Annotated in this window: 113 protein-coding genes, 5 tRNA genes and 1 pseudogene (2 of these 119 only partly in view); 67 read left to right on the top strand and 52 right to left on the bottom strand. The window is 59.0% G+C overall.

The window, feature by feature from the left end; all coding sequences use genetic code 11:
• A protein-coding gene (gene gltP / locus V6P94_RS12650) for a glutamate/aspartate:proton symporter GltP (protein ID WP_338646743.1) crosses the window boundary here: on the top strand, positions 1-1275 show its 3' portion. It extends 57 nt beyond the left edge of the window; 1275 of the gene's 1332 nt are visible here — the last part of the coding sequence; its start codon lies beyond the left edge, outside the window; its stop codon occupies positions 1273-1275.
• A 158-nt stretch (positions 1276-1433) separates the two neighbouring features.
• On the opposite strand, the gene V6P94_RS12645 is transcribed toward gltP, so the two are convergent.
• The 3 genes from V6P94_RS12645 to V6P94_RS12635 are packed head-to-tail and all read right to left on the bottom strand — an operon-like array spanning position 1434 to position 4515.
• Entirely contained in the window at positions 1434-2816 is a 1383-nt protein-coding gene (locus V6P94_RS12645; protein ID WP_133078182.1) for an LLM class flavin-dependent oxidoreductase, read from the bottom strand.
• Between the two features lie 35 nt (positions 2817-2851).
• The gene (locus V6P94_RS12640) at positions 2852-3697 is read right to left on the bottom strand and encodes an amino acid ABC transporter permease (protein WP_326398230.1); all 846 of its coding nucleotides are present in this window, start codon (positions 3695-3697) and stop codon (positions 2852-2854) included.
• Entirely contained in the window at positions 3694-4515 is an 822-nt protein-coding gene (locus V6P94_RS12635; protein WP_219263260.1) for an ABC transporter substrate-binding protein, read from the bottom strand. The genes V6P94_RS12640 and V6P94_RS12635 overlap by 4 nt, the downstream gene beginning before the upstream one ends.
• Positions 4516-4855: 340 nt before the next feature.
• Between V6P94_RS12635 and V6P94_RS12630 the strand changes: the two genes are divergently transcribed.
• Entirely contained in the window at positions 4856-5137 is a 282-nt protein-coding gene (locus tag V6P94_RS12630; RefSeq protein WP_133077248.1) for a hypothetical protein, read from the top strand.
• Between the two features lie 18 nt (positions 5138-5155).
• Here V6P94_RS12630 and V6P94_RS25070 read toward each other — a convergent pair.
• Positions 5156-5292: pseudogene (locus V6P94_RS25070) on the bottom strand (LysR family transcriptional regulator); the annotation flags it as partial.
• Between the two features lie 76 nt (positions 5293-5368).
• On the opposite strand from V6P94_RS25070, the gene V6P94_RS12625 reads away from it, so the two are divergent.
• The 5 genes from V6P94_RS12625 (at position 5369) to V6P94_RS12605 (ending at position 10937) form a co-directional block, all read left to right on the top strand.
• Positions 5369-5830 carry a GNAT family N-acetyltransferase gene (locus tag V6P94_RS12625; RefSeq protein ID WP_133077247.1) on the top strand — a complete coding sequence of 154 codons (462 nt, stop codon included), beginning with the start codon at positions 5369-5371 and terminating at the stop codon, positions 5828-5830.
• 55 nt (positions 5831-5885) lie between these two features.
• A complete protein-coding gene (locus tag V6P94_RS12620) occupies positions 5886-6821 on the top strand; it encodes a LysR substrate-binding domain-containing protein (protein ID WP_133077246.1) in 936 nt (311 codons plus the stop codon).
• A gap of 168 nt (positions 6822-6989) precedes the next feature.
• Positions 6990-8444 carry an FAD-dependent tricarballylate dehydrogenase TcuA gene (gene tcuA, locus V6P94_RS12615; protein WP_133077245.1) on the top strand — a complete coding sequence of 485 codons (1455 nt, stop codon included), beginning with the start codon at positions 6990-6992 and terminating at the stop codon, positions 8442-8444.
• Positions 8431-9588, top strand: a complete 1158-nt coding sequence (gene tcuB / locus V6P94_RS12610; RefSeq protein ID WP_219261475.1) for a tricarballylate utilization 4Fe-4S protein TcuB — start codon at positions 8431-8433, stop codon at positions 9586-9588. Before tcuA ends, tcuB begins: the two co-directional genes overlap by 14 nt.
• A gap of 47 nt (positions 9589-9635) precedes the next feature.
• Positions 9636-10937, top strand: coding sequence for an MFS transporter (locus tag V6P94_RS12605; RefSeq protein WP_338646735.1), 1302 nt, complete (start codon positions 9636-9638; stop codon positions 10935-10937).
• Positions 10938-10962: 25 nt separating this feature from the next.
• Here V6P94_RS12605 and V6P94_RS12600 read toward each other — a convergent pair whose 3' ends face one another.
• Complete coding sequence (locus V6P94_RS12600; protein WP_133077242.1) at positions 10963-11460, bottom strand: GNAT family N-acetyltransferase; 498 nt, start codon at positions 11458-11460, stop codon at positions 10963-10965.
• Between the two features lie 38 nt (positions 11461-11498).
• The gene (locus V6P94_RS12595) at positions 11499-12272 is read right to left on the bottom strand and encodes a ParA family protein (RefSeq protein ID WP_133077241.1); all 774 of its coding nucleotides are present in this window, start codon (positions 12270-12272) and stop codon (positions 11499-11501) included.
• Between the two features lie 216 nt (positions 12273-12488).
• On the opposite strand from V6P94_RS12595, the gene V6P94_RS12590 reads away from it, so the two are divergent.
• Both V6P94_RS12590 and V6P94_RS12585 read left to right on the top strand, forming a co-directional pair.
• Complete coding sequence (locus tag V6P94_RS12590) at positions 12489-13235, top strand: outer membrane beta-barrel protein (RefSeq protein ID WP_133077240.1); 747 nt, start codon at positions 12489-12491, stop codon at positions 13233-13235.
• A 156-nt stretch (positions 13236-13391) separates the two neighbouring features.
• A complete protein-coding gene (locus tag V6P94_RS12585) occupies positions 13392-14054 on the top strand; it encodes a hypothetical protein (RefSeq protein ID WP_133077239.1) in 663 nt (220 codons plus the stop codon).
• A 173-nt stretch (positions 14055-14227) separates the two neighbouring features.
• Here V6P94_RS12585 and V6P94_RS12580 read toward each other — a convergent pair whose 3' ends face one another.
• The 3 genes from V6P94_RS12580 to V6P94_RS12570 form a co-directional block, all read right to left on the bottom strand.
• Entirely contained in the window at positions 14228-14656 is a 429-nt protein-coding gene (locus V6P94_RS12580) for a MarR family winged helix-turn-helix transcriptional regulator (protein ID WP_133077238.1), read from the bottom strand.
• A complete protein-coding gene (locus V6P94_RS12575; protein WP_133077237.1) occupies positions 14646-15077 on the bottom strand; it encodes an SRPBCC family protein in 432 nt (143 codons plus the stop codon). Before V6P94_RS12575 ends, V6P94_RS12580 begins: the two co-directional genes overlap by 11 nt.
• Positions 15078-15458: 381 nt before the next feature.
• A tRNA-Val gene (locus V6P94_RS12570) sits at positions 15459-15535 on the bottom strand.
• A 184-nt stretch (positions 15536-15719) separates the two neighbouring features.
• Between V6P94_RS12570 and V6P94_RS12565 the strand changes: the two genes are divergently transcribed.
• Positions 15720-17003 carry an FAD-binding oxidoreductase gene (locus V6P94_RS12565; RefSeq protein ID WP_133077231.1) on the top strand — a complete coding sequence of 428 codons (1284 nt, stop codon included), beginning with the start codon at positions 15720-15722 and terminating at the stop codon, positions 17001-17003.
• On the opposite strand, the gene V6P94_RS12560 is transcribed toward V6P94_RS12565, so the two are convergent.
• Positions 17004-17693, bottom strand: coding sequence for a peptidase C39 family protein (locus tag V6P94_RS12560; protein ID WP_405046671.1), 690 nt, complete (start codon positions 17691-17693; stop codon positions 17004-17006).
• 224 nt (positions 17694-17917) lie between these two features.
• Here V6P94_RS12560 and V6P94_RS12555 point away from each other — a divergent pair, with 224 nt between their 5' ends.
• Positions 17918-18085 (top strand): hypothetical protein, encoded by a 168-nt coding sequence (locus V6P94_RS12555; protein ID WP_219261487.1) that lies wholly within the window; start codon positions 17918-17920, stop codon positions 18083-18085.
• A gap of 60 nt (positions 18086-18145) precedes the next feature.
• Here V6P94_RS12555 and V6P94_RS12550 read toward each other — a convergent pair whose 3' ends face one another.
• Entirely contained in the window at positions 18146-18901 is a 756-nt protein-coding gene (locus V6P94_RS12550) for a TerC family protein (RefSeq protein ID WP_133077229.1), read from the bottom strand.
• A 30-nt stretch (positions 18902-18931) separates the two neighbouring features.
• Positions 18932-19171 carry a hypothetical protein gene (locus tag V6P94_RS12545; protein ID WP_133077252.1) on the bottom strand — a complete coding sequence of 80 codons (240 nt, stop codon included), beginning with the start codon at positions 19169-19171 and terminating at the stop codon, positions 18932-18934.
• Positions 19172-19306: 135 nt separating this feature from the next.
• Between V6P94_RS12545 and nhaR the strand changes: the two genes are divergently transcribed.
• The gene (gene nhaR / locus V6P94_RS12540) at positions 19307-20206 is read left to right on the top strand and encodes a transcriptional activator NhaR (RefSeq protein ID WP_133077228.1); all 900 of its coding nucleotides are present in this window, start codon (positions 19307-19309) and stop codon (positions 20204-20206) included.
• Here nhaR and V6P94_RS12535 read toward each other — a convergent pair.
• On the bottom strand, positions 20193-21356 hold the full coding sequence (locus V6P94_RS12535) for an MFS transporter (protein ID WP_133077227.1): 1164 nt from the start codon (positions 21354-21356) through the stop codon (positions 20193-20195). The genes nhaR and V6P94_RS12535 overlap by 14 nt on opposite strands.
• Before the next feature lie 266 nt (positions 21357-21622).
• Here V6P94_RS12535 and sstT point away from each other — a divergent pair, with 266 nt between their 5' ends.
• Positions 21623-22855 (top strand): serine/threonine transporter SstT, encoded by a 1233-nt coding sequence (sstT, locus tag V6P94_RS12530; RefSeq protein ID WP_133077226.1) that lies wholly within the window; start codon positions 21623-21625, stop codon positions 22853-22855.
• A 56-nt stretch (positions 22856-22911) separates the two neighbouring features.
• Here the strand turns inward: sstT and V6P94_RS12525 are convergent, their stop codons facing one another.
• From V6P94_RS12525 to V6P94_RS12515, 3 genes are read right to left on the bottom strand one after another with little or no spacing between them, the layout of a single operon-like run.
• Positions 22912-23421 (bottom strand): DUF1993 family protein, encoded by a 510-nt coding sequence (locus V6P94_RS12525; protein WP_133077225.1) that lies wholly within the window; start codon positions 23419-23421, stop codon positions 22912-22914.
• Positions 23418-24062: an NTP transferase domain-containing protein gene (locus V6P94_RS12520; protein WP_133077224.1), complete on the bottom strand. Its 645-nt coding sequence runs from the start codon at positions 24060-24062 to the stop codon at positions 23418-23420. Before V6P94_RS12520 ends, V6P94_RS12525 begins: the two co-directional genes overlap by 4 nt.
• Positions 24059-25246 (bottom strand): XdhC family protein, encoded by a 1188-nt coding sequence (locus tag V6P94_RS12515; protein WP_133077223.1) that lies wholly within the window; start codon positions 25244-25246, stop codon positions 24059-24061. The genes V6P94_RS12520 and V6P94_RS12515 overlap by 4 nt, the downstream gene beginning before the upstream one ends.
• Positions 25247-25342: 96 nt before the next feature.
• On the opposite strand from V6P94_RS12515, the gene V6P94_RS12510 reads away from it, so the two are divergent.
• Positions 25343-26002 carry a TetR/AcrR family transcriptional regulator gene (locus tag V6P94_RS12510; protein ID WP_338646720.1) on the top strand — a complete coding sequence of 220 codons (660 nt, stop codon included), beginning with the start codon at positions 25343-25345 and terminating at the stop codon, positions 26000-26002.
• Here the strand turns inward: V6P94_RS12510 and V6P94_RS12505 are convergent.
• The 4 genes from V6P94_RS12505 to V6P94_RS12490 form a co-directional block, all read right to left on the bottom strand.
• Entirely contained in the window at positions 25996-29556 is a 3561-nt protein-coding gene (locus V6P94_RS12505) for a molybdopterin cofactor-binding domain-containing protein (protein ID WP_133077221.1), read from the bottom strand. The genes V6P94_RS12510 and V6P94_RS12505 overlap by 7 nt on opposite strands.
• Positions 29557-29570: 14 nt before the next feature.
• Positions 29571-30059, bottom strand: a complete 489-nt coding sequence (locus V6P94_RS12500) for a (2Fe-2S)-binding protein (RefSeq protein ID WP_133077220.1) — start codon at positions 30057-30059, stop codon at positions 29571-29573.
• Between the two features lie 176 nt (positions 30060-30235).
• Entirely contained in the window at positions 30236-30700 is a 465-nt protein-coding gene (locus V6P94_RS12495) for a MarR family winged helix-turn-helix transcriptional regulator (protein ID WP_133077219.1), read from the bottom strand.
• Positions 30701-30864: 164 nt separating this feature from the next.
• Positions 30865-31902, bottom strand: coding sequence for a 2,5-dihydroxypyridine 5,6-dioxygenase (locus V6P94_RS12490; protein ID WP_133077218.1), 1038 nt, complete (start codon positions 31900-31902; stop codon positions 30865-30867).
• Between the two features lie 338 nt (positions 31903-32240).
• Here V6P94_RS12490 and V6P94_RS12485 point away from each other — a divergent pair, with 338 nt between their 5' ends.
• The 6 genes from V6P94_RS12485 to V6P94_RS12460 all read left to right on the top strand — a co-directional run bounded on the left by V6P94_RS12485 (position 32241) and on the right by V6P94_RS12460 (position 37999).
• On the top strand, positions 32241-33389 hold the full coding sequence (locus tag V6P94_RS12485) for an FAD-dependent monooxygenase (protein WP_133077217.1): 1149 nt from the start codon (positions 32241-32243) through the stop codon (positions 33387-33389).
• Positions 33386-34222 (top strand): alpha/beta fold hydrolase, encoded by an 837-nt coding sequence (locus V6P94_RS12480; RefSeq protein ID WP_133077216.1) that lies wholly within the window; start codon positions 33386-33388, stop codon positions 34220-34222. The genes V6P94_RS12485 and V6P94_RS12480 overlap by 4 nt, the downstream gene beginning before the upstream one ends.
• Before the next feature lie 11 nt (positions 34223-34233).
• Positions 34234-34989, top strand: a complete 756-nt coding sequence (locus tag V6P94_RS12475; RefSeq protein WP_133077215.1) for an Asp/Glu racemase — start codon at positions 34234-34236, stop codon at positions 34987-34989.
• A 9-nt stretch (positions 34990-34998) separates the two neighbouring features.
• Positions 34999-35649 (top strand): N-carbamoylsarcosine amidohydrolase, encoded by a 651-nt coding sequence (locus V6P94_RS12470; RefSeq protein WP_133077214.1) that lies wholly within the window; start codon positions 34999-35001, stop codon positions 35647-35649.
• A 190-nt stretch (positions 35650-35839) separates the two neighbouring features.
• Entirely contained in the window at positions 35840-37156 is a 1317-nt protein-coding gene (locus tag V6P94_RS12465; protein WP_133077213.1) for an MFS transporter, read from the top strand.
• A gap of 171 nt (positions 37157-37327) precedes the next feature.
• Entirely contained in the window at positions 37328-37999 is a 672-nt protein-coding gene (locus V6P94_RS12460; protein ID WP_326398235.1) for a DUF480 domain-containing protein, read from the top strand.
• Positions 38000-38037: 38 nt separating this feature from the next.
• On the opposite strand, the gene V6P94_RS12455 is transcribed toward V6P94_RS12460, so the two are convergent.
• Entirely contained in the window at positions 38038-38856 is an 819-nt protein-coding gene (locus V6P94_RS12455; RefSeq protein ID WP_133077211.1) for a shikimate 5-dehydrogenase, read from the bottom strand.
• Between the two features lie 231 nt (positions 38857-39087).
• Between V6P94_RS12455 and V6P94_RS12450 the strand changes: the two genes are divergently transcribed.
• The 3 genes from V6P94_RS12450 to V6P94_RS12440 all read left to right on the top strand — a co-directional run bounded on the left by V6P94_RS12450 (position 39088) and on the right by V6P94_RS12440 (position 40082).
• On the top strand, positions 39088-39438 hold the full coding sequence (locus V6P94_RS12450; RefSeq protein WP_133077210.1) for a hypothetical protein: 351 nt from the start codon (positions 39088-39090) through the stop codon (positions 39436-39438).
• Between the two features lie 159 nt (positions 39439-39597).
• Positions 39598-39792, top strand: a complete 195-nt coding sequence (locus V6P94_RS12445) for a hypothetical protein (protein WP_019826144.1) — start codon at positions 39598-39600, stop codon at positions 39790-39792.
• A 95-nt stretch (positions 39793-39887) separates the two neighbouring features.
• Positions 39888-40082, top strand: coding sequence for a hypothetical protein (locus V6P94_RS12440; protein WP_133077209.1), 195 nt, complete (start codon positions 39888-39890; stop codon positions 40080-40082).
• On the opposite strand, the gene V6P94_RS12435 is transcribed toward V6P94_RS12440, so the two are convergent.
• Both V6P94_RS12435 and V6P94_RS12430 read right to left on the bottom strand, forming a co-directional pair.
• A complete protein-coding gene (locus V6P94_RS12435; protein WP_133077208.1) occupies positions 40030-40341 on the bottom strand; it encodes an AzlD domain-containing protein in 312 nt (103 codons plus the stop codon). The two genes, V6P94_RS12440 and V6P94_RS12435, sit on opposite strands and share 53 nt — an antisense overlap.
• Positions 40338-41033, bottom strand: a complete 696-nt coding sequence (locus V6P94_RS12430; protein WP_133077207.1) for an AzlC family ABC transporter permease — start codon at positions 41031-41033, stop codon at positions 40338-40340. The genes V6P94_RS12435 and V6P94_RS12430 overlap by 4 nt, the downstream gene beginning before the upstream one ends.
• A gap of 203 nt (positions 41034-41236) precedes the next feature.
• On the opposite strand from V6P94_RS12430, the gene V6P94_RS12425 reads away from it, so the two are divergent.
• Positions 41237-41755 (top strand): Dps family protein, encoded by a 519-nt coding sequence (locus V6P94_RS12425; protein ID WP_133077206.1) that lies wholly within the window; start codon positions 41237-41239, stop codon positions 41753-41755.
• A gap of 216 nt (positions 41756-41971) precedes the next feature.
• On the opposite strand, the gene V6P94_RS12420 is transcribed toward V6P94_RS12425, so the two are convergent.
• Complete coding sequence (locus V6P94_RS12420; protein WP_338646708.1) at positions 41972-42913, bottom strand: class I SAM-dependent methyltransferase; 942 nt, start codon at positions 42911-42913, stop codon at positions 41972-41974.
• Between the two features lie 229 nt (positions 42914-43142).
• On the opposite strand from V6P94_RS12420, the gene V6P94_RS12415 reads away from it, so the two are divergent.
• From V6P94_RS12415 to pbpG, 3 genes are all read left to right on the top strand, one after another.
• Positions 43143-43694: a DUF2975 domain-containing protein gene (locus V6P94_RS12415; RefSeq protein ID WP_338646706.1), complete on the top strand. Its 552-nt coding sequence runs from the start codon at positions 43143-43145 to the stop codon at positions 43692-43694.
• Positions 43695-43703: 9 nt separating this feature from the next.
• On the top strand, positions 43704-43913 hold the full coding sequence (locus V6P94_RS12410; protein WP_095036595.1) for a helix-turn-helix transcriptional regulator: 210 nt from the start codon (positions 43704-43706) through the stop codon (positions 43911-43913).
• Positions 43914-44275: 362 nt separating this feature from the next.
• Positions 44276-45214 (top strand): D-alanyl-D-alanine endopeptidase, encoded by a 939-nt coding sequence (gene pbpG, locus V6P94_RS12405; protein ID WP_133077203.1) that lies wholly within the window; start codon positions 44276-44278, stop codon positions 45212-45214.
• A 134-nt stretch (positions 45215-45348) separates the two neighbouring features.
• On the opposite strand, the gene V6P94_RS12400 is transcribed toward pbpG, so the two are convergent.
• The 8 genes from V6P94_RS12400 to gltX form a co-directional block, all read right to left on the bottom strand.
• Entirely contained in the window at positions 45349-45801 is a 453-nt protein-coding gene (locus V6P94_RS12400) for an Hsp20 family protein (RefSeq protein WP_338646703.1), read from the bottom strand.
• Between the two features lie 123 nt (positions 45802-45924).
• Positions 45925-46884 carry a tRNA-dihydrouridine synthase gene (locus V6P94_RS12395; RefSeq protein ID WP_133077201.1) on the bottom strand — a complete coding sequence of 320 codons (960 nt, stop codon included), beginning with the start codon at positions 46882-46884 and terminating at the stop codon, positions 45925-45927.
• Between the two features lie 73 nt (positions 46885-46957).
• Positions 46958-47392 carry a thioesterase family protein gene (locus tag V6P94_RS12390; RefSeq protein WP_133077200.1) on the bottom strand — a complete coding sequence of 145 codons (435 nt, stop codon included), beginning with the start codon at positions 47390-47392 and terminating at the stop codon, positions 46958-46960.
• A 151-nt stretch (positions 47393-47543) separates the two neighbouring features.
• A tRNA-Glu gene (locus V6P94_RS12385) sits at positions 47544-47619 on the bottom strand.
• A gap of 77 nt (positions 47620-47696) precedes the next feature.
• Positions 47697-47772, bottom strand: a tRNA-Ala gene (locus V6P94_RS12380).
• Positions 47773-47822: 50 nt separating this feature from the next.
• Positions 47823-47898, bottom strand: a tRNA-Glu gene (locus V6P94_RS12375).
• 75 nt (positions 47899-47973) lie between these two features.
• Positions 47974-48049 (bottom strand) — tRNA-Ala (locus V6P94_RS12370).
• 283 nt (positions 48050-48332) lie between these two features.
• Positions 48333-49814: a glutamate--tRNA ligase gene (gltX, locus tag V6P94_RS12365; protein WP_326398236.1), complete on the bottom strand. Its 1482-nt coding sequence runs from the start codon at positions 49812-49814 to the stop codon at positions 48333-48335.
• A gap of 202 nt (positions 49815-50016) precedes the next feature.
• On the opposite strand from gltX, the gene V6P94_RS12360 reads away from it, so the two are divergent.
• From V6P94_RS12360 to V6P94_RS12315, 10 genes are all read left to right on the top strand, one after another.
• Entirely contained in the window at positions 50017-50967 is a 951-nt protein-coding gene (locus V6P94_RS12360) for a 2-hydroxyacid dehydrogenase (protein ID WP_133077198.1), read from the top strand.
• 80 nt (positions 50968-51047) lie between these two features.
• Positions 51048-51998: a siderophore-interacting protein gene (locus tag V6P94_RS12355; protein ID WP_133077197.1), complete on the top strand. Its 951-nt coding sequence runs from the start codon at positions 51048-51050 to the stop codon at positions 51996-51998.
• Between the two features lie 178 nt (positions 51999-52176).
• Positions 52177-53388, top strand: a complete 1212-nt coding sequence (locus tag V6P94_RS12350; protein WP_338646693.1) for a PepSY domain-containing protein — start codon at positions 52177-52179, stop codon at positions 53386-53388.
• Positions 53385-53924, top strand: coding sequence for a thiamine pyrophosphate-binding protein (locus tag V6P94_RS12345; protein ID WP_133077195.1), 540 nt, complete (start codon positions 53385-53387; stop codon positions 53922-53924). Before V6P94_RS12350 ends, V6P94_RS12345 begins: the two co-directional genes overlap by 4 nt.
• Positions 53924-54259: a hypothetical protein gene (locus tag V6P94_RS12340; RefSeq protein ID WP_133077194.1), complete on the top strand. Its 336-nt coding sequence runs from the start codon at positions 53924-53926 to the stop codon at positions 54257-54259. The genes V6P94_RS12345 and V6P94_RS12340 overlap by 1 nt, the downstream gene beginning before the upstream one ends.
• The gene (locus V6P94_RS12335) at positions 54256-54810 is read left to right on the top strand and encodes a DUF6162 family protein (RefSeq protein ID WP_133077193.1); all 555 of its coding nucleotides are present in this window, start codon (positions 54256-54258) and stop codon (positions 54808-54810) included. The genes V6P94_RS12340 and V6P94_RS12335 overlap by 4 nt, the downstream gene beginning before the upstream one ends.
• 34 nt (positions 54811-54844) lie before the next feature.
• On the top strand, positions 54845-55783 hold the full coding sequence (locus V6P94_RS12330) for a metal ABC transporter substrate-binding protein (RefSeq protein ID WP_133077192.1): 939 nt from the start codon (positions 54845-54847) through the stop codon (positions 55781-55783).
• The gene (locus V6P94_RS12325) at positions 55780-56535 is read left to right on the top strand and encodes a metal ABC transporter ATP-binding protein (RefSeq protein WP_133077191.1); all 756 of its coding nucleotides are present in this window, start codon (positions 55780-55782) and stop codon (positions 56533-56535) included. The genes V6P94_RS12330 and V6P94_RS12325 overlap by 4 nt, the downstream gene beginning before the upstream one ends.
• Positions 56532-57431 carry a metal ABC transporter permease gene (locus V6P94_RS12320; protein WP_133077190.1) on the top strand — a complete coding sequence of 300 codons (900 nt, stop codon included), beginning with the start codon at positions 56532-56534 and terminating at the stop codon, positions 57429-57431. The genes V6P94_RS12325 and V6P94_RS12320 overlap by 4 nt, the downstream gene beginning before the upstream one ends.
• Positions 57432-58337, top strand: coding sequence for a metal ABC transporter solute-binding protein, Zn/Mn family (locus V6P94_RS12315; protein WP_133077189.1), 906 nt, complete (start codon positions 57432-57434; stop codon positions 58335-58337). It begins immediately after the preceding gene.
• Between the two features lie 118 nt (positions 58338-58455).
• Here the strand turns inward: V6P94_RS12315 and lipA are convergent, their stop codons facing one another.
• From lipA to V6P94_RS12265, 10 genes are all read right to left on the bottom strand, one after another.
• Complete coding sequence (gene lipA, locus V6P94_RS12310; RefSeq protein ID WP_133077188.1) at positions 58456-59424, bottom strand: lipoyl synthase; 969 nt, start codon at positions 59422-59424, stop codon at positions 58456-58458.
• 24 nt (positions 59425-59448) lie between these two features.
• Positions 59449-60570 carry a glycine cleavage system aminomethyltransferase GcvT gene (gcvT, locus tag V6P94_RS12305; protein WP_133077187.1) on the bottom strand — a complete coding sequence of 374 codons (1122 nt, stop codon included), beginning with the start codon at positions 60568-60570 and terminating at the stop codon, positions 59449-59451.
• A gap of 30 nt (positions 60571-60600) precedes the next feature.
• Positions 60601-61977 (bottom strand): L-serine ammonia-lyase, encoded by a 1377-nt coding sequence (locus V6P94_RS12300; protein WP_133077186.1) that lies wholly within the window; start codon positions 61975-61977, stop codon positions 60601-60603.
• Between the two features lie 8 nt (positions 61978-61985).
• Entirely contained in the window at positions 61986-63239 is a 1254-nt protein-coding gene (gene glyA / locus V6P94_RS12295; RefSeq protein WP_133077185.1) for a serine hydroxymethyltransferase, read from the bottom strand.
• Positions 63240-63306: 67 nt separating this feature from the next.
• Entirely contained in the window at positions 63307-66177 is a 2871-nt protein-coding gene (gene gcvP, locus V6P94_RS12290; protein WP_133077184.1) for an aminomethyl-transferring glycine dehydrogenase, read from the bottom strand.
• A 14-nt stretch (positions 66178-66191) separates the two neighbouring features.
• The gene (gene gcvH, locus V6P94_RS12285; RefSeq protein WP_133077183.1) at positions 66192-66569 is read right to left on the bottom strand and encodes a glycine cleavage system protein GcvH; all 378 of its coding nucleotides are present in this window, start codon (positions 66567-66569) and stop codon (positions 66192-66194) included.
• 340 nt (positions 66570-66909) lie between these two features.
• Complete coding sequence (locus V6P94_RS12280; protein ID WP_133077182.1) at positions 66910-68439, bottom strand: sigma-54-dependent transcriptional regulator; 1530 nt, start codon at positions 68437-68439, stop codon at positions 66910-66912.
• 87 nt (positions 68440-68526) lie between these two features.
• Positions 68527-69936, bottom strand: a complete 1410-nt coding sequence (gene cycA / locus V6P94_RS12275; RefSeq protein WP_133077181.1) for a D-serine/D-alanine/glycine transporter — start codon at positions 69934-69936, stop codon at positions 68527-68529.
• Positions 69937-70307: 371 nt separating this feature from the next.
• Positions 70308-71636 (bottom strand): ATP-binding protein, encoded by a 1329-nt coding sequence (locus V6P94_RS12270; protein ID WP_219261509.1) that lies wholly within the window; start codon positions 71634-71636, stop codon positions 70308-70310.
• Positions 71633-72313 carry a response regulator gene (locus tag V6P94_RS12265; protein ID WP_133077180.1) on the bottom strand — a complete coding sequence of 227 codons (681 nt, stop codon included), beginning with the start codon at positions 72311-72313 and terminating at the stop codon, positions 71633-71635. The genes V6P94_RS12270 and V6P94_RS12265 overlap by 4 nt, the downstream gene beginning before the upstream one ends.
• Before the next feature lie 146 nt (positions 72314-72459).
• On the opposite strand from V6P94_RS12265, the gene dsbD reads away from it, so the two are divergent.
• The 4 genes from dsbD (at position 72460) to V6P94_RS12245 (ending at position 76581) form a co-directional block, all read left to right on the top strand.
• Positions 72460-74202: a protein-disulfide reductase DsbD gene (dsbD, locus tag V6P94_RS12260; RefSeq protein ID WP_133077179.1), complete on the top strand. Its 1743-nt coding sequence runs from the start codon at positions 72460-72462 to the stop codon at positions 74200-74202.
• The gene (locus V6P94_RS12255; protein ID WP_133077178.1) at positions 74203-75075 is read left to right on the top strand and encodes a TlpA disulfide reductase family protein; all 873 of its coding nucleotides are present in this window, start codon (positions 74203-74205) and stop codon (positions 75073-75075) included.
• Positions 75054-75827 carry a thiol:disulfide interchange protein DsbG gene (dsbG, locus tag V6P94_RS12250; protein WP_133077177.1) on the top strand — a complete coding sequence of 258 codons (774 nt, stop codon included), beginning with the start codon at positions 75054-75056 and terminating at the stop codon, positions 75825-75827. The genes V6P94_RS12255 and dsbG overlap by 22 nt, the downstream gene beginning before the upstream one ends.
• Before the next feature lie 205 nt (positions 75828-76032).
• The gene (locus tag V6P94_RS12245) at positions 76033-76581 is read left to right on the top strand and encodes an RNA polymerase factor sigma-70 (protein WP_133077176.1); all 549 of its coding nucleotides are present in this window, start codon (positions 76033-76035) and stop codon (positions 76579-76581) included.
• Positions 76582-76646: 65 nt separating this feature from the next.
• On the opposite strand, the gene V6P94_RS12240 is transcribed toward V6P94_RS12245, so the two are convergent.
• Positions 76647-77438, bottom strand: a complete 792-nt coding sequence (locus V6P94_RS12240; RefSeq protein WP_133077175.1) for a transporter substrate-binding domain-containing protein — start codon at positions 77436-77438, stop codon at positions 76647-76649.
• A gap of 189 nt (positions 77439-77627) precedes the next feature.
• Here V6P94_RS12240 and V6P94_RS12235 point away from each other — a divergent pair, with 189 nt between their 5' ends.
• Positions 77628-78170 carry an exonuclease domain-containing protein gene (locus tag V6P94_RS12235; RefSeq protein WP_133077174.1) on the top strand — a complete coding sequence of 181 codons (543 nt, stop codon included), beginning with the start codon at positions 77628-77630 and terminating at the stop codon, positions 78168-78170.
• Between the two features lie 79 nt (positions 78171-78249).
• Positions 78250-78531 carry a pyrimidine/purine nucleoside phosphorylase gene (locus tag V6P94_RS12230; protein ID WP_133077173.1) on the top strand — a complete coding sequence of 94 codons (282 nt, stop codon included), beginning with the start codon at positions 78250-78252 and terminating at the stop codon, positions 78529-78531.
• Between the two features lie 123 nt (positions 78532-78654).
• Here the strand turns inward: V6P94_RS12230 and V6P94_RS12225 are convergent, their stop codons facing one another.
• The gene (locus V6P94_RS12225) at positions 78655-80412 is read right to left on the bottom strand and encodes an ABC transporter transmembrane domain-containing protein (protein ID WP_133077172.1); all 1758 of its coding nucleotides are present in this window, start codon (positions 80410-80412) and stop codon (positions 78655-78657) included.
• Positions 80413-80664: 252 nt separating this feature from the next.
• Between V6P94_RS12225 and V6P94_RS12220 the strand changes: the two genes are divergently transcribed.
• On the top strand, positions 80665-80841 hold the full coding sequence (locus tag V6P94_RS12220; RefSeq protein WP_219261512.1) for a PA1571 family protein: 177 nt from the start codon (positions 80665-80667) through the stop codon (positions 80839-80841).
• Between the two features lie 93 nt (positions 80842-80934).
• Here the strand turns inward: V6P94_RS12220 and pdxB are convergent, their stop codons facing one another.
• Positions 80935-82077, bottom strand: coding sequence for a 4-phosphoerythronate dehydrogenase PdxB (gene pdxB, locus V6P94_RS12215; RefSeq protein ID WP_338649412.1), 1143 nt, complete (start codon positions 82075-82077; stop codon positions 80935-80937).
• A 175-nt stretch (positions 82078-82252) separates the two neighbouring features.
• Here pdxB and V6P94_RS12210 point away from each other — a divergent pair, with 175 nt between their 5' ends.
• A complete protein-coding gene (locus V6P94_RS12210; RefSeq protein WP_133077170.1) occupies positions 82253-83653 on the top strand; it encodes an MATE family efflux transporter in 1401 nt (466 codons plus the stop codon).
• A 103-nt stretch (positions 83654-83756) separates the two neighbouring features.
• Here the strand turns inward: V6P94_RS12210 and tusA are convergent, their stop codons facing one another.
• A complete protein-coding gene (gene tusA / locus V6P94_RS12205; RefSeq protein WP_019826659.1) occupies positions 83757-84005 on the bottom strand; it encodes a sulfurtransferase TusA in 249 nt (82 codons plus the stop codon).
• A 14-nt stretch (positions 84006-84019) separates the two neighbouring features.
• On the bottom strand, positions 84020-85096 hold the full coding sequence (rlmM, locus tag V6P94_RS12200) for a 23S rRNA (cytidine(2498)-2'-O)-methyltransferase RlmM (protein ID WP_133077169.1): 1077 nt from the start codon (positions 85094-85096) through the stop codon (positions 84020-84022).
• A gap of 204 nt (positions 85097-85300) precedes the next feature.
• Here rlmM and acnA point away from each other — a divergent pair, with 204 nt between their 5' ends.
• The 3 genes from acnA (at position 85301) to V6P94_RS12185 (ending at position 90595) form a co-directional block, all read left to right on the top strand.
• Positions 85301-88042, top strand: a complete 2742-nt coding sequence (gene acnA / locus V6P94_RS12195; protein WP_133077168.1) for an aconitate hydratase AcnA — start codon at positions 85301-85303, stop codon at positions 88040-88042.
• A gap of 115 nt (positions 88043-88157) precedes the next feature.
• Positions 88158-88949: a type II CAAX prenyl endopeptidase Rce1 family protein gene (locus V6P94_RS12190; RefSeq protein WP_133077167.1), complete on the top strand. Its 792-nt coding sequence runs from the start codon at positions 88158-88160 to the stop codon at positions 88947-88949.
• 80 nt (positions 88950-89029) lie between these two features.
• Positions 89030-90595, top strand: a complete 1566-nt coding sequence (locus tag V6P94_RS12185) for a PAS domain-containing methyl-accepting chemotaxis protein (RefSeq protein WP_133077166.1) — start codon at positions 89030-89032, stop codon at positions 90593-90595.
• A 48-nt stretch (positions 90596-90643) separates the two neighbouring features.
• On the opposite strand, the gene V6P94_RS12180 is transcribed toward V6P94_RS12185, so the two are convergent.
• Positions 90644-92956, bottom strand: a complete 2313-nt coding sequence (locus V6P94_RS12180) for an autotransporter outer membrane beta-barrel domain-containing protein (protein ID WP_326398238.1) — start codon at positions 92954-92956, stop codon at positions 90644-90646.
• A gap of 3 nt (positions 92957-92959) precedes the next feature.
• Here V6P94_RS12180 and V6P94_RS12175 point away from each other — a divergent pair, with 3 nt between their 5' ends.
• A complete protein-coding gene (locus tag V6P94_RS12175) occupies positions 92960-93094 on the top strand; it encodes a hypothetical protein (protein WP_338649408.1) in 135 nt (44 codons plus the stop codon).
• Positions 93095-93369: 275 nt separating this feature from the next.
• On the opposite strand, the gene V6P94_RS12170 is transcribed toward V6P94_RS12175, so the two are convergent.
• Positions 93370-94053, bottom strand: a complete 684-nt coding sequence (locus tag V6P94_RS12170; RefSeq protein WP_133077164.1) for an alpha/beta fold hydrolase — start codon at positions 94051-94053, stop codon at positions 93370-93372.
• 73 nt (positions 94054-94126) lie between these two features.
• Here V6P94_RS12170 and ccoN (V6P94_RS12165) point away from each other — a divergent pair, with 73 nt between their 5' ends.
• From ccoN (V6P94_RS12165) to V6P94_RS12080, 18 genes are all read left to right on the top strand, one after another.
• Entirely contained in the window at positions 94127-95551 is a 1425-nt protein-coding gene (ccoN, locus tag V6P94_RS12165) for a cytochrome-c oxidase, cbb3-type subunit I (protein ID WP_133077163.1), read from the top strand.
• Between the two features lie 10 nt (positions 95552-95561).
• The gene (ccoO, locus tag V6P94_RS12160; protein ID WP_133077162.1) at positions 95562-96170 is read left to right on the top strand and encodes a cytochrome-c oxidase, cbb3-type subunit II; all 609 of its coding nucleotides are present in this window, start codon (positions 95562-95564) and stop codon (positions 96168-96170) included.
• A gap of 15 nt (positions 96171-96185) precedes the next feature.
• On the top strand, positions 96186-96377 hold the full coding sequence (locus V6P94_RS12155; RefSeq protein WP_019826673.1) for a cbb3-type cytochrome c oxidase subunit 3: 192 nt from the start codon (positions 96186-96188) through the stop codon (positions 96375-96377).
• Positions 96374-97312 (top strand): cytochrome-c oxidase, cbb3-type subunit III, encoded by a 939-nt coding sequence (gene ccoP / locus V6P94_RS12150; RefSeq protein WP_219261518.1) that lies wholly within the window; start codon positions 96374-96376, stop codon positions 97310-97312. Before V6P94_RS12155 ends, ccoP (V6P94_RS12150) begins: the two co-directional genes overlap by 4 nt.
• A gap of 478 nt (positions 97313-97790) precedes the next feature.
• Positions 97791-99233: a cytochrome-c oxidase, cbb3-type subunit I gene (gene ccoN, locus V6P94_RS12145; RefSeq protein ID WP_133077160.1), complete on the top strand. Its 1443-nt coding sequence runs from the start codon at positions 97791-97793 to the stop codon at positions 99231-99233.
• 2 nt (positions 99234-99235) lie between these two features.
• Positions 99236-99844: a cytochrome-c oxidase, cbb3-type subunit II gene (gene ccoO / locus V6P94_RS12140; protein WP_374105696.1), complete on the top strand. Its 609-nt coding sequence runs from the start codon at positions 99236-99238 to the stop codon at positions 99842-99844.
• 5 nt (positions 99845-99849) lie between these two features.
• A complete protein-coding gene (locus V6P94_RS12135; protein WP_003447209.1) occupies positions 99850-100041 on the top strand; it encodes a CcoQ/FixQ family Cbb3-type cytochrome c oxidase assembly chaperone in 192 nt (63 codons plus the stop codon).
• Complete coding sequence (gene ccoP / locus V6P94_RS12130) at positions 100038-101015, top strand: cytochrome-c oxidase, cbb3-type subunit III (protein WP_133077158.1); 978 nt, start codon at positions 100038-100040, stop codon at positions 101013-101015. The genes V6P94_RS12135 and ccoP (V6P94_RS12130) overlap by 4 nt, the downstream gene beginning before the upstream one ends.
• Before the next feature lie 144 nt (positions 101016-101159).
• Complete coding sequence (locus V6P94_RS12125; RefSeq protein ID WP_133077157.1) at positions 101160-101408, top strand: type II toxin-antitoxin system Phd/YefM family antitoxin; 249 nt, start codon at positions 101160-101162, stop codon at positions 101406-101408.
• Entirely contained in the window at positions 101408-101818 is a 411-nt protein-coding gene (locus tag V6P94_RS12120; protein ID WP_133077156.1) for a type II toxin-antitoxin system VapC family toxin, read from the top strand. Before V6P94_RS12125 ends, V6P94_RS12120 begins: the two co-directional genes overlap by 1 nt.
• Positions 101819-102034: 216 nt before the next feature.
• Positions 102035-103450 (top strand): cytochrome c oxidase accessory protein CcoG, encoded by a 1416-nt coding sequence (ccoG, locus tag V6P94_RS12115; RefSeq protein ID WP_133077155.1) that lies wholly within the window; start codon positions 102035-102037, stop codon positions 103448-103450.
• An 11-nt stretch (positions 103451-103461) separates the two neighbouring features.
• On the top strand, positions 103462-104004 hold the full coding sequence (locus tag V6P94_RS12110) for a FixH family protein (RefSeq protein ID WP_133077154.1): 543 nt from the start codon (positions 103462-103464) through the stop codon (positions 104002-104004).
• 93 nt (positions 104005-104097) lie between these two features.
• Positions 104098-106548, top strand: a complete 2451-nt coding sequence (locus tag V6P94_RS12105) for a heavy metal translocating P-type ATPase (protein ID WP_133077153.1) — start codon at positions 104098-104100, stop codon at positions 106546-106548.
• A gap of 19 nt (positions 106549-106567) precedes the next feature.
• Positions 106568-106798, top strand: a complete 231-nt coding sequence (ccoS, locus tag V6P94_RS12100; RefSeq protein WP_133077152.1) for a cbb3-type cytochrome oxidase assembly protein CcoS — start codon at positions 106568-106570, stop codon at positions 106796-106798.
• Positions 106791-107474: a sulfite exporter TauE/SafE family protein gene (locus tag V6P94_RS12095; protein ID WP_133077151.1), complete on the top strand. Its 684-nt coding sequence runs from the start codon at positions 106791-106793 to the stop codon at positions 107472-107474. The genes ccoS and V6P94_RS12095 overlap by 8 nt, the downstream gene beginning before the upstream one ends.
• A gap of 205 nt (positions 107475-107679) precedes the next feature.
• Complete coding sequence (hemN, locus tag V6P94_RS12090) at positions 107680-109062, top strand: oxygen-independent coproporphyrinogen III oxidase (protein ID WP_338649404.1); 1383 nt, start codon at positions 107680-107682, stop codon at positions 109060-109062.
• A 119-nt stretch (positions 109063-109181) separates the two neighbouring features.
• Positions 109182-109916, top strand: a complete 735-nt coding sequence (gene fnr / locus V6P94_RS12085) for a fumarate/nitrate reduction transcriptional regulator Fnr (protein WP_133077149.1) — start codon at positions 109182-109184, stop codon at positions 109914-109916.
• Between the two features lie 52 nt (positions 109917-109968).
• Entirely contained in the window at positions 109969-110514 is a 546-nt protein-coding gene (locus tag V6P94_RS12080) for an adenine phosphoribosyltransferase (RefSeq protein ID WP_133077148.1), read from the top strand.
• Between the two features lie 63 nt (positions 110515-110577).
• Here the strand turns inward: V6P94_RS12080 and recR are convergent, their stop codons facing one another.
• The 3 genes from recR to dnaX form a co-directional block, all read right to left on the bottom strand.
• Positions 110578-111180: a recombination mediator RecR gene (recR, locus tag V6P94_RS12075; protein ID WP_133077147.1), complete on the bottom strand. Its 603-nt coding sequence runs from the start codon at positions 111178-111180 to the stop codon at positions 110578-110580.
• Between the two features lie 118 nt (positions 111181-111298).
• Positions 111299-111637: a YbaB/EbfC family nucleoid-associated protein gene (locus tag V6P94_RS12070; protein WP_019826710.1), complete on the bottom strand. Its 339-nt coding sequence runs from the start codon at positions 111635-111637 to the stop codon at positions 111299-111301.
• A gap of 80 nt (positions 111638-111717) precedes the next feature.
• Positions 111718-112270, bottom strand: partial view of a DNA polymerase III subunit gamma/tau gene (dnaX, locus tag V6P94_RS12065; protein WP_133077146.1) — the 3' end only. It continues 1499 nt past the right edge of the window; 553 of the gene's 2052 nt are visible here — the last part of the coding sequence; its start codon lies beyond the right edge, outside the window; its stop codon occupies positions 111718-111720.

The raw sequence follows: 112270 nt of genomic DNA, 5'->3' as shown, positions 1-112270 counted from the left end.
ATTGCAATCGGCGCGCTGCTCAACCATTTCAGTGCTGAAAAGGCCTGGTGGATCAGTAACGTTCTGCAACCTGCCGGCGATATCTTTATCCGTCTGATCAAGATGATCGTAATCCCAATCGTGATTTCTTCACTGGTTGTCGGGATTGCAGGCGTGGGAGATGCGAAGAAACTCGGTCGTATCGGTTTTAAAACCATCATTTACTTCGAGGTGGTCACCACCATTGCGATTTTGGTCGGCCTGGTGCTGGCCAACGTGTTCCAGCCAGGTGCCGGGATCGACATGAGCACCCTGAGCACAGTCGATATCTCGAAGTATGCGGCCACGGCGGCTGAGGTCACCCATGAACATGCGTTCATCGAGACCATCCTCAACCTGATCCCATCCAACATCTTCGCGGCCATGGCTCGCGGTGAGATGCTGCCGATCATCTTCTTCTCGGTGCTCTTCGGTCTCGGTTTGTCGAGCCTGAACGCCGAACTGCGCGACCCGCTGGTGAAAACCTTCCAGGGCGTGTCCGAGTCGATGTTCAAAGTCACTCACATGATCATGAACTACGCGCCAATCGGTGTGTTTGCCCTGATCGCCGTGACTGTCGCCAACTTCGGCTTCGCCTCCCTGGTGCCACTGGCCAAGCTGGTGGTGCTGGTTTACGCGGCCATCCTGTTCTTCGCCTTTGCGGTACTGGGCCTGATCGCCAAGCTGTTCGGCTTCTCCGTGATCAAGCTGATGCGCATCTTCAAGGACGAACTGGTACTGGCTTACTCCACCGCCAGCTCCGAAACCGTGCTGCCGCGCGTGATCGAGAAGATGGAAGCCTACGGCGCACCGAAAGCGATTTGCAGCTTTGTGGTACCGACCGGCTACTCGTTCAACCTTGACGGTTCGACCCTGTACCAGAGCATCGCGGCAATCTTTATCGCTCAGCTGTATGGCATCGACCTGTCGCTCAGCCAGCAACTGCTGCTGGTATTGACCCTGATGGTCACCTCCAAAGGCATCGCCGGTGTGCCGGGCGTGTCCTTCGTGGTGCTGCTGGCCACGCTGGGCAGCGTGGGTATCCCGCTGGAAGGTCTGGCCTTTATCGCCGGTGTTGACCGTGTGATGGACATGGCCCGTACGGCCCTGAACGTGATCGGTAACGCCCTGGCGGTACTGGTAATTTCCCGTTGGGAAGGCATGTACGACGACGCCAAGGGCGAGCGCTACTGGAACTCGCTGCCGCACTGGCGCAGCAAGGAACAGCTGCCGGCCGGGGAAGTGTCGAACACCTGAAAAAGTGATCCTCAGGTTTTGTGAGCTTCACAAAACCTGAGGGAACTGGCTTGAATGCGCTGGCATCACTTCGACGTACCTGAAAAACCATACCGTCGGCATCGCGAGCAAGCCCGCTCCCACAGGGACTTCGCTCGCGCAAATCAACAACGGCTGACCTAACGCCCTTGATCAAAACGGAACGAAGCTCCATACGCTGACGCCGGTAAATGACTGGCGCCGTCGGCCCGCAGCCGTGAACGGAACGTACCGCGCTGAGGTTCGGTGCGATACAAGCCACGTTTCTGCAACTCGGGAATAATCAGCTCCACAAAGTCTTCAAGGCTGCCAGGGCTGATCAGCGGATTGAGCATGTAGCCGCTGGTACCGCTGATGCGAGCGTGTTCTTCGATCCGGTCTGCCACCTGTTGCGGGGTGCCTACCAGAATCAGGTCACTGCCACGTGTGACGTTGGCAAAGCGCTGTTTGACGTCACCGGCCGTCAGGGGCTTGCCACTCCCATCTGCACGCATCACATAGGACGTCATGCCTTCGGTGTGAGTAGACAGAGCATCACTGTCGGCGTAACGGCTAATGTCGATTCCGGTATCACCCGCATAACTGACCAGTTGCGCCTGCAAGTGATAATTGCTTTGCAGCTCGTCATATTTGCGCTGAGCATCGATTTCCGTTTTGGCGGTCACAATACGCAGCACTGTCAGCGACTTCACATCTTCGGCCGGGCGACCGAGCGCCTGGGCCTGGGCCCAGATTTCCTCCAGCCCCTGACGAATCTCATGGGGGTCGGACTTGGCAACAAAGATCAACTCGGCGTGCTTGGCTGCAAATGCCCGGCCACGGCCTGACCAGCCAGCCTGGATCAGCAGAGGCGTTCGCTGCGGCGACGGGGACGTCAAATGCGGACCCGCCACCCGATAATGTTCGCCTGCATGGTTGATCGGCCGAACCCGATCACCACGGGCATACAGCTGGCGCGTCTTGTCGGCAACCACGGCATCATCGGCCCAACTGCCCTCCCAAAGCTTATAGGCCACATCGAGAAATTCCTCGGCACGCTCATAGCGATCATCGTGCTTGATCATCTGCTCCAGCCCGAAGTTTCGGGCAGCACTGGACAGGTATGAAGTGACGATGTTCCACCCTATCCGGCCATCCGTCAGATGGTCCAATGTGCTGAAGCGCCGGGCATGGGTAAAGGGATGCTCGTAGCTGGTGGTCACCGTGACGCCAAAGGCCAGGTTTTCAGTTACCGCAGCCAGTGCCGGGATGATCATCAGCGGGTCATTTGCCGGCGCTTCCACGGCCCATTTCATGGCCGCCTCGGCATTGCCGCCAAATACATCGTAGAAGCCCAGAACATCTCCGAAAAACAGCATATCCATGTGCGCCTGATCGGCAATACGCGCCAGATTTGACCAATAGCCGAGCGAATTGATGCTCAATCGCTCGTCAGCCGGGTGCGTCCACAGGCTTGGCGCGCCACCACAGCCAACACTCGCTTGCTCGTAGAGCGCAAACAACAGAGGTTTTGGATCGGACATCTTGATACCTGAGAAGAATAATTAAGAGGATGGCGTTACCGCTGACTTATGAACCCTTTGCCGTAGTGGCGCTCGAGGCGGTTCTGCACCAGTTCGAGCCCGATCGACATCAACCAATAGATAACGGCGGCGGTGGTGAGCATTTCGATGTAGCGATACGACGAACGCCCGTAGGACTGCGCCAGGAACATCACTTCCCACACGCCCATCACCGAAATCAGCGAGGAGTCCTTGAGCATTGAAATGAACTGGCTGGTGGTCGGCGGCAAAATCGTGCGCATGGCTTGCGGCAGGATGATGTGCAGGAATGTCGCCGTCGGCGACAGCCCCAGCGCCATCGCTGCCTGGCGTTGCCCGGGGGCCACGGCCATGATCCCGGCGCGAAAAATCTCGCTGAGGTAGGCACCGTAATTGAGCGACAACGCAATGATGCCCGCGCTGATTGCCCCCGGAACAATGCCGATCTGGGGCAGGCCCAGGTAGATCAGCAGGATCTGGATCAGCAGCGGCGTCCCGCGAAAAAATGACGCGTAGAAGCTCGCGATCCCAAAGGCCACGGCGCTGCGTGAAAGGCGCGCAAGCGCCGTCACAAAACCGAGCAGCAAGGACAACCAGATCGAACAAAAGCACAGGAACAACGTCAGCGCCGCGCCTTGCAGAAAGCCGTTGGGGCCCAGGTGCAGGCCCATCAGGTTCGGCAACTTATCCAGGATGATCGACAGCTTCAGGTCGAAGCTCATGAAGAACATGACGCACAAAGCGAACAGCACCGCCCACGTCAGATAGAGCCGGGTGCGAAAGCCAAACAGCTGGCTCAAGCGACGGGGTTCGGTCTTGGCGAGTGAATGTGTCTTGGCGGGGTGTGGATTGTGGGCTGTCATTGGCTGATATCGGAACCGATCCACTTCTGTGAAATCTTGCTCAGGGTTCCGTCGGCCTTCAGCCCGGCAATGGCTTCAGTCACCTTGGCACTCCACTGCGGATCGCCCTTTTCAATCGCCACCACGTTGGGTTCTGCGTACAGCGCGGGGCCAGCGATCTTGAAGCGCGGATCCTGGGCAATCCGCTCACGGGCCGTGATCAGATTGGTGACCATCGCATCCAGACGCACCCCGCTGCCCAAGGCCAGGTCCTGGAACGCCACGGTTTCATTGTCGTACGGGGCAATCTGGACATTCTCGAACGGGTAGCTCAACGGCTTGTCTTCGGCGCCTTCAATCACCAGGTCCTTGTTCAGATAGGCTTCATAGGTGGACGCGCTGATCACGCCCACTTTTTTCCCGGACAAATCCTTGCCTTCAACGATGTGGTTATCCTTAGCGTTCACCACGATCACTGCCGGCGACTGGTAATACTCGACCGGAAAGTCGAACACTTCAGCCCGGGCCTTACTCGGGGTCATCGAGCACACGCAGATATCGTAACGCCCGCTCCAGCGGCCTGCGGCGATGACATCCCAGGACGGTGTTTCCAGCTTGAGCTTGACCCCCAGGCGCTGCGCCACGGCCTTGGCGACGTCAACGTCAAAGCCGTCCAGCTGGTTCTGATCGTTGAGAAAGGAGAATGGCGGATAGCTCTCCATCAGCACGCCCGTCATCTCCCCTTTTTGGGTTACGCGATCCAGGGTGGGGCCCGCAAAAGCCGTTGCACAGGTCGCGAGCAGAGCGAGGCCGAAAGGTAAGAGCGCCGATGTTTTCAAAGACCAATACTCCAATCATTTCAAAGTCATTTGAATAGATTAAAACGTACTATAAATCTCATTTGTACTTGTTTTATGGAATAAAAACCTCGCTTCGAGCTATATCGAATGACACTGAAACCTCACCAGACAGGCTGCTCGCTTCGACGCAGGTTTGAGCGGTTAAACAGGGTTGGCGCTGAGCCCTCCCCTGGCTTGCCAGCGCGATACGTGTCACACGGATTTTATTTCCATGGCCAGGTGCTATTGCATAACCGCCAGAGTCCGGTAGAACCTTGGTGATCAGCGCAAGAATGTGCAGAGACTTGCCATCGATTTCGGCAATTGAAGGAAAAGCATCATGGATACGGAAAAACTCAAGACGTTGTTGAAACCCTGGCTCTCAGCAGAGACATGGCACAGCGGAGATCAAGTGGACGATCAACGCTTTCACCTGGCGTTAAAAAGCGCATTCGATGAATTTGGCGTACACATCAGCTCAGATGACTTTCAGCAGGCCATTGTGCTTTGCCTGCATGAGTACCGACCGAGGGACGTCACGTCATACGAAAACGATGTCGAAGAGTTCGCGCAGCGCGGCGAAGACATCGCCAGCTATCTGACCGACCTCAAGCCACATTGATTCTCCCGCCGCTTCACTGCGCCAGTCGCTCCCGGCCTGGCGAAAGTGCTCATCGAGGGTCTGACGATAGATGTCCTGACCCGCGAGGTTGAGAAGGCCACGCCGCGAAAATCCTCCATGGCCGCCAGCGGGTGGCCCTGGGGCAGGATAACGACCCTGGAAGTAGGCTAACGTGTTGCGACACAGATGCCCGTCGGGAAGTATCAGATTCCGGCAACCAGAGAGACCGCCATGATCCGGCTAGCTGAAGCACACGATGAACCCAACATCCGGGACTGCGCCGAACAGGCTTACGCGCGCTATGTACCAGCGATTGGGCGCAAACCTGCGCCCATGGTTGCTGATTTTGCCGCGCAGATTGCAGCTGGCGCTGTCTACGTCGCGACGGATGAGCACTGCACCTTTCAAGGGTTCGTTGTGTTTCATGCCAGGGAGGAGCATATCCTTCTGGAGAATGTGGCCGTCCTGCCCAGCGCAACCGGACGCGGCGTGGGCAAATCGCTCATTGCCTTTTGTGAAAGCGCCGGCCGCGAGCGCGGCATGCAGGCCGTGCAGCTTTATACCAATGTGATGATGGCCGACAATCTCCTGATCTACCCCAAGCTCGGGTATGTAAACGTTGGGCAACGCACTGAAGACGGATTCAAGCGCGTCTATTTCGAAAAGCTGCTCACGCTTCCAGACTCGATCTGACCTGTGCGCCAGCAAACGATCAGGATTCAAATAACTGTTTCGCGGGACTCTGACATTGGAATTAAGACAGCTGCGCTATTTCGTCAAAATCATCGAGCATGGCAGCCTCGGGCGGGCGGCACTGGAACTGGACGTTGGGGTGTCAGCCCTCAGCCAGCAGATCTCCAAGCTGGAAAGCGAGCTGTGCACCCGCCTTCTGAATCGCACCACCACTGGCGTGACGCCGACAAGCGCCGGCCTCGGGTTTTTACACCACGCCCAACTGACACTGCGCCAAGCGCAAAACGCCATCATGGCCGCCCATCGCGGGCGAATGAGTGGCTACGTGAGCGTGGGCCTGCCGCCCACCACCGCAACCGTTCTTGCCTTGCCGTTGATCAACGCAATGCGTGCCCGGTATCCGGACATACAGCTGCATCTGGTAGAAATGCTATCCGGGCACCTGGCTGCACAGCTCAACGCCAGACAAATCGACCTGGCCATTCTGTTCCAGCTCGAAGGCGGGAAACGCTGGAGTGTGACACCCCTTCTGGACGAAAAGCTGTTCGTCATTGCCTCCCCCACTCTGCCCCAGGCTCCGTGTGGTGACAGCGTGCAGTTGGCAGACCTCGGTAGCTTGCCGCTGGTAATGCCCAGTGCACAGCACGGCTTGCGTTCAGGCTTGGTGAACGCGTTCGAGCGGCTCGGGCTAACACCCAATGTCATCATGGAAGTGGACGGTCTTGCCGTCCTGATGAACGCCGTCCGGGCCGGTCATGCTGCAACCATACAACCGGGCGCCGCCGCCGCATTGAAAGACGAGTCTGGACTCTCACTGGTCAGAATTTCCGATCCCCATGTGGGGCGACGCAACCTTCTGGCCACACTGGCTGAAGACGAATTGTCCCCAGCCGCGCTGGCAACCCGGTTGGTCATCGTCGACGTGGCGCGACAACTGGTGGTCGACAAACAGTGGCCAGGCGCAACGTGGATTGAGGAACAGGACCCTTGATTCCCCGTTCAACCTCGAGCTGAGCGGCATCGTGCACCGGTAAGTCTTTAGAAAAACTGAACACCCCGCGCCAAAAGCAGCCTTTCGGCCCTCCACCCTCGCCTCTATCGTGCCCTCAACTCGCAAGGAGCACCTCGTTCCCGCTTCCTTGCAAATCGAGGAGCGATAATGATCGATGTATTAATCGTGGGGGGTGGTAACGCAGCCTTGTGCGCCGCTCTGATGGCGCGAGAAGCTGGCGCCAGCGTGATGCTGCTGGAAGCCTCGGCGAAAATCTGGCGCGGGGGCAACTCCCAACACACCCGCAACCTGCGCTGCATGCACGACGAGCCTCAGGACGTGCTGATCGATGCCTATCCGGAAGAAGAGTACTGGCAAGATCTTTTGAAGGTCACCGGCGGCATTACGGATGAGAAACTCGCGCGCATCGCTATCCGTGCATCATCCACCTGCCGCGACTGGATGCGCTCCCACGGCGTGCATTTTCAGCCCCCCCTGTCCGGCGCACTGCACGTGGCGCGGACCAATGCTTTTTTCATGGGTGGCGGCAAAGCATTGATCAATGCGTATTACCGCAGCGCCGAACGCCTCGGTGTAAAAATCCGCTACAACGCCCAAGTCACCGACATTGAGCTGGACGACGATAAATTCGTCGCCGCCCACATTGGCGAGCACGAAGTGGATGGCCAGCCTGTGGCGGCTGAACGTATTGAAGCCCGGGCCTGCGTGTTGGCCAGCGGCGGTTTCGAGTCCAACCGTGAGTGGCTCCGCGAAGCGTGGGGGCAGAACGAACGCGGTGAATGGCCGTCCGATAACTTCCTGATCCGCGGGACCCGATTCAATACCGGCATTGTGCTGCGGCGCATGCTTGATCTCGGCGCCGATGTCATCGGTGATCCGACCCAGGCCCACATGGTGGCAATTGATGCCCGCGCGCCCCTGTATGACGGCGGCATCTGCACACGCATCGACTGCGTTTCGCTGGGGGTGGTGGTCAATCGCGAGGGCGAACGCTTCTATGACGAGGGCGAGGATTTCTGGCCCAAGCGCTATGCGATCTGGGGGCGCCTGGTCGCCGGACAACCGGGTCAGCAGGCGTACTCCATCATCGATCAGCAGGCCATCGGACGCTTCATGCCGCCCGTCTTCCCCGGAACCACGGCCAATACCCTGCAGGACCTGGCCCGCCAGCTGAAACTGCCTCAGGATCAATTCGTCAAGACCGTCGAGGACTACAACAACGCCTGTCGCGTCGGCACTTTCGACCACACCGCGCTGGACGACTGTCACACCCAGGGGCTGACACCTGCCAAGACCCATTGGGCCCGGCCGTTGGTCAAACCCCCTTTTTATGCCTACCCGCTGAAACCGGGTGTCACGTTCACCTACCTGGGCCTTGCAACCGACCACACCGCCGCCGTGCATTTCAACGGCAAGGCGAGCCCCAACCTGTTCGTGGCCGGAGAAATGATGGCCGGCAATGTACTGGGCAAGGGATACACCGCCGGCATAGGCATGGCCATTGGCACTGCATTCGGCCGTATAGCCGGTGCACAAGCGGCTGCCTCGGTGGGCTTTGGCGCTTTATCTGCGAACACGGAGTCTCGACATGCAACTGTTTGATCCCACGGCGTCGGGCGGTCTGATCCCGGTCCTGAACCTTGACGAAAGTGAAGTCCAGCGGCAGATGAGCATTTGTAATGCCTGTCGTTATTGCGAGGGCTTCTGCGCGGTTTTCCCGGCAATGACACGCCGCCTGGAGTTCACCCAGGCAGACATCCATTATCTGGCGAACCTGTGCCATAACTGCGGCGCATGCCTGCACGCCTGTCAGTACGCTGCCCCCCATGAATTCGAGGTCAATGTCCCGAAAGCCATGGCCAAGGTACGCCTTGATACCTACGCCGAATACGCGTGGCCACGCGCGATGGGCAAGTTGTATCAGCGCAACGGTCTGACACTGGCACTGGCGTCGGGAGCGGGCCTGGCACTCTTTCTATGCCTGACCCTGATGCTCATGGGCAACCTGTTCACCGCCATTCCTGGAGGTAACTTCTACGGGATTTTCCCGCACAACACCCTGGCGTTGATGTTTGGCGCGGTGTTCGGCTTTGCGGTACTTGCGCTGACCCTGGGTGTAAGGCGCTTCTGGCACAACATCTCACCACCCGCAGCCTCCCTGCCGTTAAAAACCTCTGCGGCGCTGGAGGCGACGGCCAACGTTGCACAACTCAAATACCTGGACGGCGGCCATGGCCAAGGCTGCAACAACGCCGACGATAAATTCACCCTGTGGCGCCGCCGGTTTCACCACCTCACTTTCTACGGCTTCCTGCTGTGCTTCGCAGCAACCGGTGTCGCCACGCTTTATCACTATCTGCTGAAGTGGTCGGCGCCTTATCCGGTGTCCAGCCTGCCCGTGATGCTGGGCATTGCCGGCGGCATAGGTCTGCTGATCGGCCCCGCAGGCCTGCTTTGGTTGAACCTGCGCCGCAATCCGGCCCACGGCGACGTGAATCAAAAACCCATGGACCTGGGCTTCATCGCCCTGCTGTTTCTGGTCAGCGCAAGCGGCCTGGCGCTCCTGGCGTTGCGCGAAACCAGCGCACTGGGCCTGACGCTGGCTATCCATCTCGGACTGGTCATGGCGTTTTTCCTGACCATGCCCTACAGCAAGTTCGCCCATGGAATTTTCCGCAGCGCAGCACTGCTCAAACACGCCATCGAAAAGCGTCAACCCAACCCGATTAACGCCGGCAGCGACTGACGGTCAGGTCACTCATTCCAATAACAATAGTGAGCACAACGGTAGCCATGATGAAAACTACAACGACAACACCCCGCGCCAAGGGGTCCAAACTGGGCGCCATCTTGCGGGTCACCAGCGGCAACTTTCTCGAACAGTTCGACTTCTTCTTGTTCGGGTTTTATGCGACCTACATCTCCCGGACGTTCTTTCCCGCCACCAGCGAATTCGCCTCGCTCATGATGACTTTTGCCGTGTTCGGCTCCGGCTTCCTGATGCGTCCGCTGGGTGCGATTGTGCTGGGGGCTTACATCGACAAGGTTGGCCGGCGCAAAGGGCTCATCGTGACGTTGTCGATCATGGCAGCCGGTACCGTATTGATCGCCCTGGTGCCGGGCTATGCCAGCATTGGCATAGCGGCACCGATTCTGGTGCTGTTGGGCAGGCTGCTGCAGGGCTTCTCCGCCGGTGCGGAAATGGGTGGCGTTTCTGTGTACCTCGCGGAAATTGCCACACCCGGTCACACCGGTTTTTACACCAGTTGGCAATCCGCCAGTCAGCAAGTTCTAATCGTCGTCGCAGCTGCGTTGGGCTACACCATCAACGCCACCATGCAAGCCGCTGAAATCGCCGACTGGGGCTGGCGTATTCCGTTCTTCATTGGCTGCGTGATCATCCCGTTCATTTTCATTATTCGCCGCTCACTGGAAGAAACCGAAGCCTTCACGGCACGCCACCATCGTCCAACGACCCGCGAGGTTTTTCGCTCGATGCGTGATAACTGGCGCACCGTGCTGGCAGGCGGTTTGCTGGCGTCCATGACCACAACCACGTTCTACCTGATCACGGTTTACACCCCTACGTTTGGCAGAACCGTACTGAACCTGAGCACCACTGACAGCCTGGTGGTGACTCTGCTGGTCGGCATCAGCAACTTCTTCTGGCTGCCTATCGGTGGCGCACTGTCTGACCGTATCGGTCGTCGGCCTCTGTTGCTGGCGATTTCCTTACTGTGCATCTTCACAGCCTACCCGGCCATGCACTGGCTGGCAGAAGCCGCCAGCTTCGAACGACTGCTTGCCGTTCTGCTGTACTTCTCATTCTTCTTCGGTATTTACAACGGCGCCATGGTCGCGGCACTGACCGAAGTGATGCCGCAAAATGTGCGTGTGGTGGGGTTCTCCCTGGCCTTCAGTCTGGCGACCGCGGTATTTGGCGGCTTCACCCCGGCAATCTCGACTCTGCTTGTCCAGGCCACCGGGGATAAAGCTTCCCCTGCGTACTGGCTGATGTTCGCGGCAGTGTGCGGATTTACTGCGACAACGATTCTGTATCGTCGGCAAAAAACCCTAGCGGTCAGCGCCGTATAACAGAGGCTCGCTACGTGTCACTCATTCACGGCGTGAGTTGGGTCTGAGTGACACAGGGGCGGTTAGCGCTTTTCGTTTCGGGCAGGCGCTTCTCCATCGGCTGATAGACCAGCCCGGCGAACTCACCCACATCCCCTGCGAGGCTGAATCCGTAGCTTTCGTAGGCGGTTACCGAAGACAGCGATGCACTGACGGTCACGGCTTCACCTCTGGCCTGCTCCAGTGCCGCGCTCATCAGGCGCATGCCGATGCCCCGACGCTGCCATCCCGGCGCGACAAACAGCATCGCCACGTGGCGTCCTTCCTTCAGCTCGATCAGCCCCGCTATCGCTCCATCAGCGACACAGACAAGCATCAGGTTGTCGCCCTCCATGCGGTCGGAAAACGCCTGCACTGCGGCCACCCTGGCGAAGGTTTCAACACCCTGTGCCGACAACGAAGGCGCAACTGCCAACATGAACGCGTCCAGGCACAGGGCGCTGACGCGAGGCAGGTCATCGTGGGTCAGTTTGCGTATCTGCATAGTTGCTCATCCGGGACAGTATCAACCTTGCTCTTGGGTTAACCCGCCCGCTCCAACGCTGAAAAAAGGCTTACATATTCCAGTGACAGTTTATGCCGCGGCGCCAGATGAATCATAGGCACGGACGCCTCATGGGATTCACGCATTTTGATGGTGCTGCTCAAGTAGTTGGGCAACACAGGCATGCCCTCGGCGATCAATTCGTCAATAAGCATCCGGTGCAAGCTGGCGCGCCCTACGAACTGGTTGACCACCACGCCCTCGACGACCAGCGACTCATTATGGTCCGCCTGAAGCTCGGCCACTTGAGCGATGACGCTGTAGAGCGCCTGCCGGGAAAATTTGTCGCAATCGAAAGGAATCAACACCCGGTCGGCGGCGATCAGCGCACTGTATGAATAGAAGTTGAGAGTCGGCGGCGTATCGATATAAATACGCTCGTAATCCTGCGAAAGCTCCACCAACAAGCGGCGCAGTTTGTTGACCTTGAATTTCGACTCGAGTTTTGACTGGAGCTCAGCAAGCTCACTGTTCGCGGTGACCAGATGCAGGTTGTCATAGTGCGTTTCAGTGATGGCGACTCGATTCTTTTTGCTGGCCGGGCCGCTGGAGAGGGTTTGCTTGAAAAAATCAGCGATCCCCACAGGGATATCATCACCTGCCAGCCCCGTCAGATACTGGGTGGCGTTAGCCTGATGATCGAGATCCACCAGAAGTGTGCGATAGCCTTCAGCAGCACTCACAGCGGCTAGATTGCAGGCAATGCTGGATTTCCCAACGCCCCCTTTCAGATTGAATACAGCTCGGCGCATGAGACAGATACCTTGAGAAAATCCTCCCCTGATAATAAGAATGAAATATTTCAGTAATGTTTCTGCGCGACAAAATGTTTCAAGTATAAGACAGGCATCGCCACGACTTCCGACCTCGGGGTTTGGCTTTCTGGTTTGTGTTTTTGAACTTTTTCAGGAGTGCTATACCTAATCGCTCGCTCAATATTTTTATCAACGTCATGGAGACACTCGCTAATGCTTACTGCAAAACTGCTGCGTCACACCTGTGCCCTAGCGCTGTTCAGCGCACCACTGGCAGTGACGGCCGCCCCAAGCACCGACCCTCTCTTCACCATCGGTTTACTGGGTTCCTACAGCACGTTCGAGTTCGAAGGCGGTAGCAAGTCCGACAAGGAACATTTGGCCCAGGGTGGCGTGTTCGCCAACTATGGCAACAAGATGACCGCCGAATCCGGCTTCATTTACCAGCTCGGTGGTGAAGTCAAATACAGCAAGAAAAATGACGACAAGCTCAAGGAAGCCCAGGCCGATCTCGACCTTGGCTGGCGCGCCGCGCTGGATGCGCGCAACTTCGTCGACGTGATTGTCGGCGGCGGTTACAACTGGACCCGTTTCGAGCCCGAAATCAACAATCTCGACACAAAGCTGACCCTTAAATCGCCATTTGCCAAGGTTGCACTGGGTTACAACCACCAGTTCGACACCTCGACCCTGCGCGCAGAAGTGGGTGTCCGCCGCTCGATCGATGGCCGCGCACGCCTGAAAGTCGACAACTTCGGCAGTGACAGCGTCGACATGAAAGACCGTACCAACCCGTACGCAGAAGTGTCGCTGCTGATGAACCAGAACGGTGACATGCCGATCAACGCGGGCGTGTACTACACCCGTACCGAGTACAAGATCGACGAAGATTCGCCGGTTGCCGACAACACCAAACTCAAGCGTGACGAGTTCGGCGTGAAGGTCGGTCTGGCGTTCTGATCCAACCCGGCAGGCCCCGTCGCTGACGGGGCCTGTACCAGCCGCAGCGCCCTCGCCGCTGTGTGCGTGACACCTTTTCGGACCGAGCATTCTTCCTGGTCAATGCGCCCAAAGACTTAACAGCATTCGCCTCGACCGACATAAGTAAGGATCACTATGTTCCGTAACGGTCAGATCATCACCTTCCCTGCCCTGGTCGCAACGGTATTGTTGCTTACCGGTTGCCCGCCTTCAGCCGAGTTCACACAGTGGCAACGCACTTCTACTTCCGTAGACGGCGTTAAAGCGGCCATGGCAGAGTGTGGGAACCCTGTAGGACGCTCATTGGACCGTTTACCGACAAACGAACGGGTGCTTCAATTCCAGTGCATGCAACGCCTGGGTTTTACGCGCAAAGACGGGTTTGAATTTTGTGAAGTCATGAGCGATGTTCCAGCCTGCGTGGAAGAAAGAAATGGTCATCCACTTGGCTTGTCCCAACTTGAAGCATTGCCGTTCGAAGCCGATGAAGGCTTTTATCCAATAAAACCCGATTCTGGCCGGTATGAAGACATGCAAGTCTCCTGGCGAAAAGCCGGCGCGTCACTCCACTTCTCGATGCAACACGCCAATAATCAGGAAGCACTACCCGTTATGTACGCCTGCGGATATCCGAAACCACTCGGGTCGAACCGTGAAGTTGCCAGCATCGGACGCACTGCCAAAGTGCAACGCTGCATGATTGATCACGGATTCGAACCGAAGGACAAAATGATGCTGGTGTGTCGGCCATATCCCACTGTGACGGGTTGTAAAAACAACGTTGAGAACAGTGGCTGATTTTATGATGCCTTCTATCCCGCCCCTTCTGGCTTGATCCGGATTATCCATTGGCGCGCTCAGCACCGGTGTCAGATTCAGTTGTTGCCATGGAGTCGACATATGCGTCCCTTACGAACAGGCCCGCACAAGGCGGGCCCGGGGGCATCACGTGATGATTGTCAAACAGGCATTCAAACGCTGGGTTTTAGAAAAAACTCACTGTCGAAGGCTTCAACAACAGGTATCGCAACACGCAATCGACGATGGCCCTCTTCGCTAAGTGAAACCAGGTTTGCGCGCTGGTCGTGCGGGTTTGTTTGCTTTTCAATAAGCCCGTCCTTTTCCAGACGAGAAATGATTTGCGAAATATGCATGCGATCCATGCCGGTAAAACTGGCAATGCCATGTTGAGTAATCGGCTCGCCCTCTCTTGTCAGCCAGCCACTTACAGCCAGGATGGCGAACTGTGGCTGGGTAAGACCCAAAGGTTTCAAGCGAGCGTTGAGTTGACGCTGCCAGTCTAAAAAGTCACGCCAAAGCCGGAATCCAGGGCTGTCGTTTGGTCCTGCAAAGACGGAACCACTCCAGCGCCCCTCGACACCATCCTGATTAGCACTCACGGGAACGTGCCTGGGCTTCACAAGACTTCTTGAGCCCCTGCATCGTGTTGGGCATCGATGCCTGGATTGATCTACCGACCAGGTATCGAAACAGAAAACTCAGCGGCCCGCAGAATTCAACCCAGTGGGTTGCGACAGTGCCCCCCTCCACTTCGGTAAGCAGGTGCCCGAATTCCATGCGGCATAAAGGCAAACGGCTTTGCACCGAAAACGACTTGCCCTCGGTCATTTCGACAATCTGAATGTTGGCCTTGGGTCCCACCTTTGGCTTAAGCCAGCCTTTGGCGCCCAACTCAAGACCGCCGGGCAAGCTTGCATTGCTCACCTCTGGGTCCCAATCGGCCCAGCCCGCCGCATCTTTATACAAACGGAACACTTGCGCGGGGGTCGATCTAATCTCAATAGACTCTTTGATTTCCATGGCCTTTGCCTTGCGTCAGTCACATTAGAATAATTGTAAATGCATTTACAATCAAACACCATAGGCCTTGATCTGGCATAGAGAACGCTGTCGAAATTCTCAAAGTTCAGTACAAAGCTGGACTGCATGCTCATCGCTGACCCGAGTACGATCAGCACACCCTTGCGGTACGAATAAGGCTCGACCAAAGAACAATGGGTCACGCGGACGCGAAGATGACCAAACACTATCAGGACGGGCACACAGGGAAAGGTATCGAGTACCTGGAGGTGGGAGCTGATTTGGCGTTCTGAGGTGGGGGGTTTTGCAAATCGAAGACAACAAAAAAGGGCCCACCTTTCGGTGAGCCCTTCTAGACCGCCCAGCAGAGCGGATTTTGTTTGGTAGGCGCGATTGGACTCGAACCAACGACCCCCACCATGTCAAGGTGGTGCTCTAACCAACTGAGCTACGTGCCTGCTGTGGGGTCGCATTCTATAGATTTGCGGAGGGGTGTCAACACCTTTTTTGCAGCTAACCCTATGAATAGTCGAATTTTTTATTTTTCCCGCAAAAAAGCTCATTCGCCAGTGGCTGGCGGGGGGATTTCAACTCAGGTAGCATCGGTTTCACTCGTAAAAAATATAAAACAGAGGCTGCAGAATGTCGAACACTCACTATCCCCAGTCCTACTATGCGGCTTCAGCTAATCCGACTCCTGAGCGCCCTGCCCTGCAGGGCGAGGTTGAGGTGGACGTCTGTGTAATCGGCGCCGGCTACACCGGGCTGTCGAGTGCGCTGTTTTTGCTGGAGGCCGGTTTCTCGGTCGCCGTGCTGGAGGCCGCGAAGGTGGGGTTCGGTGCCTCGGGGCGCAATGGCGGCCAGATCGTTAACAGCTACAGCCGCGATATCGATGTGATCGAGCGCACGGTGGGAGCCAAGCAGGCACAACTGCTGGGGAATATGGCCTTCGAAGGCAGCAAGATTATTCGTGAACGCGTGGCCAAGTATCAGATCCAGTGCGATTTGAAAGACGGCGGTGTGTTTGCTGCGATTACTGGCAAGCAGATGGGTCATCTGGAAGCTCAAAAGAAGCTCTGGGAACGCTATGGCAATACGTCCCTGGAACTGCTGGATCAGCGCCGGATTCGTGAAGTGGTTGCCTGCGACCAGTATCAGGGCGGGCTGCTGGACATGAGCGGCGGGCATATCCACCCGCTCAACCTGGCGCTGGGTGAAGCGGCCGCGGTCGAGTCCCTGGGCGGCAAGATTTACGAGCAGTCACCTGCGATTCGCATAGAGCGCGGCGCCAATCCTGTGGTGCATACGCCCCAAGGCAAGGTCCGGGCCAAGTTCATCATCGTTGCGGGCAATGCCTACCTGGGCAATCTGGTGCCCGAACTGGCGTCCAAATCCATGCCCTGCGGCACGCAGGTAATCACGACCGAGCCGCTGAGCGAAGAGCTGGCAAAAACGCTGCTGCCCCAGGACTACTGCGTCGAAGACTGCAATTACCTGCTCGACTACTATCGCCTGTCCGGTGACAAGCGCCTGATCTTTGGTGGTGGCGTGGTGTATGGCGCGCGGGACCCCGCCAATATCGAGGCGATTATCCGGCCAAAAATGCTCAAGGCCTTCCCGCAACTCAAGGACGTGAAAATTGATTACGCCTGGACGGGTAACTTCCTGCTGACGCTGTCGCGCCTGCCTCAGGTCGGCCGCATCGGTGACAACATTTATTACTCGCAAGGTTGCAGTGGCCACGGAGTGACGTATACCCACCTGGCCGGCAAGGTACTGGCCGAAGCCCTGCGCGGCCAGGCCGAGCGCTTTGACGCTTTTGCCGACTTGCCTCACTACCCGTTCCCCGGCGGGCAACTGCTGCGTACGCCGCTGACCGCTTTGGGTGCGTGGTACTACAGCCTGCGGGACAAGTTCGGCTTCTAACTAGTTGTGCGACCCCAGAGTCTTGATGGCCGTGGCCCCTGCCTGCTCCTGACCGGAGCGGGACAGGTCATTGGCCACTTTCAACCAGCGCGCCTTGTCTACATTGGCTGGCAATTGTGTCGGCGACAGGATCAACACTGCCCAGCCCCCGGCATCCTTCCAGGCTGACTCGAATGCCTTGAAGTCCATCACGCGTCGACGCTCCATGCCTGCCCGCAACAACACCGTACCCTTGGCGCGGTTGTAACCCACCAGCATTGCATAGCGCGGCTCTGACCAGAGCATTCCGTCGCTGAAGCGCACCATGACCGGATAACCGGCCGCTACTTGGGCCAATAACGCCGACAGGGATGTATCCAGCGGGTACACCATCAACCCGTAGCCAGCGGCCAGTTGTTCTATGTTGCCTTGCAACGACGCCTCGCCGCCCGGCAGTTTCAGCGGCTTGACCAAAAGGCCCGGGGTGATTCTGATCCGTTGCTCACCGAGCATCCCGGCCAGTGTCTGCGGAGCGCCTTGATTGGCGTTACCGCGAAAAAAGGGAACGCCATTGAGCTCGACGCGTTCCGGCAAACGCCGAAACTCGGGCGACTCGACACTGGCACACCCCGCCATCGCCAACACAAACACAAACACAAACAACGCTGCCAGCCACATTCGTGCTGATCTCAATCCAGTCACAGCCTGCATATTCCCTCGCCTTGAATGAACGCCAGACCGCAAGGCCTGCCACGGCCGTCGATCATAGGGCGCCAATAAGGCAAGGTATAGCCTTAAGCCACAGCCCAATCGACGTGATAGAGCAAATCGGTTAGTCCAGCACGACCTTCGGTCAATAGACTGCAACACTGCACAGACTAGACTGTCCCTTGCTTAGTGTGTGTTTGAGCCCGTAGGGGACAAAGGAGGCACTGATGAGCCCGATAATCACTATTTTCCTGCTGATCACAGGCTGGCTGGCCGTTGCCGGCGCCATGCTATGGGGCCTGATGCGCATCAGCCGCCATCACCATCCGCAGGTGCAGGCCAAACCGCAAGACACCCCTGAAAAACCGGTAACTGGCGCAGCAAGCGCACATTGACTCCACAAAAAAGCCGTCCACCCCATACAGGGTGGACGGCTTTTTAACAGCAATGTGCGTTTATTTCACCAGGGCTGCCTGACGTTTTTCCCGTACCCGCCGCGCCAGAATGTTAAGTGTCTCAACAGTGGCCGAGAACGCCATCGCCGCATACACGTAACCCTTGGGCACATGAGCACCGAAGCCTTCGGCGATCAGGGTCATGCCGATCATGATAAGGAAGGCCAGCGCCAGCATTACCACAGTCGGGTTGTCATTGATGAACTTGGCCAGGGGCTCCGAAGCCAGCAACATCACCATCACCGCCACCACCACTGCAATCACCATGATCGGCAAGTGCTCGGTCATGCCTACTGCGGTAATGATGCTGTCGATGGAGAACACCAGGTCCAGCATCAAAATCTGACCGATAGCCGCGGCAAAACCCAAGGTCACTTTCGATGACACGCTCTCGGTTTTTTCTTCCTCCTGCGGGGTCATGCTGTGATGGATTTCGCTGGTGGCTTTCCACACCAGGAACAGACCACCGGCAATCAGGATCATGTCCTTCCACGAGAAGGCCTTGCCCAACACTTCAAACACCGGCGTAGTCAGTTGAACGATGTAGGCAATGGTACCCAGCAAGCCCAGACGCAGAATCAACGCCATGCCGATACCGATACGACGGGCCTTGGTGCGGTACTGCTCAGGCAGTTTGTTGGTCAAAATCGAGATAAAGATCAGGTTATCGATGCCCAGCACGATTTCCATCACGATCAACGTGGCTAAAGCGACCCAGGCTGCGGGGCTGGCAGCCAGTTGTAAAAGATATTCCATAGGTGTGCTCGGACTCTGCAGTAAGACTGGTTAGATAGCTTTGGACGATTTTTCGTTTTCTTGCTCAGGCTTTTCTTTTTCAATCAGTCCACCCGTGGCATCGCTGAGCGCTTGCTCAGCAGCCTTGTGGGTGTCATCAATGGCCTGCTTGGCGGATTCAGCCGTTTTGCTCAACATCTGTTGCGCCGCTTTTTCTGCCTGATCGCAACCGGTCATGAGCAACAAGCCTGCCGACAACAGTAGTGCAACACCTGATTGTTTAATGTTCATGATCATTTTCCTCTCTAAATCGGCGGCCACCTGAGTGGCTTGCGCATGACGCGGGATTCTAGAGGGTTGAACACTTCAGGAAAATTCGTATTTATAAGCGCTATACTTCGATTTTTACGAAGTGTTGCAGCGCTGATGCTAAATTACCGTCAACTTCATTACTTCTGGGTCGTCGCCAAAACCGGCAGCATTGTTCGCGCCTGTGAGCAACTGAACCTCACCCCGCAGACCATCAGCGGGCAAATCAGCCTGCTGGAGGACACCTATGGCCTGCCATTGTTTCGACGGGTCGGGCGCCAACTGGAGCTGACCGAGACCGGCCGCCAGGTATTGCCCTATGCAGAACAGATCTTTCAGCTCGGCAGCGAACTGGAAAGCATGCTGCGCATGGCGCCTAAAGAGCAGCAGATTCTGTTTCGGGTAGGCGTGGCCGATGTGGTGCCCAAATCGATCGTGTATCGCCTGATCGCGCCGACCATGGAACTGGATGAGCCGATCCGTATCACCTGCCGCGAAGACAAACTTGATCGGCTGCTGGCAGACCTGGCCATTCAACGTCTCGATCTGGTTATTTCAGACAGCCCGATGCCCTCCCACCTGGACATCAAGGGTTTTAGCCAGAAACTGGGGGAATGCGGTATCAGCTTTTTTGCCACCCCGGCCCTTGCCAGAGATTACTCAGAGAACTTTCCCCATTGCCTGCAAGGCGCTCCGCTGCTGATTCCAGGACCCGAAACCGTGTTGCGAAGCCGCTTGTTGCGCTGGCTGGCCGAGCAGCAGATACAGCCGCGGATTGTCGGTGAATTCGATGACAGCGCGTTGATGCAGGCCTTTGGCCAGTCCGGAATTGGCGTATTTATTGCGCCGAGCGTGATTGCCCAGGAAGTGATACGCCAGTTTGACGTCGAGTTGATCGGCCACACCGAAGCCGTGACCGAATCGTTTTACGCCATCACCGTCGAGCGAAAAATCCGTCATCCTGGCATCGTTGCAATCACCGAGGGGGCCCGACGCGAATTGTTTACCCCGCGCTAGCGCACACGGGGCGCACCTTGGCGGTCATCAGCAACATGGCCAGCAGAATCGAGATCAAGATAAACCCGGCAGCCGCATACCCCAGGCTGCCCAGGCCATAGTTATCGATGACCCGCCCACCTACCATCGCGCCCAGGCCGATCCCCAGATTGGCCCCCGCAATATTCAGCGACGCGGCAAATGCCGGCGCATGGGGTGCAACTTTCATCAGGCGCACATGGCTGACCAAGAACATGGCCGCCTGCGTCACACCCCAGATACCCATCGCCGCCGCAAGGCCCAGGGTTGAATGAATGCTCGGCACCAGCGCCACCAGCCCGCCGATCATGAAGGCACAAAACACCATCGAGGCAATCAGCGGGTGGCGATCCACCATCCGTCCGCCCAACGAGTTGCCGAGCAGGCCTACGGCGCCAAAGCCCATCAGGCACCAGCCCACCAGCGTGCCGTCGAAACCTGCCAGACGCTCAAGGATATCGGCCAGATAGGTGTAGGCCGTGAACATGCCGCTGAACACCAGCACTGAGAGCACGATGTGACCCATCATGAGCGGGCTGCGCAGCAGGGCAAATTGCGATCGCAGGGTGACGCTTTCTTTTACGCCATGGGTAGCCGGCAAATACATCCACAGCAACAGCGCCTTGGCCAGTGCGACAACGGCCAGAATGCCGAAGGCACTGCGCCAGCCCCAGGCATCCGAGATCAGGGTGCCTACCGGGATGCCAAACACTGTCGCACAGACGATTCCGAACCCGATTTTGGCAATCGCCCGCCCGGCGTAATCCGGGCCTACGATGTCCACTGCCGTTTCGCTGGCCAGGGCCCAGAACACCGGCAAACCCAGTGCCGGTAACAGTCGCGCAAATGCCATCACCCAAATATTCGGCGCCAGTGCCGCCACGGTGTTGGCGAAGGCGAACATCAGCAAAATCGAGATAAACAGGCGTTTGCGCTCAAAGCGCGCGCAGTAAGCAGTCAAAAACGGGCCAAAGGCCGCAACCGTAAAGGCAAACAGGGTCACCAGCAAACCGGCCTGAGGCACGGTGACCTCAAGGTCGCGGGCAATCGAAGGCAGCAGGCCGACGATGACAAACTCGGTAGTAAGCACAGTAAAGCCGGCCGCAGACAGCAGCAGGATGGGCAACAGCATGAATAACTCCAGAGACAACGAGACCAGCGAAAGCCCGAAAGGCCCGCTGATTTGAAGAAAAGTGTGGGGATGCACAATGTTAACAGAATGATTCAACGTGAAGCCATGCTACTCCGGACACGTTCTATCTCTGATGTGGCAGATCGCCCCTACGTAGGAAAGCACCTACATCTCTATGATAAAGTTCGCCCCCCGCCGACTGCGTCGATCAGCCTGCCCGTTTGCCGCTGATCGCCCCACAGTTTTCAATGACTAGAGAACCCCTTATGACTGCCGCTCCACCCACCCTGCTGCAAAAGCTCAAGAGCACCAGCCTGGTCACTCAGATTGTCATCGGGCTGATTGCCGGTATTTTGCTGGCCTGGCTTGCGCCTTCCGCAGCCCTTTCGGTGGCCTTCATCGGCAAGGTGTTCGTCAGTGCCTTGAAAGCCGTGGCGCCTATCCTGGTGTTTGTGCTGGTCATGGCCTCGATTGCCAACCACAAGCACGGCCAGGAAACCCATATTCGCCCGATCCTTGTTTTGTACCTGTTCGGCACGTTTGCTGCCGCAGTCGTGGCCGTTATCGCCAGCATGATGTTCCCGTCGACTCTGGTTCTGGCCACTGAAAACATCGCCATTGCCGCCCCGGGCGGTATCAGCGAAGTGCTGCAAAGCCTGCTGTTGAGCGTGGTCGACAACCCGGTCAACGCGCTGGTCAATGCCAACTTTATCGGCATCCTGGCGTGGGCCATCGGCATGGGCATAGCCATTCGTCATGCTGGCGACACTACCCGCACCGTGCTTAACGACCTGTCCAACGGCGTCACCCTGATCGTGCGCGTGGTTATCCGTTTTGCACCGCTGGGGATTTTCGGCCTGGTGTCTGCCACCCTCGCCTCTTCAGGCTTCGGCGCATTGCTGGGCTACCTGCACCTGCTCACGGTACTGATGGGTTGCATGCTGTTTGTGGCGCTGGTGGTCAACCCGCTGATCGTGTTCTGGAAGCTGCGTCGCAATCCCTATCCGCTGGTGTTCCTGTGCCTGCGCGAAAGCGGGATTACCGCGTTTTTCACCCGCAGTTCGGCGGCCAACATTCCAGTGAACATGGCATTGAGTGAGCGCCTGGGCCTGCACGAAGACACCTATTCGGTATCGATCCCGCTGGGTGCCACCATCAATATGGCGGGCGCAGCGATCACCATCACCGTGTTGAGTCTGGCAGCCGTGCATACGCTGGGGATTGCGGTGGATATTCCGACAGCCATCCTGCTGAGCGTGGTGGCCGCCATTTGCGCCTGCGGCGCGTCGGGTGTGGCGGGAGGCTCGCTGCTGTTGATTCCGTTGGCGTGCAGCCTGTTCGGCATTCCGAGCGAGATTGCGATGCAAGTCGTGGCGGTGGGCTTCATCATCGGCATCCTGCAGGATTCGGCAGAAACCGCGCTCAACTCGTCCACTGACGTACTGTTTACGGCTGCGGCCTGCATGGCCAAGGAAGACTCAACCCTGCAGCAGGGCTGAGTCAATCAGCAAAACCTGTGGGAGCCGGGTTTGCCCCGCCTCCACAGGAGATTTGCTTAGAACGCGCCCATGTAATCGCGCTTGCCGATTTCAACGCCGTTGTGGCGCAGGATCGCGTAAGCAGTGGTCACATGGAAGAAGAACTGCGGCAGGCCGTAGGTCAGCAGATAAGCCTGGCCGGTGAAGCGTTTTTCTTTCGGCGTGCCCTGACGGGTGATGATTTCGATGCCTTCCTTGCCGTCGATTTGCTCGGGCTTGATCCCGTCAACAAAGGCCAGCACTTTGCTGATCAGCGCCTGCAGGTCAGCAAAGGTCACTTCGCTGTCGTCGTACTTCGGCAATTCGATTTCAGCCAGACGGCCCGAAACACCCTTGGTGAAATCAACGGCGATTTGAACCTGACGCACCAGCGGGAACATGTCCGGTGCAAGGCGCGCCTGCAAGAATACGCTCGGGTCGATGTTCTTGGCCGTTGCGTGAGCTTCAGCCTTGGTCAGAACACCGCTCAGGGCGTTGAGCATTTGTTTGAACACGGGAACGGAAGCGGCGTACAGAGAGATAGTCATGAAAGTCTCGACAGTCTGTGGGCGGGATTGGATGTGCGGCGATTATAGACACGCCAGAAGTCATCTGGTGTATCAAGATCAACCATCACCCACTCACTGGCGACTTCTACCGCCATGACCCTGTCACGGTACTGACGCAAGAGCCCCCACGCCCCTTCATCGCCTGCAGCTTCCCTGAGCCGCGACACACAGCCCGGCACCCAGAGCACGGGATTGCCGCGCTTTCCGTTGAAAACCGGCGCAAAACCCATAAACCCCCGGTTTGTCTCAAAGGCGTCAACCAACCGATCGATCACCCTGGCGCTGACTCCTGGCATGTCGGCCAGGCAAAAAAGCACGGCCTGCTGGCGGCTGACTGCCTGCGCCCCCGCACGCACCGACGCGCCAATCCCTTCAGCAAAGGCTGGATTGAGCACAAACTCCACAGGCAGGTCGCACAGCACCTGCCGAACGCATTCGGCTTCATGACCCACAACCACCAGCACCTTGTGGCAGCGGGACGCCAGTGCGGCCAGCACAACATGCCTGACCATTGGTTGACCCTCGATTGTCAGGAGCAATTTGTTCTGGGCACCCATCCTCCGACTCATGCCTGCCGCCAGTATCACCGCCACCACCGGAGTGCTCGTCAACCCGATCATTTGCGGCCGCCTCCTGCGACCTGCAACGACTCAGGCAACACAGTGAGATGAACCTGTGTGGCCTCATGAATCGTGGTCTTGCGGTGTTTCAACATCCCTCCCTGGCGCCGGTTCAGGCAGGCGCTGATTTCACTGACAATGGCCAGGGCAACACTCTCTGGTGTATCGCCGCCCAGATCCAGCCCCATGGGGTAATGAACGTTCGCCCCTGCGGACCCGGCCCCCATCTCGTGAAGCAGGCGCTCAGTGCGATCTTTAGGCCCCAACTGGCCGACATAAGCCGGCGCACAGGCCAGGACGTTTTTGAGCCAGTGCCTGTCCTGTCGATAGCTGTGGGTCATGATCACCACCGCCGCGCCGTCCACCACTGCCTGTAAATCGAACGCCTGATCGATGGGCGCGACCAGAACGTGCCTGGCACCGGGGAAACGCTCGGCGCGGGCGAAATTCGCCCGCCCGTCCACCACATGCACCTGCCAGTTCAACTCACTGGCAAAGCGCACCAACGGCTGGGCGTCGTTGCCTGCGCCAAAAATCACCAGCCGGCGCTGGGGCGCGATGTACTCAAGCAACACCTCAATGGCGCCCGTACCGCTGTCATAGATCATCCGCGACGACTTCTTGCACCCAAGGGTCGCGAGCAAATCCGCCTGAACCTTGCTTGCGAGGACCTCACAATGAAACCCCTCGCGAAGTTGCGACTGGGCGCTCAGCCCCAACCGGGCACCCATTTTGACCCGACGCCTGTCTTCTGCCGACAACACGGTCGCCAGCGCGGCGGGCTGACCGCTTGTGCGTACACCGTGCAGCAGTTGGTGCAACAACGATGGCTTGCCCGCTTCACAGCGTTCAAGCAGTACATGCACCGTGCCGTTGCAGCCCAGGCCAAATGTCAGCTCCGCGCCCTCTTCATCGAGGTCATCATCGTCCTGCGCCGCCGTGCTGTAGCAGCGAATCACCGGCTCCCCAGACTCGGTCAACCACCAGGCCTTCCTGACCAGCTCCTGCTCAAGGCACCCCCCGCTGACCGTACCCACGGCCTGGCCGAAACGCGGTATGAGCATCCTTGCACCGGGCCGCCGATAAGCCGAACCTTCTACCTTGACCACCGTGGCCAGCACCACATCGACATTGCCTCTGTCGGCCTCATCCAGCGCATCAAGCAAGCAATTCAAATCAGACATCACCGCCGCCCCCAGCCTTAATCAGTTAATTGCCGTACCATCGCCGCAGTTTCTTCGTTAAAAACAGCGCCACACGTCATCGTGGAGGACAACAGCGTGAACAAAAAAACCGGTGTCCGGGCCCACCAGGCCGACCAGACCAAAGCGCGCATTCTCAAGGCCGCCATTACCGTGTTCGCCCGAGACGGCTATGCCGGTGGGCGCATTGAGCAGATATCCAAAGAAGCCGAGTCCAACGACCGGATGATTTATTACTACTTTTCCAGCAAGGAAAATCTGTTTGTCCAGGTGCTGGAGCACACCTACGAGGCCTTCAACCAGGCCGAAAGCCTGCACCGCCCCGACGCATCCAGTCCGGTCGAGGCCTTGCGCCAACAGGTGGCGTTTTTCTGGAACTATTACGTTGCACACCCTGAATTCGTAGCCATCCTGACCATCGAAAACCTGCACAAAGGCAAACACGCCAGGCAATCCCACGAGATGGGGCGCCTGTCGGCGACCACTGTCGGCGTGATCCGGCCAATCATCGAGGAAGGCCAGCGCCAAGGGCTTTTTCGCAAGGACGTCGACATCAACCACGTTTATTTGATGATCGCCTCGCTGTGCTATTTCTATAATTCGAACCAACACACGCTCACCTCCTTCCTGGGTCAGGACCTCGCCGATAAAGGCCAGCAGCAAGACTGGCTGACGTTTATCAGCGATCTGGTCATACGCGGTGTCATGACCCTGCCGGGCGCTGCAACCGATCAATGAGTACCCGGGTTTGCCCGCACGTGCGCCACCTTCTGCTGCAACCCCTGCCAAGCAGGTTCGGCCGGGGCAAAGCGGTGGCGCAGGTACGCCGCCAACTCGCTGATCTGACGATTCGACAGGCTGTCCTTGAAGCCGGGCATGTAGCCAAGGTCTGCCGTGGCGGGCGTTGGGATGCCCTGCAAAATCACTTTCAGCAGGTTGTCAGGCAGCGCGCTGTGCACGTTGCTGTTACTGGCCAATGACGGGCTGACGCCAAACAGTTTTGGTCCCAGGCCGTCGGCATGGCAGGCCTGGCAAGCACCCTCGAAGACTCGCTGGCCATTGCTCAACGCCTGCGCGTCAATACGAGCTTCGACTTTTGGCTGCGGCTCGGGAGCGGCTTGCGCATCCGCACTCAGTGAGGCCAGGTACACCGCCATTGCCCGGCGGTCGGCATCAGGCAGCTTTGCCAACTCACTGACCACCGGCCCCATGGGCCCGGCCGCGACCCCATGGGCATCGGAGTAACCGGTACTCAGGTAGGTGAACAGCTGATTTTCGGTCCATGGCGTCGGCGCCTTGGACAAGCCATTGAGCGCCGGAGCCTCCCAGCCATCTACCATGCCCCCAGCCAGAAAGGACGCGCCGCCCTTCTGCGCGCCCATCAAGTTGCGCGGCGAATGGCAGGCAGCACAGTGTCCCAGGCCATTGACCAGATAAGAGCCGCGATTCCATTGAGCGCTGCGCTGCGGTTGCGCCTCGACTTCACCCGAGCGCAAAAAAATCGCATTCCAGCCCGCCATCAACGGCCGCATATTGAACGGGAACTGCATGTCGTTGGCTTTGGCCGGCTGGCTGACTGGCGCCTGCGACATCAGATAGGCATACAGCGCCTGCATGTCGGCATCGTCAATATTGCGAAAAGAGGTGTAAGGAAAGGCCGGGTACAGATGCTTGCCGTCACGGCTGATACCTTCGCGCATGGCACGCTCGAACGCCGTGTAAGACCACTTGCCGATACCGGTCTCGGGATCGGGAGTGATGTTGGTGCTGTACAGCGTGCCAAATGGCGTCTGCATCTCGAGCCCGCCCGCATTGGTCACGCCGCCCGGAGCTGTATGGCAGACCGCACAATCACCCACCGCCGCCAGCAACCGCCCGCGCTCCAGGGTAGCCGCCGACCAGGTACCCAATGCAGGAGGTGCGATAGGGGCGATTTCGGCACGCCATGGCAATGCCGTGGCGGCCATGCCGACCAATGCACCGAACCCGGCAACCAACGGCGCAAACCACCACTTTGAACGCTTGGGTTTTATCTCTTCGGGGGCTGGCCCCGCCGCCTCCTGTGAATGCTTGAGCGCCGCCAGCACCCGCTCCGGGGTAATCGGCAGTTCCCGGAATCGAATGCCGGTGGCATCAAAAATGGCATTGGCGATGGCAGCCGCACTGGGCACACCCGCCGACTCACCGGCCCCCATGGGGGGCTCGTGCTGACGCGGCATCATCAGCACATCAATTTTCGGCACCTGCTTGAACGTCAGAATTGGATACGCGCCCCACTCCTTGCTGCTCACGGTGGACTCTTCGAACGTGACGCGCTCCTTGAGTACGCGGCTGGTGGCCTGAATCACATTGCCGTGGATCTGATGCTGCACCCCGGCCGGGTTGACCATCATCCCTGCATCATGGCCGATCACCACCCGTGTTACCGAGACTTCACCACTGAGCCGATCCACCGCCACATCCGCGACCCACGCCGCCCATGCCGCCCCAAAGCCTGGGAACTTGCTATGGATATAGCGGGCGTAGGCAAAACCGCGGCCGCGCAGGATATTGTCCTGTTCCGGGGTTTGCATGGGCTCGGTACGCGCCACCCAATCGGCACGTGCGGCCGTAGCCCTGACCAGCTCCGAAGCCCGATCATCGTGCAAATAGCGCAAGCGGTATTCGACAGGATCCACCTTTGCGGCGAAAGCCAACTCATCGATATACGACTCGTGGGCAAAGGTATTGGGCAACGCCGACACACCGCGCATCCACGACGCTCGCACGATCGGCGACATGTCGTTGATCGTGACGCGCATGTGCTCGAAATCATAAGGCGGGATCGAAGTCCGATCTCCCATCTCGAACATCGCCGCCACAGGTTCAACACGCCCCGTCAGGAGCAAGGCAAGGGTCGGCGCACCGTTCGAGGGGTAACTGGTTTGAAAGTCATAACCGGCCACACCGCCGTCGGCATTGATCCCGCCGTCCACTTCCATCAACTGCGCCGAGCCCTTGGGCTCCCACACGTGCTCCTGCTCGCGGGTCAGTTGCACGCGTACCGGCAGGCCCACGGCCCGGGACAACAGCAACGCATCGGCGCACACATCATCCGCGCAATTGCGCCCATAACACCCCGCCGCCTCCATCCGAATAATCTCAATGCGCTCTTCGGGATACTCCAGTAACCAGGCCAGGTCCGCGCGCAGCAAATGAGGGTTTTGCGTGCCAGACCACACCCGTATCTGCTCTGGCTGATAATCCGCCAGACCACAGGAGGGACCAATGGAGCCGTGGATCTGATAGGGCCACAGATAGGTGCGAGGCATGCGTTCACTGGCCTGCGCCAATGCCTGTTCGACATTGCCCTTGTCCAGCACCACACGCTGCACCCGAGGATTGTCGCGGATCGCCTGCTCTACATCATCCATGTCGGGGAGCTTTTGATTCCAGGCTTTCCAGGTGACTTTCAGCATCTGGGCAGCCTTCACGGCCTGCTCTTCACGCAGGGCGACCACGCCCACGAAGTCGCGGATCACCACCACTTTGACGATGCCCGGAATATGCGCGATGGACGACTCGTCCACCTCCAGCAGGCTGTTGCCGACAAACTCGCCACTGTCCAGCCCGGCATAGGGCGGGCGGATCACCCGGCCATGCAGCATGTCCGGCAGGCGCATGTCATGCACATAGATCAGCTCGCCCGTGGCTTTGGCGGGGATATCCACCCGGGCCGAGGCCTTGCCTACCAGTCGATAGTCTTGCACCGCCTTGAGAGGCGCATCACCGGAAATACTCAGCACATGACGCTCGCTCCCGACCAGACTGGCAAATGAAAGCTGGCGTCCGTCGGCACTTTTGACCATGCCACGTTCGGTTTGCAAAGCCGCCGCCTCAACCCCCAGTTGCTGTGCGGCCCGGGCCAGTAAAAAACGCCGTGCTTCAGCGGCTGCGTTGCGCAAAGGGATTGCCGTGATCTGAATGGTGGCACTGGCAATGGTTGCGCCCTGATTCGGTGCACTGTCGGTATCCCCCAGCACCATGCACACCTGCTCCAGTGCCAGATCCAGCTCTTCGGCCACGATCTGCGCCAATGAGGTACGAATCCCCGTGCCCAAGTCCACATGGCCGTTAAACCCATATACCTGGCCGTCATCGTTTACCGCAATAAACAGACCCAGCTCCTTGGGCTTGACCACCGGCACACCGCCCTTGGCCACCGGACCCGAGGGGGGCTGGATCTGATCGACGATCAGCAAAACGCCAGACTTGGCCAACAACTGATCACGGGTGAGCGTGGTAAGGGTCATAGTCATCAATCCGTTCAGGGCTTTGGACGGGCGGCAAGCATGACCGCACGCATAATTTCGATATGGGTGCCGCAGCGACAGAGGTTGGCTGACAGTTCGTTTCGAATCTGTTCTTCGCTGGGGTGCGGGTTGCGATCAAGCAATGCCTTGGCAGTCATGATCATGCCGTTCATGCAGTAACCGCATTGCGCCGCCTGCTCATCAATGAACGCCTGCTGGACCCGGTGCGGATGCTCAAGGGTGCCGATACCCTCAAGGGTGGTGATGCTGCGCCCCTGCGCGCCAGCCAGTGGGAAAACACAGGAGCGGGCAGCTACCCCGTCAATGATCACCGTGCACGCCCCGCACTCGCCCAGGCCACAGCCGTACTTCGGGCCGTTCAGCTGCAAATCGTTGCGCAGTACCAGCAGCAAGGGCGTATCGGCCATTGCAGTGACCTCAACCCGCTGCCCGTTGACTTCAAGTGTTACCGTTTTGACAGGCGCGAGGGTTTGATCGCTCATGCAAGGCTTCCCCAGGTAGCAACGTCCGCACTGTTTGAGCGGATCTTATTAAGTGTTTACTTCATGAAAAGCGCGTCCCAAAGGCCTGCATATCCAGAGCCTCTGTTACCGCGAATTTGATGAAGTAACTACTTCACCAAATAAAGGCAAGAACAATGCCAAAGGGCATAAATGGTTTAATCGGCTCTCTCATCGACCATTTTGTGCAGTAGATACAGCATCGCTACCCGTTCGGCCGGATTGAGCCTGCTCATGGTCAACTCGCTCACTTGAGCAGCATGGGGCTGGGTTTCGCGCACCAGTTGCTCACCCGCCTCGGTGAGGCTGACGATGACCTTGCGCTTGTCCTGTTGCGCAGGCTTGAGAGCAATCAGGTCGCGAGCCTGAAGGCGCTCGACAATCCCGCGAATGGTCGCCTGATCCACTGCCGTGGCCTTGATCAGCTCGCTCAAGGAGCTGGGCCCATGATCATGCACCGCGCACAGGGTAATGAACTGTACGGCGGTCAATTGCGAGTTGCCGATGTTCTGCTGAAAAATAGCCATGTTGCGCTGGTAAGCCTTGCGCAACAAATGACCTACCTGCTGGGAAAAGTCATAAGTCACAGGATTGCCTGATTGCTTGTCTGTCGTATCCGGCACAGCGGCCTCTATCAAGTGAAGGGTGAGTGGTGAGTGGTGAGTGGTGAGATGACCTTAACCTGCGCGAGCCACTCTGTCGCCAACCCCTGTGGGGGCTGGCCTGCTAGCGAAGGGCATTAACGATCACCCGTGGTTTGGATAATCGCGGCGCGCTTGTGCGGCTTCTACTGGGGTGCAACCACCACCCCGCCCGTGACCACCGCCAGGTCATCCAGATAAATATCACAATGGCGCAGCGGGATATCCAGGTGACATGGCGTCTTGCGCGTGCCCCCGACCTCGGTGTTGGGCCCGGTGGAAAACAGGAAGTTACCCTCGAACGCCCGGGCATCCATGCACATTCCGTCGTTTTTGTCGTGCAGGCCCATGGCAGTCCATTGGGCACGCGGCTGCAGCCCCCAACCAATATGGGAAATGCCGTACACCTCAGGATCGTTGAAGTACTTCAGGTAATCGCGCAGGTATGCGGCCTCAAAGCCGCCATGAATCGAGGTAATGAAGCCCTGATCGATTTCCAGGGTGATCTGTTCGCGCGAGTAGTTCTTGAATGGCAGGACGATATCACCCACATCGATCACCAATACACCCTGCGCCGTCTCTTCATTGGGCCACGAGAACAGAAAACCGCTTGGCCAATGATCCCAACGCCCCGGCTCATCGGCAAACCCATACTCGGTTACCGCCGGATACTGCCCCAGCTGCGCCTTGAAATCACTGCCGGCTCTGGATTTGACATGAATGGAGCGCGCCTGTTTAAGCAGTTTTTCTGCCGCCATCACCCGCTCTTTGTCCGCCAGAGTGGGCAGCATGCGCGCCAGCACCTCAGGCGGCTCAACCGCCAGCAGAATGCGCGTGCCGGTCTTGAGGATCTGCTCCTGCTCGGGGGAATGCAGCAACATCATGGTGTCGACCACCAGATCTGCAGCCTCCAGCGCCCGTTGCGCCGCGATATTGCCCGTGAGCGCGGTGTCCCCGCAGTAAGCCGTCATGTCATTGCCCATCGCCATCGGATGGTTGAACGAGGGCAACTCCACTGCATACACCTTCGCACCCAGGCGCTGAGCCGCTTCCATCGCCGCCCTCACCGTGCGCGGGTTGGAGTAGTGACTTTTCAACACTGCGACGCTTTGGGTCGCATCCACTTTTGACAGTTTCAACACGTGCTCAAACATCTGAGTCAGTTCGCAGTCGCTTACCGGCATTTGGGGTTCCTCTCAATTGACTCGCTGAATGTGTTGAGTGCATCACCCCCTGCCCTTGCAGTCAGCGTTGCATCCCACGGCTCAATTTAAAGCGTACACACTATTTAGAGCTGATAGCTCATTATTTTCACACTTGATTCGAAAAAATAAATCGCCGTTACATACTCACACAACCCAAGCAAACAGTAGTTACCAGCCGTTACACCAACTCCATTCAGGCTGTTTTTATTTTCAGAGGGCTCTATGCAAATCAAAAATAAATAGCGTATACACTGTAAATGACTGGCAATCACAAACCCGACTCTTGCCAGCAACACCCTAAAAAAAGGAAGCCTTGCATGCCCATAAAACAAAAAATCGCCATTGTCGGTGCAGGTCTGGGAGGTGCTGCGGCAGCAACGCTGCTGCAAAAAGCCGGATTCCAGGTCGATATTTATGAGCAGGCCCCCGCGTTTTCCCGCATTGGCGCGGGCATCCACATGGGGCCGAACATCATGAAAATCTTCCGCCGCATGGGCATCGAACAGAAGTTAAGCGACATGGGCTCGCACCCTGACTTCTGGTTCAGCCGTGATGGCGCCAGCGGTGACTATCTTTCTCGCATCCCCCTCGGTGAATTTGCCCGCAAGGAATACGGCGCCGCCTACATCACGGTTCACCGTGGCGACTTGCATGCACTGCAAATGTCGACCATCGCGCCGGGCACCACCCACTTCAACAAATGCCTGACTCGCCTTGAAGAAACCGACAACCTGGTGCGCCTGCACTTCAGCGACGGCACCAGCACCGAGGCCGATATCGTCATTGGCGCCGATGGCATCAACTCAAAAATCCGTGAAGAATTGCTTGGCGCAGAAAAGCCGCTATACAGCGGCTGGGTGGCCCACCGCGCGCTGATCCGCAGCGAAACACTGGCCAAATACAACCTGAACTTCGAGAACTGCGTGAAGTGGTGGAGCGAAGATCGCCACATGATGGTCTACCACACCACTGCCAAGCGCGATGAGTACTACTACGTCACAGGCGTGCCGCATGCGGCCTGGGATTTTCAGGGCAGTTTTGTCGACAGCAGCCGCGAAGAAATGCGTGAAGCGTTCGCCGACTACAACCCGACTGTCCAGGCACTGATCGAGTCCAGTGAAAGCGTCAGTAAATGGCCCCTGCTCAATCGCAACCCGCTCCCTCTCTGGAGCCGTGGCCGCCTGGTATTGCTCGGCGACGCCTGCCACCCCATGAAACCGCACATGGCCCAAGGCGCCGGCATGGCAATTGAAGACGCTGCCATGCTGACCCGCTGCCTGCAAGAAACCGGTCTGAGCGATTACCGCACCGCTTTCGAACTGTACGAAGCCAATCGCAAGGATCGCGCCTCACGGGTACAGGCGGTGTCCAATGCCAACACCTGGCTGCGTACCCAGGAAGATCCGGCCTGGGTTTATGGCTACGACATCTACAGCCACTCACTTGAATCGGAAGCCCTGGCATGAGCACCTTTATCCACGGCGCCAATGTCCAGGCCAACGGCATACGCCAGCATTACCTGCGCTACGGCGGGCAGGACAACGGTACAAAACCGGTTCTCTTGCTGATTCCCGGCATCACCAGCCCGGCCATTACCTGGGGCTTCGTGGCCGAACGGCTGGGTGAACATTTCGACACGTACGTACTCGATGCCCGGGGGCGCGGCCTTTCTTCCAGCGGCACCGGCCTGGACTACGGCACCGACGCCTGCGCTGATGACATCGCCGCCTTTGCCCGGGCAATGGGCTTTACCCACTACCACCTCGCCGGCCACTCCATGGGTGCGCGCTTTGCCGTACGCAGCGCGGCACGCAACCCGGCCGGGCTGCTAAGCCTGGTACTGATCGACCCGCCTGTCTCCGGCCCCGGTCGACGCGAATACCCAAGCAAGCTGGCGTGGTACGTGGACTCGATCCGCCAGGCCGTGACCGGGATGGATGCACAGGCCATGCGTGCCTTTTGCCCGACCTGGACCCTGGAGCAACTGCAACTGCGCGCCGAGTGGCTGCACACCTGTCATGAGCCCGCCATCGTTCGCGCTTTTAACGACTTCCATGACGTCGACTTCCATCAGGACCTGCCGAAACTGGCGGTGCCCACCCTGCTGATGGTCGCCGGACGAGGTGGCGTGATCCTGGATGAGGACGAAGCAGAAATCCTCGACCTCAACCCTGCCATCAACATTGCTCGTGTCGAGAACGCTGGCCACATGATCCCGTGGGACGACCTTGAGGGTTTCCTCGCCACCTTTGGCGAGTTTTATGACCACCCCCCGACCCGCACTCAGCGCACCGTTTAAGGAGACATCCCGTGATCAAGCCTTACCGTATCGGCCAGATTGTGCCGAGTTCCAACACCACCATGGAAACCGAGATCCCGGCGATGCTGACCGCACGCCAGTTGATCCGCCCGGAACGCTTTACCTTTCACTCCAGCCGCATGCGCATGAAACAGGTGCGCAAAGAAGAACTGGCAGCCATGGACGGCGAATCCGACCGCTGCGCGATCGAACTGTCCGACGCCAGGGTCGACGTTCTGGGTTACGCCTGCCTGGTGGCAATCATGGCCATGGGACTGGGCTACCACCGAAAATCCGAGCAACGCCTGACCCTGGCTACTGCCGAGAATGACGGAAACGCCCCGGTCATTACCAGCGCCGGCGCCTTGATCGACGGCCTCAAGGTAATGGGTGCGAAAAAAATCGCTATCGTCGCGCCTTACATGAAACCACTGACCGAACTCGTGGTGGATTACATCCGCGCAGAAGGCTTTGAGGTGGTGGACTGGCGCGCCCTGGAAATCCCCGACAACCTGGAAGTGGCCCGCCACGACCCGGCCAACTTGCCCGCCATTGTCAGCAGCATGAACCTTGAAGGCGTGGACGTGATCGTGCTGTCGGCCTGCGTGCAGATGCAATCACTGCCCGTGGTTGCCCAGGTTGAAGCGCAAACCGGCAAGCCGGTGCTCACCGCCGCCATTGCCACCACCTACGCCATGCTCAAGGCCCTCAACCTTGAGCCCATCGTGCCGGGTGCCGGGGCTCTGCTGTCCGGCGCATACAAATAGGAGCGGGTCATGACCGAGCACCACAATGAACAGCAAAGCGCAGACGCCAACTATCAAGGTGTATGGGGCCATCGCATAGGCTTTGGTAAAAAGCCTGCGCTGCTGATGATCGACTTCATGCAAGGCTACACACAAAAAGATGCGCCGCTGTTCGCACCCGGCGTCGTCAGCGCTGTGGCCGAAAGCGTCGAACTGCTAACCTGCGCGCGCAAAAATGCAGTGCTGGTGGTGCATACCAATATTCGCTACCACCCCGGTCACTTTCTTGACGGCGGCATCTGGGTAAAAAAGGCCCCGGTCATGCAGGACATGGTGGAGGGCAACCCGCTGGCCGCCTTCTGCGAAGAGGTGCTGCCAACCCCGGATGAAGTCGTCATCAGCAAGCAGTACGCCAGCTCGTTTTTCGGCACCAGCCTTGCATCACTGTTGCGTGCCCAGGGCATCGACACTGTGGTTCTGGCAGGTTGTTCGACCAGCGGGTGTATCCGGGCAACGGCGGTGGATGCAGTGCAGCACGGCTTTCGAACCATCGTGGTGCGCGAATGTGTCGGTGATCGCCACAGCGCCCCCCACGAGGCCAACCTGTTTGATATCGACAGTAAATATGGCGACGTCGTCAGCAAGCAGGAGGCCATGAATCACTTCACCAAAACTGTTTAGGCAACAACTGGCAGACAGGGATATCTGCCATAGAACCAGGCCGTAGAGCACTGGTCACCATTACTGAGCAAGGGCCCTCACCAGGCCTGCCCAGTCTTCTGACACTGCCTTTGGAAGCCGCTTCACGAGCCTGCCAAAGCACTGATCGCGGCTACACAACAACCATAAAGTCACCGCCAGGAAGACACACATGCCCTCTGCAAATGCTGGTACTACCACCGCGACCGTTATCGCGGACCCGGTCCAGGTGCTCTATCGCAAGATCACCTGGAAACTCATCCCCTTCCTCTGCTTCTGTTATCTGGCGTCCTACCTGGACCGGATCAATATTGGCTTCGCCAAGCTGCAAATGCTGGGTGACCTGCAGTTCAGCGAAACAGCGTTCGGCCTTGGCGCCGGGCTGTTTTTCGTCGGCTATATCATTTTCGAGGTGCCGAGCAACCTGGCCCTGGAGAAAGTCGGTGCCAAGATCTGGATTGCCCGGATCATGATCACTTGGGGCCTGCTCTCGGCCTGCACCATGCTGGTCACCACCCCCACCCAGTTCTATGTTGTGCGCTTCTTGCTGGGCGCGGCCGAGGCCGGCTTTCTGCCGGGCGTGCTGTACTACCTGACCACCTGGTTTCCAACCCACCGCAGGGGACGCATCATCGCCCTGTTCATGATCGGCATGCCGCTTTCAAGCGTGATCGGCGGACCACTTTCGGGCTGGATCATGGGCGCGTTCGACAACACGGCAGGGCTCAAGGGGTGGCAGTGGCTGTTTATCATCGAGGCGATTCCCAGCGTCTTGCTGGGCATTCTGACGTTCTGGGCCCTGCCCAACAGCCATCACACCGCCAAATGGCTTAACAACGAAGAAAAAGCACTGCTTGAAAACGAGCTGCGCAAGGACGACGTCGAAGGCAAAAACAGCAAGCACAGCTTTCGCGACGGTTTTTTCAACCTCAAGGTCTGGATGCTCGGCGGTATCGACTTTTCCATCCTGCTCAGCGCCTACGCCATGGCTTTCTGGATGCCCACCTTCATTCGCAATGCGGGCGTGGCCGACAACTTCCATATTGGTGTACTGACCGCCCTGCCCAGCGCCGCCGCCCTGATTGGCATGCTGTTGATTGGCGCCAGTTCAGACCGTCATCGCGAACGCCGCTGGCACATCATCGTGCCCTTCCTGATCGGTGCGGCCGCCATGGCCGGTACAACTTTCTACAGCCATAACGTCTTTGCCACCGTTTTACTGTTCGCCATTGCCTCGGCCGCCATCATCGGTGCCGTGCCGGTGTTTTTCAGCTTGCCGGCAACCTTTCTCAAAGGGCGGGCAGCGGCTACGGGGTTTGCCCTGGCGTGCTCGCTGGCCAATATCGCCGGACTGGTGAGCAACTCGCTGATGGGTATCGCCATTGACGTAACCGGCAGCGGCTCAGGGGCGCTGTGGTTCTTCGCAGGCTGCCTGCTCCTGAGCAGCCTGCTGGTGATCGCATTGCCAGCCAAACTGGTCAACCGCTGACAGCCCCGGGAGCGGGCTTGCTCGCGATACCTGCATCGCGACGAGCCCGGCTCACCGCACTATGACTGTCACGAGCAAGCCCGCTCCCGCAGATTTGACGCGGCAGTCGCCCTATTGTGCAAAAGACTCCACAATGACCGCTGGCAACGGTTACTCAATTTGGAGAAGAAAATGGAAGTTCCCGCTAGTCAGCTTTCAGAAAACACACAGATCGAATCTGACTCCGGACCTCTGCTCAACAGCATCGAGATCCGGATTCTCGGCTCCCTGATCGAGAAACAGGCCACCAACCCTGAAACCTACCCCCTGACGCTCAACGCGCTGGTTCTGGCGTGCAACCAGAAAACCAGCCGTGAACCCGTGCTCAATCTCACTCAAGGACAAGTCGGACAAAGCTTGCGCGCACTCGAAGGTCGCGGCTTTACCCGGCTGGTGATGGGCAGCCGTGCTGACCGCTGGGAGCATAAGGTCGACAAGGCGCTGGAACTGGTGCCTGCCCAGGTGGTGCTGCTGGGCCTGCTGTTTCTGCGGGGCCCGCAAACCTTGAACGAGCTCTTGACCCGCAGCTCGCGCATGCACGATTTCGAAGACACTGAACAGGTTCAGCATCAACTGGAGCGCCTGATTGCCCGTGATCTTGCGCTGCTGGTGCCTCGCCAGAGCGGCCAGCGCGAAGACCGCTACATGCATGCACTGGGCGACCCGGCTGACATCGAGACAATCATGGCCAGCCGTCAACAACCTGCAGAGCGCAGCAGTGGCTCCATGGTATCGCTGGAGCGCTTCGAAGCACTTGAAGCGCGCATCGCAGCGCTAGAGGCTCGCCTGGCAGAGCTGGAGTAACGCGAGTGTCGGGCGAGGTCACTCGCCCGACCCTGCAATCAGCTGCGGGCAAACGCCACCGCAGCCTGGAACTGCTCGGCGGACGGTCGAACACCGGTGTACAGCACAAACTGCTCCAATGCCTGAATTGCAATGACCTCAAGGCCCGTAATCACCTGCTTGCCCTGGGCACGACCACGCACGATCAATGGCGTTTCAACCGGGATCGCCACCACATCAAAAACGATATCGGCCTGATCGATGGCATCTGCCTCAAAGGCCAGGTCGTCGGCTTCAGCCCCGCCCGCCATGCCCACCGGCGTGACATTGATCAGCATCCGGGGCCTGTGCGCAGCCAACTCCGGCTGCCACTCGTAGCCACAACTTGCCGCCAGCGCCCCTCCTGTCGCTTCGTTTCGCGCCACGATCACACCCTTGCGATAGCCACCGTCGCGCAACGCCGAAGCCACGGCCTTGGCCATGCCGCCACTGCCACGCAATGCAAAAGTGGTGTCCGTGGGCACCTTGTGACTGTCGAGCAATTGCGCGATGGCGATGTAATCCGTGTTGTAGGCCTTGAGGTGCCCGTCAGTGTTGACGATGGTATTGATCGACGCGATGGCACGGGCCGATGCGTCCAACTCGTCCACCAGCTCAATGCACGCTTCCTTGAAAGGCATGGACACACCGCAACCACGAATCCCCAGGGCGCGAATACCGGTCACTGCCCCCTTGAGGTCTTTGCTGCTGAAAGCCTTGTAGTAAAAGTTCAGGCCCAGCTGTTCGTATAGATGATTATGAAAACGCAGTCCGAAGTTCCCCGGTCGGCCCGACAGCGATATGCACAGTTGGGTGTCTTTATTCGGATTCATTTGCATGCTCATCTCCTTGCTGAATGCTTTTAGATGGACGGCACAAGCCGTACCGGAAATTTTGTTAGATCATATTGCAGCTGCAAGCGCTGAAACGTCTCAGCGCCCGCAGACCTTACACAAAATTTACCAAAGCGCTTCGCAGTTTTTTAATAAAACACGGTCTTAACGTTATCCCCGCGATTATCCGTGGCCTGGTGCAGGCCAAAAGTCGGGGCTGAAATTCGAGGAATCGTCATGATGCGTACCATCCCCAAAGTCGCTTTGCTTATCGGCGCTCTGGCTGTCGCAGGCCAGGCATCTGCTCATGGCGGTTGGGGGCCCGGACCTGCCATTTTTGGCGCGGTAGTCGGCGCCGCAGTTGTAGGTTCAATCATTGCTGGCCCCGAGCCACGCCCGGTTTACGTTCAGCAACCGGTCTATGTCCAGCCGCAACCTGTTTACGTTCAGGCCCCACCGGTCTACTACCAGCCACAACCGGTGTATGTCCAGCCGCCTCAGCCCGTTTATTACCAGGGCTACTACGGTCGGCCACACCCGGCGTACTACGGCCCGCCACGGGGCTATTACGGCCCGCCGCGCTGGTAACACCGGCGCAGGCAAACCGGCAGGCTTTTGCAGCTGCCGGCAGGGCCCAATTGACACTGTGAATGTCGCGGATGAGACACCCTAGTGGCCCGGACTGCGGCATTATGGAGCGCCACTGGCGCAATCATCGGCACACTCATAAAAACAAGGACGACCTTTATGCCTACACAAAACCCGCACCACATCGTCGGGCTCTGCACTTCAAGCAAGGTTTACAACACCCTGACCGAGCTCAAGCAGCTCGAGGGCCATCGCACCGCCAAGCTGGTGTCACTGCTGGCCCAGCACCTCGTACGCGAGGGATTGCTGAGCGATCAGGAAGTCATGCACATGCTCGACCAGGTGGTTGACTGACACCTCATCGACATCAATGACGACTATCACGCGCAATGATTTTTTGCGCAGCGGCCCAGCCCGTAAGGTAGCGACATTGTTTGAAGGAGGTGTTTATGCCCAAGATTCATGTCATGTCGGTCATCGGCAGTGCAGTCCCCGCTCCGCTTCGTGCGGACGGCCTGCTGGCGTGCTGGTACGTGGTCAGTGACGGCGTTGCCCTGAGCGGCCCCTTTACTTCCCGCGCCGCAGCGCAAATCAAAGCCACCAGCGAAACAGATAGAACAACCCCACACTCAACGCGACACTGAGCAGTACGTTGCGACTCCAGAGCATAAGCCCTATGGCGCACAGCCCGGCCAGCAGGTACGGGTTGCCCAGGCTCAGGTCGACCTCATGATTCTTGACGAAGATGATCGGCCCGCAAATCGCCGTGAGCATCCCCGGTACCGCGAATCCCAAAAACTCCCTCACCCCACGATTCAAGCGAATCGGCAGCCGCGGCTCCAAAAACAGGTAGCGGTTGAAAAACAGAATCAGCGTCATCCCGGCAATAATGATCCAAATCATGCCCAGTACCCTCCCAGCCGCTTGCACAGATAACCCGCGACCATACCCGCCAGCCCTGCCAGCACAATGGCCGACTCCCACTGCCAGTAACTGAACAGCACCACGCTCAACAATGAGACCGCCACGCACACAATGGTTGGAACATTGCGCACGATGGGCGTAATCAACGCTATGAAGGTTGCGGCAATCGAGAACTCAAGCCCGAGTTGGTCCAGCCCCGGGATGCTCTTGCCCAGCACCACGCCCAGAAGGGTGAAAATATTCCAGCCCACGTACATGCACAGCCCCACGCCCAGCGCGTACCAGCGATTGAACGTCTTCTGGTCAAACGGGCTGACCAGGGCAAAGAACTCATCGGTCAGCAGAAAGCCCAGCCCCAGACGCCATCTCGGTTCGAGTGGCGCCACCACCGGTCGCAAATGCATGGCATAGAGCAAATGTTGTGACGTCAGCAGCAAGGTGGTCACCAGGATCGAAATCGCACTGGCCCCTCCTTTGATCATGCCGATCGCCACCAATTGCGCCGCACCGGCAAACACAAAAAGCGAGAGCCCCTGGCTTTGCGCCGGGGTCAATTGGGCATCAATCGCAGTGGATCCCGCCAGCAACCCCCAAGGGGCACACGCCAGCGTGAGCGGAAGACAGGCCATTGTGCCGCGCACAAACGCGGATCGAGCAAGGGAATCAGACATTACAAACATTCCGGCAGTAAGCAGCGGCAAAGGGTCGCAACCTGACAGAAGAAAGTCTTGAACGATCTTGCTCAGAGGCCCTCAAAACTTTACGCGGGCTGTTTGAGACGCCCCGACGCGTTTGACGAGAGGCTGATCCTGGTCTTTAGTCAGCCGCACTCAAGTGACGTTATTCCGATCAACCGCTGCCACGAGGAACCACCATGACAGACCTGAAATCCGCGAAGGAAAGCAGAAAGGCCGATCTGCGGACACCTTCGGCACTAAGCGAAAAAGCCTGTATCAACATTGCGGCCGAAGTGAATGCGCTGCTGGCTGATACATTCGCCATTTACATGAAAACCAAGAACTTCCACTGGCACATGTCCGGCCCGCATTTCCGTGACTTTCATCTGCTGCTGGACGAACAGGCCGATCAGATCTATGCGACCACCGACGCCATTGCCGAACGCGTACGCAAGCTGGGGCGCACGACCATTCGCTCGATTGGCCATATCAAAAAGCTCCAGCGCCTGCTGGATAACGATGCCGACTTCGTAACCCCGGAAGACATGCTGGCAGAGCTGCGCGAAGACAACATCCAGCTGGCCGCGTACATGCGTGAAACCCACGACATGTGCTCCGAACTCGGAGACGTGGCCACCACCAGCCTGCTGGAAAACTGGATCGATGAAGCCGAGCGCCGCGTGTGGTTCCTGTTCGAGTCGTCGCGCACCAAGTAACCGGCAAATTTTGTAGGAGCGGCCTGCTCGCGATACAGGCGACGCGGTTCGGCCAGGGCACCTGGTCGATGCCATCGCGAACAAGCCCGCTCCCACAAGAAAGATGAATTTTGTTTCACAGTCTTTGAGCGCAGCGGGCGGTATATTCGCTGCGCTCATTGCTCATTCAATGAACCCCTTGGCCCGCAACTCCCCCAGCGGGCCTTTTTTTGCCCGTCAAACGCCCTGTTTGAACACCAGCGCTTTCAAACCGCATTCTGCGTCGGCATCAGGAAACTCCGGCGGGTTATCCAGGCGCTGGACAAAACGCAGGCTCGGCGCATCAAGGGTAACGCCATCGATCAGGAAGTCCGAACCCAGTGCCGGGTCGTTCATGCAGGCCAGTACCGTGCCGTTTTCGCTCAGCAACTCAGGCAACCGGCGCACTACCCGCTGGTAATCCTTGGTCAGCAGAAAGCTGCCCTTCTGAAACGACGGCGGGTCGATGATCACCAGATCATAAGGGCCGGTGCTTTTCACCTTGCCCCAGGACTTGAACAGGTCATGCCCCAGGAACGTCACCTTGCTCATGTCATGCCCGTTCAACCGATGGTTGTCGCGCCCACGGCTCAGCGCCGCACGGGACATGTCGAGGTTGACCACATGCTGCGCACCGCCTTCGATCGCGGCCACTGAAAAGCCGCAGGTATAGGCAAACAGATTCAAGACCCGTTTGCCCTCGGCGTTGGCCCGCACCCAGTCCCGACCGTAACGCATGTCCAGAAACAGGCCGTTGTTCTGCTTGCGGCCCAGGTCCACTCGATAGCGCAACCCGCCTTCGGTCAGCGTCCACTCATCAACCGCCTCACCCACCAGCCATTCAGTGTCGCTCTGCAGCGTATAGCGATGTTGCAGCACCAGCGTGTGGGCCCCGCTGGCTCGCCATGAAGGGGACTGCACGAGCGTCATCAACAGCTGCTTCAAGGCGTTCAGATGCCCGGCATCGGGCTCCTTGAACAACGAGATCAGTACCACGCCTTGCAGCCAGTCGACTGTCAACTGCTCAAGCCCCGGCCAGCACCGCCCGCGCCCATGAAACAAACGCCGGGTTTCTTCGGGCGCAGCGTCCAGAGCAGTCAATAGGTGCAAATGCAGAGTGGTTAACGCTTCAGGAGTCATCAGGCCGGCCGGTCAATTTCAAGGGCCGGCATTTTACACAATTGCACAGCCCTGCCTAATCAACACCGCGCGCATCTGCATCCGCCAAAGTCATTTCTACATCCATGAAATTATCGTTTTACAATCATTTATTATCGAATTACGATATCAAGGCCTTAAAACATCGCCTACCGTTTCTGCGCAGAATCCGGGCACTTAATCATCATCAGTACTACAGAAGGACTTTCAGATGAAAACCGATCACCTGGCCGATCGCAGCAGAACCCTGGCAACCGCCACCCTGGCGCTCGTGGTGGGCATGCTCCTGGCCAATATCGCTTACTGGATCTTCCCCAACGTCATTGGCACCTACGTCGGCGGATTCAGCCTGAGCGCCATGACCAAAACATTGAACGCAGACATTCTGCAGATGCCCTGGTGGCAAGTCGCAGGGGCCATTGTGCTGTCCAGCATCCCCCTGCCGATACTGGCCAAGGGTTTGCTGGCGCTGCGCAGCCTGTTTCTGGCCTACAGCAACGGGGAATACTTCTCGGCGGAGTCGGCTGAACTGCTGGGGAAAGTAGGCAAGAGTGTCGCTTCATGGGTGCTGGCCTGCCTCTTGCTGACACCGGTCATGAGCGTCTGGATCACATTTTTGCGCCCTGACGGCGAGCGTTTGTTCACCATCAGCTTTGAACCGTCGCATCTTGTTGCCTTATTCCTCTCCGCTTCTCTTATGATCATCGCCCGCAGCCTATACAACGCCTGTTCGATGGCACGGGAAAATCAGCAGTTTGTTTAAGAGGCCAAGATGCCGATCGAAATTAAGCTGGACGTCATGCTGGCCATGCGCAAGGTCAAATCCAAGGACCTCGCGCAAATGGTCGGCATTACCGAGCAGAACCTGTCACTGCTCAAGCAAGGGAAGGTCAAAGGTATAAGGCTCGCCACCCTGGAAGCCATTTGCATCGCACTCGATTGCCAGCCGGGGGACTTGCTGCACTATCGAGCTGAATCCTGAAGCACCCGTTCACGCCTGTGGGGCCACAGCCTCACAGGCGTCGAACCTGATAAATCCCCGCCTCCTGCGTTACTGACTTTTCGCGGCCTCCAGAGCCAGGGTCGAACGCTCAAGTCGTTCAGCCAGCCAACAGCATTGCACTGCTAGGCTCGCCCGAGCACGAATCCTTGATTCGCCAGCACCTCCCGTTGAGGCCTGCCAGCTGCACTGGCACCTCGAAGCCCCGGCCATGAATATTCTCTGATAAACCCTGCGAAATCAGGCATTTCTGCCGCTATTGATCCATACTGACAAAATGTAACGTTATGTGTGTAACAGCCGTTGCAGCCCGGTACTTCCCAACCATCCTTGAGTCATTCTGCGTGAAAATTCATCTTTCTATTTTGAGCCTGTGTTTAGTTCTGGCAGGCACCAGCGCCTCTTCAATCGCCGCAGCGGCTGAAAGCATTTCGGCCCCAAGGGATACCTCACAGCTGCATATCGCCTCAGGCAGCGCGATGCTGATCGACCTGCAGACCAACAAGGTCATTTTTGCCAGCAACCCTGACGCCATCGTCCCCATCGCCTCCGTGACCAAACTGATGACCGCCATGGTGGTGCTGGACGCCAAACAGTCGATGGATGAATACATTTCGGTCAACATCAGCGACACGCCAGAAATGAAAGGCGTGTTTTCCCGGGTCAAGATTGGCAGCGAACTCTCGCGTCGCGAAATGATGCTGATCACCCTGATGTCATCGGAAAACCGTGCGGCTGCCAGCCTTGCCCATCACTTCCCGGGCGGCTATGTGGCGTTTATCGCAGCCATGAACGCCAAGGCCAAAAGCCTGGGCATGATGAGCACCCACTACGTTGAGCCGACCGGCCTGTCGATTCACAACGTGTCCACCGCGCGCGATTTGAGCAAGCTGCTGGCAACGGCACGGCACTACCCGATGCTCAGCCAGCTGAGCACCACCAAAGAAAAAACCGTGGCATTCCGCAAACCCAACTACACACTGGGCTTTCATAACACCGATCATCTGGTCAAAAAGGACAAGTGGAATATCAAGATCACCAAGACCGGATTTACCAATCAGGCTGGCCACTGCCTGGTGCTGGTAACCGAGATGGGCAATCGCCCGGTATCGCTGGTGATTCTGGATGCCTTTGGCAAATACACCCACTTCGCCGATGCAGGGCGGATTCGCAACTGGGTTGAAACCGGTAAAAGCGGCAGCGTGCCCGACGTAGCCTTGCGCTACAAAGCCGACAAGAACCTGCAAAAACACCAGTTGACCGCAGGTCAGGCTGGAAAGTGACGTTCTGGACATGAAAAGCAGGCACTTGCCCCGGGGAGAGGTCGGGGACAAATGCCTGCGTGCTGCTCTTGATATTCATCCGGATAAAAAGAACCCCGCCTGAAGACGGGGTTCTTTTTCAGCACGTGCTCAGATCAGTTTTGCAGAGCAGGCTGCGAATTCCCATTGATCGGGATGCGTTTGGCTTTTGCCTCTTCCGGCACCACCCGCTGCAGGTCGATGCTCAGCAAACCATTGCTCAGGTTTGCGCCTTTGATCTCGATATGGTCGTCGAGACGGAAGGACAATTTAAATGCCCGCTGTGCAATGCCTTGATGCAAGAAGGTCACGCCTTCTTCGCTGGTGCTTTCACGTTTGCTGCCGCTCACGGTCAGCACGCCTTTCTCAACTTGCAGGTCCAGATCATCCTGCTGGAAGCCTGCAGCCGCAACCACAATGCGATAGCTGTCTTCACCACGTTTTTCAACGTTGTAAGGTGGGTAGCCGCCGCTCGAATCGTTGCGTAAAGCGGTTTCAAACAAATCACTAAAACGGTCAAAGCCGACAGAATTACGGAACAGTGGCGCCATTGAAAATGCGTTGCTCATAATTTCATCCTCCTGATTTCAGCGAGATTTTGTTACGCGACCCGGTTTCGGCATCGCGTACCCCTTAGATAGGGACCGTCAAAACCGTTTCAAGGGTTTTTCTGAAAATTTTTTTCAGCCGTTTCAGGCAGCGTCAGCAGGCGGGTTGTTGACCATATGCCGGACCTTCTCACAGTCGGTTTCACGGCGCATGGCATTGAACAGCACCACGGCTTCAGGGTAGTTGCGGGTCAGCATGGCCAACCACTGCTTCAGGCGCCCGGGGGCTGAACGTGGCGTCAGCTGGGCTTCGGCCTGCGCCCAGAAATCGCGGATCATGGGCTGCAAATCAGCCCAGGTCATCGGCACCACTTCAACACCGGCACGGGCTGCGGCAATTTGCCGGGCCAGATCGGGCCGCGACACCAGGCCGCGACCCAGCATGATGTCTTCAGCACCGCTGATTTCGCGGCAACGGCGCCAATCTTCAACCGACCAGATATCGCCATTGGCAAACACCGGCACCTTCACCGCTTCCTGTACCTGGGCGATGTACTCCCAATGGGCAGGCGGCTTGTAGCCATCCATCTTGGTCCGCGCGTGCACCACGATCTGGCTTGCGCCCCCTTCGGCCAGGGCAATCGCGCACTCATTGGCGCTGTCTGGCGTATCAAAGCCCAGGCGCATCTTGGCGGTCACCGGGATATGCGCAGGCACAGTGCGTCGCACCTGCAGCAGGATCGCATGCAGCAGTTCGGGCTCCTTGAGCAGCACCGCACCACCACGGGACTTGTTCACGGTCTTGGCCGGGCAGCCAAAATTGAGGTCAATCACCCCGGAACCCAACTCAACGGCCAGCGCCGCGTTGTCGGCCAGACAGGCCGGATCAGAACCCAGTAACTGTACGCGCAACGGCACGCCGGAACGCGTCTGCGCACCGTGCTGCAATTCGGGGGCGAATTTATGGAAGTAGGCTTCCGGTAACAACCGCTCGGTGACCCGAATAAATTCGGTCACACACCAATCAATACCGCCGGTGCGGGTCAGGACATCACGCAGGATGTTGTCGACCAACCCCTCCATCGGCGCCAAAGCAATTTGCATGGGTGACTCTCATGAAAAACGTGCGGCAGTTTACGCCGTTATGTGGGCAATCGGTATGAGCAGGCGCTGCTGATCAGGCCGTGACGACAGCCGGACCATAACCTTCAAGGAACTCGGGCGGCAGGCGCTTGGCCTTGCCCGTGGACAGCTCGATGCAGACAAACGTGGTTTGCGCACGCAACAGGGTCACGCCATCGCTGGGGCGTACAAGCTGAAAGTGGCGGGTCATGCGCAAGCGCTGGTCACAATCGACAATCCAGGTTGCCAATTGCAGCTCATCGTCTTCATAGGCACTGGCCAGATAATCGATTTCATGGCGGGACACCGCCATGGCGCGATCAAGGCGACGGTACTCGGTGAGATCCAGCCCCAGACGCTGCGAGTGGCGCCAGGCACAACGTTCCAGCCAGACTACATAGGCCGCGTTATTGGCATGACCGAACCCGTCGATGTCTTCGGCCTGAACGGTCAGGTCAATGATGAACGGTGCTGCCAAATCCCAACTCATGCCTTGTCTCCCCCTAAAAAAATAAGGAGCGCAGTGTAACGCAGAGGGGGCGGCTGCAAGCTTCGAGGCGAGGAATATAAAAACTGCAGACAAACAAAAGGGCCATTCAATAATCGAATGACCCTTATAAATCCCGCATAGCGGGTAATCGTGGCGTCCCCTAGGGGACTCGAACCCCTGTTACCGCCGTGAAAGGGCGGTGTCCTAGGCCACTAGACGAAGGGGACACAAACCCTTCTAACAGTGATCAGCAGCAAGTGCTGATCGATTCAATGCCAGTGTGGCCCGACATTGAACTGTAAATTGGTGGAGCTAAACGGGATCGAACCGTTGACCTCTTGCATGCCATGCAAGCGCTCTCCCAGCTGAGCTATAGCCCCGATTTATCGCCTGGCGGCGGAGCATCACCGAAGTGCTGCTTCTGTAAAACTGGCGTCCCCTAGGGGACTCGAACCCCTGTTACCGCCGTGAAAGGGCGGTGTCCTAGGCCACTAGACGAAGGGGACACAAACCTTCTAACTGATCAGCGCTGAGTGCTGATCGATTCAATGCCGGTGTGGCCAGACATTGAACTGTAAATTTGGTGGAGCTAAACGGGATCGAACCGTTGACCTCTTGCATGCCATGCAAGCGCTCTCCCAGCTGAGCTATAGCCCCAGACAGTCACCGCAGCGTGTTGTTGCTGCTTGTTTCGTGTTGCTGTGTGGACGGGGCGCATATTAAGACTGGATGGATAGGCTGTCAAACTTATTTTTAAACTTTTTAAAAAAAATTTGCCGTGAGAACAACCACTTACCTTCCCTGCCCCGTAAATACTGGCCCAAACCCACAAAACCTGTAGTCGCTGCCAAAGGCTGCGAAGGGTTGCGGAGCAACCCGTTTTCCTGGAAACGCCACTGAACCCCTCGCAGCCTGCGGCAGCGACTACAAAGAAAAACCGTTAACCCATGGCGTTAAACAGCTTTTCCCACTCTTTGTTTTCTTTCTTCGACACACCGCCCAGCAGGTCGAGTGCCTGGCGCAGACGGAAACGGGTCAGGTCCGGCCCCAGAATCTCCATCGCGTCCAGCACCGACACCGAGCTTGCCTGGCCGGTGATCGAAGCGAACATCAGCGGCATGGCATCACGCAGCTTCAGCTCCAGGGACTCGACCACGGTCTGGATGCAGCCGGTGATCGCGTCCTTTTCCCACTGACGCAGGCTCTCCAGCTTCCACAGAATCAGCTGCATCAACTGACGCACCTGTTCGTTGGACAGCTTCTTGTGCTCGAACAGCTTGGCATCGAGCTGCAAGCCGCCCGAGAAGAAGAACCCGGCCAATGGCGCGATCTGGCTGAAGGTTTCAACCCGGCCCTGAACCAGCGGAGCGATTTTCATCATGTACTCAGGGTTCAACGCCCATTGCTGCACGCGGCTGGCGAACTCTTCCAGCGGCAGGTCACGCAACCATTGACCGTTGAGCCACGACAGCTTCTCTACGTCGAAAATCGGGCCGCCCAGCGAGACGCGGGACAGGTCAAAGTTATCGACCATTTCCTGCAGCGAGAACTTCTCGCGCTCGTCCGGCATCGACCAGCCCATGCGGCCCAGATAGTTGAGCATCGCTTCAGGCATGAAGCCCATGCGCTCGTAGAACGTCACCGACGTCGGGTTCTTGCGCTTGGACAGCTTGCTCTTGTCCGGGTTACGCAGCAGCGGCATGTAGCACAGCTGCGGTTGTTCCCAGCCGAAATACTCGTACAGCAGGATCAGCTTGGGCGCTGATGGCAGCCACTCTTCGCCACGCAGCACGTGGGTGATGCCCATCAGGTGATCGTCGACCACGTTGGCCAGGAAGTAGGTCGGCAGGCCATCGGTCTTCATCAACACTTGCATGTCCATGCGATCCCACGGGATCTCGACATCGCCGCGCAGCAGGTCCGGCACAACGCACACGCCTTCGGTCGGCACTTTCATGCGGATCACGTGGGGTTCGCCAGCTGCCAGACGGACCGCTACTTCTTCTTTGGACAACAGCAGCGCACGACCGTCGTAGCGCGGGGTTTCGCCCTTGGCCATTTGCTCGGCACGCATCTGGTCCAGCTCCTCGCTCGTGCAGAAGCACGGGAAGGCATGACCCATGTCGACCAGTTGCTGGGTGTATTTCTGGTAGATCTCGCTGCGTTCGCTTTGACGGTACGGGCCGTGCGGGCCGCCAACGTCCGGGCCTTCGCTCCAGGTAATACCCAACCAGCGCAAGGCGTCGTAGATCTGCTGCTCGGACTCGCGGGTCGAACGCAATTGGTCGGTATCTTCGATCCGCAGGATAAATTCGCCGCCATGCTGCTTGGCAAAGCAGTAGTTGAACAAAGCGATGTAAGCGGTGCCGACGTGGGGGTCGCCGGTAGGCGATGGCGCAATGCGCGTGCGAACGGTGGTCATGGGCGGTCTCGAAGTGGAGATAAAACAAAGGGCGAATGGTAACAGGCCGACCCGGCTTGGCTCCAGCGCAGGACTCGGCCCATCCGCCACACGGCTGAAAAAAGCCTGAATAGAGCGCCCGGATCGAATGGGTGCCGCGAAAAACAGCACCGACCGGTGTTAATCTCGGTCCATTCTTGACATCCCTTGGCTGGAGATACTCATGTCCCGAGTTGTGCTGGTGCTGGTAGAGAGCGTTAACGATTATCTGCACATGCTTGAAACCCAAGGCTACGAACTGATCCTGGCGCCCACCCCCGTCAGCCGCGCCCAGGCCATAGCCCAGCACGGCGCCCGTATCGACGCCGTGCTGACCCGCGGCCCGCTGGGCCTGCATGCCGAAGAAATGGCTGCCCTGCCCTTGCTCAAGATCATCTGCGTGATCGGCGCCGGCTTCGAGCAGGTCGACCTGCAAGCCGCCAGCAACCTTGGCATTACCGTGACCTTCGGCGCCGGGGCCAACGCCTCGTCAGTGGCCGACCACGCGATGGCGCTGTTGCTGAGCGCGGTGCGCGGCATCCCCCAGGCCGACGCCAGCATCCGCCGCAACGAGTGGGTCAAGGTGCGCCAGCCCTCACTGTCGGGCAAACGCATGGGCATCATCGGCCTGGGCGCGATCGGCCAGGCCATCGCCAAGCGTGCGGCCTGCGGCTTTGACATGAGCATCAGCTACCACAGCCGCCAGCCGCGTCCCGACTCGCCCTACACCTACTGCGCCAGCGTGCTTGAACTGGCCGCAGCAGTGGACTTCCTGATGATCGCCACGCCCGGCGGCAGCGCCACCCACCACCTGATTGACGCTCCCGTGCTCGATGCTCTGGGCGCAGACGGCTACCTGATCAATATTGCCCGTGGCAGCGTAGTCGACACCGATGCCCTGATCAGCGCCCTGGCCACAGGCAAAATCGCCGGGGCCGGGCTCGACGTGTTTGAAGACGAACCCCTGGTGCCGGACCCGCTCAAAACCCTCGGCAACGTGGTCATGACTCCCCATGTGGCTGGCCAGTCACCCGATGCGGTCGAAGCCACGGTGCAATTGGTGGTCGATAACCTGCAGGCTTTTTTTGCCGGCAAGCCCGTCCTCACTCCGGTGCCAATGCCCCACCCCGCCTGACCCAGGACTGCGACAGCACCTTAAATTCCTCACTCAATGGATCGTTATACAAAACGACTCCTGCTTATTGAGGTGCTGTTATGTCCGCCGCTGCCGCCCTGGTGCAGAACCTGCGCAATCGACTCAGTAAACCCGCTGCCTACCGACTGTTCGATATCCAGCTCAAGCGCCGCATCACCTTGAGCCCGTCACTGACGCGCTTTGTGTTCGGCGGCAACGATGTGGCGCTGATGCGTACCCTGGCACCGGATCAGCGGGTCAAATTGCTGTTCCCCACCGCCAACGGCGAGGCCTCCAACCTGCCCAAACGGGGAGACTGGCGAGCGACCCTGCGTGACTTGAGCCCCGAGCAGGTACCGCCCATGCGCTCTTACACCCTTCGCAACCTGCGCGTGGAGTCAGGCGAACTGGATATCGACTTTGTCCTGCATGGCGTCACCGGCCCCGCCACACGCTGGGCAACCCAGGCCAAAGCGGGTGATCTCCTGCAAATTGCGGCCCCCAATGGCGCCTACCCGGACGACCCGGGGGGCTATGAGTGGCAACCCCCACAGGGCATGCGAAAAGTACTGCTGATCGGCGACGAAACTGCGCTCCCGGCCATCGCCGGTATCCTGGAAGAGCTGGCACATCACCCCGACACACCCCAGGTACAAGCCTTTATCGAAGTGCCCGAAGAGTCCGACTGCCATGCCCTGGTCTGTGGCCCGAATACCAAAGTCCATTGGCTGCCCCGCGCCAGTCTGGGCAAACAGCATGGTGACGGCATGATCATCGCGGCCCGCGAACTGGCCAGCCTGCCGCCCCGGCGCCTGCAAGCCAAGGCCTGTGCTGTCCTGCAAGAACTTGATCTGGACAACCAGCGGCTCTGGGAGCGGGCCAGCGCCAGGCACAACGAGTTTTATGCCTGGGTGGCCGGGGAATCGATGGCGGTGATGGCGATCAGAAAGTTTTTCGTCCATGAATGCGGCATGGACCGCAAGGCACTGACCTTGATGGGGTACTGGAAGCTGGGGCGGTCATTGGGCTAGCAATAGCGACCGCACCGCCAGGGTCCAGAATGTGGGAGCACCCGGACCTGGCAACACTGGAAACATTTTCTTACAAGTCCAGCTTCGGGTTTTGCTCATCTCATTCGTCCTACATGGATAAGCAATCGCTTCTCAATGGCGATTACACACCCGCCCTGCTGCGAGCTTGCCGTTTCCCATGTCCAAAAAGTCCCGTTCCAAACTCTGGTTTCTGGTTCACAGCTGGTTGACCCTACCTATCTGGTTCTTCGTCCTGATCGTCTGCGTGACCGGCACACTGGCCGTGGTCAGCCAGGAGATCGTTTGGCTTGCCACCCCCGAGGCCCGCGCCACTCAGCCGGATGATGATGCACCGCTGATGACTTACGAACAGGTGCTGACCGCCATTAAAAAGGCCGAACCGAACCTGGCCGTACAGTCGATCAGCCGCCCGGACGAGTCGCATTTTGCCCTGGTGGCCCGTGTGGTCTATCCCGACGGCCGCTCGCCATCGCTCTACATCAACCCGTATTCCGGAGCGATTCAGGGTGAGAGCCCCAGCTTCAACTTCCAGGCCTTTACCCGCGCCCTGCACGGCTGGTGGCTGGTGCCATTTACCAATGGCTATAGCTGGGGCTGGTACCTGGTGTCGTTCCTCGGCCTTCCGCTGCTGGGGTCGCTGATTACCGGGCTGGTGGTCTACAAAAAATTCTGGAAAGGCTTTTTCAAACCCAACCTGCGTTTTAATCACGGAGCGCGCATTTTCTGGGGCGATTTCCACCGCCTGTGCGGCATCTGGTCGATCTGGTTTATTGCCGTGATTTCCATCACCGGCCTGTGGTTCTTGATCGAAGCCTTTATGTTCGATAACCAGATTTCGATTTCAACCACTGGCAACCCGCCCGTTGTGGCGCGCCAGGATGTACCGATCATGCCGGACGGCCAGCCCGCACCGCAGATCAACCTCGACCAGGCAGTAAAAATTGCCGCCGAAAAAATCCCCGGGCTGGACGCGAGTTTTGTCAGCCTGCCAAGCAATGCCTACGGACATATCGAAGTCGGCGGCCCGGGCTGGTACCCGCTGCTGTTCCAGACCGCAGACATCAACCCGTACAACGGCGCGATCGAAGGCTCGCGAATGATTGCCGACCGGTCCGGGCTGGAGCTGGTAACCGAATCCATGCGCCCGCTGCACACCGGCGATTTTGGCGGACTGTGGGTCAAGCTGATCTGGTTCTTCTTCGGCCTGATCCTCAGCATGATGATTCTGAGCGGCCTGCTGATCTGGACCAAACGCACGGCGCTGGCCACCGCCAACGCCCTCAAGCGCAGCGAGAAATCCCAGCGTAAACCTGCCGCAACCCAGACCGTCACGGCGCACAGCCAACAGCCCGAAGAGGCCAATGTATGAGCAAGGCAGTGGCTGTACAGCCCTCGTCCACCCTTGGCCGGTTGTGGCACAAATGGCGCTTTCACATAAACATTCTGCTGCTGTTGGTGCCGCTGGGCTTTATGCCCAAGTACTTCGCCGATGCCTCGCTGTTTCGCGGGGACAGCGGCCTGGGCGAGCGTGAAATCGGCACCGTGCAGGTCGGTCCCTGGAGCCTGAAACTGGCCGAATTGCGCAACGAAGCCCCGCGCCCGGACGGCCCGGCGGGCTACATGAAGAGCTTTAACGCTGCCCTGTGCGACACCTGCATCAATCAGGTCAAGGCTGCCTATCTGCGAATCGGCAAACCTCGCAGCCTGCGGGCCGCCGGGGTGATTTTCTTCGGCACGCCATACCGCATGGGCGCCACCATGCCGATCCCTGATCGCACCAAGCCCGACGCCGAGCTATGGATCACCCTTGAGGGGTGGGACGGCTCCATGCATCAGGCCTCCATTCCCCTGAGTCAGGCCTCACCGGCAACGGTCGCCTGGCTGGCCCAACGAGGAGCCAAATAATGCATTCGCGCCTGTTTAAAAAACCTGCCCTGGCGGCAGGATTGATTGCGTTGCTCGGTGTTTGCAGCCAGGCACTGGCCCACAACCCGATGTGTGAGTGCAAGGCCGTGGAAGACGGACAGATCCGTTGTACCGGCGGGTTTTCCGACGGCAGCGGCGCACCGGGAGTGACCCTGGATGTCATCGGCTACGACGAAACCATCCTGGTGCCCGGCAAGCTGGGCGCGGATTCAACCCTGACGTTCAAGCGCCCCGATTCCGAATTTTATGTGCTGTTCGACGCAGGTCCGGGTCACATCGTCGAAATCGACCAAGCCGATATCGAGGCCCCATGAGTACTCACGTAGTGCGCCCGGCCGGTGCCGGTCATGAAACCCTGTATGTGTTGCTGCTGTGCCTGTTGATTCTGACCGTGGCCGGCTCCGTGGTGGCCTGGCGTCACGAATCCCAGGAAGTGACTTCCGTGGCCGCCCATCAACTGGATGCACGACGGGACCTGAGCGCTGCCGAACAAGGCATCTACGCCGACCTGCGGGTCACGCTGGACGAAATCCAGTTGCTGCGCGAAGCGTCCAGCGCCCTGCCCCAACCCGTCCAACTGGCCGAAGAAGGCTTTGCCCCCTTTGCCAGCGATGCCAGCTCCGTCAGCCGTGGCAACCATGTCTGGCAGCTGCTCGGTGAACAGGCCTACCTGGGCCTGAGCCCCACCCCTGAGGTGGCGGGGTCGTTCTTGATGCGAATCAGCACCCAGCCGGATATATGGCTCAACCGCAATCCCGACGCAAAAGCCCCCGCCGACTTCAGCGATGCCGCCCTTAATCAAAGTGGCTGGCAGCAAGTGATCGCGCAATTCGATGCCGGGGTCACACGCCAGCATCGGCACTGAACCCACCGCTTGACCTGAGAGAAGACTGCTCGCCATGTCGATTTCATCTGTTGTGCGTCGCCGCACCGTGCTGCTGGCCGCCCTGTTTGCCTTTTGTCTGTCACCCCAGGCATTTGCCGATGCCCCGACCCCGCTGGCCAAGCCGCTGCGCATCGGTATCACCCTGCACCCTTACTACAGCTACGTGGCCAATATCGTCGGTGACAAGGCCGAAGTGGTGCCGTTGATTCCCGCAGGCTTTAACCCCCACGCCTATGAGCCCCGCGCTGAAGACATCAAGCGCATCGGTACACTGGATGTAATCGTGCTCAATGGCGTGGGCCATGATGACTTTGCCGACCGCATGATCGAGGCCAGCGAAAAACCCGACATCCCGGTGATCGAGGCCAACCAGAATGTCCCCTTGCTGGCCGCCACCGGCAACGCAGCGCGTGGTGCGGGCAAGGTGGTCAACCCCCACACCTTTCTGTCGATCAGCGCCTCGATTGCCCAGGTCAACAACATTGCCCGTGAACTGGGCAAACTCGATCCGGCCAACGCCAGGACCTACACCGCCAATGCCCGCGCCTATGGCAAGCGCCTGCGTCAAATGCGGGCCGATGCCCTGGCCAGGTTGACCCAGGCTCCGAACGCCGACCTGCGCGTGGCCACGGTGCACGCGGCTTACGACTACCTGCTGCGCGAGTTCGGCCTGGAGGTCACTGCCGTGGTCGAGCCGGCCCACGGCATTGAGCCAAGCCCCAGCCAGTTGAAGAAAACCATCGATCAACTGCGCGAGCTGGATGTGAAGGTGATCTTCTCCGAGATGGACTTCCCGTCCACTTATGTCGAGACCATTCAGCGCGAGTCCGGGGTCAAACTGTACCCGCTCTCCCATATTTCCTATGGCGACTACAGCGCTGACAAGTACGAAAAAGAAATGACCGGCAACCTCAATACCGTGGTCAGGGCCATTCAGGAGGCCGGAGCATGACTGCCGTTGAACACTTGCCGGTAGCGGCCTGCGGGCCGGGAGTGACGTTTGATCAGGTGTCGCTGACCCTGGGTCGAACGCCCATTCTGGATCACGTCAGTTTCAGCATTCGCCCCGGCAGTGTCCATGCGCTGGTGGGGCCAAACGGCGGGGGCAAAAGCTCGCTGATCAAGACGCTGCTGGGGCAAATGCCCCATCAGGGTCGCCTGTGCCTTGACTGGCCCGGTGAACCGGGCTTGATCGGCTATGTTCCCCAGGCACTGGAGTTCGATCGCGGACTGCCCATGACCGTGGATGATTTCATGGCCGCCATGTGCCAGCGCCGCCCGGCGTTTATGGGGTTGTCGCGCAAGGTGGCTCCGGCCATCGGCGACGCGCTGGAGCGTGTGGGCATGCAGGACAAGCGCAAGCGGCGCATGGGTGCGCTGTCCGGCGGTGAACGCCAGCGCGTGTTGCTGGCACAGGGCCTGATCCCCGCACCGCAACTGCTGGTGCTGGATGAACCCATGTCGGCGCTGGACGAGGCCGGTGCCCGAGTGTTTGAGCGCTTGCTGACTGAATGGCGTCAGGCCGGAGTTACCGTGGTGTGGATCGAGCACGATCTGGCCGCCGTGAAACGACTGGCAGAACGGGTGACCGGGCTCAATCGCCAGGTCCTGTTCGACGGCCCGCCTGAACAGACCCTGAGCCCCGAACGCTTGCTCAACCTGTTTTCAACCCATCCCAAGGCTCACGGGAGCGCCCTTTCATGAGTTACGAAGCGTTCCGTCTGATGGTTCAGGGCTGGGCATCTGCAGGCTATTTGCCCGAAGTGCTGGCTTACGGTTTTGTGGTCAATGCATTGCTTGCCGGTTTGCTGATTGGCCCGGTACTCGGCGGCCTGGGCACGCTGGTGGTGGTCAAGCGTTTCGCGTTTTTTTCCGAAGCCGTGGGCCATGCCGCGCTGACCGGCGTGGCCATCGGCATCCTGCTGGGTGAGCCCTACACCGGACCTTATGGCAGCCTGTTCGGCTACTGCCTGTTGTTCGGCATCTCGCTCAATTACCTGCGCAATCGCACCGGGCTGGCACCGGATACCCTGATCGGCGTGTTCCTGTCGGTGTCATTGGCACTGGGCGCCAGCCTGCTGCTGATTCTGGCGGGCAAGATCAACGTGCATATCCTGGAAAACGTGCTGTTCGGTTCAGTGTTGACGGTCAACGGCAATGATCTGCTGGTACTGGCGATTGTCGGCGCGCTGGTGCTGGGCCTCAGCCTGCCGCTGTACAACCGCATCATGCTCGCCAGTTTCAACCCGCAACTGGCCGCTGTACGCGGGGTGGCAGTGAAGTCCCTGGACTATCTGTTTGTGATCCTGGTGACGCTGATTACCGTCGCGGCCGTTAAAGTCATTGGCGCGATTCTGGTGGGCGCCCTGCTGGTGATTCCGGCAGCGGCGGCGCGTTTGCTCAGCCAGTCGCTGAAGGGTTTTTTCTGGATTTCAGTACTGATCGCCACCGTCAGCACCCTGTGCGGCATCCTGCTGCCCATCGTGTTTGACCTGCCGATCCCGTCCGGCGCCGCAATTATTTTGATGGCCGGTATCGCCTTCGCCCTCGCCGCCATCGCCCGGGGCGTGGTGCCCAGCCTGAAAGGGAATATTGGATAAATGTTCACTCTGCGCAAACTCTCACTGGCCCTGGCCATTACCGGCCTGCTCAGCACGCCTCTGCTGGCAGCCGACACAGCGACGCAACCGGTGCGCGTCCTCGCCAGTCTGCCGATCACCTACGGGCTGGGCGAGTTGCTGCTCAAGGACAGTAACGTGACCCTGGAACGGGCCGCAGCGGCCAACCTGCCCGGAAGCCGACAGAACGCCTACTTCAGCGGGCGCGGCGCCCCTGCCCTGCACACGCTGGCCACACAGGCCGATGCCGTGATCGGCCTGCGCTCATTGTGGAGCGATGACCCGCTGTATCCGATGGCACGACGCAGCAATATCCGCATTGTTGAAGTTGACGCGGCGCGGCCAGTGGACGGCAGCCTGCCGGGCATAGCCGTACAGCCGGGAGCTCACAGCGATGGCCTGAACAGCCAGCCGTGGCTGACCAGCAACAACATGGGACGCATGGCGGATGTGATCGCGGCCGACCTGGTGCGGTTGGCGCCTGCTGCCAAGCCGAAGATCGAAGCCAACCTGGCGAGTCTGAAACAGCGTTTGCTCAAGCTCAGCGCCGACAGCGAGGCACAGCTGGCCAAGGCCGACAATCTGGCCGTGGTGAGCCTGTCGGATCGGCTGGACTACTTGATTGGCGGGTTGAATCTGGAACGGGTCGAAGTCGATCACAAAGGGGATGAGACCTGGACGCCCGAGTCGCTGCAAGCGCTGACCCACACCCTGAAAGACAATGATGTGGCGCTGGTGCTGGATCACCGCCAGCCTTCGGCTGCAGTCATCGCTGCAATTGCCGAGGGTGGCAGTGAACTGGTGGTGGTGACGGCAGACGGCACCGATCCTGTGGCCGAGTTGCAGGGCAATATTGACGCCATCGTCAAGGTACTGAGCACCGATTAAGCTTCGTCACCTGACCCATTACGACGCTTTCAATGGGGCCCGCCCGTTCGTGGCAACGGCCGAAGGCTGCGCCCGTGGACGCAGCCTCATTCCTTCGCCAGCGGCTACGGCTCTTGTATCAAACCCCCTTCATCTGCTCATCAGCGTGGTAAGAGGAGCGCACCAGCGGCCCCGACGCGACGTTTTTGAAACCCATGCGCTGCCCCTCCTCTGCAAACCAGGCGAAGGTGTCCGGGTGCACGAAACGCTGAACCGGCAGGTGGCTGCGCGAGGGCTGCAGGTACTGTCCCAGCGTCAGCATGTCGACATCATGCTCGCGCATGCGCTGCATCACCTGGATCACTTCCTCGTCCGTCTCCCCCAAACCCAGCATCAAGCCGGACTTGGTCGGCACATGGGGCACCTTGTGCTTGAAGTTCTGCAGCAAGTCCAGTGACCACTCGAAATCCGATCCGGGGCGCGCCGCCTTGTACAGCCGCGGCACTGTTTCCAGATTGTGGTTGAACACATCAGGCGGCTCTTGCGCTGTGATCGCCAGTGCCACGTCCATGCGACCGCGATAGTCGGGCACCAGGGTTTCCAGCTGTACGCCCGGTGACAGCTTGCGAATTTCGCGCAGGCAGTCGACAAAGTGTCCGGCACCGCCGTCTCGCAAGTCGTCACGGTCCACCGAGGTGATGACCACGTATTTGAGTCGAAGGTCGGCGATGGCAATCGCCAGGTTCTTCGGTTCATCTGCATCCAGCGGCCTCGGGCGGCCGTGTCCCACGTCACAGAACGGGCAGCGACGGGTACAGATATCACCCATGATCATGAACGTCGCGGTACCGCCCGAGAAACACTCGCCCAGATTCGGGCAAGAAGCCTCTTCACACACGCTGTGCAGTTTGTGTTTGCGCAGCAGCGCCTTGACCCGCGCCACCTCCGGCGAGGTGGATATCGGCACGCGGATCCAGTCAGGCTTACGCGGTACATCTTCGGTCGGCAGGATCTTCACCGGGATACGGGCAACCTTGTCGGCTCCGCGCAATTTGATCCCCGCCTGCAACGGTTGCGGGCGGGTGGCGACAGACAGGTGTTCACTCATGCTAGTGCTCCTCGCATCGCGGCCTCAGCCCCGGTAGTAACGCTGAGGGACGAAAGGCGTTTTAACCACCCGCATCGGCACCCACTTGCCCCGCACCACGGCGAAGACTTCGCTGTCGAGTGCAGCATGGGCGTTTTGCACATAGCCGATCGCAAGCGGACCGCCGAGGCTGGGACCAAAACCACCGCTGGTGACATGGCCGATCACCTGCTCCTGGGCATTGACGATTGGTGTGCCTTCACGCACCGGCACACGCTCCAGAGGCAACAAGCCAACGCGTTTGCTGGCCACGCCTTCGCGCTGCTGCCCGAGGATGCGCCCGGCTCCGGGGAAGCCACCGGCACGCTCGCCGTCGGTGCGCCGCACCTTTGAAATAGCCCAGCCCAGGCTGGCCTCAACCGGTGTCGTGGTGACGTCCATGTCATGGCCGTACAGGCACAGGCCCGCTTCCAGGCGCAGCGAATCCCGGGCACCCAGACCGACAGGCTTGACCTCGGGCTCGGCCAGAAGCGCACGGGCCAGCCGTATTGCCTGTTCGACCGGAACGGAAATTTCGTAGCCATCTTCGCCGGTGTAACCGGAGCGACTGACGTAACAATCGACACCGAGCAAACGCACGCTGGCAAATTGCATAAAGGTCATGGCCTGTACCTCCGGGGCCAGGCGCCCCAGCACTTGAGCAGCCTTCGGCCCCTGCAGGGCAAGCAAGGCGCGGCTGTCGAACAGCGACTCCACTTCGCAGGCAGCGCCCAGGTTCCGGATCAAATGCGCCAGGTCCTGTTGCTTGCAACCGGCGTTGACCACCAGAAACAAGTACTCCCCGGCATTGGCCACCATCAGGTCGTCGAGGATGCCACCGTTCTCATCGGTGAACATGGCATAGCGCTGCATACCCACGGGCAGGTCGATGATGTCCACCGGCACCAGTGCTTCCAGGGCCCTTGCCGCACCCGCACCGTGCAGGCGGATCTGGCCCATGTGCGATACGTCGAACAGGCCCGCCTGTTCGCGGGTGTGCTGATGCTCTTTCATCACGCCCAACGGATATTGCACCGGCATTTCGTAACCGGCAAAAGGCACCAGGCGGGCGCCAAGCTCCAGGTGCAAAACGTGCAACGGGGTTTTCAGCAGTTGTTCGTCAGACATGGGTGAATCCTTGAATGAGTTGAAAAGATGTCAGCATTCGATGATGTTCACGGCCAGGCCACCGCGTGCGGTTTCCTTGTACTTGCTCTTCATGTCGGCGCCTGTCTGACGCATGGTGCGGATCACTTTGTCGAGGGAGACAAAGTGCTTGCCGTCGCCCCTCAAGGCCATGCGCGCAGCATTGATCGCCTTGACCGAGCCCATCGCGTTGCGCTCGATGCAGGGCACTTGCACCAGACCGCCAATCGGGTCGCAGGTCAGGCCCAGATTGTGTTCCATACCGATTTCGGCAGCGTTTTCCACTTGCTCCACCGTGCCGCCCAGCACCTCGCAGAGCGCCCCGGCAGCCATCGAGCAGGCAACACCCACCTCGCCCTGGCAGCCGACTTCGGCACCGGAAATCGAGGCGTTTTCCTTGTACAGAATGCCGATGGCCGCCGCCGTCAACAGAAAGCGCTGCACCCCGTTTTCATCCGCTCCCGGCACAAATCGTACGTAGTAGTGCAATACCGCAGGCACGATCCCCGCCGCGCCATTGGTGGGTGCCGTCACGACCCTGCCACCGCTGGCGTTTTCTTCATTGACGGCCAGCGCGTACAGGTTGACCCAGTCGAGCACCGAGAGGCTGTCCTTGAGTGCCGCTTCCGGATTGCTGCTCAACTGGCGGTAGAGCTGCGCCGCACGGCGCCTGACCTTGAGTCCGCCAGGCATGATTCCCTCATTGCGGCATCCGGCGAGCACGCAGTCCTGCATCACTTGCCAGATATGCAGCAACCCCTCGCGAAGCTGCTGCGGGGTGTGCCAGGCCGCCTCGTTCCGGGCCATCAACGCACTGATCGAAAGACCGCTGCGGGTACATTGCTCCAGCAGTTCACGGCCCGACAAAAACGGATAGCGCAACGGGGTTCGATCAGCAACGATGCGATTGACCCCGATGGCTTGCTCATCGACCACAAAGCCGCCACCCACCGAATAATATTCACGGCTGCACATTTGCAATCCGGCCTGGTCGAACGCTCGCAGGATCATGCCGTTGGGGTGGTAAGGCAGGGGCTTGCGAATCATCGCCAGGTGCTCTTTCTCGACGAAGCGGATCGCTTTTTCACCGAGCAACGACAGACTGGCCGAACTGCGAATCGCGCTAACCCGCGCATCCGCCGTGGTGGTGTCCAGGGTATCCGGGTAATCCCCTTCCAGCCCCAGCATGACGGCCTTGTCGCTGCCATGACCCTTGCCGGTAGCACCGAGCGAGCCATACAACTCGGCACGCACACTTTCTGTCTGTTCCAGCAGCCCTTGCGCCTTGAGCCCCTGGGCAAACGCCACGGCAGCTTTCATCGGCCCTACCGTATGCGAACTGGAAGGACCGATCCCCACTTTGAACAGATCAAACACACTTAGCGACATGCTCGCCTCTACTTCGAATACACCGGAAACAAAGCGCACATCTCGCTGACCTGCCGCGCAACCCGGGCCTCGATGGCGGCATCACCCGGATGGTCGAGGATGTCGCAGATCCAGGTCGCCAGCGCACGGCACTCGGGGATCTGCAAACCACGGGTGGTCACCGCGGGTGTACCGATGCGCAAACCCGATGTCACGAACGGCGACTGCGGGTCATTGGGCACGGCGTTTTTGTTGACGGTGATATGGGCCCGGCCCAATGCGGCATCGGCGTCCTTGCCGGTGATGCCCTGGCGTATCAGGCTGACCAGAAACAGGTGGTTATCGGTGCCGTCGGAGACCACGTCATACCCGCGCTGCTTGAAGACTTCTGCCATGGCCTGAGCGTTCTTGATGACCTGGAACTGGTAATCCTTGAAGCCCGGCTCCAGCGCCTCCTTGAAGCACACGGCCTTGGCCGCGATCACATGCATCAGGGGCCCGCCCTGGCCACCCGGAAACACCGCCGAGTTGAGTTTTTTCTCCAGGTCCGCATCGGCCTTGGCCAGAATCAGTCCGCCGCGTGGGCCGCGCAGGGTCTTGTGGGTTGTGGTGGTAACCACATCGGCATACGGCAGCGGGTTGGGGTACAGACCAACGGCAACCAGACCCGCAACATGGGCCATGTCCACAAACAGATAAGCCCCGACCTTGTCGGCAATCGCACGAAAACGCGGGAAGTCCAGGGTCTTGGAGTAAGCCGAAAAACCGGCAACGATCATTTTTGGCCGATGTTCCAGGGCCAGACGCTCGACTTCGTCATAGTCGATCAGGCCATTGCCGTCGATACCGTATTGCACGGCGTTGTACAGCTTGCCCGAGGAACTGACCTTTGCACCGTGGGTCAGGTGGCCGCCGTGGGCCAGGCTCATGCCCAGAATGGTATCGCCCGCCTGCAGCAACGCCAGGTACACCGCCGAGTTGGCCTGGGAGCCCGAGTGCGGCTGCACGTTGGCATACCCGGCGCCAAACAGCTCCTTGGCGCGATCGATTGCCAACTGCTCCACCACATCGACATATTCGCAGCCACCGTAATAGCGCTTGCCCGGGTAGCCCTCGGCGTACTTGTTGGTCAGCTCGGTGCCCTGGGCCTGCATCACTTGCGGGCTGGTGTAGTTCTCGGAAGCAATGAGCTCGATATGGTCTTCCTGACGTTGCGCCTCGCGAGTGATGGCGTCGAACAGAGCTGGGTCGAAATCAGACAGGGTCAGGCTTTTATGGAACATGAGATTTTCCTTTTTATTAGAGATTCACGTTTCAGGCTCTGCCCGGATCGTAATCCGGGCAGAGCGATCAGGCGTCCTGATACAGGGCTATCGGTGGGCAGGCGCAGGCCAGGTTGCGATCGCCGTAGACGTTGTCGACACGTCCCACCGGCGGCCAGTATTTACCGTCACGCAATGACTCCAGCGGGAATACCGCCAGCTCGCGGCTGTAGGGGTGCGTCCACTTGCCAACCAGCTCTGCAGCCGTGTGCGGCGCGTTTTTGAGCGGGTTGTCATCCTTGTCCAGCGTGCCGTTGTGCACGGCGTGGATCTCTTCACGAATGCTGATCATCGCGTCGCAGAAGCGGTCCAGCTCGGCAAGGGACTCACTCTCCGTGGGCTCTACCATCAATGTGCCGGCCACCGGAAAGGACATGGTTGGCGCGTGGAAGCCGTAGTCGATCAGGCGCTTGGCAACGTCATCGACACTGATCCCGCTGGTTTCCTTGAGCGGGCGCAGGTCGAGGATGCATTCGTGGGCCACCAGGCCGTTGTCGCCGGTATAGAGCACCGGGTAGTGCTCTTCCAGACGCCGGGCGATGTAGTTGGCATTCAAAATTGCAAGCTGCGAGGCGCGCTTGAGGCCCTGCCCGCCCATCATGCGCATGTACATCCAGGTGATCGGCAAAATGCTCGCGCTGCCATAGGGCGCCGCACTCACTGCGCCCTGCTTGCGGGCCAGGGTCTGATGCCCCGGCAGGAACGGTGCCAGATGCGCCTTGACCCCGATCGGGCCAACACCGGGGCCGCCGCCGCCGTGGGGAATGCAGAAGGTTTTGTGCAGGTTGAGGTGGGACACGTCGCCACCAAACTTGCCCGGCGCACACAGGCCCACCATTGCATTCATGTTCGCGCCGTCCAGATACACCTGCCCGCCGTGCTCATGGATGATCGAGCAGATTTCGCGGATGCCTTCTTCGAACACGCCATGGGTCGAGGGATAGGTGATCATCAGTGCAGCCAGGCGATCACGGTGCTCGATGGCCTTGGCACGCAGGTCTTCAAGGTCGACGTTGCCCCGCGCATCGCAGGCCGTGACTACCACGCGCATTCCGACCATGTGTGCGGTGGCGGGGTTGGTGCCGTGGGCTGAAGATGGAATCAGGCACACATCGCGACCGGCCTCGCCACGGCTGGCGTGGTAAGCGCGAATCGCCAGCAGACCGGCGTATTCACCCTGGGAACCGGCATTGGGCTGCAACGACATGGCGTCGTAGCCTGTGGCCGCGCAAAGCATGGCTTCCAGCTCCCGGGTCAGTTGCTGATAACCCAGGGTCTGCTCGCTCGGGGCAAAGGGATGCAAGGCGCCGAACTCAGGCCAGGTGATCGGGATCATCTCGCTGGCGGCATTGAGCTTCATGGTGCAGGAGCCCAATGGAATCATGGTGCGGTCCAGCGCCAGATCCTTGTCGGCCAGCTTGCGCAGGTAACGCATCAACTCGGTTTCACTGTGGTAGCGGTTAAACACCGGGTGTTGCAGAATCGGCGTCTCACGCAACAGCGCCAGCGGCAGGCAATCACCCGTCGCTGCCGCCAGTGCGGCGAAGTCCGGCAATGCCTGACCCTGTGTTGCAAACACCGACCACAGGGCTTCGACGCTGGCCTGCTCGCAGGTTTCGTCCAGCGACAGGCCGACACGCAACGGGTCGATCCGGCGCAGGTTGATCTGCGCTGCGGTTGCAGCGTCAATCACGTCTTGAACCGATGTGGCAGGCACCACGCTGACCGTGTCGAAGAAGTGCTGCTGCTCGACCTTGTGCCCGAGCTGTTGCAGCCCTTGAACCACAATAGAGGTCAGGCGATGGACCCGTCGGGCAATGTCCGCAAGGCCCCGAGGGCCGTGGTAGACGGCGAACATGCTGGCGATATTGGCCAGAAGCACCTGTGCCGTGCAGATGTTGCTCGTGGCCTTTTCGCGGCGGATATGTTGCTCGCGGGTCTGCATGGCCAGGCGCATGGCCGGTTTGCCGTGGCGGTCGATTGAAATGCCTACCAGACGCCCCGGCATATCGCGCTTGAATCCGTCGCGGGTTGCAAAATAAGCCGCATGAGGTCCGCCAAAACCCAACGGCACACCAAAGCGCTGGGCACTGCCCAGTACCACGTCGGCACCGAATTCACCGGGCGGCGTCAGCAGGGTCAGTGCCAGCAGGTCCGCCGCCACAGCCACCAGGGCACCGGCCCCGTGGGCGCCCTGCACCAGTGCCCGGTGATCCACGATAGCCCCGGTGCTGGCGGGATATTGCAGCAGCAGGCCGAAATAACCCTCGAAATCTTCCTGCACCAACTCGCACTCATCACCCACCACCACTTCAATTCCCAGCGGCTGGGCACGAGTGCGCAGCACGTCGAGGGTTTGCGGGTGGCAATGATGGGAGGCGAAAAAGGCCGGGGCCCGGTTTTTTGCCAGGCGTTTGCAGAAGGTCATTGCCTCGGCCGCCGCTGTCGCCTCGTCCAGCAATGAGGCATTGGCGATTTCCATGCCGGTCAGGTCGCTGACCATCGTCTGGAAGTTGAGCAAGGCTTCAAGCCGCCCCTGGGAGATCTCTGGCTGGTAAGGGGTATAGGCGGTGTACCAGGCCGGATTTTCCAGCAGGTTGCGCAAGATGGGAGGCGGTGTATGGCACGGGTAATAGCCCTGGCCGATGTGATTGCGAAACAACAGGTTTTTGCCAGCAATCGTCTTGATTGCAGCCAGCGCCCGGGCTTCGCCCTCACCGGCAGTCAGTTCGAGCACGCTGGTGTCTTTGATGCTGTGCGGCACCACGCTTTCAATCAGCGCTTCAAGAGAGTCGTGGCCAACCCGCGCAAGCATCGCGCGTATGTCATCGTCATCGGGGCCGATGTGGCGGGCAATAAACTCGTTGTCAGTGCTCAGAGGCAAATGTGCTTGGGTCATGGGGATGCTCCGGCTCAGGCGTTTTCGGCCACAAAGGCGTCGTAGGCCTGCTGGTCCAGCAGGTCGTTGAAAGCCGCCATGTTGTCGATGCGAATCCGGAAGAACCAGCCGTCGCCCATGGGCGAAGCGTTGACCTGCTCAGGGTCATCCGCCAACGCCTGGTTCACCTCCACGATCTCCCCCGTCAGCGGCATGGTGATATTGCTGGCTGCTTTCACCGACTCCAGCACTGCAACCTCATGACCTGCACTGAACACCCCCAGATCGGGCAACTGCACAAACACCACATCACCCAGCGCTTGCTGGGCAAAATCGGTAATGCCGACGGTCAACTCGCCCGACGCTTCCAGACGCAGCCATTCATGTTCAGGAGTAAAACGCAGAGTGCTCATGGACTTTTCTCTTGTTATCAATGTGTCCTGGTGCAGGACGGACAGGCCACCGCAGGTACGGTGCTACTGACTGAACAAGAGCAAGTGTGATGCCAACTCAATAAAGTACTTTAAAAACAGTTACTTACATTAGTTTAAGCGTATTGCGAGCGGGTCTTTGGAGCGATACCGCTCCAGCCGTGACAGGGTGATGGGGGGTTAGTCCTGCACAGGCGGGGTTCAGGCGGGAGCGGAGTGAAATCACTCCGGTGGAGCATTTTCAAACCACTGGCATATTGCCTGCCATTGCCGTTGCAGCTGCCAAGGGAACGAGGCAGCTGCAACGGGATCCGCGCCGTGGTCAATTGCGCGAGGTTATCCCGTATTTACGCAGCCTTTGCCCAATGGCCGTGTGCGAGGTTTGCAGGCGCGAAGCCAACTGACGGGTAGATGGGTAGGCCACGTAAAAACGTTCCAGCAAGGTTTTTTCGAAACCCTGCATTGCCGCTTCCAGGCTGACGACTTCTTCGGCATCCGCCTTCTGGCTGGTCAGTTCAGTCCCGGCCAGCTCCAGGCTGTCGCAATCAATCACATCGCCCTCGCTGGTCGCTGCAGCGCGGAAGATGACGTTTTGCAATTGGCGCACGTTGCCCGCCCAGCGATTACCCAGCAACAGCGGATGGGTCGCCGCCGCCAGCCGGCAGGGCGGCCGGTGGATCTGCTCGCACGCCTGTCGCAGGAAGTGCTCGGCCAGCAGGAGGATGTCCATGCCACGCTCACGCAACGGCGGCACCAGCAAGTTAAGGACGTTGAGCCGGTAGTAGAGATCCTCGCGAAAGGTGCCCTCCCTCACCATGCGTTCCAGGTCGCGGTGGGTTGCACAGAGCACCCGCACGTTGACCCGCACCTCGCGCTCGCCACCGATGCGCCGAAAGCAGCCGTCGCTGAGGAACCGCAGCAGCTTGGCCTGCAGGTACGGCGACATCTCTCCTACCTCATCGAGAAACACCGTGCCACGGTCCGCCAACTCCAGCAGGCCCGGCTTGCCGCCACGCTGGGCGCCGGTGAAGGCTCCGGCGGAGTAGCCGAACAGCTCGCTCTCGGCCAGGCTCTCGGGCAACGCTGCGCAGTTGAGGGCCAAAAACGATGCATCACGCCGGGCACTCATGGCATGACAGGCGTGAGCCACCAGTTCCTTGCCGGTGCCGGTTTCGCCCTGGATCAGCAGCGGCGCATCCAGGCTCGCCACTTTGTGCAAGCGCGACTTGAGGTCTTCAAGCACCGCAGACTTGCCCAGCAAGGCCTCCAGCCCTTCAGCCGGGTCGCGCAGCAACGACGCCAATCGCTCACCAATGCGGCTGGGCGGGTAAAGCGTCAGCAGACCGCCCACCAGCACCTCTGTACCGCCGCTGATGGGCGTGGCATCAAGGAGCAGGTCGCAGCCCTTGAAACTCACTTCACACATGGGCAGGCGAAAGCCTTTATTGATCAGGGTACGGGCCAGATCCGGTGCAGCGAACAGATTCGACAGCGGCTCACCCGTGGGATCGCGACCGTAAAGGTCAGTCAGCCTGGGATTGGCCAGCAGCACGCAACCGTCGGGGTCTACGGCCATCACCGGATCGCTCATGGCGGCGAGCAAGGCTTCCAGCTGCAGGCTCCGACGCTCGCCCGGCAGGATGTCAACCAGCTTCACGGCCTGCACGCCTGCTACCCGCATCAGCGCATGGTCAAGCTCTTCAAGCACGCTTCGGGACAGGGTAGGTGCATCGATATAGACATTCGGCGGGCTCATTTCCACCGCGTCGAGATTGAGGTTACGCGCGCCCAGCAGCATCAGGATTTCCTGGGTGATGCCGACGCGGTCTTTGAACGTGACGTGAATTCGCATGACCAACCGCTCCCTGACAGCAAACAACGAAGGGGCGGCACCTCATGTGCCGCCCCCCGGGCAAAACCTGTGTCGTGAAAACCGCGATTACTCTGCCTGGCAGGCCAGGTTCTCGATCTCCTGTTTATTGCGCCGAACCGAGCGATAACCCAAAGCCAGCAGCACAAACCAGACGGGCACCATGTAGAGCGCCTGGCGGGTGTCGGTTTCCAGAGCCAGCAGTACCAGAATAAACACGAAGAACGTCAGGCAGACCCAAACCATGACCTTGCCACCGGGCATCTTGTATTTCGATGCGCGGTGCAGGTGATCACGTTTTTTGCGATAGGCCAGGTAGGACAGCAGGATCATGGTCCAGACAAACATGAACAGGGTGGCCGATACCGTGGTGATCAGGGTGAACGCCTCCATCAGGTTGGGCACCACATAGATCACCAGCGCCCCCGCCAGCAGGCAGATACAGGAGAAGATCAGGCCGTTGGAAGGCACCGATCGCCGGGACAGGTTCTTGAATTTGCTCGGAGCATCGCCATCCATTGCCAGGCCAAACAGCATGCGACTGGTTGAGAACACGCCACTGTTGGCCGAAGAGGCCGCAGAGGTCAGAACCACGAAGTTGATGATGCCAGCCGCAGCAGGCAGACCGGCGAGCATGAAGAGTTCAACGAAGGGACTCTTGTTGGCCACGACATCACGCCACGGGGTAACGGCCAGGATCGCGATCAGCGCAAACACGTAGAACATGATGATGCGCAGCGGAATCGAATTGATCGCACGGGGGAGATTGCGCTCCGGATTTTTGGTTTCTGCGGCGGTGGTACCCACCAGCTCGATACCGACAAAGGCAAACACGGCAATCTGGAAACCGGCAAAGAAGCCCATCACGCCGTGGGGGAACATTCCGCCGTCATTCCACAGATTGGTCAGGGATGCGGAGTTGCCCGTCGGCGACTGGAACGCAGTGGTCACCATATAGAGCCCGGTGCAGACCAGCGCGCAAATGGCCACAATCTTGATCATGGCAAACCAGAATTCCAGCTCACCGAACATTTTCACCGTGATCAGATTCAGCGACAGCAGCAGCGCGACGCAGCCGATTGCAGGCAGCCACAGGGGGATGTCCGGGAACCAGAAGTGCGTATAGCCAGAGATCGCGATCACGTCGGCGATGCCGGTCACGATCCAGCAGAACCAGTAGGTCCAACCGGTGAAGTAACCCGCCATAGGGCCCAGCAGGTCCGATGCAAAATCGATGAACGACTTGTACTTGAGGTTGGATAACAGCAACTCGCCCATGGCGCGCATCACGAAAAACAGCATGAAGCCGATGATCATGTAGACGAAGATGATCGAGGGGCCTGCGAGGCTGATGGTCTTGCCGGAGCCCATGAACAGGCCGGTACCGATGGCACCGCCGATGGCGATCAGCTGGATATGACGATTGGACAGGCTGCGCTGCAGTTCTGGTTCTTCTGTGGCAGGTCGGTGATTTTGCATGAATCATCCTCTTATTGTTCTTGTACGGGGTCCTCTCACCAGACAAACATCATGTTCACCCGGTGTGGACGAAAGGACATGAGCACGTTCTGTGCCATCCCCGTAGAAGCGGTCAAGCGGGCCGTTTATGCGCCGTGGGGGTCTGTTTATCCGGAATGGAATCACTCCACAAAAATGCCGTCTGTGGGTGGTTCAGTAGAGCGCGGGTACTGTAAACCATGGTCCAACTGAAGTTGTAACGAAATCAGTACATTGGAGCGCATTCGAACCGACATGACCATTGTGGGAACGGACTTGCTCGCGATGGCATCACTGCGGCCGACCTGCCAGACCGCGTCGCCTGCATCGCGAGCCAGCCCGCTCCCACCCCCTTAAACAGTGCTTTTCAATGGCATCCGCAATTCAACCCGCAAGCCATCGGACTGGCTGTCGAAAGTCAGTTCGCAACGGCAACGCTCGACAATCGCCTGCACGATCGCCAGGCCCAGCCCGCAACCGTTGCTGTTGCCGTTGCGCCAGAAGCGCTGGGTCATGTGTTGCAGTGTTTCGGGGGCTATGCCGGGGCCGTGGTCACGGACCACGAAGCTGACGTGCGGGCCATCCACGGCAACCGTCAACTCCACCTGAGTGTCTGGCGGGGTATGGCGCAAGGCGTTGTCCAGCAAGTTGCGCAACGCCGCGATGGCCAATACCGAAGGGACTTCAAGTGCCGTGGCCGGGAGGTCTGGCGGTAAATGCAAACGTATGTGCTCACCACCGGCACTGGCGGCATCATGGATCGCCAGACGCGCCACTTGCTCGGCCGAACAATTGACCCCGTCATCAAACGACAGGCTGCCTTCAACCCGCGCCAGCAGCAGCAATTGCTCAAGGGTGCGGTGCAAGCGGTCGGCACCCGCTTCGGCATGGGCCAGTGACTGTTCACGGGCCTCGCCATCGGTCATGCGCGCCACTTGCAGGTGGGTTTTGATCGCGGTCAGCGGGCTGCGCAGTTCATGGGCAGCATCACCGGTCAGGCGCCGCTCCCGTTCGATGGTCTTGGCAATGCGCGCAAAGAGCTGGTTCTGGGAGTCGAGCAGCGGTTTCAGCTCACTGGGCAATGGCGTGATCTGCAGCGGTTGCAATGAATCGGCATCGCGGCGCATCAAGGCATCGCGCATCCGGTTGAGCGGCGCCAGCCCCTGGCCGATCCCCAGCCATAGCAGCAATAAACAGACCATCAGTGCCATGCCCACCGGCACCGATGCCGCCAGCAGCACCGACAGGTTCAGTGCCTCGCGCTCGACCTGGCGATCAGCCGTGGTGATGCGCAGATCTCCTCGATCCAGGGTAAAGGTGCGCCAGGCGGCGCCGTCGATGACCTGGTCATGAAAACCTGCCGCTTGCGACTGCATCGGCTGGTCCGGATTGTTGTGGCTGCGGGCCAGGATCTCGCCGCGCAACGAGCTGACCTGACAGGCCATGCCGCCTGGAACGGTCAGTTGCTCGGCACTGAAATGGGTACCCTCGCCTTTTACTGGCAATTGCGGCAACTGCTCCAGCAACCCCGCGACCATACGCGCCGAGGCCACCAGCCGCTGATCGAGGGAAAACATCATTTGCTGACGCAGATCGCTGAGCATCCAGGCCGCTGCCAGGGCCCAGACCAGAACAAACGCCGAACCGATCGTCAGGCTCAAGCGCAGGCGCAGGCTCATCATGCCTGTGACTCTGCGCCATCGGCATGCCCCAGGCGATAGCCCAGGCCGCGTACGGTTTCAACGATACCGTTGCCCAATTTACGCCGCAGGTGATGGATATGAACGTTCAGGGCGTTGCTCTCCAGTTCGTCACCAAAGCCGTAGATGCTGTCCTTGAGTTGCTCACTGGACAGCACACGCCCCCGGTTGTGCAGCAAGGCTTGCAACAACGCCTGTTCACGACGGGACAAGTCCACCGGCTGACCCGCCAGCAAGGTCACGCGACTGCTGGGATCGTAAGTGAGGCTGCCGTGCTCGATCAGGTTGACGCTGCGCCCGGCCACCCGGCGCAGCAACGTATGCAGTCGCGCTGCGAGTTCACGCAGATCGAAGGGTTTGAGCAGGTAATCATCGGCACCGGCCTGCAGACCGTCGACACGATCGGTCACCGAGTCACGGGCCGTCAGAATCAGCACGGGCAACTCCAGCCCCTGCTGGCGCAACTGTTGCAGCAGCTTGAGACCGTCTTCGTCGGGCAGGCCCAGGTCGAGCACCATCACATCGAACTCGGCAGCCTTCAACATGGCCCGCGCGGCACTGGCCGTGCCGACGTGCTCAACTGTCAGCCCCTGGGCAGTCAGCCCGGCCTTGATGCCGCTGGCGATCAGTTCGTCGTCTTCGCAAACCAGTACATGCATGCTGATACCCGCTTAAATGAGCCGATTAAAAGGTCATGGGATTAAGGGCCGATTATGCCGTGTACACCGCAGTGTGCATCGGTTAATGATCGGTTAATCGCAGGAACACACTGTAGCTGGACTTGAACTTGCCCAAGGCTTTACCCATGCGTTTGCTGCTGTCCTTTCTATTGATGTGTTTGGTCGGTGTGGCCCAGGCCCAGACCGCGAACAATCCGTTTGCACAGCCTGACTTTCTGCCGGTCAACAAGGCCTTTACCTTCAGTGCCGAGCCATTGCCCTCAGGCGAAACCCGCCTGCAGTGGAAAATAGCCGATACGTACTATTTGTATCAAAAGCGCTTCAAGTTCGACGGGCTGGACCCGGCAAAAACCCCGGTACTGCCTCAGGGGCTGGAACACAGCGATGAATTCTTTGGCGCCACCCAGGTGTATCGCGACAGTGTTTCGATACTGATCCCGGCAGGCGCCAGCGGTCAGGTCAAGGTCAGCTGGCAAGGCTGCGCCGATGCAGGCCTGTGCTATCCGCCACAAAGCCAGACGGTCGATCTGGGCGGCGCGCAGCCTGTGAAAGCCCAAGGCCAGGCGCAAGACCAGTCACTGGCGGCAAGCTTGCAGCAGCGCTCGCTGGGCTGGAGTTTACTGCTGTTCTTCGGCCTGGGCCTGCTGCTGGCCTTCACTCCGTGCTCACTGCCGATGCTGCCGATTCTGGCCGGTCTGGTCGTGGGCAGTGGTGCCACAGCCGGACGCGGTTTTGCCGTGGCCGGCAGTTATGTGATCAGCATGGCGCTGGTGTATGCCGGACTGGGCGTGCTGGCTGCCCTGCTGGGCGCCAACTTGCAGGCCCTGCTGCAACAGCCGTGGCTGCTGGGCAGCTTTGCCGCGCTGTTCGTGGTGCTGGCGCTGCCCATGTTCGGCTTTTTTGAACTGCAATTGCCTGCCGCCCTGCGGGACCGCCTCGAAACTGCCGGGCGTGGGCGCAAGGGCGGCAGCCTGATCGGCGCAGGTATTCTCGGCGCCCTGTCCGGCTTGCTCGTTGGCCCCTGCATGACCGCCCCCCTGGCCGGTGCCTTGCTGTATATCGCGCAAAGTGGCAATGCCGTCGAAGGTGGCCTGGTGCTGTTTGTGATGGGCCTGGGAATCGGCGTACCGCTGTTGCTGCTGGTGACCGTAGGCAGCCGCTTCCTGCCCAAGCCCGGCGCCTGGATGAACCTGATGAAAGGCCTGTTTGGCTTCCTGTTCCTGGGTACGGCGCTGTTGCTGGTGCGCCCGGTACTCGATGAGTCCCTGTGGGTCGGCCTGTGGGGCGTCCTGCTGGTCATTCTGGCGTGCAGCCTGTGGCAGCAGGCGCAGACATTCCTGCGGGCCAAAGCGCTGTTCACTCCGTTAAGTCTGCTGGCAGGCCTGTGGGGCAGCCTGTTGCTGGTGGGTGCTGCCGGTGGCGGTACCGATCTGTGGCAACCCTTGCAGGTCTACACCGCCGGGACAGTGGCGGGCGCCAGCTCTGCAAGCACGGCCCACGACGCTTTCATCACCATCAAGGACCCCGCAGGCCTGGACCGAGAACTGGCCAGCGCCAAGGCCGATGGCCAGTGGGTCATGCTCGATTACTACGCCGACTGGTGTGTGTCGTGCAAGGTCATGGAGAAGCAGGTGTTCGGCAAACCCCAGGTCATGGATGCACTGCAAGGGGTGCGCCTGTTGCGTCTTGACGTGACCGCCGATAATGTCGCCAGCCGCGAGCTGCTCAGCCGCTATCAGGTACCGGGCCCGCCCAGCTTTGTCTGGATCGGCCCCAACGGAATCGAGCGTCGCGGGCAACGCATCACTGGCGAAGTCAACGCCCAGACCTTCTTGAATAACTGGAACGCCACTCGGGAACTCCTCTAAATGCTCACCCTGACCATCGGTTCGTTTGCGCTGGCCATCAACCATTTGCTGCTGATTCTGGCCCTTGCCCTGGCGACACTGGTGGGGTGGCGGGTGGCCAAGCGCGGTGGCGAAAACCCCGAGTCAGTGCTGTTCAGCCTTTTTTTACTGGGCTTGCTGGTGGCGCGCATCGGTTTTGTCATCAGCTATTGGCGCTACTTCAAGGACGACCCGCTGCAAGTCCTGGACTTGCGCGATGGCGGCTTCTTGCTGTGGCCGGGGCTGATCGCAGTGGTGGCCGGTGCAGTCATCTGGGGCTGGCGCAGGGCCGGCCTGCGGCGGCCACTGGGCTGGGGGCTGGGCAGTGGCCTGGCGTTCTGGCTACTTGCCAGTCTCTCGTCCAGCCTTTACGAACAAGGCACGCGGCTGCCGGAGATGGTGTTGCGCAACGCCAACGGCGAGTCCGTGGAGTTGAGCAGCTATCAGGGTGGCCCTCTGGTGATCAACCTGTGGGCCACCTGGTGCCCGCCGTGCCGACGGGAAATGCCGGTCCTGCAGAACGCCCAGCTTCAGCACCAGAACGTGACGTTCCTCTTCGTCAATCAGGGCGAGAGCATGCAGAGCGTCAGTACCTTCCTTGAAACCCAGGGCCTGAACCTCAGTAACGTGCTGTTCGACAGTGGCGGCCAACTGGCACAAAAAGTCGGTTCAATGGCCCTGCCGACTACGCTGTTCTATAGCGCTGAAGGCAGGCTGCTGGGCAGTCATCTGGGCGAACTGTCCCAAGCCAGTCTGGCCCGGGCCATGGAGCCCTTAAATCTGAACAATTCAATGTCGGCCCAACAGGCCGACCCTGCAAGGAATGAGCAAAAATGTTTAACCGCAAACTGCTGACCCTGAGCATGACCGCCCTGCTGGGCGCTGCACTTTTGCAGTCCCCTGCACTGCAGGCCGAGGAACTGCCGCCAGCGATCAAGAAGATTGAAGCCAAAGGCGCAAAAATCATTGGCAGTTTCGATGCACCCGGCGGTTTGCGTGGCTATGCCGCCCAGTACCAGAACCGTGGCATGGCGCTGTACCTGACCCAGGACGGCAACGTGCTGGTGGGCAATTTGTATGATGCCCAAGGCAATGACTTGAGCCTGGCACCGCTGCAAAAACTGGTTTACGAACCTATGGCCAAGCAAGTCTGGGCCGAGATGGAAAAGAGCAACTGGATCGCCGACGGCAAAAAGGATGCACCGCGGGTTGTTTACCTGTTCAGCGACCCGAACTGCCCGTACTGCAACATGTTCTGGGAACAGGCCCGTCCGTGGGTTGACTCGGGCAAGGTGCAATTGCGCCACATCATGGTGGGTATCATCCGCGAAGACAGCCCTGCCAAATCTGCCGCCTTGCTGGCCGCCAAAAATCCCCAGCAGGCCCTGCACGACCACGAGAAAGCCGGCAAGGCCAGCACGCTCAAGCCTTTGGCCAAAATCCCGGCTGACGTTCAGGCCAAGCTGGATGCCAACGCCCAGCTGATGGAGGAGCTGGATGTAGCTGCAACCCCGGCGATTTTCTATCTGGATGAACAAGGCAACCTGCAACAGCAGCAAGGCGCACCGTCGCCGGAAAAACTGGTGCAGATTCTCGGGCCCAAGTAAAAACCGCAGGCTGCGTTCTTGCCCACACAAGATCGCAGCCAGTTGCCGACACCGTCGTGAAGCATGTCTCAGTCCGCCTCCTCAAGCGCTATTAGTTCTATTTCTCAATTGACAATCATTATCATTCAGCCTAGCTTGTGAACAGCTGTGTAGGACGCTTCCCACGAAGAGCTCCTCACTCACACTTTCGCAACAGGTGATCTCCATGACGGAACAAATGTCCACAGGCAAGTGCGACTCACCCTTACTTCAAGCCTTTGTTGATAACCGACTGGTCCTGGTCAAAATCGCAGCACGCATCACCGGTTGTCGATACAGGGCCGAGGATGTTGTGCAGGATGCTTTCTTCCGTTTGCAGTCCGCGCCGCAGATCACCTCTTCATTCAAGGCACAGCTCAGCTACCTGTTCCAGATCGTGCGCAACCTTGCGATTGACCACTACCGCAAGCAGGCGCTGGAGCAAAAATACTCGGGCACCGAAGAGGAAGGCCTGAACGTAGTCATCCACGGCGCCTCCCCCGAAACCTCGCTGATCAATTTCTCGACCCTGGAACACATCGCGCTTGCACTGACCGAACTGCCGAGCCGCACGCGCTATGCGTTCGAGATGTACCGCCTGCACGGCGTGCAGCAAAAAGACATCGCCAAGGAGCTGGGCGTGTCGCCAACGCTGGTCAATTTCATGATTCGCGATGCCCTGATTCACTGCCGCGAGGTCTCGGGAACGCACCCCGATACCTACGCCCGTCGCTAACGCCGTGGCAGTTGCCTCGTTGCTTCGGTAGTTGCTGCAAAGAGTGCCGCTTGACTGACCTTCCCCTACATCTCGACCACGTCAATCTGGTAGGGAGCAAAAATGGCACTCAACTGCCCATTGTCTCGAAGACGGCTCATCATTTGCGCGAATTGCTGACTCTTGATCGGTGCATCGAGCCGCAGCAACGCGTAGTGCCGATAGATCTGATCGACACGCTCGGACATCATGATCTGTGACTTGACCTTAGGGTCGTAGCGCTGAATGTCGATCAGGTTGGAGCGTGTCATCAATGCAATGTCTGCCCGCCCGCGCAGGACCATCAACAGGTTGCTTTCGTGGGAATAGGTCAGGGTTGCGCTGAAGGTGTCGGCAAGGAATTTCGGGGTCGAATTGAACCCGGCAAAGGCGTAGTGATAGCCGCTAAAGAGCGCAAGCCGCTTGCCGCTCAACTCATCAAAATAACGTTGGACCCGATCAGGTTGGTACCTGGCGACAAATACTTCGGCGTCTTCAAGGCCCATGTCGACGGCCGTATACGAGAACGCCTGCCAACCCCAGGCCGGGTTTTCGAACATCATCATGTCCACCCGCCCCCGCTCAAAATCACGCACGCGCCTTGGGATCGAACTGGGCACCAGGACAAAGCGGTAGTCGCTCTGTAACTGGTTGAGGGCGTTGAGCAATTGTGACAACAGACCGGTGTCGGCACCGCGCTCGGGGCGTACGGTATACGGCGGAAAATGCGCAGCTCCAACCCTGATTTCCTGGGCGGCCGAAACCGGCGTTAGCCAGATCATGCCGAGGGCCAGCAACACACAATGAGCCAACTGTATCGGCGAACACTTCAAAACCATATACATCCCGCGCCGCCCATGGCTGGAACTTATTGATCGACACACGACCTGAGATCGAGCACGCACACCATTAAACCGCCTATAGACTAGCAAGCAAGCGGTCGACTGGCCCACTACAAAATACGCCCCCGGGTCCGTGTTTTAGCTACGCTCCCACTTCAACGCCGATGCTGTTAAAGGAAGCTGCACATGCCTCACTGGCTGGTAATTGACCTGGAAGCCACAACCGATGATGGCGGCTGGCCCCTGGAAGAAATGGAAGTGATTGAAATCGGTGCCAGCGTGGTCACTCGCGCCGGCCGGGAGGTGGATCATTTTCAGCGTTTTATTCGCCCGCAACGTCGTCCCCTCTTGACGCCCTTTTGCCGTCAACTGACTCGCATCACCCAGGCCAACATTGACTCCGGGGCTCCGATGACGGTGGTGTGGGAGCAGTTCGAGCGCTGGCTCGGCCAGCATCTGCCCAAGCTTGAAGGCTGGGCCAGTTGGGGCGACTACGATCGCAAACAGCTGGAGCAGGAATGGCGCCAGAAGCAACTGGACAGTGCCCTGCTGCAATTGCCGCACATGAACCTCAAGCAGCAATTTGCCCAGGCCCGCCAGCTCAAGCGTGCACTTGGACTTAACAGCGCCCTGCAACTGGCCGGAATGCAGTTCAATGGCCAGCAGCATCGTGCCCTGGAAGATGCGCGAAATACTGCACGTTTATTGCCACTGGTACTCAAGGGCTGACGGCCACAAAAGGGCGTGACGGGATAAAACGGCTTCTGCATACTGGCCAGCCTTTTTTAGCCCATTCCGAGGAATCGCCATGTTTAAAGTCAACGAATACTTCGACGGCACCGTCAAGTCGATTGCCTTCGCACAAACCGAAGGCAAGGCCACCATTGGCGTCATGGCTGCGGGCGAATACGAGTTCGGCACGGCCGAGCGTGAAATCATGCACGTGGTCTCGGGTGAACTGAGCGTCAAGCTGCCGGGCAGCAGCGAGTATGAAACCTTCAAGAGCGGCAGCCAGTTCAACGTGCCGGCCAACAGCAAGTTCCAGCTCAAGGTTGCAGTGGACACCGCTTACCTGTGTGAGTACCGCTAAATCCCCCTCTGGCAGCAACTGTCTTGATGCTGCCATGTGGGAGCGGGCTTGCTCGCGATACAGACGACCCGGTCTGTCCGTTGAATCGCGTTGATGCCATCGCGAGCAAGCCCGCTCCCACCGCTACACCCCTACGTTGAACTGCAACGCCGCCAACCGCGCATACAGCGGGTTGCTGGCGATCAACTGTGCGTGGGTGCCGATGGCAACCAGCTTGCCCTGATCCATGACCGCAATGCGGTCGGCGTTCTGCACTGTGGCCAGGCGGTGAGCAATCACCAGCGTCGTGCGGCCTTGCATCAGGCTGGGCAGTGCCTGCTGGATCAAGTGTTCGCTCTGGGCATCCAGGGCACTGGTGGCTTCGTCCAGCAACAGGATCGGGGCATCCACCAGCAGCGCCCGGGCGATAGCCAGACGCTGGCGCTGACCGCCGGACAACCCCAGACCGCCGTCGCCCAAGTGGGTTTTGTAGCCCTCGGGCATTTGCAGGATGAAGTCATGGGCATGGGCAATCCGTGCGGCGGCTTCAACTTGCCCATCGCTGGCACCCGCATTGCCGTAGCGGATGTTGTCTTCAATGGTGCCGAAAAACAGTGCCGGGGTTTGCGACACCAGGGCAAAGCAACGGCGCAGGTCTTGCGGGTCAAGTTGGGTGATCGGCTGCCCCTCAAGCAGGATCTGGCCCTGCTGGGGATCGTAGAAGCGCAGCAGCAGGTCAAACAACGTGGACTTGCCTGCCCCCGAAGGCCCCACCAACGCCAGGGTTTCCCCCGCGTTGACCGACAGGCTTAGCCCGTCAATCGCGTAGCTTTCTGGCCGTGACGGGTAGGAAAACCGCAGGTTTTCGAGTTGCAGATTACCGTCCACCCGCTCGGGTAAAACGCGCAGGTCCGTGCTCGGTGGCAAGATCAGGCTTTTTGCCTGCAGCAGCTCGGCAATTCGCTCGGCCGCACCCGCCGCCTGTTGCAGTTCGCCAATGACTTCACTCAGGGTGCCAAACGCGCTGCCCACCACCAGGCTGTAGAACACAAAGGCTGCCAGCTCGCCACCGGTGATGCGCCCCGCGATCACGTCCATGCCACCGACCCACAGCATCACCCCGACTGCGCCCAATACCAGCAAAATCACCAACGTGATCAGCCATGCCCGTTGCAGGATACGTTTGCGTGCGGTGGCAAACGCATGCTCAACGGTGCTGGCGAAGCGCTGCTGGTCTTGCTGTTGATGGTTATAGGCCTGGACCGTCTTGATCTGGCCCAGGGCCTCGGCGACATAGCTGCCGACATCGGCAATCCGGTCCTGACTCTGGCGCGACAGGCTGCGCACCCGGCGACCAAAAAACAGAATGGGCACCAGCACCAGTGGCAAGGCGACCACCACGATACTGGTGAGCTTGGGGTTGGTGACAAACAACAGCACCACGCCGCCGATCACCATGAGGCTGTTGCGCAAGAACAGGGACAGCGAAGAACCGATCACTGATTGCAACAAGGTGGTGTCGGTGGTCAGTCGTGACTGGATTTCCGAACTGCGATTGTTCTCGTAGAACCCCGGGTGCAAATCGATCAGGTGATTGAACACCTGGCGCCGAATGTCCGCGACCACCCGCTCACCGATCCACGACACCAGATAAAAACGCACAAAGGTGCCCACGGACAATCCCAGCACCAGCATCAGAAAAAAACCGATGGACTGGTTAAGCAGGTGCGGGGACTGGGTCATAAAACCCTTGTCCACCAGCAAGCGAATGCCCTGCCCCATCGACAAGGTAATACCCGCTGTCACAATCAGGGCCAACAGTGCGCCACCTGCCTGCCAACGATAGGGCGCAATGAAATGGGTGGCCAGGCGGATGGCACGACGATGACGGGACGAAAGCATGGGAGGGTATCCAGAATGAGGATCAGCGTAAAAAGCCTTACACAGCCTACAACGAAGTTCGGCTTACGCTGGTAAACCTTTCTCACTTGCTTTGATTATGACCCGCAACAACAACCCCTAGGCAGTAATGTTCTAAAGTCGGGCTGGAAGTTTCAGGATATTTCTGTTGGACTGGGCTGGTGGCCAAGTTTGTAACCGCTTGGTCATTAATCGGATCTACAGTAGCGCTACACCCTGATGAGGAGACAGGCCATGGATTTGCAACAGAACGCTCAAGCCGTACCGGTGATTCGCACCCAACCACAGCAATCCCTGGGGTGCGCGTTTATCGACGAGAATGGACAGGAGATCCTGATCACTGAAGCCATGATCCAGGACGCTTGCCACGAACTGGAGCAACGCCTGGTCAAGCCGTCTCGCAAGGACTGATCCTTGCCTGCAAGACCTTGTTCATGATCAAACTGCATTCGCGACACTGACCGGCCCTACTGCGTAGGGCCGGTTTTTTTGTGCCCTGGACTTTTAGACCGGTACCGCACCCAACGCTTTGACCAGTTGGGTCAAGGCGACTGATTCGCCCTCGATATGTACGGGCAAACCTTCGATCTCGCGGCGAATCGGGTAGTGCTTGCGCAAAGCATCAAACGCCAGCTTCTGCTCCTGGACACTGCCGATCAGGCTACGGCGAAAATCCGCATCGTCACGGCGCGGGTCGTACACGCCGCGACAGATCATGGCCATTGCCCAGCCAGGATCGGTGTTGGCACTCAGCTCGACCTTCGCCAGCCAAGGGGCAGGCAACAGATCGGCAAGTTTTACCTGCGGGGTATGGCCCAGGAAATCGCACAACGCCTGATAAATCTGTGCGGTGCCCCGCTGCTTGCCATCCAGGCTGTGACCGGCGATGTGCGGGGTCGCCAGTACGCACAAGTCAGCCAGTTCGACGTCAACTTGCGGCTCGTCCTCCCACACATCCAGTACCGCCTGGAGGTCTTCGCGCCGGGTGAGCACTGTGCGCAATACGGCATTATCAATCACCGGGCCCCGGCTGGCGTTGATCAACCAGGTGCCCGGCTTCAGTTGCTCCAGACGCTGCTGGTCGAGCAAGTGCCAGGTCGGGTAGTCGCCCGTTTTATCCAGCGGAGTGTGCAAGCTGAGCACATCGCAATGCTCAATGATGTGTTCGAGGCTGACGTAATCGCCACCCTCGACTGCCTGTCGCACCGGATCACACACCAGCACGTTGAGGCCCAGGGCACGCAGCACATTGACCAGACGCCCGCCCACTTCACCGGCGCCAATCACGCCATAGGTGCGTTGCGTCAGATCGACACCCTCGATCTCGGCCAGGGTCAACAAACTGCCGAGCACGTAGTCGACCACGCCCCGGGCATTGCAACCGGGGGCGCTGGACCACTGAATTCCGGCTTGCTGAAAGTAGTCGAGGGCCAGGTGATCGGTGCCGATGGTGCATGTTCCGACAAACCGCACCGCGCTGCCTTCGAGCAGGTCGCGGTCGACTTTCGTCACGGAGCGCACCAGCAGGATATCGGCGTCATGCACGTCGGCACGGCTGATCTGGCGCCCCGGAAAACGGCGTATTTCACCGAGGTCAGCAAAAAATTCTTCGATCAGCGGAATATTTTCGTCAGCAACAATCAACATGGCAGGCTCCTTTCGCGGAGTGGCAGTGTAGGCGTTGTTGCGATGAATGGGCCAGCCGGGTGTGGAAGGTACTCACAGTCACGCTTACAAAGCTCCTACAACTCCATGTTTTCTGACCATTTGGTCAAGGGTACAATCGCCAGCTTTGCGCGTTAAACACTGTGGATGCACGCTTGTGAACTCTGTCACTCATACTCCCCCTTCTACCGCTGTCAGCCGCCCGGCCCGGGTTCGTACAGAAGTGCGCGCACTCCTGGCACTGGCGTTTCCGATCATCATTTCGCAAATCGCCACCACCGCAATGGGGTTTGTCGATGCGGTGATGGCCGGGCGCGTCGGCCCGCGGGATCTGGCGGCCGTGGCGCTGGGCAACTCCATCTGGGTCCCGGTGTTTTTGCTGATGTCGGGCATTTTGTTAGCCACCACACCCAAAGTGGCTCAACGTTTTGGCGCGGATGCCCACAGCGACATCGGCCCGATCGTGCGCCAGGCGCTGTGGCTGGCACTGATTACCGGCCTGTGTGCGGCCCTCATTCTGATCGGTGCCGAACCCCTGCTGCATGGGATGAAGGTCGACCCTGACTTGATCGAGCCGAGCATGGGTTATTTGTACGGGATCGCCAGTGGCATGCCCGCTGTCGGGCTGTATTGCGTATTGCGCAATTTCAGCGATGGCCTGGGCAAAACCCGACCAAGCATGGTGCTGGGGCTGAGTGCCCTGGCACTCAATATTCCGATCAACTACATCTTTATTTATGGTCACTTTGGCGTCCCCGCCATGGGCGGTGTGGGCTGTGGTTGGGCCACGGCCATTGTGATGTGGTTCATGGCCATCGGCATGGTGGTCTGCACCTGGCGAGGGGCTGTCTACCAGTCGAGCAAGGTGTACAGCCATTTTGAATGGCCACAGTGGGCGATCCTCAAGCGCTTGCTCAGCGTGGGCCTGCCAATTGGTATCGCGGTATTTGCCGAGTCGAGCATTTTTGCGGTGATTGCGCTGCTGATCGGCAGTCTCGGTGCAACCGTGGTGGCGGGCCATCAGATCGCCCTCAACTTCAGTTCGCTGGTATTCATGATTCCGTATTCGCTGGGCATGGCCATCACCGTGCGTGTTGGCCAGGCCCTGGGCCGTCAACAGCCTCGCGAAGCGCGATTTGTCGCTGGCGTGGGCATGGGCACAGCGCTGGTATGGGCGGCGATTTCCGCCAGCCTGATCCTCCTGCTGCGTGAGCAGATTGCGACCGTCTACACCGCCGACCCGCTGGTGATCGAGGTGGCAACCATGCTGCTGATGTTTGCTGCGCTGTATCAGTTTTCGGACGTGATCCAGGTCACCGCAGCCGGTGCCCTGCGGGGCTATCAAGACACGCGGGTGACGATGGTTCTGACGCTGTTCGCGTATTGGGGCATTGGTTTGCCGGTGGGCTACGCGCTGGGGCTGACCGACTGGTTTGGCGAGGCCAATGGCCCGAGCGGGCTATGGCAAGGTTTGATCGTCGGCCTGACCTGCGCCGCGCTGATGCTCGGCGTGCGGCTGGCGCGCAGTGCGAAGAAACACATTCGCCGCGCCGCATAACACGTGGTCGCTGCCGAAGGCTGCGGGAAGGACTGCGGGGCCTTCAATATAACGGGTTGCTCCGCAACCCTTCGCAGCCTTCGGCAGCGACTACGGGTCCAGCTCAATCCTGCTTCTTGCGGATCCAGTACAGGTACTTGCCCGCCTCTTCCTGTTGCCCCACCAGTTCATGGTCAAGAAACACGCAGAACTTGGGAATGTCGCGCCGGGTCGAGGGATCGGTGGCAATGACTTTCAACAAGCCACCCGGCGCCAGGTCGCGAATGTGTTGGTGCAGCATCATCACCGGCTCAGGGCAGTTAAGGCCGGTGGCGTCCAGGGTGCCGTCAACCGGCAGGTCAGTAAAACTCATCAGTTACTCCCGAATCAGCGTGATTTAGGTTTTTTAACGTCCAGTCGACGCAAATGACAGGTCACTTCTTCACGGTCGTGATACAGCTGCTTGCAGCCGATTTCGACCTGAATACCCCGCGCCTTGAAGCCATCTGCAATACGGTCCAGCAAGCGGCGCACTTCGGCATAACGCTGCTTCATCGGCAGTTTCAGGTTGACCACCGCTTCACGGCAATGACCTTCGCCGATCCACTCTTCAAGCATCGCGGCATTGCGCGCCGGCTTCTCAACGATGTCACAGACCATCCAGTCCACCGGTTGCTTGGGCTTGAAGGTAAAGCCATCGGCCATCAAGTGCTGGACCAGGCCGGTATCCATCAGGCTTTCAGCCATCGGGCCGTTGTCGATGGCGGTCACGATCATGCCGCGATTGACCAACTGCCAGGTCCAGCCACCTGGCGCCGCGCCGAGGTCCACGCCGGTCATGTCACTGTGCAAGCGCTCATCCCATTGATCACGAGGGATAAAGTGATGCCAGGCTTCTTCCAGCTTGAGTGTTGAGCGGCTCGGCGCTTCACGGGGGAACTTGAGACGCGGAATGCCCATGGGCCACATGGCTGAGTTATCGGCTTCGGCCAACCCGAGAAACACTTCGCGCCCGCTTTTAAAGGTCAGCAGCAGACGCGGCTTGTGGGCATCGTCTTCAACCAGTTTGCCGGCCTTGATCAACGCCTTGCGCAGATGGGCGTCAAACTTTTTGCAGAAGTTGGACAGCTCTTTACCGTCATTGGTGTCGACTATTTCCAGCCACAGGCTGCCGCACACCGGAAAGTCCGCCATGTGCTCAAGAATAACGCTGATCCGGTCGGTTTCCGGGAGATCGACAAAGCCGCCACGGGCCCATTGCCGCGGGAAAATCAGCTCGGCAAAACGCAGACCTTTCATCAGGCGTTCAGCGCCGCCTTCTTCGGTACACACAAATTCGGCGCAGGCAGTGCTCGGCTTGGCCTTGGCATAGCCAGACACATTGAGGCGGGCGGCGTGTTCGGCGATTTCCGAGCAGACTTCGCCTTCAAACCCGGGCCGGCAGTGCATAAAAACGGTGTTCATTGAATTACTCCTGGGCAGCTGGCAGGAATTGGCCAGCTGCGCATCCTTGATTTGGCGCAAGGACTGTCACGAAAAGGTCGGCATGATAGCCGAGTTCGGAACCTTGAACCCCCATAGACAGTCCAGTTATTAGCCAGAGCCCGGAATCAGAGCTAGGTTAGAAGCTCTGTTTGTGCCACGTGATCCGTCTAAAGGAGTCATTTCATGTCCTCCCTCGATAGCCTGAACACCCTAGCCACACTAAAAGTCGACGATAAGACTTATCACTACTTCAGCCTTGAACTCGCCGCCCAATCACTGGGCGACCTGAACAGGCTGCCCATGTCGCTCAAGGTGTTGCTGGAAAACCTGCTGCGCTGGGAGGACGGCAAAACCGTTACCGAGCCTGACCTCAAGGCGCTGGCGGCCTGGCTCAAGGAGCGGCGCAGCGACCGGGAAATCCAGTACCGCCCTGCCCGTGTGCTGATGCAAGACTTTACCGGCGTACCGGCAGTGGTCGATCTGGCCGCCATGCGCGCCGCAATGGCCAAGGCGGGTGGCGATCCGCAGCGAATCAACCCGCTGTCTCCCGTTGACCTGGTGATCGACCACTCGGTGATGGTTGACCGGTTCGCCAGCGCCAGCGCCTTTGAGCAAAACGTCGACATCGAGATGGAACGCAACGGCGAACGGTATGCGTTTTTGCGCTGGGGGCAGAATGCCTTCGATAACTTCAGCGTTGTCCCGCCCGGCACCGGAATTTGCCATCAGGTCAACCTGGAGTATCTGGGTCGTACGGTCTGGACCAAAGACGAAGACGGTCGCACGTATGCCTTCCCGGATACGCTGGTGGGTACCGATTCCCACACAACCATGATCAATGGCCTCGGCGTACTGGGCTGGGGTGTGGGCGGGATCGAAGCCGAAGCCGCCATGCTCGGCCAGCCCGTGTCGATGCTGATCCCGGAAGTGGTGGGGTTCAAGCTCAGCGGCAAACTCAAAGAAGGCATCACCGCGACGGATCTGGTGCTGACAGTTACGCAAATGCTGCGCAGCAAGGGCGTTGTCGGCAAGTTCGTCGAATTTTATGGCGATGGCCTTGCCGATCTGCCTCTGGCCGACCGTGCCACCATTGCCAACATGGCCCCGGAATATGGCGCAACCTGCGGCTTTTTCCCGGTGGATGAAATCACTCTGGACTACTTGCGTTTGTCCGGACGCCCTGCCGCCACCGTCAAACTGGTCGAGGCTTATTGCAAGGCCCAGGGTTTGTGGCGGATAGCGGGCCAGGAACCGGTTTTCACGGAAACCCTGGCACTGGACATGGGCACCGTCGAAGCCAGTCTGGCCGGGCCAAAACGCCCGCAAGACCGGGTGTCGCTGCCCAATGTCGGCCAGGCCTTCGATGAGTTTCTCAGCCTGCAATTCAAACCCACCCCTAAAGAAGTAGGCCGTCTGGAAAGCGAAGGCGGCGGCGGTGTGGCCGTGGGCAATGCTGACTTGATCGGCGAGGCGGATTACAGCGTTGATGGCCATACCTATCGCCTGAAAAACGGCGCCGTGGTGATTGCAGCCATCACCTCATGCACCAACACTTCGAACCCGAGTGTGATGATGGCTGCCGGGCTGGTGGCCAGGAAAGCCGTCGAAAAAGGCCTGAAGAGCCAGCCCTGGGTCAAGACGTCCCTGGCACCAGGCTCCAAGGTCGTGACCGATTACTACAAGGCCGCCGGCCTGACCCACTACCTCGACCAACTGGGTTTCGCCCTGGTGGGCTACGGCTGCACGACCTGCATCGGCAACTCCGGGCCATTGCCTGAGCCGATTGAAAAGGCAATTACCCAATCCGATCTGACCGTGGCCTCGGTACTGTCGGGCAACCGCAACTTTGAAGGGCGCGTCCACCCGCTGGTGAAAACCAACTGGCTGGCCTCACCGCCGCTGGTGGTGGCCTATGCCTTGGCGGGCACCGTGCGGATTGATATCAGCCGTGACCCGCTGGGCACCGGCAAAGACGGCCAACCGGTGTACCTGCGTGATATCTGGCCCAGCCAGAAAGAGATCGCCGACGCCGTGGCCCAGGTCACCACCGGTATGTTCCACAAGGAATACGCCGAAGTGTTTGCCGGTGATGCCCAGTGGCAGGCCATTGAAGTCCCCCAAGCCGCGACTTATGTCTGGCAGGCCGATTCGACCTACATCCAGCACCCGCCGTTTTTCGACAACATCAGCGGGCCGTTGCCGGTGATTGCTGACGTCAAGGCGGCGAATATCCTGGCACTGCTGGGCGATTCGGTCACCACCGACCACATCTCCCCCGCGGGCAACATCAAGGCGGACAGCCCCGCCGGACGCTATCTGCGTGAGAAAGGCGTCGAGCCACGGGATTTCAACTCCTATGGCTCACGACGCGGCAACCACGAAGTCATGATGCGCGGCACCTTTGCCAATATCCGCATTCGCAACGAAATGCTCGGGGGCGAAGAAGGCGGCAATACGATCTACATTCCCACCGGCGAGAAACTGCCGATCTACGATGCAGCCATGGCCTATCAGGCATCCGGTACACCGCTGGTGGTGATTGCCGGTCAGGAATACGGCACCGGCTCAAGCCGTGACTGGGCAGCCAAAGGCACTAACCTGCTGGGGGTCAAAGCGGTCATTGCCGAGAGCTTTGAGCGTATCCACCGCTCGAACCTGGTGGGCATGGGCGTTCTGCCATTGCAGTTCAAGCTCGACCAGAACCGCAAGAGCCTGAACCTCACAGGCAAGGAGACGCTGGATATCCTGGGGCTTACCGGCGCGCAACTACAACCACGGATGAACTTGACGCTGGTGATCACCCGCGAGGATGGCAGCCAGGATAAAGTCGAGGTGCTGTGCAGGATCGATACGCTCAACGAGGTGGAATACTTCAAAGCGGGAGGGATTTTGCACTATGTGTTGCGTCAGCTGATTGCCTCTTAGCCACACCTGAACACTGTGGGAGCGGGCTTGCCCGCATGCTCAGCCTTTTGAGTCGTTATACTGGCGCGCCCCGGACTGGATCCGGGGTGCTTTTTTAACGATTCCAAGGATTTTCATGATTGTTCTGCCATGGCCTTATCTGGCACTTCTGACCCTCGGCTACGGCCTTGCCCTGAGCTTTGGGCAATTGGGTGTTCAAACCCTTATCGCACTTGGCCTGCTGACCCTCAGTGGGCTCGCCGTTCTACAAAGCAAAAACCATTACCTGCGCTATGCCGGGCACGCACTGTTTGTTCTGCTGGCTGTCGCGCTGGCCCTGCACTGGCTACCCGGTTTCCACAACGGAAAAGCCATCGGCCCCATGCGACTGACGCCTGATGCAGTGCCGTTTTCGATGTACTTCAATCTGGACAAACCACTGATTGGTTTCTGGCTGCTGTTGGTGTGCCCGTGGATCGCGCCACGCTTTGCCTGGCGCGTGTCTTTGGGCGCCACTTTAATGGGCCTGGCGCTGGCGGCGAGCATGGCGCTGGGCGGTGCGATGCTGCTGGGCATGATTGCATGGGCACCGAAATGGCCGCCCCAGGGCACTCTCTGGCTGCTGAACAACCTGCTGCTGGTAACACTGGTGGAGGAGGCGCTGTTTCGCGGCTACATCCAGGGCGGGCTGAGCCGAAAACTCAAAATGCTGCCTTATGGCCAGACTTTAGCGCTGATCGCGGCCTCGACGCTGTTTGGCCTGGCGCATGCCGCCGCTGGCTGGCAATGGATGTTGCTGGCGGGGCTGGCCGGGGTCGGCTATGGCCTGGCTTACCGCTTTGGCGGGTTGGGCGCAGCAATTGCCACCCACTTTGGGCTCAACGTGCTGCATTTCGTGTTTTTCACCTACCCGATGCTGACCCCCTGACGCGCCGGCGCCTGAAATATAAATTAAACAATTTCTTACTCATGCCGACAGCCTGTCAAAGTCTTGCGGATTGAAACGACATGCGTAACAACCAGCCCATCACTCAACGCGAACGCACATTCCCCGCGCAACAACGGTTGATCTCCACGACCGATGCCAAAGGCGTGATTTCCTATTGCAACGATGACTTTATGGAAATCAGCGGGTTTTCGCGTGAGGAGCTGATACGCGCACCGCACAATCTTGTGCGCCATCCCGACGTGCCGCCTGCCGTGTTCGAGCATATGTGGAGCACCCTGAAAAAGGGTGCGCCGTGGATGGGTATCGTCAAGAACCGCTGCAAAAATGGCGACCATTACTGGGTCAATGCGTATGTCACCCCGATCTTCGAGAACGAACGCGTGGTGGGCTACGAGTCGGTACGGATCAAACCGACCGCCGAACAGATCCGCCGTGCCGAAGGCCTGTACTCTCGCCTCAACCGGGGCAAATCGGCAGTGCCGCAGCGTGACAAGTGGCTACCGGTGCTGCAGGACTGGCTGCCCTTTATTCTGGTCAGTCAATTGAGCTTCACGATTGGTGCCCTGCTCAACTCCAGCTGGGGTTTTGCCCTGGCAGCCCTGCTGTCGATTCCGCTGGGACTGCTGGGCCTGACCTGGCAACAGCGCGGGATCAAGCGACTGCTGCGCCTGGCAGAACAAACCACGTCTGACCCGCTGATTGCACAGATGTACACCGACAGCCGCGGCCCGCAAGCACGCCTGGAGATGTCCATCCTGAGCCAGGAGGCACGCCTGAAAACCTGCCTGACACGCCTGCAGGACACCGCCGAGCATCTGAGCGGGCAAGCCCGTCAATCCGACATTCTGGCCCACAAGAGCTCTGTCGGGCTGGAGCGCCAGCGGGTCGAGACTGAACAAGTGGCAACGGCGGTCAATCAGATGGCCGCGACCACACAAGAAGTGGCCAGCCACGTACAACGCACGGCTGACGCCACGCAAGAAGCCAACCGCCTGACCAGTCGCGGCCGCGATATTGCCGGTGAAACCCGCGAAGCCATTCAGCGCCTGTCAGTGGTGGTAGGCGAAACCGGTGCCACCGTCACGCAACTGGCCAAGGACAGTGACGAAATCGGCGGCGTGGTTGACGTGATCAAAGGCATTGCCGACCAGACCAACCTGCTGGCCCTGAACGCAGCCATCGAAGCGGCGCGAGCCGGTGAAATGGGCCGTGGCTTTGCCGTGGTGGCGGACGAAGTGCGCCAACTGGCGCAACGCACCAGCGCTTCCACCGGGCAAATTCACAGCCTGATTGCAAAGCTGCAACAGACCGCAGCCACTGCCGTCCAAACCATGGACGCCGGTCACCGTCAGGCTGAAGAAGGCGTGGCTCGGGTGCTGGAAGCCGACAAGGCGCTGGTGGGCATCAGCGAAGCGGTGGCCAATATCACCGACATGACTGCCCAGATCGCAGCGGCTACCGAGGAGCAAAGTGCGGTAGCTGAAGAAGTCAGCCGTAACATCAGCACCATTGCCGACCTGGCAGACCAGACCTCTGAACAGGCGCAGCATTCAGCGCTGTTGAGCGAAGAACTGAGCCAGACCGTAAACAGCCAGTACTCGCTGGTGGAACGGTTTAACCGCTGACACAAAAAAGCCAGCGAATCACTCGCTGGCTTTTCCTTTCACCCGGCATCAAAACGCGTATCGAAGACCGACGCTCCCACCCCAGGGCTGCTTGATTTTCGTACCGTTCATGTATTCGAAATTCGCATGCAATTGCAGATCCTTGGCCACTGACAGAGACAAGCCTGCACCCAACTCAGCCCGAGTGCCCTGCAGGTCATTCCTGAAGCTGTTGCCATTGACCTTGACTTCATTGTCACGGGCAAACTCGTGAGCCAGTGCCACCTTGACGTAAGGGCTCACCCATTGATTACGATGCTCGACCGTAGCCCCCACTTTACCGAGCAGTGAACGGGTCGTGGCACTGCGCGCCTGCAATCCGCTATCCAGGTTGAGAGACTTACCCTGCACGGCGACCGCTGAAACCTGAACAAAGGGCTCGACGAACAGGCGCTCTGTCAGTTGAACCTCGCGACCGGCCTCCAGCGAAGCCCCGACACCATAATTGCGATACGTTCCTTTGGCTTTGGTTGAGTTACTCATCACGACGTCAGCGCGGTTCTGAAACTGATTGAGCTTGAGCAATCCGTCGACGTAGTAACCATCACTGCCCATCCAGGTACCGTACCCACCCACATAGAAGCTCTGGACAGTACCCGCAGAACCGCGAGCCTGCGACAGGCCGGACTTGCTGTGCCCCGCCAGCAGGCCGACCATCAGTACCCCGTCGCTACTGTCCAGCGGAGTGTCAGCACCCAGGGAAAACCCGGCCTGGTTTTGCTTGTATCTCAGCCCATCGCTGCCAGCGACCTGATGCTTGTTGCCGTAGCCGAGCATCCAGCCACCCCCCTGCCCACTGCTTCGCACCTCATTCATACGACTGCGCAAGGCGCTCATCTCGCCATACCAGACAGTTGGGGCACTATTGAACAATGCCTGGACGCTTCGGGTTGCAGGGCTCACCTCACGACCGCCGCTGACCAGAAACCAGTCGTCGCCCAGGCGCTCTATACCGTAGGAGTAAGCACCAAGGTCAACACGCTCGCCGACCACATTGAACACGGCGTCACCGCCTTCGGTGTGGACGACTTGCACAGGATCAAAGCCGGCGGGTGGCTCGATGCCGCTGTTATGAATATTCAACCGATGGCGGCCGCTGGCTTGACCGTCCACCGCAAGAAAGTCAGCTCGGCGGTTGTTTATATCCAGCTTCAGCCCAAAGTCACCATTGCCCGACAACTCGCCGACGGTTAACTGGTGAAAGCCTTCGAACCCTGCGAAATTAACCGCCCCGCCGCCAAGCACCAGCGACTCGACGTTGCTGTCACCCGTAATGTTCCAGCTGACGCCCGCATCAAGTTGCAGGCTCCGGACATCGGCCATTTGACCGGTTAAGCGCGTCCCGTTCTGCAAGCGGACATTGACCAGAGAGCCTTCAGGAATGGTCATGTTGCCGTGTAAAAAACTGCCATCCACTACGAGATCCAGCACACTGCCAAGCTTCACGCCGAGCAACTCACCCGTGCCATTGTTGGCCGACAAGGTGGAGCCATTCCTCACCGTCACCAGGGCCTCTGATGCCCCTTCAACCTGTATCACAAGGCCATCGGTGCTGCTCAGGTACGCACCTGCAACATCGACCGTATTGCCTTGGCCTCTGATGTTAATCACCGCCCCATTTTGCGACTGGATTGAACCGCCATTGACTGCCAGGCTACCCCCACTGAGTTGCGCCCCGACAGCCCCGGCGCCATTGGCCTTGACATGAGCATTATTGAGTTCGACCCGGCCGCCGTCTTCAACCTGGATACCCGCCGAACCTTCACCAAAGGTTTCGACATGACTGTCGCTCAGCTTCACCAGACTATTGGCACCGCTGGCGAACGCACCATGGGACTCGGTTCCATACGTGGTGATCGAAGCGCCTGTGCTTAGATCAATCGAGGAGCCACCACCCGCGAAAACCCCAGCGGACTGGTCCCCGAAAGTGCTGATTGAACTACCGCGCAAGTTTACAGAGGCCTCGGTCAGTGCCCTGACCCCAAAGGCACGATTACCCTCTGTGTTAATGACAAGGTTGGCACCCTTGAACTCGCCTCTCTGCCAGCCCCTGATCCCGATACTGTCATCCCCCCTGGTCGTAATGGAGCCCGAGCCAAGGTTGAGTTGGGCGTTACTGGCGACAAAGAGCCCAAAGGCACTTTCGCCGACAGTTACCACATCGATTTTTTCTACATCAGCCTTGGCGTAATTACCGACCAACAGTCCGGCAGAGTTTTCACCCGACGTGGTAATTGCCAGATCACCCGTGGCGTTGAGTTTGCTGTCGTAACCGTTAATAAAGGCACCGAACGAGAACCCCCCGGAGGTCCCTAGACTCATGTTGTGCGCGTTAACTATTGCGCCGCTCTCGGCCACAAGGCCATACACGGCATCGCCTGTCGTTTCAATGTCCATATCACTGACACTGACGTGGGTGCCATTCTGAGCAACGACACGATCATCATCGGCTGCCTGTAGCTGCACACTTGAGAACAACAGTGGCTGACTGACAGCCAGCATAAGAAGGGATTGACGGGTTAGAGGAAATTGAGGCATCTGATTGAATTCTCTTGTTGTTGAGCCTTGTACGCAGCCCAACAACAATGCCGAGCCACCTTACGCAATGGCTCCACAGCATGAAAATAATCAGCAATCCGACATATAAGTCTTATCTTTAAAGCCTGTAGGAATAAACGCCATGTTTTTAACCACCGTTGACACCTTACAGTCCGAGCGCCTGCAAGGCATTGGCGTCAATGGGCACTCAACCAATGCGCAATCTTGTCTGCCGCCCCATCCAGATGCTGCTCATGGGTAAACCCCGAGGCCTTTAACGGCTTGAGGTCGTGATCTCCCGACACCAGCCACAGCACTTCAATGCCAGGCGCCAGCGTGTAGGCCTCCACCGCCTCTCGATTGCCCAAGGCATCACGCTCACCTTGCACGATCAAGGCGGGCATCTTGAGCTCAGCCAGGTGTGCCACACGGGGTTTTTCCGGTTTGCCGCTCGCGTAGAACGGATAACCCAGGCACACCAACCCATCCGCTTGCAATTCATCCGCCAGCATACTGGCCATACGCCCGCCCATTGACTTGCCGCCAATGACCAATGGCCCAGCGACATGCCGTCGCACCTCGCTAAACACTTCACGCCAGCATTCGAGCAATTTGGCCTGCTGATTTGGAGGCCTTTTGCCACCATCGAGACGCCGTTGTGCCATGTATGGGAACTCGAAGCGCAACACGCTCACCCCGCGTGCAGCAAGGCGCTCAGCCATACCGTCCATCCAGATGCTGTCCATCGGCGCACCCGCACCGTGAGCCAGGATCAGGGTCGCGGATGAGGCTCCACAGGCGCCATTCCACAACCAGCCCCGCTGTTCCACGCACTGCAGCCATTGATCCCCGTCAATACCGACCTTGCCTGCTACACCCATGCTTGCCTCGCTTTTAGTCTGCCTATAACTCCAGGCGTGCCTTTGTATTCGCCTGAACCGTGGATGGGGAACCATGAACACTTCTACAAGTACCGCCTACAACTACAAGGTGGTCCGCCAATTTGCCATTATGACGGTGGTTTGGGGCATCGTCGGTATGGGGCTCGGCGTTTTTCTCGCCGCGCAGTTGGTCTGGCCAGAACTCAACTTCAATTTGCCTTGGACCAGTTTCGGGCGCCTGCGCCCTTTGCACACGAACGCCGTCATTTTTGCCTTCGGCGGCTGCGCCTTGTTCGCCGCCTCGTTCTACTCGGTGCAACGCACCTGCCAGGCCACGCTGTTCTCGCCCAAGATTGCGGCGTTTACCTTCTGGGGCTGGCAACTGGTGATTGTGCTCGCGGCCATCAGCCTGCCGCTGGGCTACACCAGTTCCAAGGAATACGCCGAGCTGGAATGGCCGATCGACATTTTGATCACCATCGTCTGGGTCGCATACGCCATCGTGTTCTTCGGCACGATCATGAAGCGCAAGACCAAGCACATTTACGTGGGCAACTGGTTCTTCGGCGCCTTCATCGTGACCGTGGCCATTTTGCACATCGTCAATAACCTGGAAATCCCGGTCAGCTTCACCAAGTCCTACTCGCTCTACGGTGGCGCCACTGACGCCATGGTGCAGTGGTGGTACGGGCATAACGCTGTGGGCTTTTTCCTGACCGCGGGCTTTTTGGGGATGATGTACTACTTCGTGCCTAAACAGGCCGAACGTCCGATCTACTCCTATCGCCTGTCCATCGTGCACTTCTGGGCGCTGATCACCCTGTACATCTGGGCCGGCCCTCACCACTTGCACTACACCGCGCTGCCGGACTGGGCCCAGTCGCTGGGCATGGTGATGTCGCTGATTCTGCTGGCACCGAGCTGGGGCGGCATGATCAACGGCATGATGACCCTCTCGGGCGCCTGGCATAAGTTGCGCAGCGACCCGATCCTGCGCTTCCTCGTTGTGTCACTGGCGTTCTACGGCATGTCGACCTTTGAAGGCCCGATGATGGCGATCAAGACCGTCAACGCCCTCTCCCACTACACCGACTGGACCATCGGCCACGTACACGCCGGTGCGTTGGGCTGGGTAGCGATGATCTCGATCGGCGCGCTGTATCACATGATCCCGAAAATCTTCGGTCGCCCGCAGATGTACAGCATGGGCCTGATCAACGCGCACTTCTGGCTGGCCACTATCGGCACCGTGCTCTACATCGCTTCGATGTGGGTCAACGGCATTGCTCAAGGCCTGATGTGGCGCGCAGTCAACGAAGACGGAACGCTGACCTACTCCTTCGTCGAAACCCTGGTGGCCAGCCATCCGGGCTATGTCGTACGACTGGTCGGTGGTGCGATCTTCTTCAGCGGCATGTTGCTGATGGCTTACAACACTTGGCGCACCGTGCGTAACGCCGAGCCCGCTGAAGTCGTAGCCGCCGCGCAGATGGCCTGAGGAGTTGGCAATGAAACACGAAGTCATTGAAAAAAATATCGGCCTGATGCTGTTGCTGATGATCCTGTGCGTGAGCGTGGGTGGCCTGACGCAAATCGTCCCTTTGTTCTTTGAGGACGTGACCAACACCCCGGTGGAGGGCATGAAGCCTTACACCGCGCTGCAACTGGAAGGTCGCGACATTTATATCCGCGAAGGCTGCGTGCAGTGTCACTCGCAGATGATCCGCCCGTTCCGCGCCGAGACCGAGCGTTACGGTCACTACTCGGTCGCCGGTGAAAGCGTGTGGGATCACCCGTTCCTGTGGGGCTCCAAGCGCACCGGGCCGGACCTGGCCCGTGTCGGCGGCCGTTACTCCGATGACTGGCACCGCGCGCATTTGTACAACCCGCGCAACGTAGTGCCCGAGTCGAAGATGCCAGCGTACCCGTGGCTGGTGGAGGCCCCGGTAGACAGCAGCCACACCGAAAAGAAACTTGAAGTGATGCGCACCCTGGGCGTGCCGTACACCGACGAAGACATCGCCAACGCCAAGCAGTCGGTGCAAGGCAAAACCGAAATGGACGCGTTGGTGGCCTATCTGCAAGTGCTCGGCACTGCCATCAAGAGCAAGAGGTAAGTCATGGTCTTCGAGATGAGTAGTGGAATGATTCGCGGCCTGGGCACCGTGGTGGTGGCCGTGGCGTTTATCGGTCTGGCGTTGTGGGTGTTCAGCCCGCGACGCAAATCGGAGTTTGAAGACGCGACCTTACTGCCATTCAAGGACGATCCAGAGGCGATTCAACACGTCGAGCAAGAACAAGCGTCTAGGAGTAACAAAGCATGACCACCTTCTGGAGTCTTTATATATGCGTGCTGACCATTGGCACGTTGATCGGCCTGACCTGGCTGCTGGTCAGTACGCGCAAGGGTGAAACCAAGAGCGATACCGTCGAGACCATGGGCCACAGCTTCGATGGCATCGAGGAGTACGACAACCCGCTGCCGCAATGGTGGTTCATGTTGTTCGTCGGCACGCTGGTGTTTGCGGTGGGGTACTTGATCCTTTACCCGGGCCTGGGCAACTGGAAAGGCCTGCTGCCCGGTTATGAAAATGGCTGGACCGGCGCCAATGAATGGCAGAAGGAAATGGACAAGGCGGATGCCAGGTTCGGGCCGATCTTCGCCAAATACGCTGCCATGCCGGTGGAGCAAGTCGCGCAGGATCCGGCCGCACTGAAAATGGGGGGGCGCCTGTTTGCCTCCAACTGCTCGGTGTGTCACGGCTCGGACGCCAAAGGCGCTTTCGGCTTCCCGAATCTGGCCGACAACACCTGGCGCTGGGGCGGCGATGCCGACACCATCAAGGCCACCATCATGGGCGGACGTATTGCCGCGATGCCGGCCTGGGGTGAAGTATTGGGCGAAGCCGGGGTTAAGAACGTTGCCGCCTACGTGCGTCACGACCTGGCGGGCCTGCCTTTGCCGCAAGACACTTCGGTGGATCTGGCGGCGGGCAAGCAAGCCTATGACACCACTTGCGTGGCTTGCCACGGGGCAAACGGCAAGGGCATGCAGCTGATGGGGGCGCCGGACCTGACCCAACCTGCGGGCTTTATCTACGGCACCAGCCTGGCGCAATTGCAGCAAACCATTCGCCACGGTCGCCAGGGTCACATGCCTGCGCAAAACGAGTTGCTGGGCAACGACAAGGTGCAGTTACTGGCGGCATACGTGTTCAGCTTGTCACATGGTAATCAAGAGGAAAAAACAGCCGAATAATTACCAGACATTTCCTGCCGCATCATTTTGGTGCGGCAGTTCCCGCCTCAAAGCGCGACCAAGTGTCGCACCTCTTTCTAGTCCGTTATTGCTCTCCCGCCATTCAGGACTAAGCTCTTGTCTTGCGTGATCGGGATTTTCCCGGCTCTACGTCAAGTGAAATTAATCGGTAAGTTGAAGGGCACTGTTACGGGCCACACTAGTGGGTTTACAACGGCTGTCGTCCATTGCGAAGTTCGCCATGCTCTCGCCATGCCTTACCCCCACTTGAACCTGCCCGCTTCTCCCCCTTCGGTTTTGCCCTCCGCGCGGCATTTTAGAGAGGTCCGTTTGACCTTACTCCCCGCATGGAAAGGCCGCAGAATAAGCCTTGGAAAGCATTGACCGGGGTCATGCTTCGTTGCAATACCCCTACGCTTTATACATACTTGCGACCGATTTTTATCCTAATAAAACACCTAAACCGTGGAACCTTAGAATGAGCACAGCAATCAGTCCGACTGCTTATAACTATAAGGTAGTCCGCCAGTTCGCCATCATGACGGTGGTCTGGGGGATCCTTGGCATGGGGCTCGGGGTTTTCATCGCGTCACAGCTTGTGTGGCCTGAATTGAACCTTGGCCTTGAATGGACGACCTTCGGCCGTCTTCGCCCCCTGCATACCAACCTTGTGATCTTTGCCTTTGGTGGCTGTGCATTGTTTGGCACCTCTTACTACGTCGTGCAGCGCACCTGCCAAACGCGACTGATCTCCGACACGCTCGCCTCGTTTACCTTCTGGGGTTGGCAGGCGGTGATCATCGGCGCGATCATCACGTTGCCGATGGGTTACACCACGAGCAAAGAATACGCAGAGCTGGAATTGCCTTTGGCAGTCCTGCTGGCGATCGTCTGGGTGGTCTACGCCATTGTGTTCTTCGGAACCATTACCAAGCGTAAAACCAAGCATATCTATGTCGGCAACTGGTTCTACGGCGCCTTCATTCTCGTGACGGCAATGCTGCACATCGTCAACCACGCCTCCCTGCCAGTGAGCTTCTTCAAGTCTTACTCGGCATACGCCGGTGCGACAGACGCCATGATCCAGTGGTGGTATGGCCACAACGCGGTAGGTTTCTTCCTGACGACTGGCTTCCTGGGCATGATGTACTACTTCGTGCCGAAACAGGCCGAGCGCCCGATCTACTCGTATCGCCTGTCCATCGTGCACTTCTGGGCGCTGATCACCCTCTATATCTGGGCAGGTCCGCACCACTTGCACTACACCGCTCTGCCGGACTGGGCCCAGTCGCTGGGCATGGCAATGTCGATCATCCTGCTGGCTCCAAGCTGGGGCGGCATGATCAACGGCATGATGACCCTCTCTGGCGCATGGCATAAGTTGCGCACGGACCCGATCCTGCGCTTCCTCGTTGTGTCCCTGGCCTTCTACGGCATGTCGACCTTCGAAGGCCCGATGATGGCAATCAAGACCGTCAACGCGCTGTCGCACTACACCGACTGGACCATCGGCCACGTACATGCCGGTGCACTGGGCTGGGTTGCGATGATTTCGATCGGCGCCATGTACCACATGATCCCGAAAGTCTATGGCCAAAAGCAGATGTACAGCACCGGCCTGATCAACGTGCACTTCTGGCTGGCAACAATCGGTACCGTGCTTTACATCGCTTCGATGTGGGTCAACGGCATCACACAGGGCCTGATGTGGCGTGCAATCAACGACGACGGGACGCTGACCTACTCGTTCGTGGAAGCACTGCAAGCCAGTCACCCCGGCTTTATCGTTCGCGCCCTGGGCGGTGCCATTTTCGCCAGCGGCATGCTGTTCATGGCCTACAACGTGTTCCGCACCGTGCGTGCCTCGAACCCGGCAGAAGCTGAAGCGGCGAGCAAGATTGCTGTAGTTGGAGCTCACTGATGATCAAGCACGATACAATCGAGAAGAATATTGGCCTGATGGCTTTCTTCATGGTCATCGCCGTGAGCATTGGCGGCCTGACCCAAATCGTTCCGCTGTTCTTCCAGGACGTGACCAACACTCCGGTCGAGGGCATGAAGCCACGCACCGCGCTGGAACTGGAAGGCCGTGATATCTATATCGCCAACGGCTGTGTCGGCTGCCACTCGCAGATGATCCGTCCGTTCCGTGCCGAAACCGAACGTTACGGTCACTACTCGGTTGCCGGTGAAAGCGTCTGGGACCACCCGTTCCTGTGGGGCTCCAAGCGTACCGGTCCGGACCTGGCCCGCGTTGGCGGCCGCTACTCCGATGACTGGCAGCGTGCGCATTTGTACAACCCGCGCAACGTTGTGCCCGAGTCGATCATGCCGGCGTACCCGTTCCTCGTAGAGCGCAAGCTGGACGGCAAGGACACCGCGAAAAAAATGGAAGTCTTGCGCGAGCTCGGCGTTCCTTACACCGACGAAGACATCGCCGGTGCCAAGGATGCTGTGAAGGGCAAAACTGAAATGGACGCACTGGTGGCTTACCTCCAGGGCTTGGGCACCATCATCAAAAGCAAACGGTGATCTGAATGGATATCGGGATGATTCGTGGCCTGGGCACTGTCGTTGTGATGGTGGCTTTTATCGGTTTGGCCTTGTGGGTATTCAGCCCGCGACGCAAGTCAGAATTTGACGACGCTACCTTGCTGCCGTTCAAGGATGATCCCGAAGCCATCAAGCACGTCGAGCAAGAGCAAGCTTCTAGGAGTAACAAAGAATGACTACGTTCTGGAGTCTGTACGTTACAGTCCTCACTCTGGGTACCATCTTCGCCTTGACCTGGCTGTTGCTGGCCACCCGCAAGGGCCAGCGCAGCGAGCAGACCGACGAGAAAGTCGGGCACGCTTACGACGGGATCGAAGAGTACGACAACCCAATGCCTAAATGGTGGTTCATGCTGTTTGTCGGCACCGTCATTTTCGCCCTCGGATACCTCGTTCTGTACCCGGGCCTGGGTAACTGGAAAGGCCTGCTGCCGGGCTACCAGTACCTGGACACCAAAGAGCAAACCCAGTTTGCCAATGGTCAGACCGGCTGGACCGGCGTTCACGAGTGGGAAAAGGAAATGGCCAAATCGGACGCCAAGTTTGGCCCGATCTTCGCCAAGTTCGCTGCCATGCCCATTGAAGAAGTCGCTAAGGATCCGCAAGCACTGAAAATGGGCGGCCGTCTGTTCGCGTCCAACTGCTCGGTGTGCCACGGCTCCGACGCCAAGGGCGCCTACGGCTTCCCGAACCTGACCGACGCCGACTGGCGCTGGGGCGGTACGCCTGCCGACATCAAGACCACCATCATGGCCGGCCGTCACGCCGTCATGCCGGGATGGTCCGAAGTGATTGGCGAGCAAGGCGTCAGCGACGTAGCTGCCTACGTACTGACCAGTCTGGATGGCCGTAAATTGCCGGAAGGTGCGAAAGCCGACCCTGCCAAGGGCAAGGAGCTTTTCGCTACCAACTGTGCGGTGTGCCACGGTCCGGAAGGTAAAGGTAACCCGCTGATGGGTGCACCGAACCTGACTCACCCCGGGGCGTTCATCTACGGTTCGAGCTTCGCTCAACTGCAGCAGACCATCCGTTACGGCCGTCAGGGCCAGATGCCTGCACAGGCTGATCTGCAAGGGAACGACAAGGTTCACTTGCTGGCCGCCTACGTTTACAGCCTGTCCCATGGCGATGAAGCCAAGACAGACGAATAACGCAGACGTCTGAATGCAGCAAAAAATGGCCCCGCCAACGAGAGTTGGCGGGGCCATTTTGTTTCAGGATCCGGCAAGCTGTTGCAGCCCCCGCCCAAAAGGTAGTAACGTTTCTACATTGTATTTTCAAGGGAGGAACAGCCCATGTCCGTCACGACCATTTCAAGCCGCGATTTCAACCAGGACACAAGTGGTGCCAAAAAAGCAGCCCAGAATGGGCCGGTTTACATCACCGATCGTGGTCGTCCCGCCCATGTACTGCTATGCATGGAAGAGTACCAACGACTGACCGGACTGAACGCCAGCATTGTCGACCTGCTCGTCATGCCGGAGCCAGCGGTTGAATTCGAACCCGAACGCGCAATCATCACGCCGCGCCCAGTGGACTTCTAATGTTCCTGCTCGATACCAACGTCATCTCTGAACTGCGCAAACCCCAGGCCAATCCCGCCGTGGTGGCCTGGGCCAGCACTGTCCCGGCCTACAGGCTGTACATCTCGGCGATTAGCCTGCTTGAAATCGAAACCGGCATCCTGCGCCTGGAGCGGCGCGACCCTGCGCAAGCCGTACCGTTGCGCAACTGGCTGGACAACCATGTCATCCCTGCCTTTGCCGGACGCGTTCTGTCAGTGGATGGCAGCGTTGCCCGACGATGCGCCCGCCTCCACGTCCCTGACCGCAGCAATGAGAGTGATGCCCTGATCGCTGCCACGGCATTGGTTCACGACATGACCGTCGTCACCCGCAACACGAAGGATTTCGCTTTCAGCGGTGCCTCCCTGCTCAACCCTTGGGAACCCTGATTCAAGGCTGCGCGCAACTCACCCGCTGCCTTAAGTCAATTGATCCATGTCATGACTTGTTACAACTCCTATACCAACTTCTTCTTTTCCGGAACGCGACCAAAGGTCGCACCCTTGAGCTAGAGTCACAGGCGTATCATTACGTTACTGCAACACCTTCTGACCGCGGTCGGCATGTACTGACCGAGGCATTTTCCACTGCCGTGGGACGCACTAATGAGCAATCAGATTCCTGTACACGACGTCACTCCGCCTGGCAAAAAAACCACTGAAAGCACCGATCTGTACGCAGCCCGGGAAAAAATCTACACCCGTGCCTTCACCGGCCTTTTCCGCAACCTGCGCATTGGTGGCGGCGCCCTCCTGTTTCTGCTGTATTTCGGCACGGTGTGGCTCAACTGGGGCGGCCACCAGGCTGTCTGGTGGAACCTTCCCGAGCGTAAATTCTTTATTTTTGGTGCCACTTTCTGGCCACAGGATTTCATCCTCCTGTCCGGACTGCTGATCGTCGCCGCCTTTGGCCTGTTTTTTATTACCGTTTACGCCGGGCGTGTGTGGTGCGGCTACACCTGCCCGCAAAGCGTCTGGACCTGGGTATTCATGTGGTGCGAAAAGGTCACCGAAGGCGACCGTAACCAACGCATCAAGCTCGACAAGGCGCCGATGAGCGCCAACAAGTTCCTGCGCAAGCTGAGCAAGCACAGCCTGTGGCTGTTGATCGGCTTTGTCACCGGCATGACCTTTGTCGGTTACTTCTCGCCGATTCGTGAACTGGTCATCGACTTCTTTACCGGCCAGGCCGATGGCTGGGCGTACTTCTGGGTCGGCTTCTTCACCCTCGCGACCTACGGAAACGCGGGCTGGCTGCGTGAGCAGGTGTGCATTTACATGTGCCCGTACGCTCGCTTCCAGAGCGTGATGTTTGATAAAGACACCCTGATCGTTTCATACGACCCCCGTCGCGGCGAACTCCGCGGGCCACGCAAAAAAGATGCGGACTACAAGGCTCAAGGCCTGGGCGATTGCATTGACTGCACCATGTGCGTGCAGGTATGCCCCACCGGGATTGATATACGGGACGGCCTGCAGATCGAGTGCATCGGCTGCGCCGCGTGTATCGACGCCTGCGACAGCATCATGGACAAAATGAACTACCCCCGCGGCCTGATCAGCTACACCACCGAACACAACCTTTCAGGCCAGAAAACCCAGAAGCTGCGCCCGCGTCTGATTGGTTACGCCCTGGTATTGCTGACCATGATGGGGTTGCTGGCAGCCGCCTTCTTTACCCGCACACTGGTCGGTTTCGACGTCAGCAAAGACCGCGTGCTCTACCGCGAAAACGCTGAAGGCCGCATCGAAAACGTCTACAGCCTCAAGATCATGAACAAGGATCAGCAAGACCATACCTACGTGCTGGACGCCACCGGCCTGCCCGACCTCAAGCTGCAAGGCAAACGCGAAATCAAGGTCGCGGCCGGCGATATCGTCAGCCTGCCGGTCGAGCTGTCGATTGCCCCCGAGAAGCTGCCATCCAGTACCAACGAGGTGTTCTTCATCCTCAAGGATGCCGACAACAACGACATCAACGTTAAAGCCAAGAGCCGATTCATCGGCCCACAAATCAGATAAGAGAATTCGACATGCCCGCAGCAAAAGCCTCCAGCCCCTGGTACAAGCATATTTGGCCCTGGATCATCATTGCCATCCTCGCCTGTTCGGTGACCCTGACCCTGTCGATGGTCACCATTGCCGTGAACAACCCGGACCACCTGGTTAACGACAATTACTACGAGGCCGGCAAAGGCATCAACCGCTCCCTTGACCGTGAATTGCTGGGCCAGACCCTGCAACTCAAAGCCAGGCTGCGTCTGGACGAGATGACCGGCGAAGTGGTGCTGCTGCTGGAAGGCAACAGCAAGCCCCAGGTTCTGGAACTGAACCTGATCTCCCCGACCCAGCCCGAAAAAGACCGCAAAATCAGCCTGAGCCAGAGCGCTTCGGAGCCAGGGCGCTACATCGGCCAACTGGATGACAAGATCGAAGGTCGCCGCTTCGTCGAGTTGATGGGCGTTGAAGACGGCCATACGTGGCGCCTGTTTGAAGAAGAACTGGTCGGCCACGACAAGGACCTGCTGCTGGGCGACGAGCCGCTGCAAGGCGCTGAAGACCACAACAAGAAGTAACCTCTTCGCGATCAAGCCCGCCGCCACCGCTATGGCAGTGGACTTGATCGCGACGACGTATTTCCCGGCGACACCATATCGCGATAGACCGCCATGACCTCTCCCGTACCCTGCTATCACTGCGCCCTGCCCGTTCCGCCGGGCAGCCGGTTTACCGCCGTTGTCCTGGGCGAAGTTCGCGAGTTCTGCTGCCCGGGCTGCCAGGCGGTGGCTGAGGCCATCGTGGCGGGCGGCCTCGAAAGCTACTACCAGCACCGCAGCGAAGCGTCAGCCAACCCTGACGCCCTGCCCGTGCAACTGGTAGAAGAACTGGCACTGTATGACCGCCCCGACGTGCAAGAACCCTTTGTGCGGCACGAGGGTGAGCAGGCCCAAACCACCCTGCTGATCGAAGGCATCAGCTGCGCTGCCTGTGGCTGGCTGATTGAGAAACACCTGCGAAGCCTGCCTGCCGTGAGCGAAGCCCGGCTCAATCTGTCCAACCATCGACTGCATGTAAGCTGGGACACGGACCAACTGGAGCTGAGCGCCATCCTGAGCGAACTGCGTCATATCGGTTATGCCGCACACCCTTACCAGGCCGATCGCGCCACTGAACAACTGGCCCGCGAAAACCGCCTGGCCCTGCGCCAACTGGGTGTCGCCGGGCTGCTGTGGTTTCAGGCAATGATGGCAACGATGGCCACCTGGCCCGAATTCAATATCGACCTCAGCCCCGAGATGCACACCATCCTGCGCTGGGTTGCGCTGTTTCTGACCACCCCCATTGTGTTCTACAGCTGTGCCCCCTTCTTCAAAGGTGCCATGCGCGACCTGCGCACCCGCCATCTGACCATGGATGTGTCGGTATCCCTGGCCATCGGCGGGGCCTACATCGCCGGAATCTGGACCGCCATCACCGGCGTCGGCGAGCTGTATTTCGACGCGGTCGGCATGTTTGCACTGTTCTTGCTGGCCGGGCGCTACCTCGAGCGCCGTGCACGCGAGCGCACTGCTGCCGCCACCGCACAACTGGTCAACCTGCTACCCGCCTCCTGCCTGCGCCTGACTGACGACGGCCAAAGCGAGCGCATCCTGCTGACCGAGCTTAAAGTCGGCGACAAGGTACTGGTCCACCCCGGCGCGATCCTTCCGGCAGACGGCAAAATTCTTGATGGCCAATCAAGCATCGATGAATCCCTGCTGACCGGCGAGTATCTGCCTCAACCCCGCTGTATCGGCGACGCCGTGACGGCGGGCACCCTGAATGTCGAAGGCGCCCTGACCATTGAAGTCATGGCCCTCGGCCAGGACACCCGCCTGTCCGCCATCGTGCGGTTGCTGGATCGCGCTCAAAGCGAAAAACCGCGCCTGGCCGAAATTGCCGACAGGGCCGCGCAATGGTTCTTGCTGTTCTCGTTGATCGCAGCGGCCGGTATCGGCTTGCTGTGGTGGCAACTGGATCCATCGCGGGCCTTCTGGATTGTCCTGGCGATGTTGGTGGCTACCTGCCCTTGCGCTCTGTCCCTCGCAACCCCCACTGCACTCACTGCCGCAACCGGCACGCTGCACAAACTGGGTCTACTGCTGACCCGCGGCCATGTGATCGAGGGACTCAACCAGATCGACACCGTGATTTTCGACAAGACCGGCACACTGACGGAAGGTCGTCTGGCGCTGCGGGCCATTCGCCCCTTGAGCGACCTGGACAGCGATCAGTGCCTGGCCCTCGCGGCAGCCCTCGAAAACCGCTCCGAACACCCCATTGCCCGCGCTTTTGGCCGTGCCCCGCAAGCCGCAGAGGAAGTCCACAGCACTCCGGGCCTGGGCCTTGAAGGACGGGTTGGGGAACAGCATTTGCGCATCGGCCAGCCGGGTTTTGTCTGCGAGCTGAGCCAGTGCCAGGTCCCGACCATGCCGAATGAACCCGGGCAATGGCTATTGCTGGGTAATGGCGAGGGCGCTCTGGCCTGGTTTGTTCTGGATGACCGCCTGCGCGAGGATGCCCCCGCGTTGCTGGCCGCGTGCAAGGCACGAGGCTGGCGGACGCTGCTGCTCTCGGGAGACAGCTCGCCGATGGTCGCCAGCGTAGCCGCCGAACTGGGTATCGACGAAGCCCGGGGCGGATTGCGCCCGGACGACAAGCTGCAAATATTGCAACAGCTGCATGCGCAGGGGCGCAAGGTGCTGATGCTGGGTGACGGGGTCAACGATGTCCCGGTACTCGCCGCTGCCGATATCAGCGTGGCAATGGGGTCGGCCACGGACCTGGCCAAGACCAGTGCCGATGCAGTACTGCTCTCCAATCGCCTGGGCGCCCTGGTACAAGCCTTCAGCCTGGCACGACGCACTCGCCGCGTGATCATCGAGAACCTGTTGTGGGCTGGCCTGTACAATGGGCTTATGCTGCCATTTGCCGCACTGGGCTGGATCACGCCGATCTGGGCCGCCATCGGCATGTCGGTCAGCTCGTTGACCGTGGTGCTCAATGCCTTGCGTCTAACGCGCACGCCTGGCGTCGCACCTGCCTGTGCCACGCCACACACCCGCCCGCTTCCGGCCTGACCGGTTGCCTGGAGCCTATATGCCAGCGCTATATGTCATGATTCCTGCGGCCTTGCTGATTGTCGCCATCGCCATCTACATCTTTTTCTGGGCCGTGGACAGCGGCCAGTACGACGATCTGGACAGCCCGGCTCACAGCATCCTGTTCGACGACCAGGACCCGCAACACACCGCAGCGGTCGAAGAAGCCAGGAACCAGCATCCGGAGTCGATCACCGACACCGACAAAAAAACGCCCCCCCATGCTTGAGTTGGCGCCACTGCTGGTCTCGGCCGTCATTTTGGGCCTGCTCGGCGGCGGGCATTGCCTGGGCATGTGTGGCGGCCTGATGGGTGCGCTGACCCTTGCCATCCCCAAAGAGCAGCGCAGCCGACGCTTCAGGTTGTTGCTGGCCTACAACCTTGGGCGAATTCTCAGCTATGCCACGGCTGGACTGCTGCTGGGGATGGCAGGCTGGGCAGTGGCCAACAGCCCCGCAGCCATGTTCATGCGCATCCTGGCCGGGCTACTGCTGATTTGCATGGGCCTGTACCTGGCTGGCTGGTGGAGCGGACTGACCCGGATTGAGAGCCTGGGGCGCGGCCTGTGGCGGCATATCCAGCCCGTGGCCACCCGCTTGTTACCCGTCTCGAGCCTGCCGCGGGCATTGCTGCTGGGTGCGCTCTGGGGCTGGCTACCCTGCGGATTGGTGTACAGCACATTGATCTGGTCAGCCAGCCAGGGCAGCGCGATCGACAGTGCATTGCTGATGCTTGCGTTTGGCCTGGGCACCTGGCCCGTACTGCTGGCCACCGGCCTGGCTGCCGAGCGGGTGACTGCATTGCTGCGTAAACGCAGCGTGCGCATGACCGGAGGGCTGCTGGTCATCCTGTTCGGCATCTGGACCCTGCCCGGCCCGCATCAGCATTGGTTGATGGGGCATTAAATCAAGCACCTTGTAGTCGCTGCCGCAGGCTGCGATGGACTGCGTAGCAGGCCTGGTTTTTGAAGGCCCTGCTGTCCTTATCGCAGCCTGCGGCAGCGACTACAGGGAATAAGCCAAATCACAGCCCTTGATGCAAATCAAGATGCAACATCGACTCACCGCCTAGACTCCTGTGCATTGCCAGCCATCCCAGGGGAATGCCCGCATGCTCGACGCCATTCGTTGGGACCCAGATTTGATCCGCCGCTACGATCTAGCGGGTCCGCGCTACACCTCGTATCCGACAGCGATGCAGTTCAACAATCAGGTCAGCCCGTTCGACCTGCTGCACGCCCTGCGCGAAAGCCGCAAGGCACTGCGCCCGCTGTCGCTGTATGTACACGTGCCGTTCTGCGCCAACATTTGCTATTACTGCGCCTGCAACAAGGTCATCACCAAAGACCGTGGCCGGGCACAGCCCTACCTGCAAAGGCTTGAGCAAGAAATCCAGATGATTGCCTGTCACCTCGACCCAAAACAAAAGGTCGAGCAACTGCACTTTGGTGGCGGCACGCCTACTTTCCTCAGTCACGACGAATTACGCCATTTGATGGCCACGCTGCGTCAGCACTTCAATCTGCTGGACGACGACTCAGGTGATTACGGCATTGAAATCGACCCGCGGGAAGCCGACTGGTCGACCATGGGCCTGTTGCGTGAACTGGGCTTCAACCGGGTCAGTATCGGCCTGCAAGACCTCGATCCAGACGTACAGCGTGCCGTCAATCGCCTGCAAAGCCTGGAAGAAACACGGGCAGTGATCGATGCAGCACGCACCCTGCAGTTTCGCTCGATCAATATCGACCTGATCTACGGTTTGCCCAAGCAAACCCCCGAGGCCTTTGCGCGAACCGTTGACGAAGTGATCAGCTTGCAGCCGGATCGCCTGTCAGTGTTCAACTATGCCCACTTGCCTGAACGTTTCATGCCTCAGCGCCGGATCAATACTAACGACCTGCCCTCGCCTGCCGCGAAACTGCAGATGCTGGAGCGCACCATCGAGCAACTGACGGGCGCCGGATATCGCTACATCGGCATGGATCACTTCGCGCTGCCGGACGATGAACTGGCAATTGCCCAGGAAGAGTCAACTCTGCAGCGCAACTTTCAGGGCTACACCACCCACGGTCATTGCGACCTGATCGGGCTTGGCGTCTCGGCCATCAGCCAGATTGGTGATCTTTATTGCCAGAACGACAGCGACCTGGCGAGCTATCAGCACACCCTGGCCAGCGACCAGCTCGCCACCCACCGTGGCCTGCTGTGCAATCAGGACGATCGCATCCGCCGGGCAGTCATCCAGCAGATCATCTGCAATTTGCACCTGCCATTCGCAGACATCGAGCAGGCGTTCAATATCGACTTCCGTGGATATTTCGCACCTCAATGGCCGACGCTCAAAACCATGGCGGCTGACGGGCTGATTGCTCTGAACGAGCGGCAATTGACCGTATTGCCTGCCGGACGGTTACTGGTGCGCTCAGTGTGCATGGTGTTCGATGCCTACCTGGAACAGCAAACCCGCCAGCGATATTCGCGGGTGATTTAAGGTCGCGAACACGACCTCTACAGCATGAGATGAATGCACCGGTGTGGTGCGGCTGGCCTAGCCTCCCGCACTGGGGTACCCTTGCATCTTATGTGTGTTTTCCTACAAGGATTTAAGAAATGCCCGAGCCAGTAAAAGTGCGCGCTCATAACCAGGCCCACTGCAAGGACTGCAGCCTGGCACCTCTCTGCCTGCCACTTTCGTTGGACCTGGAAGACATGGACGCGCTGGAAGAAATCGTCAAGCGCGGGCGTCCACTGAAAAAAGGCGAGTTTTTGTTTCGCCAAGGCGACACGTTTGGCTCGGTCTACGCCGTCCGTTCTGGCGCATTGAAAACATTCAGCCTGAGCGACAACGGTGAGGAGCAAATTACCGGCTTCCACCTGCCAAGCGAACTGGTCGGCCTTTCCGGGATGGACACGGAAACCTACCCTGTATCGGCTCAAGCGCTGGAAACCACTCCCGTGTGCGAAATCCCGTTCGAGCGCCTGGACGAACTTTCCGTGCAACTGCCCCAGCTTCGCCGCCAGCTGATGCGTGTGATGAGCCGCGAAATTCGCGACGATCAGCAAATGATGCTGTTGCTGTCGAAAAAGACGGCCGACGAACGTATCGCCACCTTTCTGGTCAACCTGTCAGCCCGCTTCCGCGCCCGTGGTTTCTCGGCCAATCAATACCGCCTGAGCATGTCGCGCAACGAAATCGGCAACTACCTGGGCCTGGCTGTAGAGACCGTGTCCCGCGTATTCACACGCCTGCAGGAAAATCAGCTGATCACGGCCGAAGGTAAAGAAGTGCATATCCTTGATCCGATCAAGTTGTGCGCCCTGGCGGGTGGTTCACTGGAAGTCTAAAACGGCTTGAAAGGTTATACTGGCGCGCTTAACGCACGCCAGGACACCTGATATGGTCTTCGACGACTTTTGCCTCAAATCCCTGATCCGCCCGGTAATTGATTTCCCCAAACCGGGCGTCATCTTTCGTGACATCACCCCGCTCTACCAATCGCCCCGCGCCATGCGCGAAATCGCCGACCGCTTTATCGAGCGCTACGTCGAGGCTGACTTCAGCCACATCGGCGCCATGGATGCCCGCGGCTTTCTGATTGGCTCGGTACTGGCTCACCAGCTCAACAAACCGCTGATCCTGTTTCGCAAACAAGGCAAATTGCCCGCTGACGTATTGGCCGAAGGCTATCAGACGGAATATGGCGAAGCGTTTCTGGAGGTTCACGCCGACAGCTTGTGCGAAGGCGACTCGTTGCTGATCGTCGATGACTTGATCGCCACTGGCGGCACCCTGATCGCCGCGGCCAACCTGGTTCGCCGCATGGGCGCCCAGGTATTCGAAGCGGCAGCGATCATTGACCTGCCTGAGCTGGGTGGCTCGCAGCGCCTGCAGGATCTGGGTATACCGACATTCTGCCTGACCGAATTTTCGTTGACCGAGTAATACCGACACTTCACCCGCGGGAGCAGGCTGGCTCCCACGGGCGTCACCCCCCGGCAATCCCAGTCAGAGCGTAATCGGTCGACGCCCCGAGAACGAATGAGCCAGGGTGCCGCCATCGACCAGCTCAAGCTCGCCTCCCAACGGCACACCATGAGCGATACGCGAAGCGATCAGGCCTTTATTGCTGAGCAGTTGAGCAATGTAATGTGCAGTAGCTTCGCCTTCGACCGTGGGATTGGTCGCCAGGATCACTTCTGCAAAGGTGCCCTGCTCAGCAATGCGGGTCATTAATTGCGGAATGCCAATGGCCTCTGGCCCCAGGCCATCCAGCGGTGACAAGTGGCCCTTGAGCACGAAGTAACGTCCGCGATAGCCGGTCTGCTCCACGGCATACACGTCCATCGGGCCCTCGACCACACACAGCAAGGTGTCATCACGGCGCACGTCGGCACACTGGGGGCACAGATCGTCTTCGGTGAGGGTTCTGCACAGACGGCAATGCCCCACGCCTTCCATCGCCTGGGTCAAGGCCAGCGCCAGACGCGAGCCGCCGCTGCGATCACGCTCAAGCAATTGCAGAGCCATGCGCTGCGCGGTCTTTTGACCTACACCCGGCAAGGTACGCAAGGCATCGATCAGTTGGCGAATCAGGGGGCTGAAGCTCATAGGGAAAGGTCCGACAAAACAACGAGACGCGGTTTATACCCGCGGTGCGGGATGACGTCAAATGCCCGTAAAAAAGGCAAAAAAATGCCAGGCTCAGGGCCTGGCATTCAGGAGCGCTTTAGAACGGCAGCTTCATGCCCGGCGGCAGTTGCATGCCAGCGGTCACGCCAGACATTTTGTCCTGGCTGTTGGCTTCGATCTTGCGCACGGCGTCGTTGACCGCAGCGGCGAACAGATCCTCCAGCACTTCACGGTCGTCTTCGCTGACGCCTTCAAGCAGGGCCGGATCAATGCTGACACGCTTGATGTCGTGACGACCGGTCATGACCACAGTCACCATATCGCCGCCGGCCTTGCCGGTGACTTCTGCATTGGCCAGTTCTTCCTGCATCTTGGCCATTTTTTCCTGCATCTGCTGCGCCTGCTTCATCAGGCCGGCCATGCCACCTTTCATCATGGGAATCACCTCAAACGTTATTTGGACAATGCTCCCGCAATCAAAACGACTGCGGGCTGTGAGTTTTTACCCTGGCGTTACTAAGCCTGGGCCTGCGCAACATCGACAGGTTGAATCGTATCTTCCCTCACTGCCGCACCGAACTGTTCGATCATTTGCTGGATCAGCGGATCCGCATAGATCGACTCCTCTGCCAGTCGCTGACGCTCTGCACGAAAACGCGAAGCAGCCTGGGCCGGGGTTTCCTGTTCCGGCTTGACCAGTTCGATAGTCACTTTGAGCGTGCGTTGAGTGTACTGGTTCAACGCCTCGTTGAGTCGGCGCTGCTGGGTCAAGTTAAACAGCGCACTGTGAGCCGGATCCAGATGCAACAACCAGTCATCCCCGTCAACGGCGATCAAGGTGCAATTGGCGCCAATGCTGGCGGTCATGCCCGATACCGGTAATTTGGGGAACATGTTCAGCCATTCAAGGGCCAGCCCGGTGGCAGGCATGGCCGCAGGTAACGGCTCGGGCTCCGGAGATGGCTCGGCCGCATGCTCGCTGGCCAGTTCGTCAAGGTAGCTGTAGGCCGCCGAATCCATGTCCGGCTCGATATAGTCTTCGTCCAGCGGCGGCTCATCGTCGCGATCC

Origin of the sequence: Pseudomonas sp. ML2-2023-3, from assembly GCF_037055275.1 — a bacterium.
In the GTDB taxonomy this organism is placed as follows: domain Bacteria; phylum Pseudomonadota; class Gammaproteobacteria; order Pseudomonadales; family Pseudomonadaceae; genus Aquipseudomonas.
The sequence above is the reverse complement of the archived record's forward strand: the minus strand, read 5'-3'. Positions and strand labels throughout refer to the sequence as shown.

What these genes read in the sequence shown, in the direction of transcription:
- V6P94_RS12645 (WP_133078182.1), bottom strand. Translation starts at nt 2,816, where the DNA reads ATGTCCGATCCAAAACCTCTGTTGTTTGCGCTCTACGAGCAAGCGAGT.
- V6P94_RS12640 (WP_326398230.1), bottom strand. Translation starts at nt 3,697, where the DNA reads ATGACAGCCCACAATCCACACCCCGCCAAGACACATTCACTCGCCAAG.
- V6P94_RS12630 (WP_133077248.1), top strand. Translation starts at nt 4,856, where the DNA reads ATGGATACGGAAAAACTCAAGACGTTGTTGAAACCCTGGCTCTCAGCA.
- V6P94_RS12625 (WP_133077247.1), top strand. Translation starts at nt 5,369, where the DNA reads ATGATCCGGCTAGCTGAAGCACACGATGAACCCAACATCCGGGACTGC.
- tcuA (WP_133077245.1), top strand. Translation starts at nt 6,990, where the DNA reads ATGATCGATGTATTAATCGTGGGGGGTGGTAACGCAGCCTTGTGCGCC.
- tcuB (WP_219261475.1), top strand. Translation starts at nt 8,431, where the DNA reads ATGCAACTGTTTGATCCCACGGCGTCGGGCGGTCTGATCCCGGTCCTG.
- V6P94_RS12605 (WP_338646735.1), top strand. Translation starts at nt 9,636, where the DNA reads ATGATGAAAACTACAACGACAACACCCCGCGCCAAGGGGTCCAAACTG.
- V6P94_RS12600 (WP_133077242.1), bottom strand. Translation starts at nt 11,460, where the DNA reads ATGCAGATACGCAAACTGACCCACGATGACCTGCCTCGCGTCAGCGCC.
- V6P94_RS12595 (WP_133077241.1), bottom strand. Translation starts at nt 12,272, where the DNA reads ATGCGCCGAGCTGTATTCAATCTGAAAGGGGGCGTTGGGAAATCCAGC.
- V6P94_RS12590 (WP_133077240.1), top strand. Translation starts at nt 12,489, where the DNA reads ATGCTTACTGCAAAACTGCTGCGTCACACCTGTGCCCTAGCGCTGTTC.
- V6P94_RS12585 (WP_133077239.1), top strand. Translation starts at nt 13,392, where the DNA reads ATGTTCCGTAACGGTCAGATCATCACCTTCCCTGCCCTGGTCGCAACG.
- V6P94_RS12575 (WP_133077237.1), bottom strand. Translation starts at nt 15,077, where the DNA reads ATGGAAATCAAAGAGTCTATTGAGATTAGATCGACCCCCGCGCAAGTG.
- V6P94_RS12565 (WP_133077231.1), top strand. Translation starts at nt 15,720, where the DNA reads ATGTCGAACACTCACTATCCCCAGTCCTACTATGCGGCTTCAGCTAAT.
- V6P94_RS12560 (WP_405046671.1), bottom strand. Translation starts at nt 17,693, where the DNA reads ATGCAGGCTGTGACTGGATTGAGATCAGCACGAATGTGGCTGGCAGCG.
- V6P94_RS12555 (WP_219261487.1), top strand. Translation starts at nt 17,918, where the DNA reads ATGAGCCCGATAATCACTATTTTCCTGCTGATCACAGGCTGGCTGGCC.
- V6P94_RS12550 (WP_133077229.1), bottom strand. Translation starts at nt 18,901, where the DNA reads ATGGAATATCTTTTACAACTGGCTGCCAGCCCCGCAGCCTGGGTCGCT.
- V6P94_RS12545 (WP_133077252.1), bottom strand. Translation starts at nt 19,171, where the DNA reads ATGAACATTAAACAATCAGGTGTTGCACTACTGTTGTCGGCAGGCTTG.
- nhaR (WP_133077228.1), top strand. Translation starts at nt 19,307, where the DNA reads ATGCTAAATTACCGTCAACTTCATTACTTCTGGGTCGTCGCCAAAACC.
- V6P94_RS12535 (WP_133077227.1), bottom strand. Translation starts at nt 21,356, where the DNA reads ATGCTGTTGCCCATCCTGCTGCTGTCTGCGGCCGGCTTTACTGTGCTT.
- sstT (WP_133077226.1), top strand. Translation starts at nt 21,623, where the DNA reads ATGACTGCCGCTCCACCCACCCTGCTGCAAAAGCTCAAGAGCACCAGC.
- V6P94_RS12525 (WP_133077225.1), bottom strand. Translation starts at nt 23,421, where the DNA reads ATGACTATCTCTCTGTACGCCGCTTCCGTTCCCGTGTTCAAACAAATG.
- V6P94_RS12520 (WP_133077224.1), bottom strand. Translation starts at nt 24,062, where the DNA reads ATGATCGGGTTGACGAGCACTCCGGTGGTGGCGGTGATACTGGCGGCA.
- V6P94_RS12515 (WP_133077223.1), bottom strand. Translation starts at nt 25,246, where the DNA reads ATGTCTGATTTGAATTGCTTGCTTGATGCGCTGGATGAGGCCGACAGA.
- V6P94_RS12505 (WP_133077221.1), bottom strand. Translation starts at nt 29,556, where the DNA reads ATGACCCTTACCACGCTCACCCGTGATCAGTTGTTGGCCAAGTCTGGC.
- V6P94_RS12500 (WP_133077220.1), bottom strand. Translation starts at nt 30,059, where the DNA reads ATGAGCGATCAAACCCTCGCGCCTGTCAAAACGGTAACACTTGAAGTC.
- V6P94_RS12490 (WP_133077218.1), bottom strand. Translation starts at nt 31,902, where the DNA reads ATGCCGGTAAGCGACTGCGAACTGACTCAGATGTTTGAGCACGTGTTG.
- V6P94_RS12485 (WP_133077217.1), top strand. Translation starts at nt 32,241, where the DNA reads ATGCCCATAAAACAAAAAATCGCCATTGTCGGTGCAGGTCTGGGAGGT.
- V6P94_RS12480 (WP_133077216.1), top strand. Translation starts at nt 33,386, where the DNA reads ATGAGCACCTTTATCCACGGCGCCAATGTCCAGGCCAACGGCATACGC.
- V6P94_RS12470 (WP_133077214.1), top strand. Translation starts at nt 34,999, where the DNA reads ATGACCGAGCACCACAATGAACAGCAAAGCGCAGACGCCAACTATCAA.
- V6P94_RS12465 (WP_133077213.1), top strand. Translation starts at nt 35,840, where the DNA reads ATGCCCTCTGCAAATGCTGGTACTACCACCGCGACCGTTATCGCGGAC.
- V6P94_RS12460 (WP_326398235.1), top strand. Translation starts at nt 37,328, where the DNA reads ATGGAAGTTCCCGCTAGTCAGCTTTCAGAAAACACACAGATCGAATCT.
- V6P94_RS12455 (WP_133077211.1), bottom strand. Translation starts at nt 38,856, where the DNA reads ATGCAAATGAATCCGAATAAAGACACCCAACTGTGCATATCGCTGTCG.
- V6P94_RS12450 (WP_133077210.1), top strand. Translation starts at nt 39,088, where the DNA reads ATGATGCGTACCATCCCCAAAGTCGCTTTGCTTATCGGCGCTCTGGCT.
- V6P94_RS12445 (WP_019826144.1), top strand. Translation starts at nt 39,598, where the DNA reads ATGCCTACACAAAACCCGCACCACATCGTCGGGCTCTGCACTTCAAGC.
- V6P94_RS12440 (WP_133077209.1), top strand. Translation starts at nt 39,888, where the DNA reads ATGCCCAAGATTCATGTCATGTCGGTCATCGGCAGTGCAGTCCCCGCT.
- V6P94_RS12435 (WP_133077208.1), bottom strand. Translation starts at nt 40,341, where the DNA reads ATGATTTGGATCATTATTGCCGGGATGACGCTGATTCTGTTTTTCAAC.
- V6P94_RS12430 (WP_133077207.1), bottom strand. Translation starts at nt 41,033, where the DNA reads ATGTCTGATTCCCTTGCTCGATCCGCGTTTGTGCGCGGCACAATGGCC.
- V6P94_RS12425 (WP_133077206.1), top strand. Translation starts at nt 41,237, where the DNA reads ATGACAGACCTGAAATCCGCGAAGGAAAGCAGAAAGGCCGATCTGCGG.
- V6P94_RS12420 (WP_338646708.1), bottom strand. Translation starts at nt 42,913, where the DNA reads ATGACTCCTGAAGCGTTAACCACTCTGCATTTGCACCTATTGACTGCT.
- V6P94_RS12415 (WP_338646706.1), top strand. Translation starts at nt 43,143, where the DNA reads ATGAAAACCGATCACCTGGCCGATCGCAGCAGAACCCTGGCAACCGCC.
- V6P94_RS12410 (WP_095036595.1), top strand. Translation starts at nt 43,704, where the DNA reads ATGCCGATCGAAATTAAGCTGGACGTCATGCTGGCCATGCGCAAGGTC.
- V6P94_RS12400 (WP_338646703.1), bottom strand. Translation starts at nt 45,801, where the DNA reads ATGAGCAACGCATTTTCAATGGCGCCACTGTTCCGTAATTCTGTCGGC.
- V6P94_RS12395 (WP_133077201.1), bottom strand. Translation starts at nt 46,884, where the DNA reads ATGCAAATTGCTTTGGCGCCGATGGAGGGGTTGGTCGACAACATCCTG.
- V6P94_RS12390 (WP_133077200.1), bottom strand. Translation starts at nt 47,392, where the DNA reads ATGAGTTGGGATTTGGCAGCACCGTTCATCATTGACCTGACCGTTCAG.
- gltX (WP_326398236.1), bottom strand. Translation starts at nt 49,814, where the DNA reads ATGACCACCGTTCGCACGCGCATTGCGCCATCGCCTACCGGCGACCCC.
- V6P94_RS12360 (WP_133077198.1), top strand. Translation starts at nt 50,017, where the DNA reads ATGTCCCGAGTTGTGCTGGTGCTGGTAGAGAGCGTTAACGATTATCTG.
- V6P94_RS12355 (WP_133077197.1), top strand. Translation starts at nt 51,048, where the DNA reads ATGTCCGCCGCTGCCGCCCTGGTGCAGAACCTGCGCAATCGACTCAGT.
- V6P94_RS12350 (WP_338646693.1), top strand. Translation starts at nt 52,177, where the DNA reads ATGTCCAAAAAGTCCCGTTCCAAACTCTGGTTTCTGGTTCACAGCTGG.
- V6P94_RS12345 (WP_133077195.1), top strand. Translation starts at nt 53,385, where the DNA reads ATGAGCAAGGCAGTGGCTGTACAGCCCTCGTCCACCCTTGGCCGGTTG.
- V6P94_RS12340 (WP_133077194.1), top strand. Translation starts at nt 53,924, where the DNA reads ATGCATTCGCGCCTGTTTAAAAAACCTGCCCTGGCGGCAGGATTGATT.
- V6P94_RS12335 (WP_133077193.1), top strand. Translation starts at nt 54,256, where the DNA reads ATGAGTACTCACGTAGTGCGCCCGGCCGGTGCCGGTCATGAAACCCTG.
- V6P94_RS12330 (WP_133077192.1), top strand. Translation starts at nt 54,845, where the DNA reads ATGTCGATTTCATCTGTTGTGCGTCGCCGCACCGTGCTGCTGGCCGCC.
- V6P94_RS12325 (WP_133077191.1), top strand. Translation starts at nt 55,780, where the DNA reads ATGACTGCCGTTGAACACTTGCCGGTAGCGGCCTGCGGGCCGGGAGTG.
- V6P94_RS12320 (WP_133077190.1), top strand. Translation starts at nt 56,532, where the DNA reads ATGAGTTACGAAGCGTTCCGTCTGATGGTTCAGGGCTGGGCATCTGCA.
- V6P94_RS12315 (WP_133077189.1), top strand. Translation starts at nt 57,432, where the DNA reads ATGTTCACTCTGCGCAAACTCTCACTGGCCCTGGCCATTACCGGCCTG.
- lipA (WP_133077188.1), bottom strand. Translation starts at nt 59,424, where the DNA reads ATGAGTGAACACCTGTCTGTCGCCACCCGCCCGCAACCGTTGCAGGCG.
- gcvT (WP_133077187.1), bottom strand. Translation starts at nt 60,570, where the DNA reads ATGTCTGACGAACAACTGCTGAAAACCCCGTTGCACGTTTTGCACCTG.
- V6P94_RS12300 (WP_133077186.1), bottom strand. Translation starts at nt 61,977, where the DNA reads ATGTCGCTAAGTGTGTTTGATCTGTTCAAAGTGGGGATCGGTCCTTCC.
- glyA (WP_133077185.1), bottom strand. Translation starts at nt 63,239, where the DNA reads ATGTTCCATAAAAGCCTGACCCTGTCTGATTTCGACCCAGCTCTGTTC.
- gcvP (WP_133077184.1), bottom strand. Translation starts at nt 66,177, where the DNA reads ATGACCCAAGCACATTTGCCTCTGAGCACTGACAACGAGTTTATTGCC.
- gcvH (WP_133077183.1), bottom strand. Translation starts at nt 66,569, where the DNA reads ATGAGCACTCTGCGTTTTACTCCTGAACATGAATGGCTGCGTCTGGAA.
- V6P94_RS12280 (WP_133077182.1), bottom strand. Translation starts at nt 68,439, where the DNA reads ATGCGAATTCACGTCACGTTCAAAGACCGCGTCGGCATCACCCAGGAA.
- cycA (WP_133077181.1), bottom strand. Translation starts at nt 69,936, where the DNA reads ATGCAAAATCACCGACCTGCCACAGAAGAACCAGAACTGCAGCGCAGC.
- V6P94_RS12270 (WP_219261509.1), bottom strand. Translation starts at nt 71,636, where the DNA reads ATGATGAGCCTGCGCCTGCGCTTGAGCCTGACGATCGGTTCGGCGTTT.
- V6P94_RS12265 (WP_133077180.1), bottom strand. Translation starts at nt 72,313, where the DNA reads ATGCATGTACTGGTTTGCGAAGACGACGAACTGATCGCCAGCGGCATC.
- dsbD (WP_133077179.1), top strand. Translation starts at nt 72,460, where the DNA reads ATGCGTTTGCTGCTGTCCTTTCTATTGATGTGTTTGGTCGGTGTGGCC.
- V6P94_RS12255 (WP_133077178.1), top strand. Translation starts at nt 74,203, where the DNA reads ATGCTCACCCTGACCATCGGTTCGTTTGCGCTGGCCATCAACCATTTG.
- dsbG (WP_133077177.1), top strand. Translation starts at nt 75,054, where the DNA reads ATGTTTAACCGCAAACTGCTGACCCTGAGCATGACCGCCCTGCTGGGC.
- V6P94_RS12245 (WP_133077176.1), top strand. Translation starts at nt 76,033, where the DNA reads ATGACGGAACAAATGTCCACAGGCAAGTGCGACTCACCCTTACTTCAA.
- V6P94_RS12240 (WP_133077175.1), bottom strand. Translation starts at nt 77,438, where the DNA reads ATGGTTTTGAAGTGTTCGCCGATACAGTTGGCTCATTGTGTGTTGCTG.
- V6P94_RS12235 (WP_133077174.1), top strand. Translation starts at nt 77,628, where the DNA reads ATGCCTCACTGGCTGGTAATTGACCTGGAAGCCACAACCGATGATGGC.
- V6P94_RS12230 (WP_133077173.1), top strand. Translation starts at nt 78,250, where the DNA reads ATGTTTAAAGTCAACGAATACTTCGACGGCACCGTCAAGTCGATTGCC.
- V6P94_RS12225 (WP_133077172.1), bottom strand. Translation starts at nt 80,412, where the DNA reads ATGCTTTCGTCCCGTCATCGTCGTGCCATCCGCCTGGCCACCCATTTC.
- V6P94_RS12220 (WP_219261512.1), top strand. Translation starts at nt 80,665, where the DNA reads ATGGATTTGCAACAGAACGCTCAAGCCGTACCGGTGATTCGCACCCAA.
- pdxB (WP_338649412.1), bottom strand. Translation starts at nt 82,077, where the DNA reads ATGTTGATTGTTGCTGACGAAAATATTCCGCTGATCGAAGAATTTTTT.
- tusA (WP_019826659.1), bottom strand. Translation starts at nt 84,005, where the DNA reads ATGAGTTTTACTGACCTGCCGGTTGACGGCACCCTGGACGCCACCGGC.
- rlmM (WP_133077169.1), bottom strand. Translation starts at nt 85,096, where the DNA reads ATGAACACCGTTTTTATGCACTGCCGGCCCGGGTTTGAAGGCGAAGTC.
- acnA (WP_133077168.1), top strand. Translation starts at nt 85,301, where the DNA reads ATGTCCTCCCTCGATAGCCTGAACACCCTAGCCACACTAAAAGTCGAC.
- V6P94_RS12190 (WP_133077167.1), top strand. Translation starts at nt 88,158, where the DNA reads ATGATTGTTCTGCCATGGCCTTATCTGGCACTTCTGACCCTCGGCTAC.
- V6P94_RS12185 (WP_133077166.1), top strand. Translation starts at nt 89,030, where the DNA reads ATGCGTAACAACCAGCCCATCACTCAACGCGAACGCACATTCCCCGCG.
- V6P94_RS12180 (WP_326398238.1), bottom strand. Translation starts at nt 92,956, where the DNA reads ATGAGTCTAGGGACCTCCGGGGGGTTCTCGTTCGGTGCCTTTATTAAC.
- V6P94_RS12170 (WP_133077164.1), bottom strand. Translation starts at nt 94,053, where the DNA reads ATGGGTGTAGCAGGCAAGGTCGGTATTGACGGGGATCAATGGCTGCAG.
- ccoN (WP_133077163.1), top strand. Translation starts at nt 94,127, where the DNA reads ATGAACACTTCTACAAGTACCGCCTACAACTACAAGGTGGTCCGCCAA.
- ccoO (WP_133077162.1), top strand. Translation starts at nt 95,562, where the DNA reads ATGAAACACGAAGTCATTGAAAAAAATATCGGCCTGATGCTGTTGCTG.
- V6P94_RS12155 (WP_019826673.1), top strand. Translation starts at nt 96,186, where the DNA reads ATGAGTAGTGGAATGATTCGCGGCCTGGGCACCGTGGTGGTGGCCGTG.
- ccoP (WP_219261518.1), top strand. Translation starts at nt 96,374, where the DNA reads ATGACCACCTTCTGGAGTCTTTATATATGCGTGCTGACCATTGGCACG.
- ccoN (WP_133077160.1), top strand. Translation starts at nt 97,791, where the DNA reads ATGAGCACAGCAATCAGTCCGACTGCTTATAACTATAAGGTAGTCCGC.
- V6P94_RS12135 (WP_003447209.1), top strand. Translation starts at nt 99,850, where the DNA reads ATGGATATCGGGATGATTCGTGGCCTGGGCACTGTCGTTGTGATGGTG.
- ccoP (WP_133077158.1), top strand. Translation starts at nt 100,038, where the DNA reads ATGACTACGTTCTGGAGTCTGTACGTTACAGTCCTCACTCTGGGTACC.
- V6P94_RS12125 (WP_133077157.1), top strand. Translation starts at nt 101,160, where the DNA reads ATGTCCGTCACGACCATTTCAAGCCGCGATTTCAACCAGGACACAAGT.
- V6P94_RS12120 (WP_133077156.1), top strand. Translation starts at nt 101,408, where the DNA reads ATGTTCCTGCTCGATACCAACGTCATCTCTGAACTGCGCAAACCCCAG.
- ccoG (WP_133077155.1), top strand. Translation starts at nt 102,035, where the DNA reads ATGAGCAATCAGATTCCTGTACACGACGTCACTCCGCCTGGCAAAAAA.
- V6P94_RS12110 (WP_133077154.1), top strand. Translation starts at nt 103,462, where the DNA reads ATGCCCGCAGCAAAAGCCTCCAGCCCCTGGTACAAGCATATTTGGCCC.
- V6P94_RS12105 (WP_133077153.1), top strand. Translation starts at nt 104,098, where the DNA reads ATGACCTCTCCCGTACCCTGCTATCACTGCGCCCTGCCCGTTCCGCCG.
- ccoS (WP_133077152.1), top strand. Translation starts at nt 106,568, where the DNA reads ATGCCAGCGCTATATGTCATGATTCCTGCGGCCTTGCTGATTGTCGCC.
- V6P94_RS12095 (WP_133077151.1), top strand. Translation starts at nt 106,791, where the DNA reads ATGCTTGAGTTGGCGCCACTGCTGGTCTCGGCCGTCATTTTGGGCCTG.
- hemN (WP_338649404.1), top strand. Translation starts at nt 107,680, where the DNA reads ATGCTCGACGCCATTCGTTGGGACCCAGATTTGATCCGCCGCTACGAT.
- fnr (WP_133077149.1), top strand. Translation starts at nt 109,182, where the DNA reads ATGCCCGAGCCAGTAAAAGTGCGCGCTCATAACCAGGCCCACTGCAAG.
- V6P94_RS12080 (WP_133077148.1), top strand. Translation starts at nt 109,969, where the DNA reads ATGGTCTTCGACGACTTTTGCCTCAAATCCCTGATCCGCCCGGTAATT.
- recR (WP_133077147.1), bottom strand. Translation starts at nt 111,180, where the DNA reads ATGAGCTTCAGCCCCCTGATTCGCCAACTGATCGATGCCTTGCGTACC.
- V6P94_RS12070 (WP_019826710.1), bottom strand. Translation starts at nt 111,637, where the DNA reads ATGATGAAAGGTGGCATGGCCGGCCTGATGAAGCAGGCGCAGCAGATG.